The organism is Streptomyces sp. NRRL F-5126, assembly GCF_000721265.1.
In the GTDB taxonomy this organism is placed as follows: Bacteria; Actinomycetota; Actinomycetes; order Streptomycetales; family Streptomycetaceae; genus Streptomyces.
The window spans coordinates 114,910-227,860 of record NZ_JOFZ01000010.1; the positions used below are offsets into that span (position 1 = coordinate 114,910).

General features: G+C 73.2%; 102 protein-coding genes, 7 tRNA genes and 2 pseudogenes (2 of these 111 running past the window's edge). 46 read left to right on the plus strand and 65 right to left on the minus strand.

Translation table 11 applies throughout. The annotated features are described in order from the left end of the window. The 14 genes and pseudogenes from IH48_RS0121940 to pgsA form a co-directional block, all read right to left on the minus strand. A protein-coding gene (locus tag IH48_RS0121940) for an adenine phosphoribosyltransferase (protein WP_030907240.1) crosses the window boundary here: on the minus strand, positions 1-481 show its 5' portion. 65 nt of this gene lie to the left of the window's left edge; only the first 481 of its 546 coding nucleotides appear in the window; its start codon is at positions 479-481; its stop codon lies off the left edge, out of view. Then, positions 478-1,584, minus strand: coding sequence for a protein translocase subunit SecF (gene secF, locus IH48_RS0121945; protein ID WP_030907243.1), 1,107 nt, complete (start codon positions 1,582-1,584; stop codon positions 478-480). The genes IH48_RS0121940 and secF overlap by 4 nt, the downstream gene beginning before the upstream one ends. A gap of 1 nt (position 1,585) precedes the next feature. Then, positions 1,586-3,388: a protein translocase subunit SecD gene (gene secD / locus IH48_RS0121950; protein ID WP_030907245.1), complete on the minus strand. Its 1,803-nt coding sequence runs from the start codon at positions 3,386-3,388 to the stop codon at positions 1,586-1,588. 157 nt (positions 3,389-3,545) lie between these two features. Next, positions 3,546-4,124, minus strand: a complete 579-nt coding sequence (gene yajC / locus IH48_RS0121955) for a preprotein translocase subunit YajC (RefSeq protein WP_030907248.1) — start codon at positions 4,122-4,124, stop codon at positions 3,546-3,548. A 163-nt stretch (positions 4,125-4,287) separates the two neighbouring features. Continuing rightward, entirely contained in the window at positions 4,288-5,382 is a 1,095-nt protein-coding gene (gene ruvB / locus IH48_RS0121960; protein WP_030907251.1) for a Holliday junction branch migration DNA helicase RuvB, read from the minus strand. A gap of 74 nt (positions 5,383-5,456) precedes the next feature. Beyond that, complete coding sequence (gene ruvA / locus IH48_RS0121965; RefSeq protein ID WP_030907254.1) at positions 5,457-6,089, minus strand: Holliday junction branch migration protein RuvA; 633 nt, start codon at positions 6,087-6,089, stop codon at positions 5,457-5,459. After that, positions 6,086-6,682 (minus strand): crossover junction endodeoxyribonuclease RuvC, encoded by a 597-nt coding sequence (gene ruvC / locus IH48_RS0121970; protein ID WP_030907256.1) that lies wholly within the window; start codon positions 6,680-6,682, stop codon positions 6,086-6,088. Before ruvC ends, ruvA begins: the two co-directional genes overlap by 4 nt. A 138-nt stretch (positions 6,683-6,820) precedes the next feature. Next, positions 6,821-7,573 (minus strand): YebC/PmpR family DNA-binding transcriptional regulator, encoded by a 753-nt coding sequence (locus tag IH48_RS0121975; protein WP_030907259.1) that lies wholly within the window; start codon positions 7,571-7,573, stop codon positions 6,821-6,823. Between the two features lie 62 nt (positions 7,574-7,635). Next, entirely contained in the window at positions 7,636-8,232 is a 597-nt protein-coding gene (gene pdxT, locus IH48_RS0121980; RefSeq protein ID WP_030907263.1) for a pyridoxal 5'-phosphate synthase glutaminase subunit PdxT, read from the minus strand. Beyond that, positions 8,222-9,142, minus strand: coding sequence for a pyridoxal 5'-phosphate synthase lyase subunit PdxS (pdxS, locus tag IH48_RS0121985; RefSeq protein WP_030907266.1), 921 nt, complete (start codon positions 9,140-9,142; stop codon positions 8,222-8,224). The genes pdxT and pdxS overlap by 11 nt, the downstream gene beginning before the upstream one ends. A 529-nt stretch (positions 9,143-9,671) precedes the next feature. Then, a pseudogene (locus tag IH48_RS0121990) lies at positions 9,672-10,220 on the minus strand (hypothetical protein); the annotation flags it as partial. A 321-nt stretch (positions 10,221-10,541) separates the two neighbouring features. After that, positions 10,542-11,708, minus strand: a complete 1,167-nt coding sequence (locus IH48_RS0121995) for a glycosyltransferase family 4 protein (protein WP_030907271.1) — start codon at positions 11,706-11,708, stop codon at positions 10,542-10,544. Then, on the minus strand, positions 11,705-12,658 hold the full coding sequence (locus IH48_RS0122000) for a phosphatidylinositol mannoside acyltransferase (RefSeq protein ID WP_030907274.1): 954 nt from the start codon (positions 12,656-12,658) through the stop codon (positions 11,705-11,707). Before IH48_RS0122000 ends, IH48_RS0121995 begins: the two co-directional genes overlap by 4 nt. After that, positions 12,655-13,332, minus strand: coding sequence for a phosphatidylinositol phosphate synthase (gene pgsA / locus IH48_RS0122005; RefSeq protein WP_030907277.1), 678 nt, complete (start codon positions 13,330-13,332; stop codon positions 12,655-12,657). The genes IH48_RS0122000 and pgsA overlap by 4 nt, the downstream gene beginning before the upstream one ends. Positions 13,333-13,602: 270 nt before the next feature. Between pgsA and IH48_RS0122010 the strand changes: the two genes are divergently transcribed. Together IH48_RS0122010 and IH48_RS0122015 are read left to right on the plus strand one after the other, a co-directional pair. After that, a complete protein-coding gene (locus IH48_RS0122010; RefSeq protein WP_030907280.1) occupies positions 13,603-15,858 on the plus strand; it encodes an elongation factor G-like protein EF-G2 in 2,256 nt (751 codons plus the stop codon). A gap of 179 nt (positions 15,859-16,037) precedes the next feature. Beyond that, positions 16,038-17,663 (plus strand): hypothetical protein, encoded by a 1,626-nt coding sequence (locus IH48_RS0122015; RefSeq protein WP_051840400.1) that lies wholly within the window; start codon positions 16,038-16,040, stop codon positions 17,661-17,663. A gap of 22 nt (positions 17,664-17,685) precedes the next feature. On the opposite strand, the gene IH48_RS0122020 is transcribed toward IH48_RS0122015, so the two are convergent. Further along, the gene (locus tag IH48_RS0122020; RefSeq protein ID WP_030907286.1) at positions 17,686-18,249 is read right to left on the minus strand and encodes an HIT family protein; all 564 of its coding nucleotides are present in this window, start codon (positions 18,247-18,249) and stop codon (positions 17,686-17,688) included. Positions 18,250-18,315: 66 nt separating this feature from the next. Here IH48_RS0122020 and IH48_RS0122025 point away from each other — a divergent pair, with 66 nt between their 5' ends. After that, positions 18,316-19,041: a potassium channel family protein gene (locus IH48_RS0122025; protein ID WP_037842922.1), complete on the plus strand. Its 726-nt coding sequence runs from the start codon at positions 18,316-18,318 to the stop codon at positions 19,039-19,041. A gap of 57 nt (positions 19,042-19,098) precedes the next feature. Here the strand turns inward: IH48_RS0122025 and thrS are convergent, their stop codons facing one another. Next, complete coding sequence (gene thrS, locus IH48_RS0122030; protein ID WP_030907304.1) at positions 19,099-21,081, minus strand: threonine--tRNA ligase; 1,983 nt, start codon at positions 21,079-21,081, stop codon at positions 19,099-19,101. A 189-nt stretch (positions 21,082-21,270) separates the two neighbouring features. On the opposite strand from thrS, the gene IH48_RS0122035 reads away from it, so the two are divergent. Beyond that, on the plus strand, positions 21,271-22,011 hold the full coding sequence (locus tag IH48_RS0122035) for a hypothetical protein (RefSeq protein ID WP_030907307.1): 741 nt from the start codon (positions 21,271-21,273) through the stop codon (positions 22,009-22,011). 75 nt (positions 22,012-22,086) lie between these two features. Here IH48_RS0122035 and IH48_RS0122040 read toward each other — a convergent pair. From IH48_RS0122040 to IH48_RS0122050, 3 genes are all read right to left on the minus strand, one after another. After that, positions 22,087-22,158: transfer RNA gene (locus IH48_RS0122040), tRNA-Val, on the minus strand. A 121-nt stretch (positions 22,159-22,279) separates the two neighbouring features. Continuing rightward, positions 22,280-22,351, minus strand: a tRNA-Val gene (locus tag IH48_RS0122045). A 55-nt stretch (positions 22,352-22,406) separates the two neighbouring features. Continuing rightward, positions 22,407-22,799 carry a TIGR02611 family protein gene (locus IH48_RS0122050; protein WP_030907310.1) on the minus strand — a complete coding sequence of 131 codons (393 nt, stop codon included), beginning with the start codon at positions 22,797-22,799 and terminating at the stop codon, positions 22,407-22,409. 191 nt (positions 22,800-22,990) lie between these two features. Between IH48_RS0122050 and IH48_RS0122055 the strand changes: the two genes are divergently transcribed. Then, a complete protein-coding gene (locus IH48_RS0122055) occupies positions 22,991-23,404 on the plus strand; it encodes an SsgA family sporulation/cell division regulator (protein ID WP_003959770.1) in 414 nt (137 codons plus the stop codon). A 174-nt stretch (positions 23,405-23,578) separates the two neighbouring features. Next, positions 23,579-24,154 carry a CGNR zinc finger domain-containing protein gene (locus IH48_RS0122060; RefSeq protein ID WP_030907313.1) on the plus strand — a complete coding sequence of 192 codons (576 nt, stop codon included), beginning with the start codon at positions 23,579-23,581 and terminating at the stop codon, positions 24,152-24,154. Between the two features lie 8 nt (positions 24,155-24,162). Here the strand turns inward: IH48_RS0122060 and IH48_RS36650 are convergent, their stop codons facing one another. Together IH48_RS36650 and IH48_RS0122070 are read right to left on the minus strand one after the other, a co-directional pair. Beyond that, positions 24,163-24,333: a hypothetical protein gene (locus tag IH48_RS36650; protein ID WP_199809987.1), complete on the minus strand. Its 171-nt coding sequence runs from the start codon at positions 24,331-24,333 to the stop codon at positions 24,163-24,165. A 131-nt stretch (positions 24,334-24,464) separates the two neighbouring features. Then, complete coding sequence (locus IH48_RS0122070) at positions 24,465-24,923, minus strand: hypothetical protein (protein ID WP_030907317.1); 459 nt, start codon at positions 24,921-24,923, stop codon at positions 24,465-24,467. Positions 24,924-25,154: 231 nt separating this feature from the next. Between IH48_RS0122070 and IH48_RS0122075 the strand changes: the two genes are divergently transcribed. Next, on the plus strand, positions 25,155-25,661 hold the full coding sequence (locus tag IH48_RS0122075) for a DsbA family protein (protein ID WP_030907320.1): 507 nt from the start codon (positions 25,155-25,157) through the stop codon (positions 25,659-25,661). Between the two features lie 27 nt (positions 25,662-25,688). On the opposite strand, the gene IH48_RS0122080 is transcribed toward IH48_RS0122075, so the two are convergent. Next, positions 25,689-26,528 (minus strand): GNAT family N-acetyltransferase, encoded by an 840-nt coding sequence (locus tag IH48_RS0122080; RefSeq protein WP_030907323.1) that lies wholly within the window; start codon positions 26,526-26,528, stop codon positions 25,689-25,691. A gap of 46 nt (positions 26,529-26,574) precedes the next feature. Further along, positions 26,575-27,396, minus strand: coding sequence for an aminotransferase class IV (locus IH48_RS0122085; RefSeq protein ID WP_030907327.1), 822 nt, complete (start codon positions 27,394-27,396; stop codon positions 26,575-26,577). 415 nt (positions 27,397-27,811) lie between these two features. Between IH48_RS0122085 and IH48_RS0122090 the strand changes: the two genes are divergently transcribed. The 5 genes from IH48_RS0122090 (at position 27,812) to IH48_RS0122110 (ending at position 29,139) form a co-directional block, all read left to right on the plus strand. Continuing rightward, positions 27,812-27,884 (plus strand) — tRNA-Gly (locus IH48_RS0122090). Positions 27,885-27,923: 39 nt separating this feature from the next. Further along, positions 27,924-27,997 (plus strand) — tRNA-Cys (locus tag IH48_RS0122095). Position 27,998: 1 nt separating this feature from the next. After that, a tRNA-Val gene (locus IH48_RS0122100) sits at positions 27,999-28,070 on the plus strand. 159 nt (positions 28,071-28,229) lie between these two features. Continuing rightward, on the plus strand, positions 28,230-29,003 hold the full coding sequence (locus IH48_RS0122105) for a phytanoyl-CoA dioxygenase family protein (protein ID WP_051840349.1): 774 nt from the start codon (positions 28,230-28,232) through the stop codon (positions 29,001-29,003). A 64-nt stretch (positions 29,004-29,067) separates the two neighbouring features. Then, positions 29,068-29,139, plus strand: a tRNA-Val gene (locus IH48_RS0122110). A 74-nt stretch (positions 29,140-29,213) separates the two neighbouring features. On the opposite strand, the gene IH48_RS0122115 is transcribed toward IH48_RS0122110, so the two are convergent. The 3 genes from IH48_RS0122115 to IH48_RS0122125 all read right to left on the minus strand — a co-directional run bounded on the left by IH48_RS0122115 (position 29,214) and on the right by IH48_RS0122125 (position 31,334). Next, entirely contained in the window at positions 29,214-29,510 is a 297-nt protein-coding gene (locus tag IH48_RS0122115) for a zf-TFIIB domain-containing protein (protein WP_030907334.1), read from the minus strand. Positions 29,511-29,602: 92 nt separating this feature from the next. Beyond that, on the minus strand, positions 29,603-30,568 hold the full coding sequence (locus IH48_RS0122120; RefSeq protein ID WP_030907337.1) for a phosphotransferase: 966 nt from the start codon (positions 30,566-30,568) through the stop codon (positions 29,603-29,605). A 562-nt stretch (positions 30,569-31,130) separates the two neighbouring features. After that, complete coding sequence (locus tag IH48_RS0122125) at positions 31,131-31,334, minus strand: hypothetical protein (RefSeq protein ID WP_030907340.1); 204 nt, start codon at positions 31,332-31,334, stop codon at positions 31,131-31,133. 600 nt (positions 31,335-31,934) lie between these two features. Between IH48_RS0122125 and IH48_RS0122130 the strand changes: the two genes are divergently transcribed. After that, complete coding sequence (locus tag IH48_RS0122130) at positions 31,935-33,176, plus strand: serine/threonine-protein kinase (protein ID WP_030907343.1); 1,242 nt, start codon at positions 31,935-31,937, stop codon at positions 33,174-33,176. Positions 33,177-33,346: 170 nt separating this feature from the next. Beyond that, entirely contained in the window at positions 33,347-33,592 is a 246-nt protein-coding gene (locus IH48_RS0122135) for a WhiB family transcriptional regulator (RefSeq protein ID WP_030907346.1), read from the plus strand. Between the two features lie 12 nt (positions 33,593-33,604). Here the strand turns inward: IH48_RS0122135 and IH48_RS0122140 are convergent, their stop codons facing one another. Together IH48_RS0122140 and IH48_RS0122145 are read right to left on the minus strand one after the other, a co-directional pair. Continuing rightward, positions 33,605-34,246 carry a uracil-DNA glycosylase family protein gene (locus IH48_RS0122140; protein ID WP_051840351.1) on the minus strand — a complete coding sequence of 214 codons (642 nt, stop codon included), beginning with the start codon at positions 34,244-34,246 and terminating at the stop codon, positions 33,605-33,607. Beyond that, entirely contained in the window at positions 34,243-34,962 is a 720-nt protein-coding gene (locus IH48_RS0122145) for a FadR/GntR family transcriptional regulator (protein WP_030907352.1), read from the minus strand. Before IH48_RS0122145 ends, IH48_RS0122140 begins: the two co-directional genes overlap by 4 nt. Positions 34,963-35,235: 273 nt before the next feature. Between IH48_RS0122145 and IH48_RS0122150 the strand changes: the two genes are divergently transcribed. From IH48_RS0122150 to IH48_RS0122175, 6 genes are read left to right on the plus strand one after another with little or no spacing between them, the layout of a single operon-like run. Further along, positions 35,236-36,849: an ABC transporter substrate-binding protein gene (locus IH48_RS0122150; RefSeq protein ID WP_234434341.1), complete on the plus strand. Its 1,614-nt coding sequence runs from the start codon at positions 35,236-35,238 to the stop codon at positions 36,847-36,849. A 57-nt stretch (positions 36,850-36,906) separates the two neighbouring features. Further along, complete coding sequence (locus IH48_RS0122155; protein ID WP_078849938.1) at positions 36,907-37,866, plus strand: ABC transporter permease; 960 nt, start codon at positions 36,907-36,909, stop codon at positions 37,864-37,866. Beyond that, positions 37,866-39,884: a dipeptide/oligopeptide/nickel ABC transporter permease/ATP-binding protein gene (locus tag IH48_RS0122160; protein WP_030907360.1), complete on the plus strand. Its 2,019-nt coding sequence runs from the start codon at positions 37,866-37,868 to the stop codon at positions 39,882-39,884. Before IH48_RS0122155 ends, IH48_RS0122160 begins: the two co-directional genes overlap by 1 nt. Continuing rightward, positions 39,881-40,900 (plus strand): oligopeptide/dipeptide ABC transporter ATP-binding protein, encoded by a 1,020-nt coding sequence (locus IH48_RS0122165; RefSeq protein ID WP_030907362.1) that lies wholly within the window; start codon positions 39,881-39,883, stop codon positions 40,898-40,900. The genes IH48_RS0122160 and IH48_RS0122165 overlap by 4 nt, the downstream gene beginning before the upstream one ends. Positions 40,901-40,926: 26 nt before the next feature. Further along, positions 40,927-42,150 carry a sialidase family protein gene (locus IH48_RS0122170; RefSeq protein ID WP_051840353.1) on the plus strand — a complete coding sequence of 408 codons (1,224 nt, stop codon included), beginning with the start codon at positions 40,927-40,929 and terminating at the stop codon, positions 42,148-42,150. A 1-nt stretch (position 42,151) separates the two neighbouring features. Continuing rightward, positions 42,152-43,141 (plus strand): alpha/beta hydrolase, encoded by a 990-nt coding sequence (locus IH48_RS0122175; protein WP_051840354.1) that lies wholly within the window; start codon positions 42,152-42,154, stop codon positions 43,139-43,141. Between the two features lie 269 nt (positions 43,142-43,410). Here IH48_RS0122175 and IH48_RS0122180 read toward each other — a convergent pair whose 3' ends face one another. From IH48_RS0122180 to IH48_RS0122200, 5 genes are all read right to left on the minus strand, one after another. Further along, on the minus strand, positions 43,411-44,226 hold the full coding sequence (locus IH48_RS0122180) for a TrmH family RNA methyltransferase (protein ID WP_030907368.1): 816 nt from the start codon (positions 44,224-44,226) through the stop codon (positions 43,411-43,413). Between the two features lie 4 nt (positions 44,227-44,230). Continuing rightward, positions 44,231-45,553: a uroporphyrinogen-III C-methyltransferase gene (gene cobA / locus IH48_RS0122185; RefSeq protein WP_030907370.1), complete on the minus strand. Its 1,323-nt coding sequence runs from the start codon at positions 45,551-45,553 to the stop codon at positions 44,231-44,233. A 167-nt stretch (positions 45,554-45,720) separates the two neighbouring features. Continuing rightward, positions 45,721-49,080, minus strand: a complete 3,360-nt coding sequence (cobT, locus tag IH48_RS0122190) for a nicotinate-nucleotide--dimethylbenzimidazole phosphoribosyltransferase (protein ID WP_030907374.1) — start codon at positions 49,078-49,080, stop codon at positions 45,721-45,723. Positions 49,081-49,417: 337 nt separating this feature from the next. After that, complete coding sequence (gene cbiE / locus IH48_RS0122195; RefSeq protein ID WP_030907377.1) at positions 49,418-50,656, minus strand: precorrin-6y C5,15-methyltransferase (decarboxylating) subunit CbiE; 1,239 nt, start codon at positions 50,654-50,656, stop codon at positions 49,418-49,420. A 206-nt stretch (positions 50,657-50,862) separates the two neighbouring features. Beyond that, positions 50,863-51,504, minus strand: coding sequence for a GNAT family N-acetyltransferase (locus tag IH48_RS0122200; protein ID WP_078849961.1), 642 nt, complete (start codon positions 51,502-51,504; stop codon positions 50,863-50,865). A gap of 142 nt (positions 51,505-51,646) precedes the next feature. Between IH48_RS0122200 and IH48_RS0122205 the strand changes: the two genes are divergently transcribed. Beyond that, the gene (locus IH48_RS0122205; protein WP_030907383.1) at positions 51,647-52,006 is read left to right on the plus strand and encodes a hypothetical protein; all 360 of its coding nucleotides are present in this window, start codon (positions 51,647-51,649) and stop codon (positions 52,004-52,006) included. Between the two features lie 9 nt (positions 52,007-52,015). Further along, on the plus strand, positions 52,016-52,513 hold the full coding sequence (locus IH48_RS33550; protein WP_030907386.1) for a hypothetical protein: 498 nt from the start codon (positions 52,016-52,018) through the stop codon (positions 52,511-52,513). 100 nt (positions 52,514-52,613) lie between these two features. On the opposite strand, the gene IH48_RS0122215 is transcribed toward IH48_RS33550, so the two are convergent. Beyond that, entirely contained in the window at positions 52,614-53,117 is a 504-nt protein-coding gene (locus IH48_RS0122215; protein ID WP_030907389.1) for a GNAT family N-acetyltransferase, read from the minus strand. A 263-nt stretch (positions 53,118-53,380) separates the two neighbouring features. Here IH48_RS0122215 and IH48_RS0122220 point away from each other — a divergent pair, with 263 nt between their 5' ends. After that, the gene (locus IH48_RS0122220) at positions 53,381-54,079 is read left to right on the plus strand and encodes a lysophospholipid acyltransferase family protein (RefSeq protein WP_030907392.1); all 699 of its coding nucleotides are present in this window, start codon (positions 53,381-53,383) and stop codon (positions 54,077-54,079) included. Between the two features lie 746 nt (positions 54,080-54,825). Here the strand turns inward: IH48_RS0122220 and IH48_RS0122225 are convergent. Both IH48_RS0122225 and IH48_RS0122230 read right to left on the minus strand, forming a co-directional pair. Beyond that, positions 54,826-56,418: an MFS transporter gene (locus IH48_RS0122225; RefSeq protein ID WP_051840356.1), complete on the minus strand. Its 1,593-nt coding sequence runs from the start codon at positions 56,416-56,418 to the stop codon at positions 54,826-54,828. Continuing rightward, positions 56,415-56,960, minus strand: coding sequence for a TetR/AcrR family transcriptional regulator (locus IH48_RS0122230; protein WP_030907398.1), 546 nt, complete (start codon positions 56,958-56,960; stop codon positions 56,415-56,417). Before IH48_RS0122230 ends, IH48_RS0122225 begins: the two co-directional genes overlap by 4 nt. A gap of 172 nt (positions 56,961-57,132) precedes the next feature. Between IH48_RS0122230 and IH48_RS0122235 the strand changes: the two genes are divergently transcribed. Next, a complete protein-coding gene (locus IH48_RS0122235; RefSeq protein ID WP_030907401.1) occupies positions 57,133-59,355 on the plus strand; it encodes an NADP-dependent isocitrate dehydrogenase in 2,223 nt (740 codons plus the stop codon). Between the two features lie 123 nt (positions 59,356-59,478). On the opposite strand, the gene IH48_RS0122240 is transcribed toward IH48_RS0122235, so the two are convergent. From IH48_RS0122240 to IH48_RS0122255, 4 genes are all read right to left on the minus strand, one after another. Then, positions 59,479-59,551, minus strand: a tRNA-Trp gene (locus IH48_RS0122240). 113 nt (positions 59,552-59,664) lie between these two features. Next, complete coding sequence (gene argH, locus IH48_RS0122245) at positions 59,665-61,092, minus strand: argininosuccinate lyase (protein WP_030907404.1); 1,428 nt, start codon at positions 61,090-61,092, stop codon at positions 59,665-59,667. Positions 61,093-61,256: 164 nt separating this feature from the next. Next, on the minus strand, positions 61,257-62,453 hold the full coding sequence (locus IH48_RS0122250) for an argininosuccinate synthase (protein ID WP_030907406.1): 1,197 nt from the start codon (positions 62,451-62,453) through the stop codon (positions 61,257-61,259). 74 nt (positions 62,454-62,527) lie between these two features. Next, positions 62,528-63,802, minus strand: a complete 1,275-nt coding sequence (locus tag IH48_RS0122255) for an FAD-dependent monooxygenase (protein ID WP_234434342.1) — start codon at positions 63,800-63,802, stop codon at positions 62,528-62,530. Positions 63,803-63,875: 73 nt separating this feature from the next. Here IH48_RS0122255 and IH48_RS0122260 point away from each other — a divergent pair, with 73 nt between their 5' ends. Continuing rightward, positions 63,876-64,436 (plus strand): TetR/AcrR family transcriptional regulator C-terminal domain-containing protein, encoded by a 561-nt coding sequence (locus tag IH48_RS0122260; RefSeq protein WP_030907412.1) that lies wholly within the window; start codon positions 63,876-63,878, stop codon positions 64,434-64,436. Positions 64,437-64,439: 3 nt separating this feature from the next. On the opposite strand, the gene IH48_RS0122265 is transcribed toward IH48_RS0122260, so the two are convergent. Beyond that, a complete protein-coding gene (locus IH48_RS0122265; RefSeq protein ID WP_030907415.1) occupies positions 64,440-65,423 on the minus strand; it encodes an SDR family NAD(P)-dependent oxidoreductase in 984 nt (327 codons plus the stop codon). Positions 65,424-65,614: 191 nt separating this feature from the next. On the opposite strand from IH48_RS0122265, the gene IH48_RS0122270 reads away from it, so the two are divergent. From IH48_RS0122270 to IH48_RS37500, 7 genes and pseudogenes are all read left to right on the plus strand, one after another. Next, entirely contained in the window at positions 65,615-66,316 is a 702-nt protein-coding gene (locus IH48_RS0122270) for a L,D-transpeptidase family protein (RefSeq protein ID WP_030907417.1), read from the plus strand. Positions 66,317-66,372: 56 nt separating this feature from the next. Then, positions 66,373-67,101, plus strand: a complete 729-nt coding sequence (locus IH48_RS0122275; RefSeq protein WP_030907420.1) for a GntR family transcriptional regulator — start codon at positions 66,373-66,375, stop codon at positions 67,099-67,101. Positions 67,102-67,181: 80 nt separating this feature from the next. Next, the gene (locus tag IH48_RS0122280; RefSeq protein WP_420705531.1) at positions 67,182-68,108 is read left to right on the plus strand and encodes an ADP-ribosylglycohydrolase family protein; all 927 of its coding nucleotides are present in this window, start codon (positions 67,182-67,184) and stop codon (positions 68,106-68,108) included. A gap of 85 nt (positions 68,109-68,193) precedes the next feature. Beyond that, positions 68,194-69,711, plus strand: coding sequence for a purine-cytosine permease family protein (locus tag IH48_RS0122285; protein WP_051840359.1), 1,518 nt, complete (start codon positions 68,194-68,196; stop codon positions 69,709-69,711). Next, positions 69,708-70,676: a PfkB family carbohydrate kinase gene (locus IH48_RS0122290; protein WP_030907430.1), complete on the plus strand. Its 969-nt coding sequence runs from the start codon at positions 69,708-69,710 to the stop codon at positions 70,674-70,676. The genes IH48_RS0122285 and IH48_RS0122290 overlap by 4 nt, the downstream gene beginning before the upstream one ends. A 483-nt stretch (positions 70,677-71,159) precedes the next feature. After that, the gene (locus tag IH48_RS0122295; protein WP_158710335.1) at positions 71,160-73,301 is read left to right on the plus strand and encodes a WD40 repeat domain-containing serine/threonine protein kinase; all 2,142 of its coding nucleotides are present in this window, start codon (positions 71,160-71,162) and stop codon (positions 73,299-73,301) included. Positions 73,302-73,310: 9 nt separating this feature from the next. Then, positions 73,311-74,030: pseudogene (locus IH48_RS37500) on the plus strand (transposase); the annotation flags it as partial. Here IH48_RS37500 and IH48_RS0122300 read toward each other — a convergent pair. From IH48_RS0122300 to argC, 5 genes are all read right to left on the minus strand, one after another. Next, complete coding sequence (locus IH48_RS0122300) at positions 73,999-74,535, minus strand: arginine repressor (RefSeq protein WP_030907435.1); 537 nt, start codon at positions 74,533-74,535, stop codon at positions 73,999-74,001. The pseudogene IH48_RS37500 and the gene IH48_RS0122300 sit on opposite strands and share 32 nt — an antisense overlap. A 15-nt stretch (positions 74,536-74,550) precedes the next feature. Beyond that, on the minus strand, positions 74,551-75,708 hold the full coding sequence (locus tag IH48_RS0122305) for an acetylornithine transaminase (RefSeq protein ID WP_051840406.1): 1,158 nt from the start codon (positions 75,706-75,708) through the stop codon (positions 74,551-74,553). A gap of 89 nt (positions 75,709-75,797) precedes the next feature. Then, complete coding sequence (gene argB / locus IH48_RS0122310; protein WP_030907441.1) at positions 75,798-76,715, minus strand: acetylglutamate kinase; 918 nt, start codon at positions 76,713-76,715, stop codon at positions 75,798-75,800. Next, the gene (gene argJ, locus IH48_RS0122315; RefSeq protein ID WP_030907444.1) at positions 76,712-77,884 is read right to left on the minus strand and encodes a bifunctional glutamate N-acetyltransferase/amino-acid acetyltransferase ArgJ; all 1,173 of its coding nucleotides are present in this window, start codon (positions 77,882-77,884) and stop codon (positions 76,712-76,714) included. Before argJ ends, argB begins: the two co-directional genes overlap by 4 nt. Next, complete coding sequence (gene argC, locus IH48_RS0122320) at positions 77,881-78,909, minus strand: N-acetyl-gamma-glutamyl-phosphate reductase (protein WP_030907447.1); 1,029 nt, start codon at positions 78,907-78,909, stop codon at positions 77,881-77,883. Before argC ends, argJ begins: the two co-directional genes overlap by 4 nt. A 121-nt stretch (positions 78,910-79,030) precedes the next feature. Here argC and IH48_RS0122325 point away from each other — a divergent pair, with 121 nt between their 5' ends. From IH48_RS0122325 to IH48_RS0122345, 5 genes are all read left to right on the plus strand, one after another. Beyond that, positions 79,031-79,894: a helix-turn-helix domain-containing protein gene (locus tag IH48_RS0122325; protein WP_030907450.1), complete on the plus strand. Its 864-nt coding sequence runs from the start codon at positions 79,031-79,033 to the stop codon at positions 79,892-79,894. A gap of 127 nt (positions 79,895-80,021) precedes the next feature. Further along, complete coding sequence (locus tag IH48_RS0122330; protein ID WP_030907453.1) at positions 80,022-80,234, plus strand: hypothetical protein; 213 nt, start codon at positions 80,022-80,024, stop codon at positions 80,232-80,234. Positions 80,235-80,386: 152 nt separating this feature from the next. Further along, positions 80,387-81,163: an alpha/beta fold hydrolase gene (locus IH48_RS0122335; protein WP_030907455.1), complete on the plus strand. Its 777-nt coding sequence runs from the start codon at positions 80,387-80,389 to the stop codon at positions 81,161-81,163. A gap of 131 nt (positions 81,164-81,294) precedes the next feature. Continuing rightward, entirely contained in the window at positions 81,295-81,639 is a 345-nt protein-coding gene (locus tag IH48_RS0122340; RefSeq protein ID WP_030907458.1) for an ArsR/SmtB family transcription factor, read from the plus strand. A 137-nt stretch (positions 81,640-81,776) separates the two neighbouring features. Further along, positions 81,777-82,784, plus strand: coding sequence for a zinc-dependent alcohol dehydrogenase family protein (locus IH48_RS0122345; protein ID WP_030907460.1), 1,008 nt, complete (start codon positions 81,777-81,779; stop codon positions 82,782-82,784). Positions 82,785-82,906: 122 nt separating this feature from the next. Here IH48_RS0122345 and IH48_RS0122350 read toward each other — a convergent pair whose 3' ends face one another. Together IH48_RS0122350 and IH48_RS0122355 are read right to left on the minus strand one after the other, a co-directional pair. Next, positions 82,907-83,431, minus strand: coding sequence for a hypothetical protein (locus IH48_RS0122350; RefSeq protein ID WP_030907463.1), 525 nt, complete (start codon positions 83,429-83,431; stop codon positions 82,907-82,909). Between the two features lie 55 nt (positions 83,432-83,486). Then, the gene (locus IH48_RS0122355) at positions 83,487-84,011 is read right to left on the minus strand and encodes an ATP-binding protein (RefSeq protein ID WP_030907465.1); all 525 of its coding nucleotides are present in this window, start codon (positions 84,009-84,011) and stop codon (positions 83,487-83,489) included. A gap of 139 nt (positions 84,012-84,150) precedes the next feature. On the opposite strand from IH48_RS0122355, the gene IH48_RS0122360 reads away from it, so the two are divergent. Then, positions 84,151-85,164: a helix-turn-helix transcriptional regulator gene (locus tag IH48_RS0122360; RefSeq protein ID WP_030907468.1), complete on the plus strand. Its 1,014-nt coding sequence runs from the start codon at positions 84,151-84,153 to the stop codon at positions 85,162-85,164. Positions 85,165-85,758: 594 nt separating this feature from the next. Next, positions 85,759-87,591: a DNA helicase RecQ gene (recQ, locus tag IH48_RS0122365; protein WP_037843011.1), complete on the plus strand. Its 1,833-nt coding sequence runs from the start codon at positions 85,759-85,761 to the stop codon at positions 87,589-87,591. A 138-nt stretch (positions 87,592-87,729) separates the two neighbouring features. Here the strand turns inward: recQ and IH48_RS0122370 are convergent, their stop codons facing one another. Continuing rightward, positions 87,730-89,181: a PLP-dependent aminotransferase family protein gene (locus tag IH48_RS0122370; RefSeq protein WP_037842931.1), complete on the minus strand. Its 1,452-nt coding sequence runs from the start codon at positions 89,179-89,181 to the stop codon at positions 87,730-87,732. Between IH48_RS0122370 and IH48_RS0122375 the strand changes: the two genes are divergently transcribed. Both IH48_RS0122375 and IH48_RS0122380 read left to right on the plus strand, forming a co-directional pair. Continuing rightward, complete coding sequence (locus tag IH48_RS0122375) at positions 89,180-90,076, plus strand: DMT family transporter (RefSeq protein ID WP_051840361.1); 897 nt, start codon at positions 89,180-89,182, stop codon at positions 90,074-90,076. The two genes, IH48_RS0122370 and IH48_RS0122375, sit on opposite strands and share 2 nt — an antisense overlap. Before the next feature lie 183 nt (positions 90,077-90,259). After that, positions 90,260-91,120: a 3-hydroxybutyryl-CoA dehydrogenase gene (locus IH48_RS0122380; protein ID WP_030907476.1), complete on the plus strand. Its 861-nt coding sequence runs from the start codon at positions 90,260-90,262 to the stop codon at positions 91,118-91,120. A gap of 118 nt (positions 91,121-91,238) precedes the next feature. Here IH48_RS0122380 and IH48_RS0122385 read toward each other — a convergent pair whose 3' ends face one another. Together IH48_RS0122385 and IH48_RS0122390 are read right to left on the minus strand one after the other, a co-directional pair. Further along, positions 91,239-91,769 (minus strand): NUDIX hydrolase, encoded by a 531-nt coding sequence (locus IH48_RS0122385; RefSeq protein ID WP_078849943.1) that lies wholly within the window; start codon positions 91,767-91,769, stop codon positions 91,239-91,241. Positions 91,770-91,837: 68 nt separating this feature from the next. Then, entirely contained in the window at positions 91,838-92,416 is a 579-nt protein-coding gene (locus IH48_RS0122390; RefSeq protein WP_030907481.1) for a TetR/AcrR family transcriptional regulator, read from the minus strand. A 94-nt stretch (positions 92,417-92,510) separates the two neighbouring features. Between IH48_RS0122390 and IH48_RS0122395 the strand changes: the two genes are divergently transcribed. Next, positions 92,511-93,473, plus strand: a complete 963-nt coding sequence (locus tag IH48_RS0122395) for a zinc-binding dehydrogenase (RefSeq protein WP_030907484.1) — start codon at positions 92,511-92,513, stop codon at positions 93,471-93,473. Here the strand turns inward: IH48_RS0122395 and IH48_RS0122400 are convergent, their stop codons facing one another. The 8 genes from IH48_RS0122400 to infC all read right to left on the minus strand — a co-directional run bounded on the left by IH48_RS0122400 (position 93,474) and on the right by infC (position 102,658). Then, positions 93,474-94,814, minus strand: a complete 1,341-nt coding sequence (locus IH48_RS0122400) for a hypothetical protein (protein ID WP_030907486.1) — start codon at positions 94,812-94,814, stop codon at positions 93,474-93,476. Between the two features lie 347 nt (positions 94,815-95,161). Then, entirely contained in the window at positions 95,162-97,690 is a 2,529-nt protein-coding gene (gene pheT / locus IH48_RS0122410; RefSeq protein ID WP_030907489.1) for a phenylalanine--tRNA ligase subunit beta, read from the minus strand. Beyond that, a complete protein-coding gene (pheS, locus tag IH48_RS0122415; RefSeq protein ID WP_030907492.1) occupies positions 97,690-98,841 on the minus strand; it encodes a phenylalanine--tRNA ligase subunit alpha in 1,152 nt (383 codons plus the stop codon). The genes pheT and pheS overlap by 1 nt, the downstream gene beginning before the upstream one ends. A 137-nt stretch (positions 98,842-98,978) precedes the next feature. Beyond that, positions 98,979-100,088, minus strand: a complete 1,110-nt coding sequence (locus IH48_RS0122420; RefSeq protein ID WP_030907495.1) for a sensor histidine kinase — start codon at positions 100,086-100,088, stop codon at positions 98,979-98,981. Between the two features lie 91 nt (positions 100,089-100,179). Next, on the minus strand, positions 100,180-101,025 hold the full coding sequence (locus IH48_RS0122425) for a TrmH family RNA methyltransferase (protein ID WP_030907498.1): 846 nt from the start codon (positions 101,023-101,025) through the stop codon (positions 100,180-100,182). 136 nt (positions 101,026-101,161) lie between these two features. Beyond that, positions 101,162-101,548: a 50S ribosomal protein L20 gene (rplT, locus tag IH48_RS0122430; RefSeq protein ID WP_030907501.1), complete on the minus strand. Its 387-nt coding sequence runs from the start codon at positions 101,546-101,548 to the stop codon at positions 101,162-101,164. A 104-nt stretch (positions 101,549-101,652) separates the two neighbouring features. Continuing rightward, positions 101,653-101,847: a 50S ribosomal protein L35 gene (gene rpmI, locus IH48_RS0122435; protein WP_030907504.1), complete on the minus strand. Its 195-nt coding sequence runs from the start codon at positions 101,845-101,847 to the stop codon at positions 101,653-101,655. A gap of 130 nt (positions 101,848-101,977) precedes the next feature. Then, positions 101,978-102,658 (minus strand): translation initiation factor IF-3, encoded by a 681-nt coding sequence (gene infC, locus IH48_RS0122440; RefSeq protein WP_078849944.1) that lies wholly within the window; start codon positions 102,656-102,658, stop codon positions 101,978-101,980. Positions 102,659-102,973: 315 nt separating this feature from the next. Between infC and IH48_RS0122445 the strand changes: the two genes are divergently transcribed. Then, on the plus strand, positions 102,974-103,351 hold the full coding sequence (locus tag IH48_RS0122445) for a DUF1844 domain-containing protein (RefSeq protein ID WP_030907511.1): 378 nt from the start codon (positions 102,974-102,976) through the stop codon (positions 103,349-103,351). A gap of 65 nt (positions 103,352-103,416) precedes the next feature. On the opposite strand, the gene IH48_RS0122450 is transcribed toward IH48_RS0122445, so the two are convergent. The 3 genes from IH48_RS0122450 to IH48_RS0122460 form a co-directional block, all read right to left on the minus strand. Continuing rightward, entirely contained in the window at positions 103,417-104,145 is a 729-nt protein-coding gene (locus IH48_RS0122450; RefSeq protein WP_030907513.1) for an SseB family protein, read from the minus strand. A gap of 22 nt (positions 104,146-104,167) precedes the next feature. Next, on the minus strand, positions 104,168-105,373 hold the full coding sequence (mycP, locus tag IH48_RS0122455) for a type VII secretion-associated serine protease mycosin (protein ID WP_234434353.1): 1,206 nt from the start codon (positions 105,371-105,373) through the stop codon (positions 104,168-104,170). 98 nt (positions 105,374-105,471) lie between these two features. After that, on the minus strand, positions 105,472-106,302 hold the full coding sequence (locus tag IH48_RS0122460; protein ID WP_158710336.1) for a hypothetical protein: 831 nt from the start codon (positions 106,300-106,302) through the stop codon (positions 105,472-105,474). Positions 106,303-106,776: 474 nt separating this feature from the next. Here IH48_RS0122460 and IH48_RS0122470 point away from each other — a divergent pair, with 474 nt between their 5' ends. Continuing rightward, positions 106,777-107,991, plus strand: a complete 1,215-nt coding sequence (locus IH48_RS0122470) for an amino acid deaminase/aldolase (RefSeq protein WP_030907523.1) — start codon at positions 106,777-106,779, stop codon at positions 107,989-107,991. 100 nt (positions 107,992-108,091) lie between these two features. After that, positions 108,092-108,880 (plus strand): SAM-dependent methyltransferase, encoded by a 789-nt coding sequence (locus tag IH48_RS0122475; RefSeq protein WP_030907525.1) that lies wholly within the window; start codon positions 108,092-108,094, stop codon positions 108,878-108,880. Between the two features lie 18 nt (positions 108,881-108,898). Here IH48_RS0122475 and IH48_RS0122480 read toward each other — a convergent pair whose 3' ends face one another. The 3 genes from IH48_RS0122480 to IH48_RS0122490 are packed head-to-tail and all read right to left on the minus strand — an operon-like array spanning position 108,899 to position 112,501. Further along, entirely contained in the window at positions 108,899-109,699 is an 801-nt protein-coding gene (locus tag IH48_RS0122480; RefSeq protein ID WP_030907527.1) for a 3-oxoacyl-ACP reductase, read from the minus strand. A 4-nt stretch (positions 109,700-109,703) separates the two neighbouring features. Then, the gene (locus IH48_RS0122485; RefSeq protein ID WP_030907529.1) at positions 109,704-111,101 is read right to left on the minus strand and encodes an aldehyde dehydrogenase family protein; all 1,398 of its coding nucleotides are present in this window, start codon (positions 111,099-111,101) and stop codon (positions 109,704-109,706) included. A gap of 35 nt (positions 111,102-111,136) precedes the next feature. Beyond that, on the minus strand, positions 111,137-112,501 hold the full coding sequence (locus IH48_RS0122490; protein ID WP_030907531.1) for a glutamine synthetase family protein: 1,365 nt from the start codon (positions 112,499-112,501) through the stop codon (positions 111,137-111,139). Between the two features lie 90 nt (positions 112,502-112,591). On the opposite strand from IH48_RS0122490, the gene IH48_RS0122495 reads away from it, so the two are divergent. Continuing rightward, on the plus strand, positions 112,592-112,951 hold the start of the coding sequence (locus IH48_RS0122495) for a FadR/GntR family transcriptional regulator (protein WP_030907533.1). 381 nt of this gene lie beyond the right edge of the window; only the first 360 of its 741 coding nucleotides appear in the window; it begins with the start codon at positions 112,592-112,594; the stop codon falls past the right edge of the window.

Below are 112,951 nucleotides of genomic sequence, written 5' to 3' on the forward strand. Positions count from 1 at the left end.
CGAGGAAACCGAGCTCCATGAGCACGGACACCCCCGCGACCTCGGCCCCGGCCCGCCGGATCAGCTCGACGGCGGCCAGCGCCGTGCCGCCCGTGGCCAGCACGTCGTCGATGACGGCGACCCGGTCGCCCGCCGCCAGGTCCTCGGCGTGCACCTCGACCTCGGCAGTGCCGTACTCGAGCTGGTACGACTGGGACAGCGTCGCGCCCGGCAGCTTGCCCGCCTTGCGTACGGGGATGAAGCCGATGCCCGCGGTGATCGCGACGGGCGCGGCGAGGATGAAGCCGCGGGCCTCAAGGCCCACGATCTTCGTCGCGCCCATCCTGCGGCAGTCGTCGGCGAGTGCCGTCGTCAGGGCCCGGAACGCGCCGGGGTCGGCGAGCAGCGGAGTGATGTCCTTGAACATCACCCCGGGCTTCGGGTAGTCGGCGACGTCCCTGATGCGGCTGAGCAGCAGCTGCCTGGTCTCCTCCGGTGTCACCTGCGCCTCCCCGACGAGCGGCCGCCGCGCGGCCCCTTCCTCGGTCCCGCCACCGCGGGGGCCGCGGTGGAGCCGGCCCCGGCCGGTCCTCCGGAGCCGCCGGAGGCCCCGGGGCTGCCTTCATCGGCAGCGGCCTCGCCCTTGGCGCGCTTGGCGAGCACGCGCTTGCGCAGCGCCTTCATCTGCGGCTCGCGCTCCTTGAACTCGGCGACCAGCGGCGTCGCGATGAAGATCGACGAGTAGGCACCGGCGGCGAGGCCCACGAAGAGGGAGAGGGCGATGTCGTTCAGGTCGCCCGCGCCCAGGAAGCCGCCACCGATGAACAGCAGGCCGGCGACGGGCAGCAGCGCCACGGCGGTCGTGTTGATCGACCGGACCAGTGTGCTGTTGATCGAATTGTTGGCGACCTCGGAGTACGTGTTCCTGGTCTGCTTGGTGATGCCCTTCGACTGCTCCTTCAGGCTGTCGAAGACGACGACCGTGTCGTAGAGCGAGTAACCGAGGATCGTCAGCAGGCCGATGACCGTGCCGGGCGACACCTGGAAGCCCACCAGCGCGTACACGCCGACGGTGATGACGATGTCGTGCATCAGGGCGATGAAGGCGGCGAGCGCCATTCTCCACTCGAACGCGATCGCCAGATAGATCACGACGAGGATGAGGAAGACGATCAGGCCCGTCCACGCCTTGTTGGCGATCGTGGAACCCCAGCTCGGGCCGACCAGGTCGGCGGTGATCTGGTTCTGGTCGACCTTCAGGTCCTTGGCGAGTTCCGCCTTGATCGGGTCCGACTGCTTGGTGGTGATCTCGGCGATCTGGATGCGCAGGGTCCCGTTGCCGAGCTTCTGCACGATGGCCGTCTTGCCCGACGCGTTCTGCGCGTCGGTCACCGCGTCCTCCACCGACACGCTCGTCTTCGGGGTGGTGAAGACCGCGCCGCCCTTGAAGTCGATCGACTCGTTGATGCCGCGCACCGCGAGCCCGACGATGGCCGTGATCGCGATGAGCACCGAGATGCTGTACCAGATCTTGCGCTTGCCCACGAAGTCGTAGCCGACCTCGCCGCGGTAGAGACGAGCGGTGAAGGCACCGATCCGCGACATCTCATGCCTCCTTCGGGTGGTCGGACGACGTGGCGGACCCGCCGGTACGGCGGGAGCGGCGCAGGGGCGGCTTGGCCCCGAGCCGCTTCGGGTCGAGCCCCGACCACGGGTGGCCGTTGAGGAAGAACGGCCTGCGCGCGAGCAGCGTCATCACGGGCTTGGTGAACAGGAACACCACGACCACGTCGAGGATGGTGGTGAGGCCGAGCGTGAACGCGAAGCCCTGGACCTTGCCGACCGTGACGATGAAGAGCACGGCGGCGGCGAGGAAGGAGACGAAGTCGGACACGAGCACCGTGCGCCGGGCGCGCGGCCAGGCGCGCTCGACGGCGGGCCGCAGGCTGCGCCCCTCCCTGATCTCGTCCCTGATGCGTTCGAAGTAGACGATGAACGAGTCGGCTGTGATGCCGATGGCCACGATGGCGCCGCAGACGGCCGGCAGGTTCAGCGCGAAGCCGATGCCCGGGCCGAGGAGCGACATAATCGTGTACGTCAGGATCGCGGAGACCACGAGGCTGAGCACCGCGATCGCGGAGAGGCCGCGGTAGTAGGCGATCAGGTAGATCAGCACGAGCGCGAAGCCGACGGCGCCGGCGATCAGGCCCGCCTTGAGCTGCTCACTGCCGAGCGCGGCGGTGACGGTGGTGACCGTCTCCTCGTGGAAGGTCAGCGGGAGCGCGCCGTACGACAGGACGTTGGCGAGGTCCTTGGCCGACTGCTGGTTGAAGCTGCCGGAGATCTGGGCGCTGCCGCTCAGGGTCTGGCTCACCGAGGGCGCCGACTCGACGTTGCCGTCGAGGACGATGGCGAACTGGTTCATCGGCGACTGCTGCTTGGACAGCTGGCTGGTGATCTTCGAGAACTTCTTGCTGCCCGCGCCGGTGAAGTCGAGCGTGACGATCCACTGGGCGTTCTGCTGGTCGAAGACGCCCTGCGACTTCTTGACGTCGGTGCCTGCGAGCGCCGCCGGGCCGAGGACGTACTTCTCCCACTGCTTGTTCGAGTCCTGGCCGCAGGCCACGATCGGGTCCTTGGGGCCCGCGCCCGCGTTGGCCTTGCTGCGCTGCGCCTTGCTGGTGCAGTCGAGGGCCTGGAACTTCTTCTGCAGGGCGGCGGTGGACTGGCTCGCCGAGGCCGACGGGGACGGCGAGGTCTTGGCGCCGGAGCTGTCCGAGGGCTTGGGCGAGGGCGCCTTCTTCAGGGCGCTGGTGACCGCGCGGCCCTGAGTTGACGAGCTCGCGGTGGCCGAGGGCGATCCGGAGGACTTGCCGGTGGCCTTGGAGCCGCCCGAGTCCTTCGAGGAGGCGGTCGGCGAGCCGCTCGCCTTCGCGCCGGGCTTCCCGCTCGACGTGGCCTTCGGAGAGCCGCTGGAGGACGGCTGCGGCGTCGGTGCGCCCGCCGCGACGGTCTCCACCGGCCGGAAGTACAGCTGGGCCGTCTGGCCCACCTGCTGCCGCGCCTGGGCCTCGTTCGTGCCCTTCGGGATGTTGACGATGATGTTGTCTTTGCCCTGCGTCTGGACCTCGGCCTCGGACACGCCGAGACCGTTGACACGGCGGTTCATGATGTCGACCGCGGTGTTCATGTTGGTCTTGTTGATCGCGTTGGGCTTGCCCGGCGTGTTCTGCGCCTTCAGCGTGATCGTCGTTCCGCCCGCGAGGTCGATGCCGAGCCTCGGGTGCGTGTCTCCCGACCAGAACATGCCGCCCACCATCGCGGCCACGACGATCAGGAACAATGAAAGGGTGCGGCCCGGCCTGCCCGGCGACCCCGCAGACCTTCGACCCTTCTTGGGTGCTGCCACCTTCTCGATTCTCCCTGTCCAACCGCTTGGCGTCCGGTGGTGAGCGCCGGTGCCCTGAGCGGCCACGAAGTGTTGTGGGGTCGCTGCCCCGCCAATTTCGTTACAGTCCGCACACCGCCGGCGGCCGCCGTGCGGCGGCCCGCGGTCGCGTAGGTGACTACTTGGCGCCGGCCTCGCCGTCGCGCTTGCCGTCCGTTGCGGCCGCGTCCTTGGCAGCGGCGGCGTCCTTCGGCTTCTCGTCCTCGGCCGGCTCGGCGGCCTCGTCGCCCGCGCCCTTGCCGTCCGCGCCCTCCGCCTTCGCCGCGCCGGCCTCGGTGTCGCCCCCCGTGGACTTCGTCAGGTCGGCGCCGGGCTTCTTGCCCAGGTCGATACCGGAGGCGTCGCCCTCGGTCAGGGAGGAGGCGTCGTCCGGGACGATCGGGGCGTCGAGGCCCAGGTCGCCGGTGCTCGGCTCCTCGCCGTGGACGATCCGGTTGTACTCCTCGTCGTCGAGGACGGCGCCGATGGCGTTCTTCGCGTAGACGGCGTGCACGCCGGGAGCGACCTCGAGGAGGATCATCTCGTCGTGGACCTCCTTGACGGTCGCGAACATGCCGCCGATGGTGCGCACGCCGACACCGGCCTGCACCTCGTTGCGCATCGAGGCCGCGGCCGCCTGCTTCTTCTTGGCGGAGCGGGTCATCAGGAACATGGCCCCGATGAGCACGATGAAGGGGAGAAGGGTCAGGATACTCACGGGAGGGAACGTCCTTCGCACGACCGCTGTCGAAACGGCCTCGTATTCGGGGGTGGGCACGCCGCCCGGAAGGGTGGCATCGGCGGAGTCTAGGCGAGTCCGCATCGTTGGAACAACGCCCAGCATGGCACTCGGGTTCCATTCGAGGCGAGTGAGCGGGTCCTCAGGCCCCGAACAGGCCCTGTTGTCCGGTTGCTCCCGGCGCCTGACGCGGCGCGGCAAGACCCAGATGGGCCCATGCCGCCGGCGTCGCGACGCGGCCGCGCGGCGTGCGCGCGAGCAGGCCCTCCCGTACGAGGAAGGGCTCGGCGACCTCCTCGACCGTCTCCCGCTCCTCCCCCACCGCGACCGCCAGCGTGGACAGGCCCACGGGCCCGCCGCCGAACAGCTTGAGCAGGGCTCCCAGCACGGCGCGGTCCAGCCGGTCGAGCCCGCGCGCGTCCACCTCGTACACGCCGAGTGCCGCCTCGGAAACCGTTCGGGTGATCCGGCCGTCACCCTTGACCTGCGCGTAGTCGCGTACGCGGCGCAGCAGCCTGTTGGCGATGCGGGGCGTGCCGCGGGAGCGTCCCGCGATCTCCGCCGCGCCCGCCGTGTCGATCTCCACGTCGAGCAGTTGTGCGGAGCGGTGCAGGACGCGCTCCAGCTCGCCGCTCTCGTAGAACTCCATGTGGCCGGTGAAGCCGAAGCGGTCCCGCAGCGGCGGGGGCAGGAGGCCCGCCCTGGTCGTGGCGCCGACCAGCGTGAACGGCGGCAGTTCGAGCGGGATGGCCGTGGCGCCGGGGCCCTTGCCGACGATCACGTCGACGCGGAAGTCCTCCATCGCCATGTACAGCATCTCCTCGGCGGGCCGCGACATCCGGTGGATCTCGTCGAGGAAGAGCACCTCGCCCTCCTGGAGCGAGGAGAGGATCGCGGCCAGGTCGCCCGCGTGCTGGATCGCGGGGCCCGAGGTGATGCGGATCGGGGCGCCCATCTCGGCCGCGATGATCATGGCGAGGGTGGTCTTGCCGAGGCCGGGGGCGCCGGAGAGCAGCACGTGGTCGGAGGTGGCGCCGCGGGCGAGCGCGGCCTTGAGCACGAGGTCGAGCTGTTCGCGCACGCGCTCCTGGCCGACGAACTCGAACAGCGATTTGGGGCGCAGCGCCGCCTCGACGGCCTGGTCCTCCCCGTCTGCGGACGCGCCGACGAGCCGGTCGGCGGCGTCGGCCCCGCTGTCCGTGGCGCCCGTGTCGTCCGGGGGGACGTCCCAGTTCACTGCGTGCCTTTCGGTGGTACTCGGTGGTGCTCGGTGGGTGCACGGCCGGGCGCGCGCCCGGCCGCCGCGTGCGGTCAGCGCGTGCGGTTCAGGCTCTGCAGCGCGGCCCTCAGCAGCTGCGGCACCGGTGGCTGGGCGCCGTCCGCCAGCGCGGCCTCGGCCTGCGGGGCGACCTGCGCGACGGCTTCCTCCGCCTGGCCGCTCTGGTAGCCGAGCCCGATCAGGGCCGACATCAGCTGCTCGCTCCAGGGCGCGGGGCCGCTCGCGGTGGCGGGGCGCGCGGCCGTGCCGGTGCCCGTGCCCAGCGGGGCGCCGAGCCGGTCCTTCAGTTCGAGCAGCAGCTTCTGGGCGCCCTTCTTGCCGATGCCCGGCACGGCCGTCAGCGCCTTCTCGTCGCCCGTGGCGACGGCGGTGCGCAGCGCGTCGGGGCTGTGGACGGCGAGCATGGCCTGCGCGAGGCGTGGCCCGACCCCGCTGGCCGTCTGGAGCAGCTCGAAGACCTGCCGCTCGTCGTCGTCGGCGAAGCCGTACAGCGTGAGCGAGTCCTCCCGCACGACGAGGGACGTGGCGAGTGACGCCTCCTGGCCCATGCGCAGCCCCGCGAGGGTGGCCGGCGTGCACTGCACGGCCATGCCGACGCCGCCCACCTCGACGACCGCCGTCGTGGGGGCGAGCGCGGCGATCCGGCCTGTGACGAACGCGATCATGGGGTGACCTTCCGAACGGACGTGCCACCGCTCGTACGGCGCGGGGCGCGGGCGGCGCCGGGGGCGCCGGAGGTGCGGGCGGCGCGCGCGGCGGCCTGTGCCTGCTGGAGGCGGTCGGTGGCCGGGGCCCGCCAGATGTGGCAGATGGCGAGGGCCAGCGCGTCCGCCGCGTCGGCCGGCTTCGGCGGTGCCGCCAGCCGCAGCAGCCGGGTCACCATCGCGCCGACCTGCGCCTTGTCGGCGCGGCCGCTGCCGGTGACGGCGGCCTTGACCTCGCTCGGGGTGTGCAGGGCCACGGGAATGCCGCGGCGCGATGCGCACAGCACGGCCACGGCGCTCGCCTGCGCCGTGCCCATCACCGTGCGCACGTTGTGCTGGCTGAACACCCGCTCCACCGCGACCCGTTCGGGCTCGTACTCGTCGAGCCAGGCCTCGATGCCGCGCTCGACGGCGACCAGCCGCTGCCCGAGCTCGCCGTCGGCCGGCGTGCGGACCACGCCGACGCCGAGCATGGCCAGCGGACGGCCCGCGACCCCCTCGACGACGCCGACGCCGCACCTGGTCAGGCCGGGGTCGACGCCCAGAACACGCATCGCGGCACTCCCCCTTCGGTCAACTGTTCCAGCTGATCGGAACCTTAGTGCCCGGCACTGACAAAGCGGCGGACCGGCGGAGACACGCTCCGTCGGCCCGCCGGTTGACGTCGCTCGCGCACGGGCGCGATCACGCGATCACGCGTCGACCTTCTCCATGACCTCGTCGGACACGTCGAAGTTGGCGAAGACGTTCTGCACGTCGTCGCTGTCCTCCAGCGCGTCGATCAGCCGGAAGATCTTGCGCGCGCCCTCCTCGTCCAGCTCGACCTGCATGGTCGGGACGAAGTTGGCGTCCGCGGAGTCGTAGTCGATGCCGGCGTCCTGCAGCGCCGAGCGCACGCCGACCAGGTCGGTGGCCTCGCTCAGCACCTCGAAGGACTCGCCGAGGTCGTTGACCTCCTCGGCGCCCGCGTCGAGGACCGCGCCCAGCACGTCGTCCTCGCCCAACTCGCCCTTGGGGACGATCACCACGCCCTTGCGGTGGAACAGGTAGGACACCGAACCCGGGTCCGCCATCGAGCCGCCGTTGCGCGTCATGGCGACGCGCACGTCCGACGCCGCGCGGTTGCGGTTGTCGGTGAGGCACTCGATGAGCACGGCAACGCCGTTGGGGCCGTAGCCCTCGTACATGATCGTCTCGTAGTCGGCGCCGCCGGCCTCGAGTCCCGCGCCGCGCTTGACCGCGGAGTCGATGTTCTTGTTGGGCACCGACTGCTTCTTCGCCTTCTGCACGGCGTCGAAGAGGGTCGGGTTGCCCTCGATGTCGGCGCCACCGGTGCGCGCCGCCACCTCGATGTTCTTGATCAGCTTCGCGAAGAGCTTGCCGCGTTTGGCGTCGACCACGGCCTTCTTGTGCTTCGTCGTAGCCCATTTAGAGTGGCCGGACATCTGCCTGTCTCCTTCACGTAACCGATGCAGCTCTGTTCGGCAGTGATCCTACCGGGATCCGCTCACGCCGCGGATCGCACCATGTCGGCGAAGAGCCGGTGCATCCGGTGGTCGCCGGTCAGTTCGGGGTGGAAGGACGTGGCCAGGGCGTTGCCCTGCCGCACGGCGACGACGTGCCCCCCGTGCTCCGCGAGCACGCTCACCGCGGCCCCGACGGACTCGACCCAGGGCGCGCGGATGAAGACGCCCTCCACGGGCCCGCCGTCGACGCCCTCGACGTCGACGGCGGCCTCGAAGGACTCGTTCTGCCGCCCGAAGGCGTTGCGGCGCACGATCATGTCGATGCCGCCGACGGTCTCCTGGCCCGACCTCGGGTCGAGGATCTTCTCGGCGAGCAGGATCATGCCGGCGCACGTCCCGTACACGGGCATGCCCTCGCGGACCCGTGCGCGCAGCGGCTCCAGCAGCCCGAAGAGGGCCGCCAGCTTCGACATGGTGGTGGACTCGCCGCCGGGCACGACGAGGCCGTCGACGGCGGCCAGCTCCTCGGGGCGGCGCACCGGCGCGGCCTCGACGCCGGCCGCGGCGAGCACGGCGAGGTGCTCGCGCACGTCCCCCTGGAGCGCGAGCACACCGACCGAGGGGCTGCTACCAGCCACGGTTCTCGAACCGCTCGGCGTCGGGGGCCGCGTCGAGGTTGATGCCGACCATGGCCTCGCCGAGGTTGCGCGACGCGTCGGCGATGATCTTCGGGTCGTCGTAGAACGTGGTGGCCTTGACGATGGCGGCCGCGCGCTTGGCCGGGTCGCCGGACTTGAAGATGCCGGAGCCGACGAAGACGCCCTCGGCGCCGAGCTGGCGCATCAGCGCCGCGTCCGCGGGGGTGGCGACGCCGCCGGCGGAGAACAGCACCACGGGCAGCTTGCCGAGTTCGGCGACCTCGCGCACGATCTCGTAGGGGGCGCGCAGTTCCTTGGCGGCCGCGTACAGCTCGTTGCTGTCGGCACCCCGCAGGCGCGCGATCTCGGCCTTGATCTGGCGGAGGTGGCGCACGGCCTCCACGACGTTGCCGGTGCCGGCCTCGCCCTTGGAGCGGATCATGGCCGCGCCCTCGCCGATGCGGCGCAGGGCCTCGCCGAGGTTGGTGGCGCCGCAGACGAAGGGCGTCGTGAACGCCCACTTGTCGGAGTGGTTGGCCTCGTCGGCGGGGGTGAGCACCTCGGACTCGTCGATGTAGTCGACGCCGAGTGACTGCAGGACCTGCGCCTCGACGAAGTGGCCGATGCGGGACTTGGCCATGACGGGGATCGAGACCGCCTCGATGATGCCCTCGATCATGTCCGGGTCGGACATGCGGGCGACGCCGCCGTGCTTGCGGATGTCGGCGGGCACGCGCTCCAGGGCCATCACGGCCACGGCGCCCGCGTCCTCCGCGATCTTCGCCTGCTCGGGCGTGACGACGTCCATGATCACGCCGCCCTTGAGCTGCTCGGCCATGCCGCGCTTGACGCGGGCGGTACCGGTCTCGGGGTTCGTCGTCGAAGAAGCGGCCTGCGGAGCAGTGGACACGGGGGCCTCGCTGGTGTGTAAGGGGACCAAAACCTACGAGGTCGAGGAAACGCCGCGTGGCGGGCGGGCGGCAAGAGCCAATGGGTGGCCAGTGGACCCCTCGTGGTGCGATGTGCGCCACTCGCGCCCGCCGGCGCGGCAGGGTCCTGCCCGCCGCCGGGATGCCTCAGGCCGCGCGGCCGACGAGCGCGACCGGCGTGTGCGGCGCGGTCCGGCCGCCTCGCCGGCCAGGTGAGCGAGCCCCGGCGACAACCCGAGGCCGTGCGTCCGATCTTCGGCCGCAGAGCGACGAGAGGTTCCCGACCGGGCCGTGTGCTCCGTTGCCCGCGTCCGGCACAGGCGCACCCGGGTCGCGGCGGCCCGGTTCCGCCCCACCGGCCAGGTGAGCGAGCCTCGGCGCGGGGGCGCCCCGGCGACAACCCGAGGCCGCGCGTCCGGTCTTCGGCCGCAGAGCGACGAGAGATTCCCGACCGGGCCGGGTGCTCCGTTGCCCGCACACGGGAGAGATTCCCGACCGGGCCGGGTGCTCCGTTGCCCGCACACGGAGGGCCGCCGGGGGCTCGTCGTCCATCTCGAAGGCGAGGGGCCGCGGCGCGTGCCCCGCGAGCCGGAACCAGCGCACCTTGCGGTGCCTGCGCAGGGCCCGCGCCGCGCGCACCGCGTCGTTGTAGAACCTGCGGGCCATGGGCACGCGGCGTACGGCGGCGGCGAGTTCGTCCGCCGCCTCCTCGCCGCCCGGCGCCTCGCGCACGGCCTCGACCTGCGCGGGCTCCCCGAACACCGCGCGCAGCGCCTGGCTGAGCTCGCTCTCGGCCACCTCGCGCTGGTCCTTCTCGGACTGGCGGGCCGCGTGGGCGGCCTCGTACAGCACGATCGACGCGGCGGGATCGAGCACGCCGGACGTCGCGACCTCCTGCGCGACGGAGGCCCTGCGCAGCAGGGTCGCGTCGAGGGAGGCGCGGGTGGCGTCGATCCTGGCGTGCAGCCGGTCGAGCCGGCCGGCGGTCCAACTCAGGTACAGGCCGAAGGCGATGAGCACGACGACGGCGACGCCGATCCAGGCGAGGGTCACGATCACGCCAGCAGGCTACCGGCCGCGCCCCCGCCGCCCACCGGCCCGTCCGCGCCCGCAGAACGCGCGGCGGCCGGCAGCGGCCAGGCCCGTGGTGACCGCAGGAAGCTCGCCGAGCGGGGCGGGCTCCCAGCGCCCGAGCGCGATACCCGCGCAAGCGCCGAGCGCGTGCGCTCCGCGCCGGCGGGGCGCGTTGCACCGAAGGTGCCGCGACCCGCCAGACGCCCGTCCGCGGCCTGCCGGAAGCAATATGCACGGCCCGCGGCAGCCCGCCGGGCCGGTCAGGGCACGGCGCGCCGGGGCGGCGGCTGCCACCGCCGCGGGGCGCTACGCGCCGCGCCTCGTGCGGGGCGGGTGCGCCGCCGGTTCCGCGGCGACCTGCGCCGCGCCGTCCGCGACCGTCTCGTAGACCGCGAGGATGTCCGCGCCGACCGTCGACCAGTCGAAGCGCCGCACGTGCGCCGACGCGCGCTCCCGCAGCCGCGCCCGCCGCGGGGCGTCGGTCAGCAGCGCGAGCGCCGCGGCGGCCAGCGCGTCCGCGTCCTCGTTCGCGTACAGCATCCCCGCCTCGCCCTGGTCGAGCACCTGCGTGAACGCCTCCAGGTCGCTGGCCAGGACGGGCGCCCCCGCGGACATGGCCTCGACGAGGATGATCCCGAAGCTCTCGCCGCCCGTGTTGGGCGCCACGTACAGGTCGACGCTGCGCAGCAGCCGCGCCTTGTCCTCGTCGCTGACCATGCCGAGGAACTCCACCTGCGAGCGCATCGCGGGCGGCAGGGAGGCGACGGCCTCCTTCTCGTCGCCGCGCCCGGCGACGAGCAGCCGCGTCCCGGGCCGCTCGGCGAGGATCCTCGGCAGCGCCCGCATGAGGACGGGCAGGCCCTTCCTCGGTTCGTCGATGCGGCCGATGAACCCGATCGTGGATGCCTCGTCCGTGCCCTGCCAGTCCGGGTCGGGCTCGGCCTTGGCGAAGAAGTCGACGTCGACGCCGTTGGGGATGACCACCGCGTCGCCGCCCAGGTGTTCCACGAGGGTCCTGCGGGCGTACTCGCTCACCGCGATCCGCGCGCTGATCTTCTCCAGCGCCGCCTGGAGGATCGCGTAGGCCGCGATCATCGCGCGCGAGCGCGGGTTGGACGTGTGGAACGTCGCCACGATGGGGCCCTGCGCCGCCCAGCAGGTGAGCAGCCCGAGCGAGGGTGACGACGGCTCGTGGATGTGGACGACGTCGAAGCCGCCGTCGTGCAGCCAGCGCCGCACGCGTGCCGCCGAGATGAACCCGAAGTTCAGCCGCGCCACCGAACCGTTGTACGGCACGGGCACGGCGCGCCCCGCCGAGACGACGTACGGGGGCAGCGGGGTGTCGTCGTCCGCGGGCGCGAGGACGGACACCTCGTGTCCGAGGGCGATCAGGTGCTCGGAGAGGTCCCTGATGTGGAACTGCACGCCGCCCGGCACGTCCCAGGAGTACGGGCAGACGATGCCGATCCTCATTCCGCGGGTCCCGATGCCACAGGACCCGCGTCCGCGCCGGGCGCGGCGACGCGCCCCGGGTCCAGGTCCGCGAGCCACAACCGCTGCAGCATGTGCCAGTCCTCCGGGTGTTCGGCGATCCCGCCGGCGAAGGCATCGGCCAGCGCCTGTGTCATGACAGACGTCTTCTCCTCGCGCGTGCCTGACTCGGGCGCCTCGATGGGCGCGTGCACACGCCCGCGCATGACGGGCGAGTCGTCGTACCAGAGCGTCACGGGCAGCAGGGCCGCGCCGGTGTGCTGGGCGAGCAGTGCGGGGCCCGCGGGCATCGTGGCCCGCTCGCCGAAGAAGTCGACGCCGACCCCCGACGACGACAGGTCGCGGTCGGCGACCAGGCAGACCATGCCGCCGCCGCGCAGCCGCCTGGCGAGCGTGCCGAACGCGGCGCCGCCCGCGTGCGGCAGCACCTCCATGCCGAGGCTCTCCCGGTACGCGACGAACCTGTCGTACAGCGTCTCGGGCTTCAGGCGTTCGGCGACGGTGGTGAAGTTGCGCCCGAGCGCCTGCGCGACCCACGCGCCCGCGAGGTCCCAGTTGGCCAGGTGCGGCAGCGCCATGATCACCCCGCGGTCGGCGGCGAACGCCTCGTCGAGGTGGCGCAGGCCGTCCGGCGTGAAGCCGTCCACCACGCGCTCCTTCGACCACGTGGGCAGCCTGAACGACTCCATCCAGTACCTGAGGTAGGAGCGCATCCCGGCCCTGGACAGCTCGGCGAGCCGCTCGGGTCCTGCGTCGGGCACCACGCGCGCCAGGTTGGCCTCCAGGCGCAGCACGCCCTTGCCGCGCCGCTTCCACGCGATGTCGGCGATGTTCCTGCCGAGGGCCTTGGCGACCGGTTCCGGCAGTTTCTTGACCGTGGACCAGCCGAGCCCGTACAGGGCGTCGGTGGCCCGGTCAGCCGCGCCGCTCACGAGGCGGCCCCCGGGGCGCCGGCCTCGGCCTCGGCGCGCGCCGCGTCCGCCTCGGCCGACTCGCGCCGCACGGTGATCATGCGCTGCCACAGCGTCACCAGGGAGCCGGCGGCGACGATCCACAGGGCGATCGGCAGCAGGATCTGGATGGCCGGCACGCCGAAGGTGCGGTGGAAGCCCGCGAGGCCGCCGAGCACGAGCGTGATCACCAGGCGCTCGGCGCGCTCCACCAGGCCGTTGACGGCGACGGGCAGGCCGATCGACTCACCGCGGGCCTTCGTGTAGGACACGACCTGGCCGCTCGCCAGGCAGAAGATGGCGACGGCGCACATCATGTCGTTGTTGCCGGTGCCCGCGTACCAGAGCGCGAACCCGCCGAAGATCGCGCCGTCGGCGACCCGGTCGAGCGTCGAGTCGAGGAAGGCGCCCCACCTGCTGGAGACGCCCGCCTGCCGCGCCATGTTGCCGTCGACGAGGTCGGAGAAGACGAAGACGGTGATGCAGATCGTGCCCCAGAAGAACTCGCCCCGCGGATAGAAGACCAGCGCCCCCGCCACCACCCCGGCGGTGCCGATGAGGGTGACCGTGTCCGGGCTCACCCCCCGGCGGAGCAGGAGCGCGGCGAACGGTGTGAGGACACGCGTGAAGAACGCACGCGCGTACTTGTTCAGCATGGCTTTCCCGAGGTTCGTGGCGCCTGGCGGCCCCGTTGGCCGTCGGCTGGCCCATCGTAGCCAGGACGGCCGGCCGGCACGTCCCGGTCCCCGGGCGGGCCCCGGGTGCGCCCTGGGCGCGCCCCCGGCGCCGACGTATGGACGTGACCTGGCACGGGTGCGACCCTCGAAGGGCACCGTGGGCACCGCCGGAGCTGCCCGTGCGGCTCCCCCTTGTCCGCGCCCTTCACATCTCCTCACCGCGCGCTCACATCCGGGAGGCAGGACACCATGGGCGACAAGGCGAACACACACATCGGAGCCGCCGGAGGGGCGGCTGCGGCCGGCCGGCCCGCCGCCGTGCGGAACGTGGTCCTGGTCGGCCACAGCGGATCGGGCAAGACGACGCTTGTCGAGGCGCTGGCGCAGACCGCGGGGGCGCTGATGCGGCCCGGCAGGGTCGAGGACGGCGGGACGGTCTCCGACTACGACGAGATCGAGCACCGCCAGCACCGCTCCGTACAGCTCTCGCTGGTTCCCGTCGAATGGGGCGGCTACAAGATCAATTTCCTGGACACTCCGGGATACGCCGACTTCGTCGGTGAGCTGAGGGCCGGTCTGCGTGCGGCGGACGCGGCCCTCTTCGTCGTCTCGGCGGCGCAGGAGGCCGAGGCCGTGGCGAGCACGACGCGCGCCGTCTGGGACGAGTGCGCCGCGGTCGGCATGCCGCGCGCCATCGTCGTCACGCACCTGGACACCGCGCGCACGGACTACGGCACGATGACGGAAGTGTGCGGGCGCCTGTTCGGCGGCGAGGACCCGGACGCCGTGGTCCCGCTCTACCTGCCGGTGCTCGGCCCCGAGGGCCCGGACGGGCACGCGCACGCCACCGGCCTGACCGGTCTGCTGTCGCGGCGGGTCTTCGACTACGCGTCGGGAGAGCGCACCGCGGCGCCGCCCGCTGAGGACGAGCTCCCGGCCGTGGAGGAGGCGCGCAACCGCCTCATCGAGGGGATCATCGCCGAGAGCGAGGACGAGACCCTGATGGACCGCTACCTCGCGGGCGAGGAGATCGACGTCGCCACCCTCACCTCCGACCTGGAGAAGGCCGTGGCACGCGGTGTCTTCCACCCGGTCCTGGCGGCCGCACCGGCCGCGGAGGGCGGCTCCCAGGGCCTCGGCACGGTGGAACTGCTCGAACTGGTCACCGGCGGCTTCCCCTCCCCGCTGGAACGCCCGTCGCCCGAGATCAGCGGGACCGTCGGCAGGACGGACGGCAGCACGCGCGACAGCGCGCGCGAGGGCGTCGGCTGCGACCCGGACGGTCCGCTCGTCGCGGAGGTCGTGAAGACGGCGTCCGACCCCTACGTCGGCCGCATCTCGCTCGTACGGGTCTTCTCGGGGACGCTGCGGCCCGACGACACCGTGCGCGTGTGCGGCGGCCCCCACCGGAGCGACGGGCACGATCCCGGCGCCCGGGCGGGCGGCGAGCCGCACGAGGCGGACGAGCGCGTCGGCTCGTTGTCGTCGCCGTTCGGCAAGCAGCAGCGGGTGCTGTCGGAGTGCCGGGCCGGCGATCTCGCGTGCGTCGCGAAACTGGCGCACGCCGAGACGGGCGACACCCTGTGCGCCCCGGAGAGGCCGCTGCTCGTGGAGCCGTGGCCGATGCCCGAGCCGCTGCTGCCGCTGGCCGTCGAGGCGCACGGCAAGGCCGACGAGGACAAGCTCTCGCAAGGGCTCGCCAGGCTGGTCGCGGAGGACCCCACCATGCGCCTCGAACACAACCAGGACACCCACCAGCTGGTGCTGTGGTGCCTGGGCGAGGCGCACCTGGACGTCGCGCTCGACCGGCTGCGCACCCGTTACGGCGTCCAGGTCGACGCCGTGGCGCACCGGGTGCCGCTGCGCGAGACGTTCGGGGCGGGCGCGACGGGGCGCGGCAGGCACGTCAAGCAGTCCGGCGGGCACGGCCAGTTCGCGGTCTGCGAGATCGAGGTCGAGCCGCTGCCGGCGGGCTCGGGGATCGAGTTCGTCGACAAGGTGGTGGGCGGTGCGGTGCCGCGCCAGTTCATCCCGTCCGTCGAGAAGGGCGTACGGGCGCAGGCCGCGCGCGGGGTGGCGAGCGGGCACCCGCTGGTCGACGTGCGGGTCACCCTGTACGACGGCAAGGCGCACTCCGTGGACTCCTCGGACGCCGCCTTCCAGACGGCCGGCGCGCTCGCGCTGCGCGAGGCGGCGGGCGCCGCGCCCATCCGGTTGCTCGAACCGGTCGCGGAGGTCGGCGTGCTGGTGCCCGACGCGTACGTGGGCCCCGTGATGAGCGACCTCTCGGGGCGGCGTGGGCGCGTCGTCGGCACGGAGCCGGCGGGAGCGGGGCGGACGCTGGTGCGTGCGGAGGTGCCCGAGTTGGAGATCGGCCGGTACGCCGTCGACCTCAGGTCGCTCTCGCACGGCGCGGGCCGCTTCAGCCGCACCTATCTGCGCCACGAGGCCATGCCGTCGGGCGTGGCCGAAAAGCTGCGTGAACGGTCCCTGATCGAGGCGTAGTCGGCATATGACTGCCGCGGGCGGGGCACCCCGGTTACGCTGGGGTGCCTTTGCCCAGTTCAGCATGTGTGGGTTCGTCGCCGGCGGGGAAGAGGCGGCACAGCGGTACCTCGGGCGACGCGTGGGGGTCACAGGTGAGCGACGGGTTCGACTTCAGCCCGGGGGCGCAGGTGCCCCTGATGGGCGCGGCGGGGCAGACCGCCGCCACCCAGGCGCTGGCCTCGGCCGCGTACCGCGACAGCGATCTCACGGAGATCCTCAAGGCGGACAACGAGTGGCACAAGTCCACCATCAAGGGCGGTTCGCGCGCGAAGGGCGGCAGGCGCAACATCTTCACGCCGAACCTCGGTGAGGCGTTCGCGCGTGCCGTGCAGACCCGCACGCTCGGCGCGGGCCGCGCCGCGCTGATCCAGTCGTTCGGCATCGAGCCGCAGACCGTCGTGGAGCACTGCCTGGCGGCCAACCGCATCAGGAAGGAGCGCGACCAGAAGCTCACCGTCGTCACCCTGGTGTTCGGCGTGCTGTTCCTGCCGGGGCTGCTCGTGTGGCTCGGCGTCTTCGCGCTGCGCCGCGGGCTGTCCTCGGGCGCCCGCAGGAGCGCGGGCGCCATCGGGACGCTGCTCTTGATCGCGGTCGGCGTGCTCGGGGTGATCTGCCTGCTGTTCCTGCCGTTCAACGGGGTGCTCGGCTGGTACATACGCGGTGTCATCGTGATGCCCGTCATCGGCTGGTACGTGGCCAAGCGCGTGTCCGAGGCCACCGCGCAGGACCTGCGGGGGCGGTGGGGGGCGCTGCTGGCGGGCGGCGGCATCGGCGCCAAGGTGCCCGACGCGGTGCCCGGCCACCCCGGTGAGTCGGCGCGCGAGGAGCTGCGCCAGGGCCTGCAGAAGCTCACGGCCGAGCAGCGCTCCAACGTGGTCTTCTACGCGGGCCCCAAGGGCATACTCGGCATGGGCACCCGGTGGGGCGGCTGGCAGCTGGCGGAGCAGCTCGACCCGGCCGAACCGGGCAAGGAGATCCACGGGTTCCGCAGCTGGGACGTGGTCAAGGCCATCCACGACCAGCTCAAGCTGCTGGAGCGCGGCCCCCTCAACACGGGCGGCTTCCCGGCGCCTTCGGTCAACCACTGGATCGTCTCGCCGGTGGGCGAGGGAGCGGGCGAGGTCAAACGTCCTGAGGGCCAGGACATCGAGGCGTTCCAGGTCAAGCCGCACGAGATACAGCGCATCTGCAACCACCAGCAGTTCGGCAGCGGCGACCGCCACTACCTCGGCGTGCAGTTCACGCTCTGGGACGGGCAGCTGGTGATCACCATGCTGATCAGCGTCACGGTGCTGCACGAGACGCTGCGCATCGAGGTCACCGGGTACGCGCTCGGCCCCGTGCACCCCCTGTTCACCACGAAGCCCGCGGCGAACACCGTCACCACGCCGAAAACGGTCAAGTTCTGGGAGACCAGCACCCGCACGCTGCCGCTGGTCGGCAATGACGAGATCGTGCGGCTCGCGGTGCGCGCCCCGCTGCTGTGGTACCCGCCGGTCCTCGACCACCTCGGGGGCAAGCTCGTCCTGCCCGAGCCGTTCGGCCTGCGGCACGCGTGGGCCGAACAGCCGTGGCTGCACCGCTTCATGGCGGACGACGCGCTGCGCACGGCCACGCCCGTGCTGCGCGTCGCGCACAACGCGGCGCTGCGCGTCCTGGAGGAGCACGGCGTCGACGTCAGCTCGTTCGGCAGCCGGGCCGGCTTCCTCAGCGGGCAGGTGCAGGACCCGACGCCGTCGAAGGCGGACACGTACAACGCGTGAGCCCGCTGCGGCGGGCGTACGGTCAGGGCCTGGCGGGCCAGGCCGCCGCGAGCATGGCGCGGGTGTCCCCGAGCAGTTGGGGCAGCACCTTGGTGTGGCCGACGACCGGCATGAAGTTGGTGTCGCCGCCCCAGCGGGGCACCACGTGCTGGTGCAGGTGAGCCGCGATGCCGGCCCCCGCGACCGCGCCCTGGTTCATGCCGATGTTGAAGCCGTGCGCCCCTGACGCCCTGCGCAGCGCCGCCATGGCGTGCTTGGTGAACGCGGCGAGCTCCGCCGTCTCGGCCTCGTCCAGTTCGGTGTAGTCCGCGACGTGCCTGAACGGCACGACCATCAGGTGACCGCCGTTGTACGGGTACAGGTTCAGCACCGCGTACACGCGCTCACCGCGCGCGATGACCAGGCCGTCCTCGTCCGACTTGGACGGGATCGAGCAGAAGGGGCAGCCGTCCTCCGCACCTGATCCGCTGGGCTTGTTCTCACCCTGGATGTAGGCCATGCGGTGAGGCGTCCACAGGCGCTGGAACGCGTCCGGGCTGCCCACTCCGATCTGCTGCTCCGGCTCAGTCGTCATGCTGTGCAGCATAAGACGTCACACCCGCGTGGCGTGTCGCCGGTGTCCGCCCCCGGCGGCCGCCTGGATGCTGGTCCGATGCACGACGAACCGGCATCCGGGCGGCTGGCGCGCTGGGAGCGGCGCACGGAGCTGCCGCTGCTCGCGGTCTCTCTCGTCTACCTCGCCGGGTACGCAGTGCGCGTGCTCGCCTGGGCGGCGCCCGAGGCCTGGCGCGACGCGGCGCTCGCGGTGGTGGCGGCCGCGTGGGCGGTGTTCGGCGCCGACTACGCGGTACGGATCGCGCTGAGCGGCGAGCGGTGGCGCTTCGTCCGCACGCACTGGCTGGACTCGCTCGTCCTGCTGCTGCCGCTGCTGCGGCCGCTGCGCCTGGTGAAGCTCCACTCGGCGGTCCGCAGGCACCGCGGGGGCGGGGGCGGGGGCGGGCTCTCGCTGTACGCGCGGGTGATGACGTACGCGGGGCTTGCCGCCGTGCTGCTGACGTTCACCGCGGCGCTCACCGTGTACCACCAGGAGCGCCTGGCGCCCGGCGCGACGATCCGGACCTTCGGGGACTCGGTGTGGTGGGCGGTCTCGGCGATCACGACCGTCGGGTACGGGGACGTGACGCCGGTGACACCGCTGGGGCGGACGGTGGCGGTGGGTCTGATGGTGTGCGGTGTGGCGCTGCTCGGCGCGGTGACGGGCTCGTTCTCGTCCTGGCTGATCGAGGTGTTCCGGCGCGAGGGCCGCGACGCGCCGGGCACGGACACGCCACCCGGGCCGCCGCCGGACGCGCGGCGGCCCCCGGAGGCAGGTGCCTGACCTACGGCACGTGCCTGACGAGGGCCGCCGCGTGGCGTGTGTGCGCCAGTGCGTGCGTCAGATCTGGACGCGGTCCGCGACCACCCGCTCGATCTTGTCGAGCGCCTCGCCGCGCGGGATGCCGTTCTCCTGCGAGCCGTCGCGGTAGCGGAAGGAGACGGTGCCCGCGTGCATGTCGTCGTCACCGACGATGACCATGAACGGGACCTTGGCCCTCTGCTGGTTGCGGATCTTCTTCTGCATGCGGTCGGAGGACGAGTCCACCTCGACGCGCAGCCCGCGCCCGCGCGCCTCCCTGGCGAACTCCTCCAGGTAGGGCACGTGCGTGTCGCCGACGGGGATGCCCACGGCCTGCACCGGCGCGAGCCAGGCGGGGAAGGCGCCCGCGTAGTGCTCGAGCAGCACCGCGAAGAACCGCTCGATCGACCCGAACAGCGCACGGTGGATCATGACGGGCTGCTGCTTGGTCCCGTCGGCCGCGGTGTACTCGAGGCCGAACCTGGCCGGCTGCTGGAAGTCGACCTGGATCGTGGACATCTGCCACGACCTGCCGATGGCGTCCTTCGCCTGGACGGAGATCTTCGGCCCGTAGAAGGCGGCGCCGCCCGGGTCGGGCACCAGCGGCAGGCCCTGCTTGTCGGCGGCCTGCTGGAGCGCCGCGGTGGCCTCGGTCCACTCCTCGTCCGTGCCCAGGAACTTGTCCGACTCGGGGTCGCGGGTCGACAACTCCAGCTCGAACTCGGTGAGGCCGTAGTCGCGCAGCAGGCCGAGGACGAAGGTGAGCAGCGAGTCCAGCTCGTCCGCCATCTGCTCCTTGGTGCAGTAGATGTGCGAGTCGTCCTGGGTGAAGCCGCGTGAGCGGGTGAGGCCGTGCACGACGCCGGACTTCTCGTAGCGGTAGACCGTGCCGAACTCGAACAGCCGCAGCGGCAGTTCGCGGTACGAGCGGCCTCGCGACTTGAAGATCAGGTTGTGCATGGGGCAGTTCATCGCCTTGAGGCGGTAGTTCTGCCCGTCGAACTCGATGGGCGGGAACATGCCCTCGTCGTAGTGCGGCAGGTGCCCCGAGGTCTCGAACAGCCGCTCGTGGGAGATGTGCGGGGTGTTGACGAACTCGTACCCCTCCACCTCGTGCCGCGCCCGGGAGTACTGCTCCATCTCCTTGCGGATCACGCCGCCACGCGGGTGGAACACGGCGAGGCCCGAACCCAGCTCGTCGGGGAAGGAGAACAGGTCGAGCTCGCTGCCGAGCCTGCGGTGGTCGCGGCGCTCGGCCTCTGCCAGGAACTCCAGGTGCGCCTTCAGCTCGTCCTTCGAGGGCCACGCGGTGCCGTAGATGCGCTGGAGCTGCGGGTTCTTCTCGCTGCCCCGCCAGTACGCGGCGGCCGAGCGCATCAGCTTGAAGGCCGGGACCGCGCGCGTGGTGGGCAGGTGCGGGCCGCGGCACAGGTCCTTCCAGCACAGCTCGCCGGTCTTCGCGTCGAGGTTGTCGTAGATCGTCAGCTCGCCGGCGCCGACCTCGGCACCCGCGCCCTCGGCCGCGTCGGCGGCCTTGCCCTTGAGGCCGATCAGCTCGATCTTGTACGGCTCGTCCGCGAGCTCGGCGCGCGCGTCCTCGTCCGTGGTGACGCGGCGGGAGAAGCGCTGGCCCCGCTTCTGGATCTCCTGCATCCGCTTCTCGACGGCCTTGAGGTCCTCGGGCGTGAAGGGGCGCTCGACGTCGAAGTCGTAGTAGAAGCCGTCCTTGATGGGCGGCCCGATGCCGAGCTTGGCGTCGGGGAAGATGTCCTGCACGGCCTGGGCCATGATGTGGGCCGTCGAGTGGCGCAGGATGTTCAGGCCGTCGGGCGACGAGATCTCCACGGGCTCGACGCTGTCGCCCTCGGCGACCTCGTACGCGAGGTCCTTGAGCTGCCCGTCCACGCGGGCCGCCACGACGGTGCGCTCGCCGGTGAAGAGGTCGGCGGCCGTAGTGCCCGTCGTCACCACGCGCTCTTCCCGCTCGGAATCGCGTTGGATGATCACACGGACGTCTGACACCGGTCTCTCCCTACACCGCACGGGCTGCCGCAGCGGTCGCTGCGCCCGTGAATCGTACCGAGCCCCGCCTGCGGTTCGCGAAACGATATGGCGACCGTAAAGACCGCGTACCGCACGCCCTGTCCGGGTAACAACCGGTCCGTGCTGCGGTCCGCAGCCATCTGACATGCGCGCGCGAGGAGTTCGTGGATGACGTTGTGGTACGAGGGGCCGCTGGCCGCGTTCGGGGCCGCGACCACGGGGAGGGACGCCGAGGGCGACAGGATCGTCTCCGCGGCGGTGGTGACGCAGGAGGCGCCCGGCACGCAGCCGCGTGTCACGCGATGGCTGGTGGACCCGGGCGTCCCGGTGCCGGCGCGGTCCTGTCCGAGCGAGGACTTCCTGCACCGCAACGGCCGGTGGCCCGCACCCGTGGTGGAGGAGATAGCGAGGGCGCTCGCCCGCGCGTGCGGGCTCGGTGTCCCGCTGGTGGTGCCGCACGCCTCGTACGGCCTTGCCGTGCTCGACCGCGAACTGCTGCGCCACCGGGCCTCCCGGCTCGCGCGCTACGTGGAGCCCGCGCGGCTGTGCGTACTCGATCCGTGCGTGCTGGACGGGCACTTGGCCCGGCACCCGGCCAGGCGACGGCCAGGCCGCCACGATGCCCGCCGCGGGGTGGCGGAGCTGTGCGAGCGGTACGGCGTGGGTTACGCGGACGCGGACGAGCCCGCGCTGCGCGCGGTGGCCGCGCTTGAGGTCACACGGGCGCTGGGGCGGCGCTTCGCGACCCGGCTCGGCCGGCTGACCGCCGCCGAGCTGCACCGGTTGCAGGGCGCCTGGCACGCGGCGCAGGTCAGGCGGCCGTTCGGGCGCCGGGCGCCAGGGCGCGCCCGCGCGGGCGCCGCCGCCGGCTGGCCGCTGCCGCCCGACCGTCCGGCGACGGTCGTGTGACGTCGCGCCGGGACGCTTCACGCGGCCCCGGACGCACGGAGGGCCGGCCCTCGTGGAGGACCGGCCCTCTGCCGGTGGGCGATACTGGGTTCGAACCAGTGACCTCTTCGGTGTGAACGAAGCGCTCTCCCACTGAGCTAATCGCCCGGCAACGCGTCGAACCATACAGGGCCCCGCCGGATTCCAACAAACCGCGCCCTGGGGGCTCGCGGGGTGCCGCGCGCATGACGAAGCCCCCGGGACGACCTCCCGGGGGCTCGCGCGGACGTGGGCGATACTGGGTTCGAACCAGTGACCTCTTCGGTGTGAACGAAGCGCTCTCCCACTGAGCTAATCGCCCGTGCGCAGAGCACACGTTACCCCATGTCAGGAGCGCCCCCGCACGGGTTTCACCGTCACCGGCCGATCTTCCACGGCATGACGAAGCCGAAGTTCCACACGTACAAGGCGATCAGCCCCGCGACCACCACGGCGCCCGCGGCGGTGACGGCGATGTTCCTGCGCCTGACCCGCGGGTCCATGGCCTTCCGCGCACCCTCCGTGACCTTGCGCTTCGTCCAGCGCAGCACCCGCTGGGCCCAGACGAACTCGGTGCCCCACACCGCCATGCCGCCGAAGATGACCAGCCACCCGGGGCCCGGCAGGGGCAGCAGGACGATCCCGCCCGCGACGACGGCGAGGCCGACCACGAAGACGCCCACCCGCCACGCCGTGTGCAGGGGCCGGGACGCCTTGACGAAGCCGGGTGCGCGGGAGCCGAGCCCCGCGTCGTCACTCTCCGCGTTCATGCGGGTAAACGTACCGGACCGGCCGCCATTCACCGGTTTGGCCGAATGGGGCGAATCACAACACCGCTGTACGAGTGGCCCCAAGTGCCACAAAAAGGTCAGAGGGGTTTACAACGGCACCGTAGGTGGCATGTCGATTTCGCCGACGTGCGAATCCCCGAGCGCACACTGAGCGAAAGGCCCTGGCGCTTATGAACACCACGGTCAGCTGCGAGCTGCACTTGCGCCTCGTTGTGTCGAGCGAGTCCTCTCTGCCTGTACCGGCGGGCCTGCGGTACGACACGGCCGATCCCTACGCCGTACACGCCACCTTCCACACCGGAGCCGAGGAGACGGTCGAGTGGGTCTTCGCCCGAGACCTCCTCGCCGAGGGGCTGCACAGGCCCACCGGCACCGGCGACGTCCGTGTCTGGCCGTCCCGCAGCCACGGTCAGGGCGTCGTCTGCATCGCTCTGAGCTCCCCGGAGGGCGAAGCCCTGCTCGAAGCGCCGGCGCGGGCGCTCGAGTCCTTCCTGAAGCGCACGGATGCCGCGGTGCCGCCCGGCACCGAGCACCGCCACTTCGACCTCGATACGGAGCTCTCACACATCCTGGCCGAGAGCTGAGCCAGGAGCGAGCTGCCCGGTGCCGTCCGACTCGGGGAGACGGCACCGCGCGGGCAGGCATGAGCCGGTCGGGCGCCGCCGCCGCGGAACACACCGCGGCCGCGGCGCCGCCGCGTTCCTCGGCGTGATGTGCGCGGCCGCGGCGCACACGGGGAGGAGCACTAGAGTCGGATGGTGCAGATCCCCCATGACACCCGGATCGCCCTGGACACGGTGGTCGACCTGGTGAACACCGCCCCTGACGGCGGTCCCGGCAGCGCGCCGGCGGACGGACTGGACGACGTAGACGCCCTGTACGCCTTCGCGCGGCTCCACCGCGTCAGCGGCGTCGGGAGCCTCGACGCCCGCGACCTCAGCGCCGTGCAGGCGGTGCGCGACCGCTTCGCCGAGGTCTTCGCGGCGCCCGACGCCGCATCGGCGGCCGCGCTGATCAACCGGCTGGTGGCGGAGGCGGGCACGACACCGCGCCTCACCGACCACGACGGCTATGACTGGCACGTGCACTACTTCGCGCCCGGCGCGTCGGTGGCCGACCACCTCACCGCGGACTGCGGCATGGCACTCGCCTTCATCGTCGTCGCAGGCGAGCACGAGCGCCTGCGCCGCTGCGAGGCGCCGGACTGCGCACGCGCCTTCGTCGACCTGTCCCGCAACCGCTCGCGCCGCTACTGCGACGGCCGCACGTGCGGTAACAGGCTGCATGTCGCCGCCTACCGTGCGCGCCGCAAGGAATCCGGCAGCCGGGCCTGACCCCACGGCTACAGGACTAACAGGTCGTGGAGCGCCGCCGCGAGCAAGAGCGAGCCGATCACCGCCAGGAAGATCATCAGCGGCGGCTGGGACAGGGCGAAGAGGCAGCCGCGCTGCTCTTCGGAGGGAACGTACTGTTCCGGCGGTGCGGGGGACTGGTCCCCGGAGGTATCGAGCATCTCGGACAGATGATGACGCAGCCCGGCGGATGCTCATGACCAAGAACGCCCTCAGGACCAGGAGTTCACCTGAAATCGTCGGTGACCGTCCAGTATGTGAACAGCCTTGACCGCCGCGCGACTCCTCCGGCTCAGATGCCGTGCTTCTTGAGGATCGCCTCGATGTCGCTGAAGTCCTCCGGTTTCCCCGCGTCCTTCGGCTGGGCCGCCGCCCTGGCCTGCGCCGCGGGCCTGCCGCCGCCCGCGCCGAGCGAGGGCGCCGACGCGCCGGGGGCGACCGCTTCACGCCCGGCCGCCGCCTTCGCGGCCTCCCTGCGCTCCTTGCGCGACATGCCGGAGCGCCGGTCCACCGCCCTGCTGACGAGGAAGAGCAGCGCCGCGATAGCGAGCACCCCGAACCCGGCCCAGGCCGTCGGGCTGAACGCCGTGTGAGCGACCCACTTCACCACGCCGGTCATCGCCAGCCCGATGGGCACGAGCGAGTATGCGGCGATCTTGGTGGCGGTCAGGAACCGCTTGCGGTACGCCGTGACCGCGGCGATACCCAGCCCCGCGGCGGACACCGCGGCGCAGATGGTCTCGGCAATCATCCGGTCCTCCTGGCGGTGAGCCGCCGTCGTCCTGTCGTACGTCCTGCTGTCGTACGTCGTGTCGCGTTCGAACCTGTGTCTCCCTCTCCATCCTGCACCCGGCACACGGCCATCGGCCACGTTCCCGGCGGACCTCAGGGAGAAGTCCGGGGCGCGGTCCTCCCCAGGTGCCGTTCGATCACCGGCAGGCGCCGTACGAGCACGGGCCGCGGTCCTGCGAGACTGGCCCCCATGAACGACTCCCCGCCCGCCGCCGTCGTCCTCGACGTGTGGTGCGAGCTCCAGTGCCCCGACTGCTTCAGCGCCCTCACCGACCTGGACCTGCTGCGCGAGAGGTACGGGGACCGCCTCGACGTGCGGCTGCGCCACTTCCCGCTCGACAAGCACCGCCACGCGTTCGCCGCGGCGCAGGCGGCGGAGGAGGCGGCCGCGCAGGGCAGGGGCTGGGCGTACGCGGCCGCCGTACTGGCGCGCACCGGCGAACTCGGCGAGCGGGGCGAGGAGCTCCTCGTGGAGGCGGCGGCCGGCCTCGGCCTCGACGCGGAGGAGATCGACACGGCGCTGGTGGACGGCCGGCACATCCTGGCCGTGGACGCCGACCACGCCGAGGGCAGGGCCATCGGCGTCACGGGCACGCCCACGTACGGGATCGGCGGCCGGCTGCTGGACGCGTCCAGCAGCCAGGCCGGGGTGCGCGAGCGCATCGAGGAGATCGCCGACGGGCTGCTCGCCGGCTGACGCGGACCGCCACCGCCTGGACGGCTCTCAGAGCAGGGGCTTCCCGTAGTGGCGGAGGGTGACCTCGTAGCCGAGGGATTCGTAGAGCCGCACCGCCACGGCGTTGTCGCTGAAGACGTGCAGGCCGAGGCCGGTCGCGTCCCAGTCGAGCGAGACCCGCTCGGCGAGCAGCATCAGGGCGCGCCCGTACCCGCGTCCGCGGCTGTCCTCGTCGACCCGCACCTCGTAGACGTACGCGCCGGGTCGCCCGGGCTCGATCTCCTGCCGCGCGACCCAGACCCTGCCCACCGCCTCGCCGCCGGCGAGCAGGACGCGGAAGGCGACGCCCGGGGTGGCGAGCCCGTCGGGCAGGTTCTGCCTGAGGCTCGACTCGGCCTTGGCGCGCGCCTGCTCGGGGGGCACGCCGCGGCGCACCCAGTTGCGCACGAAGTCGGCGCTCGACGCGGCCGACCAGCTCGCGAACTCGTCCTCGGTCATGGCGCGTTCGCCGATCCCGTCGGGCAGCACAGGGGCGGGTGCCGGCAGGCTCTTGACCATGGTGCGGCTGCGCTCCGCGTAGCCGAGGGCGCCCAGCATGCGCTGCGCCGCGGGGCGGCCGGCGGGCACGGAGGCGAGCACCTGGCGGCAGCCCCAGCCGCGCAGCACCTCCTCGGCGGCGAGCGCGGCCACAGTGCCGCGCCCCCTGCCCCTGTCGGGCTCGTCGATGCGCAGCGCCAGCACGACGCCGGCCGTGGGCCCGAAGGCGGGGTCGGTGCCGAGCTCCGCCGCGCCTACGGGACGCCCGTTCACGCACACCTGGTACGCGCGGTTCCTGACGCCGTCGGGCGTCTCGTCGAGCGGCCCGGTCGGCCGCAGGGTCGTGGTCATCAACGGATCTTCTACCCACAAGCGCCCGGCGCGTGATCCCGGGTGCTCACGGGTCGATGTCGTCCGCCGCACGCTCCTGGAACATCCGCAGCGCCTTGGCCGTGACCGGCCCCGGGGCGCTGGTGAGGTCGCGGTCGTCCACCCGGTGCACGGCCTGCACGTCGCGCAGGCTCGACGTCAGGAAGACCTCGTCCGCCGTCCGCAGCACCTCCATCGGCAGGTCCGTCTCGCGGGCGCCCGTCCACTCGACGGTGAGGGCCCTGGTGATGCCGGCCAGGCAGCCCGACGCGAGCGGCGGGGTGTGGAGTTCGCCGTCGACCACGACGAAGACGTTGGTCCCCGTGCCCTCGCACAGCCGTCCCGCCGTGTTCGCGAACAGCGCCTCCGACGCGTCCTGCTCGTGCGCCTTGGCCAGGGCCACGACGTTCTCGCCGTACGAGGTGGTCTTGAGGCCGGACAGCGCGCCGCGTTCGTTGCGCACCCACGGGACGGTGATCACCGCCGCGCTCTCGGCCGGCCGCTGCGCCTCGCCCAGCGCGACGACCAGCGTGGCCGATTCGTCGCCGCGGTCGGAGCCGAGCGGCGAGAGACCGCCCGTGAAGGTGATGCGGAGCCTGCCGAGCTCCATCGGATTGGCATCGAGGACGGCGTCGCACGCGGCGCGCACCTCGTCGAGGTCGGGCTCGGGAAGGCCCAGGCCGCGTGCGGAGCGCGCGAGCCGGTCGAGGTGCCGGGTCAGTGCGAACGCGCGCCCGGACACCGCCTTGGCGGTCTCGAACACGCCGTCGCCCACGGTGAGCCCGTGGTCGAAGACCGACACCTGCGCCTCGCCGGCGGGGCGCAGAGCGCCGTTCACCCAGATCTGCATCTAACCGATCCTCCCTGTCGCCGCGTACCCACTCGACGCTATCGCGAGCGGCCCCGCGGCCTTCAATTCCGTACCGGGCCCGGCGGGAAGGCGGCGTCCGGCGGCCCCGTCCAGCGACGACGTCCAGGCGGTGGGTTCGGGCCCGAGCCGACCGGCCGGTCCCGGCGCGGTGGTGGCGTCGGCGGCGGCCGCCCAGAGGCCGGCGGAATCCAGGGCCCCGGGGTCGTGGGGCCGCACGCCGGGGAGTCCACGGCAGGCCGGGCGGGAGTCCTGCGTCGCGGCGGTCCCGCCCCTCCCCCGTGACGTGCGCAGCGTCCCGCCTCAGCACGCTGCGTAAACGCGTTTTTGTGCTGGCCCACGGATCCGCTAGAGTTCACTTCGTCGCCCGGCACGCAAAACGGACCGGAAACGACAGGCGGACGTGGCTCAGTTGGTAGAGCATCACCTTGCCAAGGTGAGGGTCGCGAGTTCGAATCTCGTCGTCCGCTCGATGTGGGGGTCGTCCTGCTCGACCTCCGCGCACTCCGGGTGGAGTGGCCGAGAGGCGAGGCAACGGCCTGCAAAGCCGTCTACACGGGTTCAAATCCCGTCTCCACCTCCAAGGACGATTAGCTCAGCGGGAGAGCGCTTCCCTGACACGGAAGAGGTCACTGGTTCAATCCCAGTATCGTCCACGCGGATCAGAGGCTGTCTCCCGGACGGGAGACAGCCTCTGGCGTCTGCAGGGCCCGCGGCCGTACCGGCTTCTCCTGATCGGGCGGCCGTCGGGCGCCCCGCGGCGCGATCCGATAATCATTGGCGGCGGTCGGGCCCGTGTTCCTACTGTTGGCCGTGTGCTGAGTGACGAGCAGGTCGACGAGTTCGCGGAGCGGGGCTTCATCCTCGTTCCGCAGGTGGTCCGGGGAGACGTGCTGGCCGAGGCGGCCGGACGGATCGATGAGGTCGTCGCCGCCGACCCGCCCGGCGCGGACAAGCGCGGCAACCACTTCTACTTCCTCCCGACCAAGGACGAGCCGGCGCTGCGAGCTCCCCTGACCCGTACCCCCGCGTTCGGCCTCGCCGAGCAACTGGCCGGGACGGGGACGCTCAAGTACCCCTGGCAGGCGCAGATCGCGCTGAACATCCCGCCGTTCCCCCACCGGCCCGGCATCCCGCACATCGACGCCGCGAGCCCTGAGCCGACCGACGAGCCGATCAGCGGCACGTTCACCCTCCTGGCCGGAATCCTCATGACCGACCAGCTCTCGGAGAACTCCGGCAACCTCTGGGTCTGGCCCGGCACCCACCTGACCCACGCCGCCTACTTCCGCGACCACGGTCCGCACCTCCATTGCGCCTATCCGCCCATCGACCTGCCCGAGCCCGAGCAGATCAAGGGACGGGCCGGGGACCTGCTGCTGGCGCACTACCTGCTCGGCCACAACATCGGCGGCAACTACGAGTCGGAGCGGACGCGCCGGGCGCTCTACTTCCGGATCAGCGCCCGGGACCACGACTCCCACCGCGCCATGTTCCTCCAGGACCCCTGGCTCGACTACGCGCCGCTCAGACACGCGTCCGCTCCATCCCCGACCGAGGGGAGCCCGGCTGCGGACGGCCACGGGTGATCATGGATTTGCTGTGAGGCCCCCGGACGTGTCAATATCTCCTCACCAGCCCGGACGGGCGGACGCGCGATTAGCTCAGCGGGAGAGCGCTTCCCTGACACGGAAGAGGTCACTGGTTCAATCCCAGTATCGCGCACAGCAAGAAGCCCCGGCGGATTCGTCCGCCGGGGCTTCTTCGTTGCTCCGGGCCGGCCCGCCCGGAGCAGCGGATCAGGTCGAGAAGAGCATGTGCGCGAAGCTCTTGTGGTGGTGGCCGTGGCCGCCGTAGTGGCCGCCCCCGTAGTGGCCTCCGCCGCCGTACGGGGCGCCCCAGGCGGGGCCGGGGGCCGGCGGGTAGGGGGCCGCCGGCGGAGGCGGGGCCGGCTGGGACCACTGCGACTCGATGCGCGTCAGGCTCTCCAGCTCACCGAAGTCGAGGAAGATCCCCCGGCAGCCGCTGCACTGCTCGATCTGGACGCCGTTGCGGTTGTATGTATGCATCTCCGCATGGCACTTGGGGCACTTCATCCGGTCTCAGCTCCTCGACGTGTGGACGGTCGCTCCACCCTACGACGACGCGGCGGCTGCCCCTACGGTTGCCCTGACCTGTGCCCGGGAGGTCAGCCGGCGGCGAGTGCCGCGATCCGGGTGCAGGCCTGGATCATCAACTCCTCGGCCTCGTCGGCCTCCCTGCCCTCCTCGGCGGTCTTCGCGACGGCGAGTGCGGCGGTCTGGACGGTGAGGGCGCGCGCGGGTACGTCGAGGCGGTCCCAGGGGTCCCCGTCCGCGGGCACGGCGGGGCCGCCCGCGGCCCGGTACGCGCCGAGGAACCGCGCCCAGACCTCCGGCGGCAGCAGACCCGCCGCGAACCACGCGGCCGGGCGTGCGAGGTCCCACGCGGGGTCGCCGGTACCGAGGTCGTCGATGTCGATGAGGAGCCAGCCCGACCCGCCGGGCCCGCGCACGAGTTGGCCGAGGTGGAGGTCGCCGTGGCACAGGGCGTCGTGGGGGCCGGGCGCGGCCGCCGCGGCGAGCGGCAGCGCACGGAGGGCCTGCTCGACGGCGGTGGCCGCCGCACGTGCGGCGGGTGCGGGCGCGGCGTGGGCCGCGGCCCGCATCCGCTCGACGGCGAGGGCGACCTTGACCGGGGCGCGCATGCGCGGCAGCGCGCCGGGCTCGCCGCCGCGATCGTCGGCGAGGTCGCCCGCCGGCACGGAGTGCAGCCGGGCGAGCAGGTCCGCCACGTGCTCCCAGGGCGCGGCGCCGGGGTCGTGCGGGTCGACGGGCGCGCCGTAGGGCCATGCGGTCACGAGGCGGCCGTGCACGTCTCCCGCGCTGGGCAGCAAGGGCGGGAGGAGGATCCCCGCGAGTAGTGGGTGCGCGGCGAGCGCGAGCCTGGCACGGTGCGCCGCGGGATCGGTGCCGTCGGCGTGCGCCTTCGCCACGGCGGCGCCGTGGCGCACGACGGCGGCGTCGGGGCGGTCGGCAAGGACGCTCTCCACACCGCAGGCACGGCAGGCGCCGGTGCTGTGGGCTGCGGCGCGTGCCAGCCGCGTGAGCGCGGGCACGAGGGCGTCTGCGGTCATCAAATCCTCCCGGCCGGATGCTACGCGGCCCGCGGGTCGGCCCTCGGCCGGCGGGCGCGGCGTCCTCCCGACGTGTCGCCGCGCGCCGGCGGCGGGGCCCGGCGCGCGGGCGCGTGCGGCAGGGCCGCCGGGCCGTACGGCGGTCCCGCGTTCGGCGTAGGCGCCGACACGCGCCCCGTCCGCCGACCGTGCCCGCACAGTCGGCGCGTGCCCTGGCCGCTCGGGCCGGCTCGGTGGCCGTGGCCACCGGAGCCCGGGCCGGGGCAGAGGGAGCCGCGCGCCGTCGCCGGGGACGGAGACCGCCGCGTGCCGCGCGACGGGGTGTTGGGGCACGGCGCGGTGCCCGGCACGGGGACGATGGCCACCTGTGGGGACACGAGCGCGCCGCACGGAGGCGCCGCAGAGGCGTGGGGCGCCGCCCCGCCGCGGGTCCTGGCAACGCGACGGCCGGTCAGCTCCCCAGCTGACCGGCCGCTCGCTGCCGTCCGCCGCACCCCCGTCCCCACGGGGCTGTTGGCCGGATGTCCCCGGCCCGGACCGCTCTCCCGGGCCCGAGGCGCTGTCAGCGCCCCAGCATCACGCCCACGGACGACGCCTGTTCGACCACTGCGCTCCAGCCTCCGAAGAAGACGACGAGCAGGGCCGCGAGGGGAAGGACCATGGCCACCGCCACCAGCGGGTGGCGCGTGCCGGAGGGGCGCACGCCGAGCGCCGCGAACGCCTTGCGCTGCGCCCGGAACGTGCTGCGTACCGCGGTGTCCGCCATGGGTCCTCTCCCGTCGTGTCCAGCAGCGGCGGGTGTCTGACCTCGGGGGACGAGTGCTGCACCCGCCGCTTGACCTCAAGCCTAGGGAGGCGGACGCATCCGGTCGTCATGCCCGCGTACGGCTTGCGTGGCCACCCAGGGGATGACCCGCCGCGCGGGGCCGTACTCCCCTGGGTGGAGTACGGCCCCGGTGAGGACTCGGGGTCCGCGCCGCTCCCGCGCATCACCTGCCCGACCTGGTGCCGGCCGTGCGCGTCGGGCGGCAGATGCGCGTGACTTCGCTCACCTCGGCCGCCCCTGGGCGTACCGCGCTGCCGGCCCCCCGGCACGGGGCTCGCCGCCGCGCGTGTGCTGTCACGGACCCGCCCGCCACCGATGCGTTCCGGCCCGCCGCCATGAAGCAGTTCCGCCGGTGTGCAGGCATGTTGGGATCATGGGTGACCGAAGGGGCGGGGGCCGGGGCGGCGCTGACCGCTTCTCAAGCCTCCCACGCCGCACTGACAATCGATCCGGGCGTCCAGGCGCGGCCTGTGCGCGCGCCGGGGCGCGAATACGTAAGCTGTGCGACGTCAGACGGTCGACCGGGCAGCGGGGATGGACATGGCGATGATGCGGCTCCGGCGCGAGGACCCGCGAGCCGTCGGCTCCTTCCGGCTGCACCGCAGGCTCGGCGCGGGCGGGATGGGCGTCGTCTACCTGGGGTCCGACCGGCGCGGCCAGCGGGTCGCGCTGAAGGTCATCAGACCCGACCTGGCGGAGGACCAGGAGTTCAGGTCGCGTTTCGCGCGCGAGGTGTCGGCGGCCCGGCGCATCCGCGGCGGATGCACCGCCCGGCTCGTGGCGGCGGACCTGGAAGCGGAGCGGCCGTGGTTCGCCACGCAGTACGTGCCGGGGCCCTCGCTGCACGACAAGGTCGCCGAGGAGGGCCCCCTGCCGGCCTCCGACGTCGCGGCCGTGGGCGCCGCCCTGTCGGAGGGGCTGGTCGCCGTGCACGAGGCGGGCGTCGTCCACCGCGACCTGAAGCCGTCGAACATCCTGCTGTCGCCCAAGGGGCCACGCATCATCGACTTCGGCATCGCCTGGGCGACGGGCGCGAGCACACTGACGCACGTCGGCACGGCCGTGGGCTCGCCGGGGTTCCTCGCGCCCGAGCAGGTGCGCGGCGCCGCCGTGACGCCCGCGACGGACGTGTTCTCGCTCGGCGCGACGCTTGCCTACGCGGCCACTGCCGACTCGCCCTTCGGGCACGGGAGTTCGGAGGTCATGCTCTACCGGGTGGTGCACGAGCAGCCGCAGTTGCGCGGCGTACCCGACACGCTGGCGCCGCTGCTGCGCGCGTGCCTTGCGAAGGACCCGGGCGACCGGCCGAGCACGCTCCAACTGTCCATGCGGCTCAAGGAGATCGCCACGCGTGAGGCGCAGGGGCTGACGGAGGCGCGGCCCCCCGCGCAGCGCGAACGCGCACCGCAGGACGTGCCGACGGGGCGGATGCCGGAGCGCGGCCGGACGGCGGACCGCGCCACCGAGTTGTACGCCGACCGTCCCGTGAAGCGTGCCGCCGCCCCCGCGTCCGAGCGGAACGGCCGGGTCGAACACCCGCCGCAGCAGCGTGCGACGGGCGGCGGGCGCACCGCGCAGAAGCGCCCGGCGCCCGCGCCCGCTCCCCGCACCGGCGGCTCACGGCCGCGGCCGTCGCGCGGCGGCAGCCGGCCGAACACCCGCGGCGGTACGCCTGCGGGCCGCAGGCCCGCCAACCCGCGGCTGCTGCGCCAGCGGCTGATCGTCTTCGTGATCGTGACCCTGCTGGTCGCGCTCGGCATCTGGCTCGCGCAGCAGTTCTGACTCTCCGCCAGGACGCCGGGACGCCGGGACGCCTTGGCGTCCGCCCGGGCGAGATCGCGTGTTTCAGGCGCGGCCATGCGGGCAACCCGGAGTCGCACGGCGAGCGACGACGACCGCCGTGCGCACATCTTTCCGTGCGCCCGTACACCGACCGGCCCCGGAGATCGATCATGGACTGGCGCGAACAGGCCGCCTGCCGGCACGTCGAAGCGGACACCTTCTTCCCGCTCACCGGGAAGGGTCCGGACTCCCGTCAGATCGCCCGGGCGAAGGCGGTGTGCGCCACGTGCCCCGTCACGCTCCGCTGTGCGGCGTGGGCCCTCGACACGGCCCAGCCGTACGGGGTGTGGGGCGGGATGGACGAGGAGGAGCGTCGGCGCCTGCTCCGCGAGCGGCACCGCGCGTCCCGCCGCTGACGGGGAGGCTGCTCACAGGGCCACAGGCCCACGGACACCGTCGGCGCGGCCCCCGCTTCGACCCGCGCCCAAGGCCTCCCCCGCGACCTTGAGGTCCGCGACCAGGCCCTCGTACGCCTGCTCGCGGTTGTCGGCACGCAGCACGGCCGACGGGTGCAGGGTGGCCACCACGGTGGCATCCGTCCCTTCGGGCGCGGTGAGTGGCACACCGCGGTGGTGGCTGACGCGGAAGTCGTGGCCGAGGAGCGACTTCGCCGCCGTGGCGCCGAGGGCGACGACCAGCTCCGGCGCGACGATGCGCAGCTCCGCCCCGAGCCACGGCCGGCACGCCGTCATCTCCCGCGGGCTCGGCGGCTTGTGGATGCGCCGCTTGCCGGGTGCTGCCTGCTCGAACTCGAAGTGCTCGACGGCGTTGGTGACGTAGGTGTTCTCCATCTCGCCCTCCGTGTCCTCGCGGTCCCCGGGCTCCTCGCCCACCAGCATCAGGCGGGCCGACGCCTTCCCGGCACCGAACACCGTCTGCGTCGCATGCTCGTGGAGCGCGCACCCCCTGCACTCCGCGGCGGCCCTGCGGTGTGCGGGGGTGCCACCGCGCCGGGGCAGGAAGGCACGCGCGTCGTGCGGCTCGGCACGCGAAACCGCGTGCCGGATCAGTCCGGCAGCCCCGTCAGCCTGCCGCGGATCCCGTCGAAGTGGACGGTCATGGCGCGGACCGCGGCCGCGGCGTCCCCCGCCCGTACCGCCTCGTAGATGACGCGGTGCCGCTCGGCGACGCTGCCGGCCGGGTCGCCGACCGGGCCGAGCTCCCGCTGAAGCTCGTGGTGGACGTCCCAGAACGCACCGAGCAACTGGCTGACCAGCGGGTTGTGCAGCGGTTCGTACAGCACCTCGTGGAAGAGGCGGTCGACCTCGGGCGACACCTCGCCGTCCGCCGCCTCCGCCTCCATCCGTGCCATGACGTCGCCGAGCCGCGCCAGATCGGATTCTGAGGCCGCCCGCAGCACCTGCTCCACCAGGCCGCGTTCGAGCACCTCCCGGATCTGGACCAGGTGGGCGAGGTCGCCAGGCCGCTGCCCGAGCGACATCCGGCCGTGGAAGGTCAGCTCGTCGACGAGGGCACCGAGCGAGCGGTGGCCGACGTACGTGCCGAACCCGTGCCGGATCTCGACGATGCCCACCGCCTGCAGCGCCTTGAGCGCCTCGCGCAGCGAGTTGCGGCTGACGTCGAGCTCCTCCATCAGGTCGACCTCGGTGGGCATCGGATCGCCGGCCGCGAGTCCCCGTTCGAGGATCAGCGCCTTGACGCGCTGCTGCACCTCGCTGGTGCGGCTGGTACGGACGCCGGGCGTCCGGCGCGTGCTGCGGGTCATCGCCTCATCCACTCCCCCGTCAGGCCGCGTTCCCGCGGCTCGCCAACGTATCGACGCACTGTACGAGTCGAGGTCGCCCCCACGAGCACCCGGCGGCCCGGCGCGGCCGGTCAGCGGCCGGTCAGCGGCCGGTCAGCGGCGATTTTCGACGGATGTCTTGACGGTGACATCCGGTCAACATACATTCCCACGCTAACAGGACATGGGACGTAGGACGTCCCTCCATGAGCCTGTCATCACATGCCCACCCCGCGCCCTTCGAGGAGCTCCACGGTGACCGACGACCTGCCGATGCCCGCCCGGCCCAGCCGCCGCGCCTTCCTGCGGCACACCGGCGTGCTCGGCGCCGCCACGGCCATCACCGCGTCCCTCGCGGCCTGCGGCGGCCCGCCGTCGACCGACCGGGTCGCAGGCAAGGGCGGGGCCGGCAGGAACACCATCGAGGCGACCCTCGCCTTCACGCTCTCCGGCGGCTTCGACCCGATGAACGCGTCGAGCGCGGTGGCCACCGCCGTCAACCAGCACGTCTTCGAGGCGCTCATCGACCTCGATCCGATCACCCGCGAGCCGTACCTGGCGCTGGCCGCGAAGCAGCCCGAGGTGAGTGCGGACGGCCTGACGTGGACGGTGCCGCTGCGCGCGGGCGCCAGGTTCTCCGACGGCACCACGGTCACCGCCCAGGACGTCGCGTGGTCGTTCAACCGCGCCGCCGATCCCGCCAACCAGTCCCTGATGGCGGAGTTCATCCCGTTCCTCGACAGGGCCGGCGCGAGGGACTCCTCGACCGTGGAGTTCAGGCTCAGGACGCCCTTCAGCCTGTTCCCGCAGCGCATCGCCGTCATCAAGATCGTCCCCAAGGCGCGTACGACCGGCGCGGCGGCGGCCAAGGCCTTCGACACCGCGCCGATCGGGTCAGGTCCTTTCACGGTGCGCAGCGCCAACTCGACGTCCGGCGTCGTGATGGGCGTCAACCCGCACTACGACGGGCCGCGCCCCGCCCGCGTGGAAAGGATCAGCCTGTACACCACGCCGGACAACACCGCGCGCGTCAGCGACCTGCGCGGAGGCCAGTCCGAGGCCACCGAGGCGGTGCCGTACCTGGACGTGCGCAGCGTCGCCGACGGCCACAGGATCGACTCCAAGCAGGCGTTCAACCACCTGTTCCTGATGTTCAACTGCGCGGCCGCCCCGTTCAGCGACAAGCGGGTGCGCCAGGCGCTCTTCCACGCCATCGACACCGAACGCGTCATCAGGACCGCGCTCGAGGGCTACGGCACACCCGCCACCAGCTACCTGGACGAGGCCAACCCGGCGCACCGGCGCGCGGCCACGGTCTACGACTACGACCCGGGCAGGGCCGAACGCCTGCTCGCCGCCGCGGGCGCGTCCCGGCTCTCGTTCGAACTGGTCACCACCGACACCGGGTTCGTCAAGGACAGCGCCCCGCTGATCATCGACTCGTGGAAGAAGGTCGGTGTCCACGCCACGCTGAACACCAACCCGTCGTCCGCCGTCTACGACCGGCTCGTCCCCGGCAAGGACTTCCGGGTGCTGGCCGCCTCGGGCGACCCGTCCGTCTTCGGCCCCGACGTCGACCTGCTGCTGCGGTGGTTCTACTACGGGGAGACCTGGCCCGTGCAGCGCGCCCGGTGGACCGACCCGGCGGCCGAGCGCTGCGCCGCACTGATCGACAGCGCCGCCAAGGCCAAGGGCGGGGCCCAGCAGCGGCTGTGGCAGCAGGCCCTGGACCTGATCGCCGACGAGGCCCCGCTCTATCCCGTGTTCCACACCAGGACCGTCACCGGTTCCGACCCGAACAAGCTCACCGGTTTCCGGGGCGCTGCCACGACCGGCCTGTACTTCCTGGGTGTCTCCCGCAAGGCCTGACCCGACCGGCAGCGTGCCGACGTGCCGACCCGCCCGACGACGTAAGGAAACCACCACGTGCGCACCGTAGCGAGCATGATGCTGCGCCGCCTGCTGACCATGATCCCGCTGATGTTGGCGATCATCCTGTTCATCTTCCTGGTCATGGCGCTCTCGCCCAACAACGCCGCCCTGTCCGTGCTGGGCAATCAGGCGACGCACGCCCAGATCGCGGCGTTCGACCACGCGCACGGCCTCGACCGGCCGCTGCTGGTGCGCTACGTCGTCTACCTCGGGGCCCTGCTGCACGGGGACATGGGCGCCACGTTCTCGCTTGACCAGCCCATCGCCGGCATCATCGGCCAGGCGCTGCCGGTGACGATCCAGCTGACGGCGCTCGGCGTCGCGGGCGCGGTGGTGCTCGCGCTCGTGCTCGGCATCGTCGGGGCCCTGTACCGCGACCGCTGGCCCGACCAGCTGACGAGGGTGATCTCCGTCGCCGGCATCGCCGTTCCCTCGTTCTGGCTGGCGATCCTGATGATCCAGAACTTCTCCGCGATCGGCGGCGGCCCGTTCCCCAGCGGTCACTACGTCAACCCGGACGACTCGCTGTCCGACTGGCTGCGGCACATGGTGATGCCCGCGATCGCGCTCGCCGTGCCGGTGGGGTGCGCCCTGGCCCGAGTGGTGCGTACGTCGATGGTCGAGGAACTCGACCGCGACTACGTGCGCACGGCGATCGGCGCCGGCCTGCCGCCGCTCGTCGTCATCGGCCGCAACGTACTGCGCAACGCCCTGATCACCCCGCTGACGGTGCTCGGCCTGCAGATCGGCTACCTCATCGGCGGCGCCGTCATCATCGAGGCGATCTTCACCCTGCCGGGCATGGGCACGCAGATCATGAGCGCCGTGCAGCAGAACGACGTGGGTCTGGCCAGGGGGCTCGTCATCACGATCGCCGTCGGGTTCGCCGTGGTGAACCTCGTCGTCGACGTCCTCTACCTGATCGTCAACCCCCGCCTGCGAGGAGCGCGCTGATGTCCGCTGCTGAACCCTCCCGTACGCGCGCCGCGCGCCGGCTGCCCGGTGTGGCGGGCGGCATCCGGCGGCTGCCGCCCGCCGCGAAGATCGGCCTCGCCTGGGTCGCCGTCATCGTGCTTGCCGGCGTCCTCGCCCCGCTGCTGACGCCGCACGACCCGGCCGGCCTGGCGCAGGCACCGACCTCGACGGGCCCGGACGGCGACTTCTGGTTCGGGGTGGACCGGCTGGGCCGCGACGTCTTCTCCCGGCTGGTCGCGGGCACCCGCAGGTCCCTGATCGTCGGCTTCGGCTCCACCGCGCTGGCACTCGCCGCCGGGACGGTGCTCGGCGGGCTCGCGGCCACCAGCCGCAAGGCCGTCGACGAGGTCGTGATGCGGGTGCTCGACGTCGTCATGGCGTTCCCGACGATCGTGCTGGCCGCGATCGTGGTCATCGCGTTCGGCAAGACGAACCTGCTGGTCCTTGTGGCGGCCATCGCCTTCGTCTTCACGCCGCAGATCGCCAGGCTGGTGCGGGCGAGCGTGGCGGAGCAGTTCCGCGAGGACTACGTCGCCGCGGAGCGCGTCATCGGCGCCCGCACCCCGTACATCCTCCTGCGGCACGTGGCACGCAATGCGGCGGCACCGGTCCTGGTCTTCGCCACGGTGATGGTCGCCAACGCCGTCGTGTTCGAGGCGTCGCTGTCGTTCATCGGCGCGGGGCTGCAGCCGGAGTCCGCCACGTCGTCCTGGGGCAACGTCATCGCCTACGGGCAGCAGTTGCTGGCCGCCGGCGGCTGGTGGGCGACGCTCTTCCCCGGCCTCGTGATCCTGTGCACGGCGCTCGCGCTGAACGTGCTCTCGGAGGGCATATCGGACGTGTGGGCGGCGCCCGCGGCCCGGCGTGCCGCCGCCCCCGGCGCGAGTGGGAGCGCGAGCACCGGCGAGCAGGAGGCCGAAGAGCCGCGCACCGGGCGAGTCACCGAACTGCCGGGCCTCGCCGGGGCCGCGGCCCGTATCGCCGCCCGGGCGAGGCGGGTCTCGGCGGCCGAACCCGTGCTGTCGGTGGAGGGGCTCCGGCTGAGCTTTCCCGGCAGGCACCGGGGCGTGGACATCGTGGACGGCGTCTCGTTCGCGGTGCGCCCCGGTGAAGTGCTCGGCCTGGTCGGCGAGTCGGGGTGCGGCAAGTCGCTGACCGCGCTGACGCTCATGGGCCTGCAGCCGGCCGGCGCGCGCACCGGCGGACGCGTCCTGTTCGAGGGCAAGGACCTGCTGACGCTCCAGCCGCGCGAACGCCGCGCACTGAACGGCACGGGGATCGCGATGATCTACCAGGACGCCCTGTCGGCACTGAACCCGGCCATGACCGTGCGCGCACAGCTGCGGCAACTGCTGCGCCGCGGCGGCACCAGGACCGCGGACGAGCTGATGGAGCTCGTCGGCCTCGACCCGCGGCGCACCCTGTCGTCGTACCCGCACGAGCTGTCCGGCGGCCAGCGGCAGCGCGTCGTCATCGCCATGGCGCTCTCTCGCGACCCTCGGCTGATCATCGCCGACGAGCCGACCACGGCGCTGGACGTCACCGTGCAGGCGCAGGTCGTGCAACTGCTCCAGCGGCTGCGGGAGGAGCTCGGGTTCGCGCTTGTCCTGGTCTCGCACGACCTGGCCCTTGTCACCGACGCGTGCGACCGGATCGCCGTGATGTACGGCGGCCGGATCGTCGAATCGGGTGCCGTGGCGGACCTGCTCGGCGCGCCCGCCCACCACTACGCGCGGGGGCTGCTGGGCTCCGTGCTGTCGCTGGAGTCCGGTGCCGAGCGGCTCACCCAGATCCACGGCGTCGTGCCCTCACCGGCCGACTTCCCCGCCGGCTGCCGCTTCGCCGACCGCTGCCCGATGGCCGGCGAGGAGTGCGCGACCGTCCCCGCCCTGACCTCCGCTCCCGCTCCCGCCGACGCCGACGCCGACAGCCGCCATCTGGTGGCGTGCCACCGTCCGGCGCGGCACGACTTCGACAGGAAGCCGGTGGCCTCGTGACCGACCTCATCGAGCTGACGGACGTGTCCGTCACCCACCGCACACACGGCGGCGGCCTCTTCGGCAGGGAGCGCGTCCACGCGCTCACCGGCGTCGGCCTCACGGTGGCGGCGGGCGAGACGGTGGGCGTGGTCGGCGAGTCCGGCTGCGGCAAGTCGACGCTCGCCCGCGTGCTGGTGGGGCTGCAGCGGCCCACGTCGGGCACGGCCCGCTTCCGCGGCGAGGACGTCTGGGGGATGACGGGCGCTCACCGGCGCGCCTCCGTCGGGCGCGGCATCGGGATGGTCTTCCAGGACCCGTCGACCTCGCTGAACCGGCGGCTGACCGTCCGCCGGATCCTGCGGGACCCGCTGGACGTGCACCGCCGGCACTCCCCCGCCGACCGCGCGGCCCGGGTGTCCGAACTCGCCGACCTCGTCGGGCTGCCGCCCTCCGCGCTCGACGTGCTGCCGGGGCAGCTGTCCGGCGGGCAGCGGCAGCGCGTCGCGATCGCCAGGGCGCTGGCACTCGAACCCGCCCTGCTGGTCGCCGACGAGCCGACGTCGGCGCTCGACGTGTCGGTGCGCGCGCAGATCCTCAACCTGCTGCTCGACCTGAAGGACCGCCTGGGCCTCGCGATGGTGTTCGTCTCGCACGACATCCAGACCGTGCGCCGGGTCTCCGACCGGGTGGTGACGATGTACCTGGGCCGCGTCGTGGAGCAGACGCCCGCCGGGTCGCTGCCGGACGGCTCGCGGCACCCCTACACCCGCGCGCTGTTCTCCGCGACGCCGAGCCTGCTCGACCCGGTCGAGCCCATCGTGCTCACCGGGCCCGTCCCCTCGGCTGTGCACCCGCCGAGCGGCTGCCCGTTCCGCACCCGCTGCTGGCGCGCCACGGACGCATGCGCGCGGGCCATGCCCGGCGTGCGCACCGAACCGGGCGCGGCCGGGCACGAGTACCGCTGCCTGCACCCCGTGCTCGGCGCGGCCGACCTCGCCGCCGGGTCGCCGGCGACCCCACGGGAAACCCCGTGATCACCGCCCCTGACGAAGGAGAAGTGTTGAACACCAGCAACCGCGTCCGCAGCCGGGTCCCCGCACGCAAGCGCCGCCGCGCCGCGCTCGCCGGGGCTCTCACCACCACGGCGCTCGTCTCCGGCCTGCTGCTCGCCGCGCCGGGCTCCGCCGCCGCCCACGAGACGCACCGCACCGCCCCGTCGGGCGTCACCGAGACGGACATCGCGGCGAGCACGTCGTCGACGTACTACCGCATCCCCGACATCACCGTGTCCACCAAGGGCACCGTGCTGCTCGCCTACGACCGGCGCAACGGCTCGTCCGCCGACCTGCCGGGCGACATCGACACCATGCTCGTGCGCAGCACGGACAACGGGCGTACGTGGAGCAAGCCGGCGGCCGTCGTCGACTACCCGGGACCGCAGGGCTGCGGCGATTCCAGCATGATCGTCGACCGCGACACCGGCCGGATCTTCCTGTTCTGCACCTACAGCGCGGGCAAGGTCGGCTTCCCCACCTCGCAGCCGGGCACCGACGACACCACCGACCCGAACACGCTGCACGTCCAGGTGCGCCACAGCGACGACGACGGGCGCACCTGGAGCGGCCCCACGGACCTCAACCCTCAGGTCAAGGACGTCTCGTGGCGCGGCTACTTCGCGTCTTCCGGCCATGGCATCCAGACCAGCGGCGGCCGGCTGATCCAGCCGCTCGCGGTCGCCGACAGCGCGGGAACGCACCACTTCGCCGACATCCACAGCGACGACCACGGTGCCACCTGGCACGCCGGCGCCCTGAGTTCGGCGGACAACGACGAGAGCAAGGCGGTCGAGCTGTCCGACGGCACCATCGTGCAGAACGTGCGCCCGGTCAGGGCCGGTCACCGGCTCATCGCCACGTCACACGACGGCGGGCAGACCTTCTCCGCGTCCGTCGCCGACCCCGAACTGCCGGACCCGAGCGTCAACGGCGACGAGATCAGGGTGAACGCGGCAAGCCACGGCCCGCACCGTGACTGGCTGCTGTTCGCGAACGCCGCCGACCAGTCCGCACGCCAGAACATGACCATCCGGCTGAGCTGCGACAACGGCAAGACGTGGCCGGTGCGCAAGCTGCTGCACGCGGGCCCTTCGGGGTACGCGGCGATGGCGATGCTGCCCGACGGGCGCGTCGGCGTCTTCTACGAGGGCGGCGCCTCCTCGTACACCGAGAAGATGGTCTTCGCGACGCTGTCACCCGGTGACCTCGGCGCGAGCTGCGGGCGCTGACGTGGAGCCTGCCTTCGATGCCCGCGTCGCCGCCTGGCTCGCACAGCGGGCACTCGACCCCACGGAGTCGGCACCCGGCGTGGCGGGCGCGCGCCTGCACGCTCGGGCCGTGGGCGAGAAGTCCCGTGCCCTGCTGGCTGATCCGTCCCCGGCCGCGTCGGAGACGGACGCGACCGTGCCGCCGGGGACACGGGGGACGCCCGGGACGCCCGTCCGCGTCTTGCGGCCGCACGGTGACAGGCCGCGCCCGACCGTGGTGTTCTGCCACGGCGGCGGCTGGCTCGGCGGGGACCTGGACACGCACCTGCAGCACGCCAGGCGGCTGTGTGCGGGGCTTGGTGCGGTGGTCGTCTCCGTCGGCTACCGGCTGGCCCCCGAGCACCCGTACCCGGCCGCGTTCGACGACTGCCTCTCCGTCACCCGGCGGGTGGCGGCGGACATCGGGGAGTACGGCGGCGACCCCGCGCGGCTCGTGGTCGCCGGTGACAGCGCCGGCGGACAGCTCGCCGCCTCCGTCGCCATCGCCTGCCGCGACCTGGGCGTGGCACTCGCCGGACAGCTGCTCATCGTGCCCGCGACGGACCTGGCGGGCGGCTACGCGTCGGACACCGTCAACGCCCGCTACCCGTCCCGGGCGCGGTGCGGCGAGGGCTACGGCCTGACGACGGAGGCCATGGCGTGGTTCGCGGACGTCTACGGCGCGGGCGAGGCGGCCGGTGACTGGCGGGTCTCACCGCTGCGCGCGGGCGACCTGCGCGGGGTCGCGCCCGCCGTCGTCCACACCGCCGGGTACGACCCGCTGCGTGACGAGGGCGCCGCGTACGCCGGGGCGCTGCGGGACGCCGGGGTCGCGGTCGCGCACCGCGACTGGCCGACCCTCAACCACGGCTACTTCTCGCTCGGCGGCGTCAGCGCCACCGCGGAACGCGCGGCCGCCCAGGCCGTGGCGGACATGCGCCGGCTGGTGTTCCCCGGCGCCAAAGGAGCGTGACGTCCATGGCCGATCCACCCGGGCACCGCACGAGCCAACCCCGGCCTCCGGCCGGGAGCCGCCGGGCGCTGCTCACCGGCCTGGGCACCCCGGCCGCACGGCGCGGCGGCGCTGCCGGTGCTCGGTCCCGATCAGGACTGGGCCACCGTGCTCGCCAGGACGCCACAGGTGCAGCTCGCGCCGGGCATCTCCCCCGCCTCGCCGGGAACGTCACCGAGCTGATGCCCTGGCCAAGCGAGCCCGCCGGCTGACGCGCGGGGGCGCAGGCGTCAGGCGCCCGGCCGGGTGGCGTAGAAGGCGACGGCCGAGGCAGCGGCCACGTTCAGCGAGTCGACGCCGGCGTCCATCGGGATGCGCACGTGCTCGTCGGCGGCGCGCAGCGCGCCCGCCGACAGCCCGTCGCCCTCGGTGCCGAGCATCAGGGCCAGTCTGGGGTGGCGGCGGGCGGCGAGCTCGTCGAGGGTGACCGAGTCCCCGGTCAGGCAGAGGGCGGCGAGCGTGAACCCGTGCTCGCGCAGCAGTCCGGCGTCCCGTGGCCAGGACTCCAGCCTGCTGTACGGGACGGAGAGCACGGCGCCCATGGACACCTTCACGGCACGCCGGTAGAGCGGGTCGGCGCAGCGCGGTGTGAGCAGCACGGCGTCCACGCCAAGAGCCGCCGCGTTGCGGAAGGCGGCGCCCAGGTTGGCGTGGTCGACCGTGTCCTCGAAGACCGCGACACGGCGTCTGCCGGCGCCGGCGAGGAGTTCGGCGGGCGGCGGCAGCGGCTTCCTCGCCATGGACGCGAGGGCGCCACGGTGCACGTGGTAGCCGGTGACGCGCTCGGCGAGCGCCGGTTCGACCACGTAGACCGGCGCGGTGGCCGCGTCGATCACGTCCCGCATGGTGGAGAGCCATTTCGCCGAAAGCAGCATGGACCGCATCGCGTAACCCGCCGCGACGGACCGGCGGATGACCTTCTCGCCCTCCGCGATGAACAGGCCCTCCGCGGGCTCACGCCGGCGCCGCAGCTGCACGTCGGTGAGGTCCGTGTAGTCGTGCAGGCGCGGGTCGGCCGGGTCGTCGAGGACGATCGGTTCCGCCACCGGCTCAGCCCTTCCCGACCGCGACGACGTCACCGATGACGATCACGGCGGGCGGCCGCACGGCCTCGGCCCTGGCGGTCGCGCCCACGGTGGCGAGGGTGGCGTCCACTCGGCGCTGCGCGGCGGTCGTACCCTCCTGGACGAGCGCGACGGGCGTGGCCGGGTCCTTGCCGTGCCCGATGAGCGCGGCGGCGATCGCGCCGATCTTGTCGACGCCCATGAGGACGACGAGGGTGCCGGTGAGCCGGGCGAGCGCCGCCCAGTCCACCAGCGAGCGCGCGTCGCCCGGCGCGACGTGGCCGCTGACGACGGTGAACTCGTGTGCCACGCCCCGGTGGGTGACGGGGATTCCGGCGGCGCCCGGCACGCTGATGGTGCTGGAGATGCCGGGGACGACGGTGCAGGGGATGCCGGCCTCGGCGAGCGCCTGCGCCTCCTCCATGCCCCGGCCGAAGACGAAGGGGTCGCCGCCCTTGAGGCGCACGACGGCCTTCCCCGCCCTGGCGTGCTCGACGAGCGCGGCGTTGATGGCGTCCTGCGCCATGGCGCGGCCGTAGGGGATCTTCGCCGCGTCGATGACCTCGACGTGCGGGGGGAGTTCGTCGAGCAGGTCGCGCGGTCCGAGGCGGTCGGCGATGACGACGTCGGCCGCGGCGAGCAGGCGGCGGCCGCGGACGGTGATGAGGTCGGGGTCGCCCGGCCCGCCGCCGACGAGCGCGACGGGCACGGGCCCGGTGGGCGCGGCGCCGTCGTCGGTGGCCTGCTCGCGGGCGGCGCCGATGGTTCCGTCGCGCAGGCCTTCGAGCACCGCGTCCCTGATGGCGGCGGAGCGGCGCGGATCGCGGTGGCGTGCGTCGCGTCCCGCGAGGACGGCGACGGTGACGCCTTCGTCGCGGCCCGTGGCCGGGGTCCACGCGGTGGCGGCCTCGGCGTCGTCGCTGCGTACGCACCACGTGCGGCCGCGCTCGGCCTCGGCCGAGGCGGCCGCGTTGGCGGCGGCGTCGCCGGTGGCGACGAGGGCGTACCAGGCGTCCGCGAGGTCGCCCTCCGCGTAGCGGCGGCGCTCCCAGCGCAGTTCGCCGGCCGTGGCCATGGCCTCGACCGAGGGCGTCGCGGACGGCGAGACCAGCACGATGTCCGCACCCGCGGCGATCAGCGCGGGCAGACGGCGCTGGGCGACCTGGCCGCCGCCGATGACGACGACCCGGCGCCCGGCCAGGCGGAGCCCGACGGGATAGGCGGGGTGGCCGGCGTCGTGCGGCCCCTCATGTGCCCGGGCGGGGCCGGGTGAGGGGTGTCGCGGTGCGTCGTCGTGGGGCTCGGCCATGCGTACGGCTCCTCGGGCGGGTTCGTCTGATGGCCGCTGCACCGGTGGAGCGGCTGGTGGGGCGCGGTGCGTGGTGGTGGTGGGACCACTTTACGGGGCGGCGCGCGGGAACCGGCGGGCCCCGCACGCCACTCGGCGCGGGACCCGTCGGAGGTGGGTGGCGGTCGCTACTTCTCCGTCACTCCGGCCGAGTCGAACGTCGCCACCTCGTGCATCGCACGCGCCGCGCTCTGGACGAGCGGGAGCGCGAGCAGCGCGCCCGTGCCCTCGCCCAGGCGCAGGTCGAGGTCGACCAGGGGGCGCAGGCCCAGCTTGTTCAGGGCCGCCATGTGGCCGGGTTCCGCGCTGCGGTGACCCGCGATGCAGGCCGCCAGGGCCTCGGGGGCGATCGCGCGGGCCACCAGGGCCGCCGCGCCCGCGCTGACACCGTCCAGGATCACCGGCGTACGCATCGACGCGCCGCCCAGCAGGAAGCCCACGAGCGCGGCGTGCTCAAGGCCGCCGACGGCCGCGAGCACGCCGATCGGGTCGGCCGGGTCGGGGCGGTGCAGTTCGAGCGCGCGCCGCACGACGTCGACCTTGCGCGCGTGCGTCTCGTCGTTGATGCCGGTGCCGCGCCCCGTGACCTCGGCAGGGTCCATGCCGGTGAAGACCGAGATCAGCGCCGCGGACACGGTGGTGTTCGCGATCCCCATCTCGCCGGTGAGCAGCGCCTTGTTGCCCGCCGTCACCAGATCGCGTGCCGTCTCGATGCCGACCTCGATGGCCGCGACGGCCTCCTCTCGGGTCATCGCCGGGCCCGTGGCCAGGTCGGCGGTGCCCGCCCTGACCTTCCGCGGCAGCAGACCCGACGTGGCCGGCAGGTCCGTCGCCACACCGACGTCCACGATGCACACCTCGGCGCCCACCTGCGTGGCGAACGCGTTGCACACCGCGCCGCCGCCGAGGAAGTTGGCCACCATCTGCGCCGTGACCTCCTGCGGCCACGGCGTCACGCCCTGGGCGTGCACGCCGTGGTCGCCCGCGAAGATCGCGACGGCCGCGGGCTCGGGGATCGGCGGCGGGCTCTTCCGCGACAATCCGCTGAGCTGTGCGGAGATGATCTCCAGCACGCCAAGTGCCCCTGACGGCTTGGTCATGCGCTTCTGGCGCTCCCACGCCTCGCCGAGCGCCTTCGCGTCCAGCGGCCTGATCGCCGCGACGGTCTCCTCCAGCAGGTCGTGCGGCTCAGCGCCCGGCAGCACGCGCCTGCCGTACGTCTCCTCGTGGACGACCCAGGCGAGCGGGCGCCGCTTCGACCAGCCGGCCTGCATCAGCTCGGGGTCCTCGGGGAACGCGTCGACGTACCCGACGCACAGGTACGCCACGACCTCCAGATGGTCGGGCAGGCCGAGCGCGCGCACCATCTCGCGCTCGTCGAAGAAGCTGACCCAGCCGACGCCGAGGCCCTCGGCGCGCGCCGCGAGCCACAGGTTCTCCACGGCGAGGGCCGACGAGTAGGGCGCCATCTGCGGCTGCGTGTGCCGCCCCAGGGTGTGCCGGCCGCCGCGCGTCGGGTCCGCGGTGACGACGATGTTGACCGGGGTGTCGAGGATCGCCTCGATCTTCAGTTCCTTGAACTGCTTGGCCCGCCCCTTCGGCAGCGACTTCGCGTACGCGTCGCGCTGGCGCTGGGCCAGTTCGTGCATCGCGCGGCGGGTCTCCTCGGAGCGGATGACCACGAAGTCCCACGGCTGCGAGTGGCCCACACTCGGCGCGGTGTGCGCGGCCTCGAGCACCCGCAGCAGCACGTCGTGCGGGACGGGGTCGGAGCGGAAGCCGTTGCGGATGTCGCGGCGTTCGCGCATCACGCGCAGGACCGTGTCGCGTTCGGCCTCGTCGTAGCCGGACGGCGCGGGGGTGGCGGCGGCAGGCGCCGGCACGGCCGGCGTCTCGCTCGCCGCGGGCGCCTCACCGGGCACCGGCGCTGGCGCTGTCCCGGGAGCGGGCGGGGCTGCCGGTGCCTCTTCCGGCCCGGTCCCGGGGCCGGGCTCCGCGGTCGGGACGGCGCTCGCCGTCCCGACCTGCTCCTGCACGCGTGACGCGTCTCCCGGCGCAGGGGACGGCTGGTCCGCGTGCGCGGCCGGGGCCCCGGCGGGGGTCTGCGCCGCAGGGGCAGCGGCGGCGGGCGCCGTCTCCTGCGCGTCGGCCTCGGGCTGCTGCTCCGGGGCGGGCTCCGGGGCGGGCTCCGGCACGGCGGGGTCCTGCACCGGGACAACCCCTGCCTCGGGGCTCCGCGCCGCCTCGGGTGCCTGCGCCGTCTCGCGTGCCTGCGCGTCAGGTGCCTGCGCCTCGGGGGCGGCCTGTGGCTCGGCGCTCGGCGCCGCATCGGGTGCCTGCACGCCGGGTTCTCCCACCGGTGGCTCCGCCGCCTCCGGCGCCACCGCGGCTTCTGCGGGCGGCTCGGCGACGGGGGCGTCCTGGAGGACGGGCGCCTGGGGGCCCGGGGCCGCTGCCTGGGCGGGCACGGTCCGTGCGGGTTCTGCGGCCTGCGGGATGGTGTGCTCCTCCTGCTGCTGCTCCTGCGCGGTCGCCCCCGCCTCGGGGGCTTCAACAGCGTCCTCGGGGGCGGGGGCAGCCTCCGGCTGCTGCTCGGGCGCCTGCTCGGCGCCCGCCTGCTGGGCCGGCGGGGCCTCTTCGAGGGATTCGAGGGCCACGTCGAGGTACTCGGGCCCGGTCGTGGGCGGCCCGGGCGTCTGCGTCCGCACGGGGTAGGCGGGCGCGGTACGCGCGGCTGGGCCCCGGTCGGCGAGTGACCGTACGACGCCGCTCGTCGGGTCGGAGACCGGCGGTCCGAAGTGCAGGGGCCTGCGCGAGGGGGCCTGGGCCCGCTCGGGCGCGGGGCCGCCGATGGACCCGTCAGGGGGTGTCGCGGGGGACGGCACGTACCCGGGGCCCGCGTCGTCCGGCGACGGCTCCTGGGGCGACGCGTCCTGCGCCACCTGCTCCTGGGGGGCGACGCGCTGGAACTCGGGCGCCTGGCCGGGCGCCTGAGCGTGGCTGAAACCCCGGCCGTCCGAACTGTAGGTCTGCTGCTGCGGCTGCGCCGTCCCCGGCTCCTCGTACGGCACCGCGTGTGCGGGGACTTGCTGGTGGGGCGCGTACTGATCCCCCGGCGCCTGCTGCGCCTCGCCACCCGGCGCCGGCTCCGTGACCGGCGCCGGCTGCTCTATCGACGGCACGGGATCCGGGTGCGGGTACGCCTGCTGCGGGACGTCCGCCGCGGCCGGTGCGGGCGCCACGGGCTGCTGCGCGTAGCCGTCGTGTGCCAAGGGCACGGCGCCGGGCTGCACGTCCTGCGGCGGCACCGGCTGCGGATCGCTCCACGCGCCCTGCGCGCTCGGCATGAGCAGGAGGTCGTCGTCCTCCGCGTGCGCCTCGGACGGGCCCAGGTAGGCGTACTCGCCGACGGCCGGGACTCCCGGCTGCCCCGCCATGCCTGCGTCCTCCGGCCGTCCCTCGCCCGGGACCCCGCCGGTGTCAGTCATGCGTACCCCTCGCCCATCGGTTCTGCTCCTTCAGCAAGCCCTTCGCCGGAGTCGTGCAGAGCCGTGGCCCCGGCCGCTCGTCCATAACAACGAGCGGGGGCGCCGCGCGGCACGAAGGACCGCGGCCCCGGCGTGTCCCCGGACGCTGCCGCCGGCCGTGTGGCGCCTTCGCCGACGGCCGGCCGCGGACCGCGCGCCGTTGCGCGTTCCCCCGGTTTGCGCGTACCGCAGGGGGATCCAAAAGGGTTCCCTTGTCCGGATATTGAACGCCGAAACGGCGGGCTGCCGGCTGCGGTGCAACGGTCGGCCAGCCTACCCCGCGCGCCACCGGACGGGGTCAGGGGGCGCTGTCGGGGCGCTGCCCTGCCACCAGGAAGACGACCGCGCGCTCGCGCTCCGACCAGTCGCCCGTGTCGAGGCCGACGGACTGCAGGAGCGCGCACTCGACGGTGTAGCCGCCCTCGTCGAGGGCGGCGGAGACGGCCTCCGCCTCGTCGCGGGTGGCGGCGTGCGTGACGATCCGCTCCGGCCTGCGGTCGGCGCAGGCGGTGACGACGTCGAGTCCCCCGCCGCCGATCCGTACGACGTCGGGCTCCGGCAGGCGTTCGAGTACGTGGGGCGCGCGCCCCTGGACGACCTGGAGTTGCACCCCGGCGCGCCGGGCGGCCGCCGCGGTGGACGCGCACGCGCCCTCCTCCTCGTCGACGGCGATGACGGCTGCCCCGAACCGCGCGGCCTCCGCCGCGACGGCGCCGCTGCCCGATCCGATGTCCCAGACCAGGTCGCCCGTCCGCGCGCCGATGCGGGCGAGCTGGGCCGCGCGCAGCCAGGTCGACTCGCCCTCGTCCAGGGTGACGCCGTACTCCTCGGTGGGCAGCGCCCAGCCGCGTGCCGCGGACCGCCGCGCCGGGTCGGCGCCGAGCAGCCAGCCGGCGGCGGCGGGTATCGGCGCCCCCTGGGCGCCGCGCGTGCCCGTGCCGCCGATGACGATGACGACGTTCGGGTCGCGCCACACGTGGTCGGAGACCTTGTCGGAGGTGAGGACGGTGACCTGTTCGCGCTCGGTGCCGAGTTCCTCACAGATGACGAACGTGCGGTGGACGCCTTCGAGCAGCAGCGCGAGTTCGGCGGGACCCGCGCCGGGCGAGGTGAGGACGGCGACCTTGGTGTGGGCACGGCAGACGTTGACGGCGCGCCGCAGCGTGCGCCGCTGGGCCACGACGACCTGGGCGTCGTCCCAGGGCATCCCGGCGCGCGCGAAGGCGGCCGCCACGGCGGACACCGCGGGCACGACCTCCACTTCGAGGCCGTGCTCGGGGGCGCGCAGCGTGCGGACGACGCCGAAGAAGCCGGGGTCGCCGTCGGCGAGCACCACGGCGCTGCCCCGGTGGCCGGCGATGCGCCTGGCCGCGAGGTCGATGCTGCCGAGCCTGATGTGCTCGGCGTCGTCGGGCACTTCGGGAAGTGCCAGGTGGTGGGCGGCTCCGGCCACCAGGGTGGCGGCGAGGAGGGCGGATCGGGCCGCAGGGGTGAGGGGTGAGCCGTCCCAGCCGATCACCGTCACGCGGTCGGCCATCGTCGTATGTCTCCCGGAGGTGTCGCGGGCGGAGTGTCGTTGGCGAAGTGCAGCGGATGCGTCGCGGCGGGGCGGGGCGCACGGCACGGTGAGAGTACCGGTACCGCCGGAGCCGCGGCAGACCGGCGGGGTGCGTCGGGGCCGCGGGTTCCGCGTGGACGCGGCGGCTGCCCGGGGCCGGGCGCGGCGCCCGTGTGCGGTCCCTGTCAGCGCCAGTCGGCGTAGCCGCTCGCGTAGCCGCCCGCGTCGGCGAGTTGGTCGCCGACGCCTTCGAGGTCCTCGGGCAGCAGGCTCCACACGATCAGGTCGGTCCTGATGTCGGTCCAGCCGCCGTCCTCGGTCTGCGTGCGCGCTATCCAGGCGTTGCGCAGGACGCCCTCGCTGATGCAGCCGATCTTCTGCGCGACCTGCTGTGCCGCGGTGTTGTCCGCGGCCGTGCGCAGTTCGAGGCGCTCGAACTTCCGGTCGCGGAAGAGCCACTGGGCGAGCGCGAGCATCGACTCCGTGGCGTACCCCTCGCCGCGCGCCCAGGGCGCGGTCACGTACTCGGCGTGTGCCGCGAGGATGTGCCAGTCCGTGTCGTGCAGCCGTACGGTGCCGACGAGGCGCTGCGTCAGGAACTCGGTGACGGCGAAGACGATGCCGCGGCCCTCCCTGCGTTCGGCGGGCGCGGTCCTGCCGACCCACTTCGCGGCGTCGGAGGAGGAGAAGGGGTGCGGGGCGGCGGTCCAGGCGGTGACCATCTCGTCGTTCATCATCTCGGTGCAGGCCGGGACGTCGGCCGACTCGAACGGGCGCAGCACCAGCCGCTCCGTGCTGATGGAAACGTCCGGAAAGGTGGTAGTCATCCGCAGCTCCATGCCTGGGTCCGTCCAGCAGTGCGTCCAGTCCGCCGTAAAGGCAAAGCATGCAGCATCCGGCGGGCCTCGCGCATAGGGGGTGGCCGGGGCCGGGCGCGGGCGGGGGCCGGGGCCGTAATACTCTCGGTGAATGCTTGTCGCCCTGACGATCGCGGTTACAGCGGCCGCGCTCGCCCTCGCCGCCTGGTGCGGTTACGCCGCGTACCGGGATCAGCCGACCAAGGACTGGCATTTCATCGGCATGGCCGTGGTGTCGGTGCTCGCGGTGGTGCAGCTGGTGGCGGGGATCGTGCTGGTCGCGGGCGGGCAGGAGCCGCACGACGGTTCGGTGATCTTCTTCGCGTACCTGGTGGGTGCGGTCCTCTCGGTGCCGATCGCCGGGTTCATGTCGCTGACGGAGCGCACCAGGTGGGGCTCCGTGGTCGTCGCGGCGGGCGGGGTCGTCCTCGCCGTGCTCGAAGTGCGGCTGCACGCGATCTGGGGCGGGTGACGGACGGCGATGGAAGAGGACGGAACGGACGTGACGGCGCAGACGACGGGCCAGGGCGGGAAGACGGCCCGGCAGACGGAAGCCGACGGCGGGCCTGTCAAGAGGGCCAGGCTGGTCTCGGGGCCAGGCCTGGTGCTCGTGTGGCTGTACGGCGTGATGACGGTGGGCGCGGCGTCGCGCTCGGTGTACCAGATCGCGTCGGACTTCGGCCGGGCGCCGCTCGCCTACTCGCTGTCGGCGGTCGCGGCCGTGGTCTACGTGTTCATCACGTACACGCTGGTGCGCGGCGGGGAGACGGCGCGGAAGATCGCACTGGTGTGCTGCGCGCTCGAACTCGTCGGCGTACTGACAGTCGGCACGTGGACGCTCGTGGACCCGTCCGCGTTCCCCGACGCGACGGTGTGGTCGGACTACGGGATGGGCTACATCTTCATCCCTGTCGCCCTGCCGGTGACGGGCATGCTGTGGCTGCGCAGGCCCCGCACGGCGGCGGCCGCCGCCGCCTGACCCGGCCGGCCCGGCCGCCTGCGGTCGTGCCCCGCGCGCGTGACCGGCGTTACCGCCAATCGCCCCTGACGCCCGCGGGCGGAACGCCAGGGGCACCTCTTCAGGCGCTCGCCACGTACGTACCGGACGCGGCGGGCTTCTCCATCGTGACGAGTTCGAGCCGCGTGCCCTCGGCGCTGGTGGCGACGGGCGCGTAGCCGCGGCTGCGGTAGAGGCGCAGGTTGGAGTCGCTGCGTCCGCCCGTGAACAGCTGGAACCTGCGGGCCGCCGGGTCCTGGGCGAAGTGTGTCTCGATCGCGTCGAGGAGCCTGCCGCCGAGCCCGTGGCGCCGCATCCTGGGATGGACCATGAGCTTGCCGATCCTGGCGGTGCCCGACTCGTCGATCCTGCCGCGCACCGAGGCGATGACCTCGTCGCCGAGGCGCGCGACCAGGCAGTGGCCGCCGGCGAGGTCGGCCCTGAGGTCGTCGAGGGACTGCGTGAGTGGCTCGATGGTGTAGTCGCCGTAGAGCTCGGCCTCGCTCTGATAGCACAGGTACTGGAGTTTCAGGATGTTCTCCGCGTCCTGCGCACCTGCCGCTGAGATGGTCACGCTCATGCCCATGTGTGCATGCCTCCCGCTCACTTGGTTACGCCGATTGTCTACCGCTCCTTTCCCACTTGTTCAGGAGCCGCAACCTCCGCGGTGCGTGGATTCTGTGCGGGCATTCGACGCATTCGGGGCCTACCGCACCCAAACGCCCGTGTGACATATCCGACGCGCCCGCCGCCGCGGGCGTGGTCGCGGCCTCGCGCAGCCCTCCCGGGGTGCGTTCGGGCACGCGGCGCGAGTAATGTCCTCACCTGCACCGACCTCGCCACTCATCCATGCCGGCCGACGACACGGAGGATCCGTTGTCCCGTTTCGCGTTCCTCAAGGCAACGATCGGATCACTCGTGCGGCTTGCGTTCCGTACGACGGTGGAGGGCGCGGAGCACATCCCCGGCACCGGTCCCGTGATCCTCGCGGGCAACCATCTGACGTTCATCGACTCGATGATCCTTCCGCTCGTCTGCGACCGGCAGGTGTTCTTCATCGGCAAGGACGAGTACGTGACGGGTCGCGGCATCAAGGGTCGCGCGATGGCGTGGTTCTTCACCGGTGTCGGAATGATCCCCGTGGACCGGGACGGCGGGCGCGGCGGGGTGGCCGCACTGATGACGGGGCGGCGGGTCCTGGAGGAGGGCAAGATCTTCGGGATCTACCCCGAGGGCACCCGCTCCCCCGACGGACGGCTGTACCGCGGGCGTACGGGCATCGCGCGGCTGACGCTGATGACGGGCGCGCCGGTGGTGCCGTTCGCGATGATCGGCACGGACAAGCTCCAGCCGAGCGGGCGTGGGCTGCCGCGGGCGGGCAAGGTCACGGTGCGGTTCGGCCCGGCGATGGAGTTCTCCCGCTACGACGGGATGGAGCGCGACCGCTACGTGCTGCGTGCGGTGACGGACTCCGTGATGGCGGAGGTCATGCGGCTCGGCGGCCAGGAGTATGTCGACATGTACGCCACCAAGGCGAAGGCGGCCTGACGGCCGGTCGCGCCCGCCCTCAGGCCGTCGCGACCCCTTTCGCGTTGCCGCCCCGGCAGCGGCCGGTTCCGCGCGCCGACGGACCCGGCACCCGGCCATCCCGGCGCTGCTCCCGTGGCGCTCGCCGCAGCGGGCTGCTCCTCATACGGGCTCACGCCGTGCCGGGTGTCATGGCCTGCGCCTGCGGAAGGCCTCCCCTCCCGCTGGTGAGCCCGGCATGCCCGGCGAAGCCGAGTCGCGCGCCCGTGGCCCGCTCGGCAGCGGCCGGTTCCGCGCGCCGACGTGCCCGGCGGCCGACCGACCGACCCGCCGATGCCCCCGTCGCGCCCGCGCGCCGTGCCTGCGGCCGACCGCTCCTCGTCGAGTTCCGGCCTGGCGCCCGGCCACCCGCGAAGCCCCGGCCACCCGCGAAGCCCACCGACCGCCCCGGCGACGCCCCCGTCGCGCCCGCGCGCCGTGCCTGCGGCCGACCGCTCCTCGTCGAGTTCCGGCCTGGCGCCCGGCCGCCCGCGAAGGCCCCCGCCCCTGCGGAAGGCCGCCTCTCCCGCTCCGGCGCCGCGGCCCGCGCGGCAGCGACCGGTCCCCGCACCGGTGGCCCCAGCGAGCGGCAGACCGACCCGCCGACGCCCCCGTCGCGCCCTGGCCCGTCCCGGCGAGGGACCGCGGCCCCACGCCGTGCCCCGCATTCCTGCGGCGGGCCGCAGGCCGGAGCCGGGGTACGGCGGGTGCGCTCGCGGACGGGCGCCTCAGTCGTGGGGCATGGCGGCGGCGTGTGCCGCGCCCTCGCGGGCGCGGTCCTCGCCGTCCGGGGGCGCGTCCCCGAGACGCTGGCCCCGCAGCAGCACCCATGCGGCGCCGGCCGTCGCCAGCAGGATCAGCGCGCCCGCGCCCGACGCCGCGCGCAGACCGTCGACGAACGAGCTCTGCGCCGCGGTGAGCAGCGCCGCTCCCCCGTGGCCCAGGCCCGCCGCCGCCTCGACCGCGCCGCCCAGGGAATCGTGTGCGGCAGCCGACGCACCGGCCGGGGTGCCCGGCGGGGACGCGAAGCCGCGGTACACGCCGGTGACGATCGTGCCGAGCAGCGCGATGCCGAGCGCCGTGCCCAGCTCGTAGGCCGTCTCGGAGACGGCCGACGCCGCGCCCGCCTCCTCCTTCGGGACGCTGCCGAGGATCACGTCGGCGGTGACGGTGAAGCTGAAGCCGGCGCCCACGCCGACCACCAGCAGCACCGCGCCAAGCGCCGGGTACGGCGTGTGCACGCTGAAGAGGGTGACCGCCGCGAGCGCGAGCCCGACGGCGGCGAGCCCGCCCGAGACGATCGCCCGCACCGAGAAGCGCCGCGCCGCGCGCCCCGCCATCAGGCCCGTCACGACGGAGCCGACCGCCGCCGGGATCTCGGCCAGTCCGGCCTGCAGCGGATCGCGCCCCTGGACCAGCTGCAGGAACTGCGACAGGAAGAAGATGAGTCCCGACAGTCCGAGGATGGTCAGCAGGTCGGCAAGGACAGCGCCGCGGAAGCCGCGGTGGTGGAACAGGCGCATGTCGAGCAGCGGCTCGGGCAGCGTGAGCTGGCGCCGTACGAACCAGACGAGTGCGGCAAGACCCGCGGCCGCCGAGGCCGCGACGTCTGCCCGCACGCCGTGCGCGGCCGCCTCCTTGACCGCGTAGACGACGCCGATGACGCCGGCGAGCGAGAGCAGCACACTCGGCAGGTCCCACGGACCTGGCCTGGGGTTTTTCGACTCGGGCAGGAGTTTGACGCCGACCGCCACGAGCACCGCCATCACTGGCAGGTTGATCAGGAAGACGGAGCCCCACCAGAAGTGCTCCAGCAGGAAGCCGCCGACGACGGGGCCGACGGCAGCGCCGGCGGAGGCCGTCGCGCCCCAGACGCCGACGGCGAGGCTGCGTTCCTTCGGGTCGTGGAAGATGTTGCGGATCAGCGCGAGCGTCGCGGGCATCAGGGTCGCGCCCGCGACGCCGAGCAGGGCGCGAGCGGCGATCATCATCGCGGGGCTCGTCGCGTACGCGTTGAGCACGGAGATCCCGCCGAACGCGATCGAACCGGTCAGCAGCAGCTTCTTCCTGCCGATGCGGTCGCCGAGGCTGCCCATGGAGACGAGGAGCCCGGCGATGACGAACGAGTAGACGTCGCCGATCCACAGCAACTGGGTGCTCGACGGGCGCAGGTCCTCGCTGAGGTAGGGCGTGGCGAGGCCGAGGACGGTCGCGTCGACCGCCACGAGCAGCACCGCGAGCACCAGCACGGCGAGCGCGAGCCAGCGGCCCAGGCCGCCGCGGAGGGGCGCCGTCGCCGGCGTACCGGGTACGGCGGTCACTGCGCGCTCCGCCGCACCCCGCCGAGCAGCAGTTCGACGGTCATACGGGTGAAGTCACGCGCAGCGACCCTGCCGTCCTGGATGGACCAGGCGCAGGCGCTGATCAGCCCGGAAAGGGCCTCGGCGAGCCATGCTGCCGGCAGGTCGATGCGGAACTCGCCGCTCTCCTGCCCCCGCCGGAACAGCGCGCAGATCCTGGCGTCCGTGCGGTTCCAGCCCTCGTGCACGTCGCCTTCGAAGAGCTGGTTCTCGGTGACGAGGAAGGCGAGCAGGCCCGCGGCGGGCTCGACCGCGGCGACGAACCTGCGCAGCGCGTCCTCCGCCGGTCCCGCGTCGATGTCCGCCGCGTCGAGCGCCGCCTCGATCTCCTGGATGCCGAGCGATTCAAGCGCCCGTACCAGAGCGTCACGGCCGGCGAAGTGCCGGTGGAGGGTGGCGCGGCCGATCCCCGCGGCCCTGGCCACCTCGTCCATGGTGGCCGCCGGCCTGCGGGCGAGCAGGGCGGCGGCGCTGCGCAGCAGGTGTTCACGGTCAACGGCCATGAGACGAACATACCTCGAATGAGACATTCATGTCTCATCGAGTGAGGGACGTCACCATGGCCCCCGGCCGTGTCAGGTCGGGCACGCCCACGGGATATCTTGATGTCGAGCAATATGCGGAAGACCTTGCAGAAGACCTTGCTGACGTGAGCAGACGTGGAGCGGAGCACCGGTGACTGACTCGACCATCATCTATACGCACACCGACGAGGCCCCGGCCCTGGCGACGTACTCGTTCCTGCCGGTGATCGAGGCGTACGCCTCCACCGCCGGTGTCGCCGTGGAGAGCCGGGACATCTCCCTGGCCGGGCGGATCATCGCCCACTTCCCCGAGCGTCTCAAGGAGGACCAGCGCATCGGCGACGCCCTCGCCGAGCTTGGCGAGCTCGCCAAGACGCCGAGCGCGAACATCATCAAGCTGCCGAACATCTCGGCCTCGATCCCCCAGCTCAAGGCCGCGATCGCCGAGCTCAAGGGCCAGGGCTACGCGCTGCCCGACTACCCGGACGACCCGAAGACCGACGAGGAGCGCGACGTACGCGCCCGCTACGACAAGGTCAAGGGCAGCGCCGTCAACCCGGTGCTGCGCGAGGGCAACTCGGACCGCAGGGCCCCCGCGTCCGTCAAGAACTACGCGAAGGCCCACCCGCACCGCATGGGTGCCTGGTCGGCCGACTCGAAGACGAACGTCGCGACGATGGGCGCCGACGACTTCCGCTCCACCGAGAAGTCCGCGGTGATCGCCGAGGACGGCGCGCTGCGCATCGAGTTGGTGGGCGACGACGGCACGACGACGGTCCTGCGCGAGTCCGTGCCGGTCCTGGCGGGCGAGGTCGTGGACGCGTCCGTCCTGCGCGTGGCCGCCCTGCGCGAGTTCCTGACCGCGCGGATCGCCGAGGCGAAGGCCGCGGGCGTGCTGTTCTCCGTGCACCTGAAGGCGACGATGATGAAGGTCTCCGACCCGATCATCTTCGGCCACGTCGTGCGCGCGTTCTTCCCGAAGACCTTCGCCCAGTACGGCGACGTGCTCGCCAAGGCGGGGCTCACGCCCAACGACGGCCTCGGCGGCATCCTCAAGGGCGTCGAGTCGCTGCCCGAGGGCGCCGCGATCAAGGCGTCGTTCGACGCGGAGCTCGCCGAGGGCCCCGAGCTCGCCATGGTCGACTCCGACCGCGGCATCACCAACCTGCACGTGCCGAGCGACGTCATCGTGGACGCGTCCATGCCCGCGATGATCCGCACGTCCGGCCACATGTGGGGCAAGGACGGCGGCGAGCACGACACCCTCGCCGTCATCCCCGACAGCAGCTACGCGGGCATCTACCAGGCCACCATCGAGGACTGCCGCGCGCACGGCGCCTTCGACCCGGCCACCATGGGCTCGGTGCCCAACGTCGGCCTGATGGCCCAGGCGGCCGAGGAGTACGGCAGCCACGACAAGACGTTCGAGATCCCCACCACGGGGACGGTCCGCGCGGTCGACGCGTCGGGCGAGGCGGTGCTCGAGCAGGTCGTCAGCGCCGGCGACATCTTCCGCATGTGCCAGACGAAGGACGTGCCCGTCCGTGACTGGGTCAAGCTCGCCGTCACGCGCGCCCGCGCCACCGGCGACCCCGCCGTGTTCTGGCTCGACGAGTCCCGTGCCCACGACCGCAACCTGATCGCGAAGGTCGAGGCGTACCTGCCGGAGCACGACACCGAGGGCCTGACCATCGAGGTCATGTCGCCGGTCGACGCCACCAGGTTCTCGCTGGAGCGCATCCGGCGCGGCGAGAACACCATCTCGGTCACCGGCAACGTGCTGCGCGACTACCTGACCGACCTCTTCCCGATCCTGGAGCTCGGCACGAGCGCCAAGATGCTGTCGGTGGTGCCGCTGATCAGCGGCGGCGGCCTGTTCGAGACGGGCGCGGGCGGCTCCGCGCCCAAGCACGTGCAGCAACTCGTCAAGGAGGACTACCTCCGCTGGGACAGCCTCGGCGAGTTCCTGGCCCTCGCCGTCAGCTTCGAGCAGCTGGCGAACTCCACGGGCAACGCACGCGCCAAGGTGCTCGCGGAGACCCTGGACCGCGCCACCGGCACGTTCCTGAACGAGGACAAGTCGCCGAGCCGCCGCATCGGCGGCATCGACAACCGCGGCAGCCACTTCTACCTGGCCATGTACTGGGCACAGGAGCTGGCGAAGCAGACGGCGGACGCGCGTCTCGCCGAGGCGTTCGCGGGCCTCGCCAAGACGCTGACGGAGCAGGAGCAGACGATCGTCGGCGAACTGGCCGCGGTGCAGGGCTCTCCGGTCGAGCTGGGCGGCTACTACCAGCCCGACCCGGCGAAGGCCGCCGCCGTGATGCGTCCGTCGAAGACGTTCAACCAGGCGATCGACGCGCTGAAGGGCTGAACGGACGGGGCTGGGGGCGGCTCGGCCGCCCCCAGCCCAGGGCCGTGCCGGGCTGCCGCCGGCGCGCGGGACACCGGCCAGAGCGTTTCCAGAGTGCTGCGCGCGGCGGCTCGACGACGAAGGCAGGGGCGGCAGGAGTCGAACCTGCGGCGTCCGCTTTTGGAGAGCGGTGCTCTGGCCTCTGAGCTACACCCCTTCGTCCTCGTCACTCCGACTCTGGCAGGGATGCCTCAGACGTGTCATGTGATGATCCGTGTGTCGGACGGTCCTCCCACGTATGGCCGCGCCCGGCCCGCGCCTGACGGGGCCTCACCTTTTCACGGCGGCCCAAGCGTGCTGGATGACCAGGTCGGCCTTCAGCTCGGACAGCTGCACGGCGACCGCGGAGGGCGCGGTGCCACCGCGTCCGCTGCGCGAGGCGAGCGCGCCCTGCACGTTGAGCACCGAGCGCACGTCAGGCGTCAGATGCGGGGAGATCTTCGCGAACTGCTCGTCCGTCAGCTCGTCCAGGTCGATGCCGAGCGCCTCGCACTCCTTGACGCACTCCCCCGCGACCTCGTGGGCCACCCGGAACGGCACCCCCTGCTTGACCAGCCACTCGGCGATGTCCGTCGCGAGCGAGAATCCGGCAGGCGCGAGCTCCTCCATGCGCGTCCTGTTGATCTTCAGGGTGGCCATCATGCCGGTGAAGGCGGGCAGCAGCACCTCAAGCTGGTCGCAGGAGTCGAAGACGGGCTCCTTGTCCTCCTGGAGGTCGCGGTTGTACGCGAGCGGCAGCGCCTTGAGCGTCGCCATCAGGCCCGTCAGGTTGCCGACCAGGCGGCCCGACTTGCCGCGCGCGAGCTCCGCGATGTCCGGGTTCTTCTTCTGCGGCATGATCGACGAGCCGGTCGAGTAGGCGTCGTCCAGCGTCACGAAGGAGAACTCCTTCGTGTTCCAGATGATGACCTCCTCCGCGATGCGCGAGAGGTTGACGCCGATCATCGCGGTGATGAACGCGAACTCGGCGACGAAGTCGCGCGAGGCGGTGCCGTCGATGGAGTTGCCCGACGACCCGCGCTCGAAGCCGAGGTCCACCGCGACGGCCTCCGGGTCGAGGCCGAGGGAAGAACCGGCGAGCGCGCCCGAGCCGTACGGGGAGACCGCCGTGCGCTTGTCCCACTGGCGCAGCCGCTCCGCGTCCCTGGACAGCGCCTGCACGTGCGCGAGCACGTGGTGCGCGAACAGCACGGGCTGGGCGTGCTGGAGGTGGGTGCGGCCCGGCATCGCGACGGTGGGGTGGGCCTCGGCGAGGCCCACGAGGGCGTCCTGGAGGCCGGCGATCAGGCCGCCGACGATGCGGGCGTGGTCGCGCAGGTACATCCGGAAGAGCGTGGCGACCTGGTCGTTGCGCGACCGGCCGGCGCGCAGCTTGCCGCCGAGGTCGGGGCCGAGCCGCTCCAGCAGGCCGCGTTCGAGCGCGGTGTGCACGTCCTCGTCGGCGACGGTACCGGTGAACGTGCCGTCCGCGACGTCGTCCTCCAGCTGGGCGAGGCCCGCGAGCATCTCCGTCAGCTCGTCAGCGGTGAGCAGGCCCGCCTTGTGCAGCACGCGGGCGTGGGCGCGGGATCCGGCGATGTCGTACGGGGCGAGGCGCCAGTCGAAGTGCACGGACGCGGAGAGCTTCGCCAGGGCGTCGGCCGGTCCGTCGGCGAACCGGCCGCCCCAGAGCCTGACGTCACCGTTGTTGCTGCTCACTGCTGCTCCTGAGGGAGAGGAAGGCGGTCATGGTGGTCGTGGTGCCGCGCACGCGGCGGCGCGCGGGCGGCCGGAACCGGCACCGCCTCCCCGCCCACGAGGGAACGGGGAGGCGGTGGGATGCCGGTACGGCCGCGCCTTGGGCAGTGGTGCCCTGGGGCAGGTTAGCCCTGGAGGTCGCGCTTGGCGGCGATCTTCGAGGAGAGGCCGAAGATCTCGATGAAACCCTGCGCCTTCGACTGGTCGAACGTGTCGCCGGTGTCGTACGTGGCGAGGTTGAAGTCGTACAGCGACGAGTCGGAGCGGCGGCCCGTGACCACGGCGCGGCCGGCGTGCAGCGTCATCCGGATGTCGCCGGTGACGTGCTCGTTCGCCTCGTTGATGAAGCCGTCGAGCGCGCGCTTGAGCGGGGAGAACCACTGGCCGTCGTAGACGAGCTCGCCCCAGCGCTGCTCGACCTGCCGCTTGTAGCGGGCCAGTTCGCGCTCGACGGTCACGCTCTCCAGCTCCTGGTGCGCGGTGATCAGCGCGATCGCGCCGGGTGCCTCGTAGACCTCGCGCGACTTGATGCCCACGAGCCGGTCCTCGACCATGTCGATGCGGCCGATGCCCTGGGCCCCGGCGCGCTCGTTGAGCTGCTGGATGGCCTGGAGGACGGTGACGGGCCTGCCGTCGATGGCGACGGGGACGCCCGCCTTGAAGGAGATGACGACCTCGTCGGCCTCGCGCTGTGTGGCCGGGTTCTGCGTGTAGTCGTAGATGTCCTCGATGGGCGCGTTCCAGATGTCCTCGAGGAAGCCCGTCTCGACGGCGCGCCCGAAGACGTTCTGGTCGATGGAGTACGGGGACTTCTTGGTGGTCGCGATCGGCAGGTTCTTCTGCTCGCAGAACGCGATCGCCTTGTCACGGGTCATCGCGTAGTCGCGCACGGGGGCGATGCACTTGAGGCCGGGCGCGAGGGCGACGATGCCGGCCTCGAAGCGGACCTGGTCGTTGCCCTTGCCGGTGCAGCCGTGGGCGACGGTGCCTGCGCCGTGCTTCTCGGCCGCGGCGACGAGGTGCTTGACGATCGCCGGCCTGGACAGGGCGGACACCAGCGGGTAGCGGTCCATGTAGAGGGCGTTGGCCTTGATGGCCGGCAGGCAGTACCCGTCGGCGAACTCGTCCTTCGCGTCGGCGACCTCGGCCTCGACGGCCCCGCAGGCGAGGGCACGCTTGCGGATGACATCCATGTCCTCGCCGCCCTGGCCGACGTCGACGGCGACGGCGATCACCTCGGCGCCCGTCTCCTCGGCGATCCAACCGATGGCGACGGACGTGTCCAGGCCGCCCGAGTAGGCGAGTACGACGCGCTCGGTCACGACTCTCTCCTTAGGATGCATTCGCTGATGGGTATAACTATGCAAGCCTCCGCATGGTTTGTCAAAACTGGTGGTCACGGGCGCGGCCGCGCGGGGACGGCGCCGAGCGGCGCTGGGTCCTCGGGGAGCCGCCAGGCGCCCCCGCGGTCCTCCTTCGACCATCGCGCGACGAGGTCGGGGACGCGCAGGAACGAGGCCAGCGCCGAGGCGGCGAGGACGGTGCCGATCGCGGCCCGGGTCTCGGGCAGCATCAGGCGCAGGAGGCGCGGATCGACCTGGCCCTGGATCTCGTCGGCGAAGGGGCGCAGCGCCGTGTCGTAGCCGGCCAGCGCCGCCGGCAGGTCGTCCGGGTGCCGGTTGATCTCGCCGGCCAGGACGTGGGCCCCGACCAGGCCGCCCGAGATGCCCATACCGCTGTAGGGGGAGGCGCAGTGCGCGGCGTCGCCGGCCAGCACCACACGCCCCCTGGACCAGGTATCGGTGCGCACCTGGACCACTTCCTGCGAGTAGAAGAAGGGGCTCTCCCCCATGGACTCGATGAAGCGCCCCGCCTGCCACCCGGCGTCACGGAACCTGGCGGCCCAGAACTCCTGCTGGCGCTCCACGGGGGCGCGATGGACGGCCGAGGCCTCCCGTGACTCCTCGCGCAGTACGAAGTACGCCTGGGTTTCGGACGGGCTGTGGCTGCGGCGCATGATCTGGCGGCCGCCCGGGGCCATGTACGTGTCCCGGATGTTGCTGTCGGAGGCGATGCGCGGGACGAACCAGTAGGCCATGTGGATGCCCGTCCGCCAGTACGGGTCGGCCCCCTCGGGGAGTATCGCCCGCCGGATGCGCGATCCTTGCCCGTCGGCGCCGACCAGGAGGTCGAACGCGCCAAAGGACCCGTCCGAGAAATGCGCGACGACCTCGCGCTCGTCCTGCTCGAAGCCGTCCACGCTCTTGCCGAAGACGTACTCGGCGTCGTCCTTCGTCGCGTCGTGCAGGATCCGTACCAGGTCGCCGCGCATGATCTCGTACTCCGACGTGAGCGTCTGCCGGCCGCGCCCCGAGGTGTTGGCCATGATCGTCGCCCTGGCCCTGCCGCGGGCGTCCACGAAGGCGACACCCGCCTCGTCCACGAGCTTCCCGCGCACGGCGCCGAGCAGTCCCATCCGTTCGACGGCCTCGATGCCCTGTCCGCGCAGGTCGACCTGCGCCCCGGTGGCCCGCAGCGCCGGGTGGCGCTCGACGACGGTCACGTGGTGGCCGCCCCGCGCGAGCCAGAAGGCCAGGGCCTGCCCCGCGATCCCGCCGCCTGCGACGAGGACCCGCAGCCGACGCGGCTCCGACTTCCCTGTCATGCTCATCACCCCAAAATCTATCGGTGAAAGATTCCTTTTCAGAGTCATCTATCGGCGATAGATTGTCAACGTGACGAAGATGAATCGCGAGACCGTGATCGCCCAGGCGCTCGACCTGCTCGACGAGGTCGGCCTGGACGCCGTCAGCACGCGGCGGCTGGCGAAGCGGCTCGGCGTCGAGCAGCCGTCGCTCTACTGGTACTTCCGCACCAAGAAGGACCTGCTCGCCGCGATGGCGGCGGCGGCGATGGCGCCTCACGCGACCGCCCCGCTGCCGGCGGCGGGCGACGACTGGCGCGGGTGGTTCCTGGAGAACACGCGCAGTTTCAGGCGCACCCTGCTGATGCGCCGCGACGGCGCGCGCCTCCACGCGGGCACGACCCCCGCGGGCGACCTCGACCGGATCCGCCACAAGATGGACTTCCTGGTCGCCGCCGGCGTACCCGAGCGCGACGCGCAGATGGCGATGCTCGCCGCCGGCCGCTTCACGGTCGGCAGCGTCCTTGAGGAGCAGGCGGACGCCGCGTCGGGCGGCGGCACGGAGCCGCCGCCCGACCTGCCGGCGATCGACCACGAATCGGCGTTCGAGGCGGGCCTCGCCCTCATCCTGGGCGGCCTGAGCGGTCCGAGCGCCGCCTAGGGGTCAGGCGGCGAGCAGCCGCTCGCTCAGCTCCCACAGCCGCAGGGAGTTGCCCGGGTCGAGCGACTGCGAGGTGGCGTCCGAGGGGATGCTGTCCGCCGTCAGCGGCCGCGGCTCGTCGTCCAGCGGCGCCACGTCGCTGTCCTTGAGGTAGACGCCGCCGATGTCCGCGAGCAGCGGGCTGGCGGCGCCGAACACGATGGTCGCCGCGCCCTGCCGCACGGTCTTCTTCCCGACGGCCGGGTCGATGACCGGCCTGCCGTCCTCGTCGATGAGCCCGGCGGCGCGCAGCCCCTCGGTACCGGCCGCCGCGTTGAGCGCGGTGCCCACGACGACGCCCGGGTGGGCCGCGTAGCCGCGGATACCGTCCACGGCCCAGCGGCGGTCGAGTTCTGCCGCGAACAGGACGTTGGCGGCCTTCGACTGGGCGTACGCCAGATGCGGCTCGTAGTCGCCGTTGGCGAAGTGCGGGTCGTCCCAGCGGATGGTGGAGAAGCGGTGGGCGCCTGATGTCACGTTGACCACGCGGGCGCCGTGCGCCGCCCGGAGAGCGGGCAACAGGGCGAGGGTGAGCTGGAAGTGGCCGAGGTGGTTGACCGCGAACTGCATCTCGTAGCCGCGCGCGTCCACCTCGCGGTGTTCCGGTGCCGCGACACCGGCGCAGTTGATCAGGGCGTGCAGGGGACGCCCCGATCCGTTCCACCGCTCGGCGAAGGCGTCGACCGACACGGGGTCGGCGAGGTCGAGCCGGCTGATCCCGACACCTTCGATCCCGGCCACGGCCTCGCGGGCGCGCTCCGGGTCGCGTGAACCGGCGGTCACCCTGGCGCCGCGTGCGGTCAGTGCGCGGGCGACTTCGCGGCCGATGCCCGCGTGCCCGCCGGTGACGATGACGTTCCGGCCGGTCAGGTCCGTGCCGGCGAGCACCTCGTCGGCCGTCGAGGCCGGCGTGAATCCGGATCCTATGGGCTTCTGCTGGTGAGTCATGGGAGTTGTCCCCTTGGGGAAAGGAAGCGGAACCTTGCTCCATTTACTTTACGGAGCAGCGTTCCGATTCCGCAAGTGGAGCAGCGCTCCGGCATGCGGCACGGGCGCACGGGACCCCGCCGAGTGGACGGCTTCGGCCGTACGGCCCCGACGGCGAGCCGCGGGGCGTACGGCGTTCCTACGCTCCGGCCATGCAGACAGCTCTCGTCACGGCATCCGCCCTCGCCGCGCTGCTGACCGGCACAGCGGCCGCCCCGTCCGGCGGCGAGCCGCTGCCGGGCACGCTGGCGGACACCGGCGGCGGCAGCCAGCTGATCACCGTCGAGGCCGCCGGCACCGCCGCCACGACGGCCCGGCTGACATGGTGGGACGAGCGCGGCGGCCAGTGGGTGAAGGCCGGCTCCGCGCCCGCGCGGTTCGGCTCGCACGGCCTGACGGAAGGCACGACGCGCAAGCAGGGGACGTACACGACCCCGACCGGCCTCTACGACCTGCCGTACGCCTTCGGCAACGCGGCGCCACCCGCGGGCACGCGGTACCCGTACCGGCGGGCCACCGCGCGGTCCTGGTGGTGCGAGGACAACGCCTCGCACGCGTACAACCGGTGGACGGAGGGGCTGCCGGCGGACTGCGCGGCGAGCGAGTCGGAGCACCTGGCCGATTACCCCGGCCAGTACGCGCGCGCCATGGTGGTCGGCTTCAACTACGACCACCCGGTGCACGGCAGGGGGGCCGGGATCTTCCTGCACGTCAACGGCAAGGGCTCGACGGCGGGGTGCGTGTCGGTGCCGGCGGCGTCCATGGCGTCGATCCTGACCTGGGCGGATCCGCAACGGCGCCCGCACATCGCGATCGGCACGAGCGGGGGCGCGACCGCGATCACGAAGTACTGACATGCGGAACCCGGCACCTATAGACCTGTCCAGGCATGTCCAGTACTGTTTCAGACATGCCTGGACAGGTTCACAAGCATCATCGCATCGCCCGCGTGCTCGCCGACGAGATCCGCGCCGGCGTGCACAGCACCGGCGAACGGCTGCCCGGGGAGCACGCGCTCACCGAGCGGTTCGGCGTCAGCCGCACCACCCTGCGGCAGGCGCTCCAGGTCCTCGGCGACCAGGGGCTCATCGCCACGCACCCGGGCATCGGCTCCTTCGTCACCTTCGACGGCACGCCGCTGGACAACCGGCTCGGCTGGACGCGCTCCCTCGCGGGCGGCGCGGCGGGCGCGGCGGGTCTTGTCACCGAGGTACTGCGATTCGAGACGGTCGGCGACCCGGCGCTCGCGGCGGAGCTCGGCACGCAGTCGGACGCGTTCGTCGCGCTGGACCGCGTGCGGCGCCTCGCCGACGGCTCCGGCGTCTCGCTCGAACACAGCCGCGTGCCCGCGGTGGGCGCGCTGGCCGACCTGCCGTCGACCGGGCTCACCGAGGGGTCGCTGAACAAGACCCTGCTCGCCGCGGGCCGGATCACCGAGTCGGGCGACGGCCAGGTGTCCGTGCGCGGCCTCGACGACGCCGAGGCCGGCACGCTGCGCCGCTCCCCCGGCGAGCCCTTCCTGCACCTGGCCCAGGTGTACCGGGCCGCGGACGGGTCCGTCGTCGAGCAGGTGACGAGCCTTCTCGACCCGGCCAGATTCCAGCTGCACGTCCACTCGGGACGAGGAGACAACCGGTGACCAACGCCACCACCGACGCCACCACGCTCGACCGCGCCCTGGGCGCCTTCTACGGCCTCGCCATGGGCGACGCACTCGGCATGCCCACGCAGATCATGTCGCGCCGCGACGTCGTACGCGCCTACGGCACGCTCACCGGCTTCGCGCCTGCCGGCCCCGGCAACCCGGTGAGCGCCGGGATGCCCGCGGGCTCGGTCACCGACGACACCGACCAGGCCGTGATCGTCGCTCGGCTCCTCGCGGAGGGCGCCGGGCACATCGACCCGCTGCGCCTCGCGCACGAGCTGCTCGACTGGGAGAAGGAGATGAAGGCGAAGGGCTCCTTCGACCTGCTCGGCCCCTCCACCAAGGCAGCGCTCGACGCGGTGGCGCGCGGCGTACCCGTGGAGGAGGCCGGACGGTACGGCACGACCAACGGGGCGGCCATGCGGGTCACGCCGGTCGGCATCGCCTTCGCGGCCGAGCCGCCCGGCGCGTTCCTCGACCGGGTCGCGGAGTCCTGCCAGGTGACGCACGACACCACGATCGGCATCGCGGGAGCGGCCGCGGTCGCGGCGGCCGTCAGCACGGGCGTCGGCGGTGGCACCCTGGAGGACGCCGTGACCGCCGCGGTCGGGGCGGCCAGGGCGGGCGCGGAGCGCGGCCACTGGATCGCCGGCGCGGACATCGCGTCGCGCATCGAGTGGGCGTCCGGGCTTGTCGACGGCGTGCCCGAGGAGCAGGCGCTCGACCTGGTGTGCTCGCTCGTCGGTACGAGCGTGGCAAGCCAGGAGTCGGTGCCGGCCGCGTTCGCGGTCCTCGCGATCGCGGACGGCGACCCGTGGCGCAGCTGCCTGCTCGCGGCGAACCTCGGCGGCGACAGCGACACGATCGGCGCGATCGCCGGCGCGGTGGCCGGGTCGGTGGCCGGGCTGCGCGCGCTGCCCGGCGAGGCCGTGGACACCCTGCGGACCGTCAACGAACTCGAGCTCGAGCCCCTCGTGGAGCGCCTGCTCGCGCTGCGCTGAACCGCGCACCCACCCACACCGCCCGGGCGCGCCCACGCTCCCGGCGCGGCACCCGTCCCTCCGTAAGAGGCAAGGAGGTTCCGCCATGACCGCTTCGACGACGAACGATCAGGTCGGTACCGGCACGGCAGAAGAGATCGCGGGCGACCGGGTCGGCGCCATCGAGACGCGCGGCATCGAACCCGTGCCCGACGAGGAGCGGCACGGCCACGCGAGCCAGATGTTCTGGACGTGGTTCGCGGCCAACATCTCGATCCTCGGGCTGCCGCTCGGCGCGACGCTCGTCGCATTCCGCGGACTGAACATCTGGCAGGCGATACTCGTCGCCGTGATCGGCTCGGTCGGGTCGTTCGCGCTGGTGGGCGTCCTCAGCCTGGCGGGCAAGAAGGGCGGCGCGCCCGCGCTGACCCTCTCGCGCGCGGTGTTCGGCCAGCGGGGCAATGCGGGGCCGACGCTGATCAGCTGGCTGAGCCGGGTGGGCTGGGAGACGATCTCGACCACGACCGCGGCGTACGCGCTGCTCGCGCTCTTCCAGTGGATCTTCGGCTGGCATCAGAACACCGTGCTGACGGTCATCAGCCTGCTGGTCTTCATCGGCTGCACGCTGCTGATCAGCGGCCTCGGCCACGCGACGATCATGTGGATCAACAAATGGGCCACGGTCGTCTTCGGCGTGCTGAACCTGATCGTGATGGGCTTCCTCGTCGCGACCGTCGACTGGGACAAGGTGCTCGGCGTGCACGCGGGCCCCGTCAGCAGCGTCGTCGCCGGCGTCGGCTTCATCGCGGCCGGCACCGGCATCGGCTGGGCGAACGCGGGCGCGGACTACGCCCGCTACCTGCCGCGCTCCATTCCGGGCGGCAGGCTGGTGACGGCGTCCGCGTTCGGCGCCGGCATCCCGCTCGTCCTGCTGATCTCGCTGGGTTCGCTGCTGTCCGCGGGCGACTCCACGCTGGCGAGCGCGTCCGACCCGGTGGCCGCGATCAACGGCATGCTGCCGTCGTGGATGGCCGTGCCGTACCTGATCGCCGCGTTCGGCGGGCTGCTGATGTCGAACCACCTCTCGACGTACTCGGCCGGGCTGACGATGCTCACGCTGGGGCTGCGGGTGCGCAGGCACTGGGCGGTGACCGTGGACGTGGTGCTGATGTTCCTCGGCGGCATCTACTTCATGCTGATCGCCAAGGACTTCTACGGCCCGTTCTCGACGTTCCTCACGCTGCTCGCCGTGCCGATCTCGGCGTGGGTCGGCGTGATCCTCGTCGACTCGGCGCGCGGCCGCGGCTACGACTCGAAGGCGCTGATGGACACGTCCCGCACGAGCCGGTACTGGTACCACGGCGGCTTCCACCTGCCCGCGGTGGCCGCCTGGGCGGCCGCCATCGTGATGGGGCTGCTGTTCACCGAGGCGTCGACGAGCGCGGACGACGTGTGGTTCGCGGGCCCCTGGGCGCACACGTGGCTCGGTGACAACGGGCTCGGCTGGGCGATCTCCATGGCCGTGGGCGCGCTGGTGTACGCCGTGTTCGGCCGGCGTCCCTCACTCGCGCCGCCGGACGCGCCGGACGCGTCCGCTCGCGAGGCCGCCGGGTCCGGGCGGTGAGCGGGCGGCTGTTCCTCGCGGGGAACGTCATCGCGGACCTGGTGATCGAGGTGCCCGCGCTGCCCGAGCGCGGCGGCGACGTCATCGGCACGCGTACGGAGGTGACGGCGGGCGGCGGCTTCAACACGCTCGTCGCGGCGGGGCGGCTCGGCGCGCCCACAGTGTTTGCCGGGCTGCACGGCACGGGTCCCCACGGCGACCTGGTGCGTGCGGCGCTCGCCTCGGAGGGCGTGCGGGTGCTGCTGCCGCCCCGCACGGACGGCGACACCGGCTTCACGGTGGCGCTGGTGGACGCGGGCGGCGAGCGGACGTTCGTCACGAGCTTCGGCGTCGACGCCGAGATGACCGCGGCCGACATGGCGGCCGTCTCGGCGCAGGTGGAGGCCGGGGACCTGGTGCAGGTGTCCGGGTACGGCCTCGTGATGCCGGTGAACGGACCGCTGCTCTCGTCGTTCGCGGCGGGCCTGCCCGCGGACGTCACGGTGTGCCTGGATCCGGCGCCGCTGGTCGCCGACATCCCGGCCGAAGTCCTCGGTCCTGTGCTCGCGCGCACGGACTGGCTGAGCGCGAACGGGCGCGAGGCGCGGCTGATGTCGGGCCTCGACGCCCCGGGGGCGGCGGCAGCCGCCCTGCGCGAGCGGCTGGCGCCGGGCGCCGGGGTCCTCGTACGCGCGGACAAGGACGGCTGCTGGCTGGCCCCGCCGGACGGCTCGTCCCCCGTGCATGTGCCGGGGTTCCCCGTTCAGGCCGTGGACAGCAACGGCGCGGGCGACGCCCATGTGGGGGCGTTCCTCGCGCTGCTCGGCGAGGGCGCGGCCCCGGCGGACGCGGCGCGCGCGGCCAACGCGGCGGCGGCGTACGCGGTCGCCCGCCGCGGCCCGGCGACGGCCCCGACGCGCACGGAACTGACCGCGTTCGCACGGTCGGCGGGCGCGGACGACGTGGCGGCGCTCCTGGGCGGGTAACGCCCGCCCGTCCGCCTCCGCGCGGCCGGCGAAGTTCCCCGCCACCCGGCGGCGCGGCGTACCCGACACCCGCGCCCCGGCGGCTGCACGGCCCGGTTGGCGCGGGGCGCCGATGGCCGGGTCGCCCAACCTGGCAGGTCCCGCCCCCTCGCGGCCCCGGGCCACTCGGCCTGGCACACCCTGTCGCCTGACGCCTGCCCCGGAACGGATACGGGAGCGGCGCGCGGAAGGCGCCCGCCGGATCCGTCCGCCGGTCGGGCCCCGGCCGAGCGCCGCAGCGCCCCGCCGCCTGACGGACACTGTCGCGTCGGGGCGAGACGTCACTCCGGCGCGCCGGGGTCTGAACCCCGCAGTAGCAGGTCAAGGGCTGTCGGTCCGGAATGGGAGCTTTGCGCAAGCGTTCGAGGAACGGTCACCGCAGCCGTTCTCCGAACGACTCCCATTCGCGCGCCAGGCCCCGCACGGATGGGTAGGGTTCCGGGTGTGACCGTGGCAGGCGGGGAACGGGTGGGCGGACGCTACCGCCTGGTCGAGGTGATCGGCCAGGGCGGTATGGGCCGGGTCTGGCGGGCCGAGGACGAGGTGCTGGGCCGCCGGGTCGCCGTCAAGCAAGTCCTGCTGGCCCCGGACCTGCCGGCCGAGGACCGAGCCCGCCTCATCCGCCGCAACCGGACCGAGGCAGAGGCCGCAGCCCGGCTGCACCACCCCGGCATCGTCACCGTCCACGACGTCATCGACCACGCCGGCACCCCGTGGATCGTCATGGAACACCTCTCCGGGCCGTCCCTGGCCACCCTCATCGCCCGACGGGGCCGACTGCAGTGGCCACGGGCCGCCGCCCTGGGGGCGCAGGTCGCCGAAGCACTCGCGCACGCGCACGCCCGCGGCGTCGTGCACCGCGACCTCAAACCGGACAACATCCTGATGGAAGGCGACCGCGCGGTCCTCACCGACTTCGGCATCGCCCGAATCCTGGACTCGGACTCCACCCTGACCTCTCCGGGCACCGTGCTCGGCACCCCGCAGTACATGCCGCCCGAGCAGCTCAACGGCCAAAAGGTCGCAGCCTCCGGGGACCTGTGGGCGCTGGGTGCCACTCTGTATGCCGCCGTGGAGGGCCGGCCCCCCTACACCGGGGACGGCCTGAGGGCCCTGATCACCGCCATCCTCACCCGCCCCCTGCCGGCGCCCGCCCACGCCGGTCCCCTGGCCGGCCTCCTCGCCGAACTGTTGACCCGCGACGCCGGCCAGCGCCCCACGGCCGAGACCACCGCCCGGCGCCTGCACGCACTCGGCCCCGCCCCCCAGCCAGTACCCGCCCCGCACACGCCCACCGTCCCAGACCGACCCGGTACCCCTGCCCCGCCCGAGGGCGAACCCACCCGGACAGCCGGCGACCGCATGACGATCGCGAAGCCACCGCCAACGCAATCCAGGACAGGCACGCCGTCCTCAGGCCGCCGCCAAGACTCGCGCCACCCCACCCCGGGACCGGGAGGGTCGGCTCAACAGCCGCCAGGGCGAAGGCTGGTGACGCGCCGTACCGTCCTCCGTCGCGTATTCATCACTGCGGCCGCGCTGGCCGGCGGACTGGCGGCGCTGATGGCGCACCCCGGCTCTCCACCAAGTCCCGGCCCTCCATCAAGCTCCGGCTCTCCGGCAAGCCCCGGCTCTCCATCAAGCCCCGTAGTCCTTACCGCTCCCCTCACCGGACCCGGCGCCGGCTCAGTCGGCTCAGTGGCCTTCAGCCCCAACGGCAACACCCTGGCCGCCAGCCACGGGCTTGGCGGCGTGCAGCTGTGGAACGTGGCCACCGGAAAGACCACCCACACCCTCACCGCCCCCGACGACTTCATAGTCAAGTCGGTGGCTTTCAGCCCCGACGGCAGGACACTGGCCGCAGGCACCCAGTCCTTCGCCGCGCAGCTGTGGAACCTGGCCACCGGAAGGAGCACCCACACCCTCACCGCTCCCGACAGCACCGTCACGGTCGGTTCGGTGGCCTTCAGCCCCAACGGCAAGACCCTGGCCACAGGCAACGTCGGCACCGTGCAGCTGTGGAACCTGGCCACCGGAAAGACCACCCACACCCTCACCGGACCCGGCCCCGACAACTGTGGCGTCGTCGGTTCAGTGGCCTTCAGCCCCAACGGCAAGACCCTGGCCGCCGACGACGGCGACGGCACCGTGAAGCTGTGGAACCTGACCACCAGCAAGACCCACACCTTCATCGGCCCCGGCCCCGACCGTTGCGGTGTGTCCGGTTCGGTGGCCTTCAGCCCCGACGGCAAGACACTGGCCGCCACCAACTACAACGGCACCGTGAAACTGTGGAACCTTTCCACCGGAAAGACCACCCACACCCTCACCGCCCACCCCGTCGACACCGTCAACCCCTTCACGGTCCTCTCGGTGGCTTTCAGCGCCGACGGCAAGACCCTGGCCGCCGGCTACGACGACGGCACCGTGAAACTGTGGAACCTGACCACCGGCAAGACCACCGCCACCCTCACCGCCCCCGACGACTTCATAGTCAAGTCGGTGGCTGTCAGCCCCGACGGCAAGACACTGGCCGCCGGCTACGACGACGGCACCGTGAAGCTGTGGAACCTGCACGCACACTGACCTCGAGGATGGTGCCGGCCGGGCGCGCCGTGTTCGGCGGAGTGGCTGTTCTGCCCATGGCCGGGCGAAGACGGCCTCGCCGTTCATCCCGGGCCGGCCCTACTCCTTCGTGGCCATGCTGGAGCCGGGCGCCACGTCATGGACTGCGATCCTGGACGCGGTCCGGCTCGGCCCGACGGACGACGCGACCGCGGTCACCGCCGGCCAGTGGCAGGCCGGGGACCCGGGCATCGTGACCGTCAGCGATGCCGGCTACGACGTCACCCGCCTGGCCTGGGTCCTGCGCGGTCGGCCGCCGAAGCACGGTCCGGAATTCCGCTTCACCAAGCCGGAGACCTGGCCCGAGGCCGCAACCCGGGCATGGGACGGGACCGAGTCCCCCCGGCTCGACCACGACGATGGACTTCCCCTGGTCGAAGGCACGTTGACGCGCCTGAAGGTCGAACACCAGTCGAAGGAACGAGATGCTCCGCCACCGTGGTTACGGTCCTCCAAGACCGGCGTCGCTCCGGACGACGTGGCCCGCTTCCGGCAGGCACTCGGCTCCGGCTCGCCCGGCTCCTCGGCCCGGCCCGTGTGCCCAAACCCACAGGCACCGGGCCCGGACAGCCACCCGGCGGCAGGAACGAACACCCGGCACACCGCTACGACGTCGGCAAGACCGTCAAACGCCCCAAGACCCTCAAGAAGAACAAGATCAGCGTTCGCGGCCCGTCTGGGCCAGTTTGAGCAGGTGGTCGGCGAGGGCCTGGCCGCCGGTCGGGTCGCGGCTGATCAGCATCAGCGTGTCGTCGCCCGCGATGGTCCCCAGCACGTCGCCGAGCTCCGCCTGGTCGATGGCCGAGGCGAGGAACTGCGCGGCGCCAGGGGGCGTGCGCAGCACCACGAGGTTCGCGGACGCCTCCGCCGAGATGAGCAGTTCGCCGGCCAGGCGGCGCATCCGCTCCTCCTTCACCGACTCCCCCAGCGGCGCGTGCGGCGTGCGGAAGCCGCCCTCGCTGGGCACCGCGTAGATGAGCTCGCCGCCGGCGTTGCGGATCTTCACCGCGCCCAGCTCGTCCAGGTCGCGGGAGAGCGTCGCCTGGGTGACCGTCAGGCCGTCCTCGGCGAGCAGCCGCGCCAGCTGGCTCTGCGAGCGCACCGGCTGCCTGCCCAGGATGTCCACGATCCGGCGGTGCCGGGCCATTCTCGTCTGGGGCAGGGAGGGACCGGCCTGCTGCTGCGGCTCGCTCATCGTCGTCGTCTCATCTCAGTTCGTCGGCTCCTGCTGCTCCGTCGCCGCGTCGAGCACGCCGGGCAGCGCCCGCACGAAACCGTCGATCTCGGCGTCGCCCACGACGAGTGGCGGCATCAGCCGCACGACGTCGGGCGCGGGCACGTTCACGAGGAACCCGGCGTCCTGAGCGGCCCGCTGCACCCGTGGTGCGAGAGGCTCGGTGAGCACGATACCGAGCAACAGGCCGGCGCCGCGGACATGGGAGACCAGCGGGTGGCCGAGCCCCTCGACGCCGCCCCGCAGCCGCTCTCCGAGGCGGCCGACCCGCTCCAGCGCCCCACCGCCGGCGAGCGTGTCGAGGACGGCGAGCCCGGCGGCGCACGCGACGGGGTTGCCGCCGAACGTCGTGCCGTGCTGCCCCGGCTTCAGCAGATCGGCCGCCGGGCCGAACGCGACGGCCGCGCCGATCGGCAGCCCGCCGCCGAGGCCCTTGGCGAGGGTGACAACGTCGGGGTCCACGCCCTCGTGCGCCTGGTACGCGAACCAGTGGCCCGTGCGCCCGACCCCGGTCTGCACCTCGTCGAGCACCAGCAGCGTGCCCGTGGCGCGGGTGATCTCGCGGGCCGCGCGCAGGTAGCCCTCCGGCGGGACGACGACGCCCAGTTCGCCCTGGATGGGTTCGATGATCACGAGCGCGGTGTCCTCGGTGACGGCGGCGCGCAGCGCGTCCGCGTCGCCGAACGGCACGTGCGTGACGTCGCCGGGCAGCGGCGCGAACGGCGCGCGCTTGCCCTCCTGGCCGGTCAGCGCTAGCGCGCCCATGGTGCGGCCGTGGAAGCCGCCGGTGGTGGCCACCATGTGCGTGCGGCCAGTGAGGCGGCCGATCTTGAACGCGGCCTCGTTCGCCTCGGCGCCCGAATTGCAGAAGTAGACGCGGCCCGGCCGGCCGAAGAGCTCGACGAGGCGTTCCGCGAGCGCGACCGGAGGCTCGGCGATGAACAGGTTGGACACGTGCCCGAGGGAGCCGATCTGCCGGGTCACGGCCTCGACGACGGCGGGGTGCGCGTGGCCGAGCGCGTTGACGGCGATGCCGCCGACGAAGTCCGTGTACGCGGTGCCGTCCGCGTCCCAGACGGTGGCGCCCTCGCCGCGCACGAGCGAGAGCGCGGGGGTGCCGTAGTTGTCCGCCATGACGCCGCGCCAGCGCTCGGCGAGGCGGGCGCCGCCGTTGGCCGCCTCGCCGAGCGTGGCGGTTGTGCGGTCGGCGGTGGTGTCGGCGCTCACTGCGCGTCCCTTCCTGTCGCTGCGGGCATGTCGTCCGGCACGACCATCGTGCCGATGCCCTCGTCGGTGAAGATCTCCAGCAGGATCGAGTGCGGCACGCGGCCGTCGATCACGCGGGCCGTCGAGACGCCGCCGCGCACGGCGTCGAGGCAGCCCCGCATCTTCGGGACCATGCCGCTGGACAGCTCGGGCAGGAGCTTGTCCAGCTCGGTCGCCGTGAGGCGGCTGATGACGTCGTCGCTGTTCGGCCAGTCCTCGTAGAGGCCCTCGACGTCCGTGAGCACGACCAGCATCTCGGCGCCGAGGGCGACGGCGAGCGCGGCGGCCGCGGTGTCCGCGTTGACGTTGTAGACGTGGTGGTCGTCGGCGCTGCGCGCGATGGACGAGACGACGGGGATGCGCTCGTCGTCCAGCAGGGTCGTGATCAGGCCGGTGTCGATGCCGCTGATCTCGCCCACCCGCCCGATGTCGACCCGCTCGCCCTCGATGCGGGGCCGGTGCTTGGTCGCCGTCATGGTGTGGCCGTCCTCGCCGGTGAGGCCGACGGCGTGCGGGCCGTGCGCGTTGAGCAGACCGACCAGTTCGCGCTGGACCTGGCCGGCGAGCACCATGCGCACGACGTCCATGGCCTCGGGCGTGGTGACGCGCAGGCCGGCCCTGAACTCGCTGACGAGGCCGTGCCGGTCGAGCGCGGCGCTGATCTGGGGGCCGCCGCCGTGCACGACGACCGGCTTGAGGCCGGACTGCCTGAGGAAGACGACGTCCTGCGCGAAGGCCGCCTTCAGGTCGTCGTCGACCATGGCGTTGCCGCCGAATTTGACGACGACGACCTTGTTGTTGTGCCGGACGAGCCAGGGCAGCGCCTCGACCAGGGTCTGCGCCTTCGGCAGCGCGGTGTGCCTGCGCGCGTTCATGAGCTGTACGCGCTGTTCTCGTGGACGTAGTCGGCCGTCAGGTCGTTGGCCCAGATGACGGCGGACGCGTCGCCCGCGGCGAGGTCGGCGGTGACGCGCACCTCGCGGAAGCGCATGTCGACCTGGTCGCGGTCCTCACCGATCGAGCCGTATCTGCAGACCCAGACGCCGTTGATGGCGACGCCGAGGCGGTCGGGTTCGAACACCGCGCCGGTCGTGCCGATCGCGGACAGCACGCGGCCCCAGTTGGGGTCCTCGCCGTGGATCGCGCACTTGAGCAGGTTGTTGCGTGCGATGGAGCGGCCCACCTCGACGGCGTCGTCCTCGTCCGCCGCGCCGACGACCTCGATGCGGATGTCCTTGGACGCGCCCTCCGCGTCCCCGATGAGCTGGCGTGCGAGGTCGGCGCAGACCTCGCGCACGGACTCGGCGAACGGCTCGTACTCGGGTGTCGTGCCACTGGCGCCGGAGGCCAGCAGCAGGACGGTGTCGTTGGTGGACATGCATCCGTCGGAGTCGACACGGTCGAACGTGGTGCGGGTGGCGGCGCGCAGCGCGGTGTCCAGCACGTCGGCGGGGACGTCGGCGTCGGTGGTGAGCACGACGAGCATGGTGGCGAGGCCCGGCGCGAGCATGCCCGCGCCCTTGGCCATGCCGCCGACCGTCCAGGCACCGCCGGGCCCGGTGGCGACGGCCGTCTTGTGCACGGTGTCGGTGGTCTTGATCGCGATCGCGGCCTTCTCGCCGCCGTGCTCGGACAGGGCGGCCGCGGCGGTCGCGATGCCGGGGAGCAGCTTGTCCATGGGCAGGAACTCGCCGATGAGGCCTGTGGAGGCGACGGCGATCTGGCCGGCGCCGACGTCGTCGCCGCGCGCGGAGAGGATCTCGGCGGCCCTTTCGGCCGTGGCGTGGGTGTCCTGGAAGCCGCGGGGGCCCGTGCAGGCGTTGGCGCCGCCTGAGTTGAGGACGACGGCCGCGATCTCGCCGCCGCGCACGGCCTGTTCGGACCAGAGCACGGGCGCGGCCTTGACGCGGTTGGAGGTGAAGACCCCGGCCGCGGCGCGGCGCGGCCCCTGGTTGTGGACGAGTGCCAGATCGGGAGCGCTGCTCTGCTTGATCCCCGCGGCGATGCCCGCAGCGGCGAATCCCTTCGGTGCGGTGACGCTCAAGGCGCGACTCCGATCGTGGTCAGTCCGGTGTCCTCGGGGAGTCCGAGGGCGATGTTCATGCTCTGCACGGCGCCGCCCGCGGTGCCCTTGGCGAGGTTGTCGATGGCGCTGGTGGCGATGACGCGGTCCGCGTGGGGGTCGTGGGCGACCTGGACCTGTACGGCGTTGGAGCCGTACACGGACGCGGTGGCGGGCCACTGGCCCTCGGGCAGCAGGTGCACGAACGGCTCGTCCGCGTACGCCTTCTCGTACGCCTGGCGGACGGTCTCGGCGGTCGTGCCTGGACGCGCCTTCGCCGAGCAGGTGGCGAGGATGCCGCGCGGCATGGGGGCGAGGGTCGGGGTGAAGGAGACGGTGACGTGCTCGCCCGCGACGCCGCTGAGGTTCTGCGTGATCTCCGGCGTGTGCCGGTGGCCGCCGCCGACGCCGTAGGGGGACATCGACCCCATGACCTCGCTGCCGAGCAGGTGCGGCTTGGCGGACTTGCCCGCGCCCGACGTGCCGGACGCGGCGGTGATCACGGCCTCGGGCTCGGCGAGTCCGGCCGCGTACGCCGGGAACAGCGCGAGCGTGACGGCCGTGGGGTAGCAGCCGGGCACAGCGACGCGCTTGGACCCCTCCAGCGCGGCGCGGGCACCCGGCAGTTCCGGCAGCCCGTAGGGCCAGGTCCCGGCGTGCGGGGAACCGTAGAAGCGCTCCCAGTCGGCGGCGTCGCGCAGCCGGAAGTCGGCGCCCATGTCGACGACGAGCGTGGCGGCGCCGAGCTGCTCGGCGACGGCGGCCGACTGCCCGTGCGGCAGCGCGAGGAAGACGACGTCGTGCCCGGCGAGCATCTCGGCGGTCGTCCCGCCGAGTACGCGGTCGGCGAGGGGCAGCAGGTGCGGCTGCAGCGCACCGAGCCGCTGCCCGGCGTTGCTGTTGCCGGTGACGGCCCCGATCTCCACCTCCGGATGCCCGAGCAGGACGCGCAGGACCTCACCCCCGGCGTACCCGCTCGCGCCGGCCACTGCCACACGTACAGACATCGGACATCCCTTCCCTCAAGGGCATGACTATACGTATCCATGCAGTTTTATGCAACGAGTCGCGGCGGGTGGGTGCAGCGCACCCACGCCCCGGCGACCGTCCGCGAATAGCGTGGTCGGCATGGAAAGTGAGAACGAACTCGGTGACTACCTGCGCGCCCGTCGTGCGGCGGTGGCACCGGCGGACGTCGGCCTGCCCGACGACGGGCCCCGGCGGGTGCCGGGGCTGCGGCGTGATGAGGTGGCGCTGCTGGCCGGGATGAGCACCGACTACTACATCCGGCTGGAGCAGGGCCGCGAGCGGCACCCCTCCGAGCAGGTGCTGCGGGCGATCGCCGGGGCACTGCGGCTGGACGACGCGGCGAGCGCCCACCTCTTCCGGTTGGGCCTGTCCGTCGTCGGGACGCCGGCTGCCCCGGCGACCGTCGCCCCCGAGTTGCTGCGGCTGATGGACGGCATGCGTGATGCGCCTGCCTTCGTGGTCGGCGCGGCGCAGGACGTGCTGGCCGCCAACGCGATGGCGCGCGAGCTGTACCGCGGTTTCGCCCGGTATGACAACCTGCTGCGGATGATCTTCCTCGATCCCTTCGCGCGTGAGTTCTACGCCGACTGGGACCACGCGGCGAGGACCGCGGTGGGCAACCTGCGGGCGTCCTCCTCGCAGTTCCCGCAGGACGGGCGCATCGAGCGGATCGTCGGCGAACTGAGCGTGCGCAGCCCCGCCTTCACGGGCCTGTGGGCACGCTACGAGGTGCGTCCCCGTACGCACGAGGACAAGCACTTCCGGCACCCGCGGGTGGGGGAGATACGCCTGCACTTCGAGGCGCTCGCCGTCACCAGCGCCCCCGGACAGCACCTGTCCGTTTACAGCGCGGAACCCGGCAGTGCCGGCGCCGACGCACTGATCCTGCTCGGTCGGCTGTCCGAGCGGGAAGCGACCCTGGCGGACCAGGCCGATCCCGCGGCAGAAGAACTCCGATCATGACCGCGCCACTGGCCGAGGCCGTCGGCGCCTCCGGGACAGCCGGCGGGAAAGCCGCCCGTCCCGGTTTTGGCGCCATGCGCCCGACCCGTGGGCGCCGGGTCGGGCGCCCCGAGTACCTGGGGTCCCGTTGGAGGACCAGGTCTGCGAGCCGAAAAGACTCCAGGACGAGCGCAAGATCATCATGATCGGACCGTCCCGGGCCACCGTCGGCCGGATCGAGCGGATCCGCGCAATCGTGGAGATCGCCACCGGCCGGGCGCCCGGCCGTGCCGACATCCTGGAGCACTACACCCGCCACGGCATCGGCTTCAGGCCGCTGAGCACCGGTCGCCGCCGGTGAGCCGGTCGGCCGGATCGCGACCACCCGGCACGCCGGCCCGTCGCAGGTGGCGCGCCTGGCTGGGCGGCCCGCTCCCTTTCCGTCTCCCGCCCCCTGTTCCCGCTCCTGCTCCCGCTCCTCACGACTGCTCCCACCGAAGAAAGAAGCTTGCCATGCTGCTGCCCTCCGACGAGATGGGCCGGGGCCGCCCCGTGGTCCTGTTGCACGCGCGTCCCACCGACCGCACCATGTGGGGCGCCCACCTTCCGCTGCTCGCCGATGCGGGCGTGCGGGCCATCGCGCTGGACCTGCCCGGCCACGGCGACGCGGGCCTGCCCGAAGACCGTGAAGTGGCCCCCTGGACCGATGTACTCGACACGCTCGCCCACCTCGGGGCAGACCGCTTCGTCCTGGCCGGGAACTCCCTTGGCGCCCTGGTGGCGCTCCAGGCCGCCGTCACGGCGCCCGAGCGGGTCGAGGGCCTGTTGCTCGTCGGGTACCGGCCCCACGACCAGCCGGCCTCCCCTCGTCTGGAAGCCGCCTGGGACGCAGAAAGGACGGCTCTCGCCGCCGGAGACCTGGACGCGGCGGTGACAGCCGGCGTCGGGGCGTGGACCTCGGCCGGCGCGACCGACGAAGTACGCGCTCACACGGCCCGTATGCTCCGCGGCCAACTCACCCGGCAGTTGGCCCACGGCGAGCCGCCGCTGGCGGCGGACCCGCTCGGCGAGGGAGCGGCGGCGCTGCGCACACTGACCGCTCCCGCCCTGGTCGGCGTCGGCGAACACGACATGCCCGACTTCTTCGAGGGTGGCGAGGGACTGGCCCGCGACCTCGACGCGGGCGAGCCCGTGGTCATCCCCGCCGCAGGGCACCTCGCGCCGTTGGAACAGCCCGCCGCGTTCTGCACCCTGCTCCTGGAGCTCATCCGCCGCCTCCCGGCGCGGTAACGCTGCGCGTTGCACCCGGCCGCCGGCTCAAGCGCTCCGTCACAGCGGAGGTGCACGGGAGCGACGGGCGCCCGCTTTGACGGCTGTCGTAGCGTTGAGCGAGTCCGTTGCAGCGCTTCCAAGGAGTCACCGTGGCCCGCCCCCGCACCGCCCCACGAACGGTGGACCATCCCGACCTGGCGGACGTTTCCCTGCAGCAGATCCTGGAGGCGCTGGTGGAGCCCGTACGCCGCACGCTGGTGGCGCAGCTGGCCGGCGCCGACGAGGACATGAGTTGCGGGACGTTCGAGACGCCGGTGTCGCCGTCGACGCTGACGCACCACTTCAACGTGTTGCGCGAGGCCGGCGTGATCCGCCAGTACTACGTGGGGACGACGAAGTTGAACGCACTGCGCGCCGCGGACATGGAGGAGCGCTTCCCCGGCCTCTTGCGGGCCGTCATGACGGCTTCCGCCGCGGAGGCGACTCGAACCTGACGCGGCCGAGCGGCCACCAAGGTACACACTTCGACGGATGTCAAAATTTGACGACCATCGAACTTTGGGGCAGGCTGCACGACGAGACCGGCCAACGCCGGTTGATTCCGTATCAGCCCTCCGTCAAGGAGTTGCGTATGAATCGCGCCGTCCGTTTCCATCAGACCGGTGGACCCGAAGTCCTGCGTCTGGAAGAGGTCCCCGTTCCCGAGCCGGGCGCTGGTGAGGTGCTGATCCGCACCCGGGCGCTCGGTCTCAATCGGGCGGAATCGATGTTCCGTCTGGGTCAGTACGGCATCGACCCTGTCTTCCCCTCCGGGATCGGCTACGAGGCCGCCGGAGTGGTCGAGGCCCTCGGAGAGGGCGTGCACGGGCTGAGCGTGGGTGACGCGGTCAGCGTGGTGCCCTCCTTCTCCATGACCGACTACCCGGTGCACGGTGAGGCGGTCCTCGTCCCCGCCCGCGCGGTCGTCGCCCACCCCGAGCGGCTCTCCTTCGAGGAGGCGGCCTCGGTGTGGATGCAGTTCGTCACCGCCTACGGCGGCCTGGTGGGTGTCGCCGGCGTCCGACCCGGCGACACCGTCCTGATCTCCGCCGCCTCCAGCAGCGTCGGCCTCGCGGCCATCCAGATCGCGCACAGGACCGGCGCCCGCGCCGTCGCCCTGACCCGCACCAGCGCCAAGCGCCGGCAGCTCCTGGACGCCGGTGCCGACGCGGTCATCGCCACAGCGGAGGAGGACGTCCCGGCCCGCGTGCGGGAGCTGACCGGCGGCGAGGGCGCCCGTGTCGTCTTCGACCCCGTCGGCGGAACGGCCCTCGCCGACCTGGTCTCCGCCGCCGCGCAGGGCGCCGTCATCGTTGTCTACGGTGTCCTGGACCGCACGCCCACACCGCTGAACGTCGGTGAGCTCCTCTTCAAGCACCTCACCATCCGCGGACTCCGGCTCTTCGAGATCACCGCCGACGACCAGCGCCGCGCAGAAGCGGTTGCCTTCGTCGCGGACGGCCTCGCCAAGGGCGAGCTGACCCCCACGGTCGACAAGACCTTCCCGCTGGAGGACATCGCCGAGGCCCACCGCTACCTGGAGGCCGGCGGCCAGGTCGGCAAAATCGTCGTCACCGTCGGCCACAACGCCGGGTCCTGAGCAGGCACCCGGCGCCCCGCGCCTCCACCGGAAAGTCCGGCGCAGCACTCCTCACCGGATGAGCGGACTTCGAGGCTCAGCCCCCCAACGGGTCACGCCGCGGCCTGAGTTCGTGGCACGCATCAGGGTGCGAAGAGCGGCTCGTAGGGGGTGCCGTCCGGCGTGGAGACCAGAACGAAGTCTTCTCCCGACCGGGAAGCCACCTCTCGCAAGCGGGCCAGGACCTCTTCCCGGCCCGGAAGGCTGAGGCCAAGGGCTACGGCGGCGCGCTCTCTCCGGGCCACCAGATCCGGCATGTCCTCCAGATACTCGGCCTCGAGCTCGCGACTCTCCTCGTCCCTGAATGCCTGGCAGTCGCGCCACCACGGAACGACCAGCAGCAGCCGCACCAACTCGGACAGGCCGATGGCGACCAGAGCCGCACCTCCTTCGGAGTCGGCGTAGAGGATGGGACGTTCCTCGCCGCCTTCACCGCAGAAGAAGTACGTGCCGCCTGCACCGTCACCGGCGAGCCCTTCGAGTGGGGCGCCCGAGGCGAGGTGCACCTCTTCAACGTGGTCGCCTCGGTCCAGGTCGAAGTCGCCCGGCCAAGCAAGAAATCGGGCAGCGTCTTCCTGCTGACGGACGGCAGCGATCAACGATTCCATGAGCCGCAGCCTATGGCGCGCTGCTTGGCCACCGTCGGTGGGAGTCAGTCGTGCCTCATGTTCTGAGGGCTTCCGCGATCCGCTCGGCGGCCTCGGCGGGTGTGAGGTGCGTGGTGTCGACGACCTCGGCCTCGCGGTGCAGCCAGGTGCGGGCCGCCTCGGCGTAGGGCTCGAGGTACTGGAGGCGGAACGGTGAGTCCGGGCCGAGGACCGTGTCGCCCGCGATGCGTGCGCGGAGGGTCTCCTGGTCGGCGTGGAGGACGAAGTGCCTGACCGGGATGGCATGCCGGGCAAGGCCGGCGCTGATCTCGCGCCAGTACTGCTCGACCAGGACGGTCATGGGCATGACCAGGGTGCCGCCCGTGTAGCCGAGTACGTGGCGTGCGGTCTCGACGACGAGCGGCCGCCACGGCGGCCAGTGCTGGAAGTTGTCCGTCTCGGGCAGCCCCGGCGTGATGTCCATGAGTGTCTCGCCGACCTTCTCGGCGTCGAACACCCGCGAGTGGGGGATCAGCCGCTGCACGAGCGCGCCGGTCGTCGTCTTGCCCGCGCCGTGTGTGCCGTTGAGCCATACGATCATGGGGCCCGACGCTAGCGGTGCGCCTACCGCGGGACCGGGCGCCACCGGAAGCCGTTACGGTTTCGGGCCACACAAGCCCGGCGGACGGCTGGGGTCATACCGGTCGGGGTCCGGCCGGTATCCGCGCGATACTCGTGCCATGGCCCGACCGACCGCCCGCGTGCTCGCCCTGCTGGAGATCCTCCAGGCCGGCGGCGTCCGCACCGTCTCCGACCTGGCCGGCCGGCTCGGCGTGGACGAGCGGACCGTGCGGCGGTACGTGGACCACCTGATCGACCTGGACATCCCGGTCAGGTCCGTGCGCGGCCGCTACGGCGGCTACCGCCTCGCCCCCGGCTACCGGATGCCCCCGCTGATGCTCACGGACGAGGAGGCACTTGCCGTGCTGCTCGGCCTGGTCGCCGGGCGGCGGGCAGGTCTCGTCAGCACGTCCGCCGTGGCGGCCGAGAGCGCGGCGGCCAAGGTCCGCCGGGTGCTGCCCGAGGCTCTGGGGCGCAGGCTCGACGCGCTGCTCGCCACCGCCGACTTCACCGCGCCGCCCCGCCCCGCTGCCGCCGGGGCCGTCCCGGAGACAGGCGTGCTGCTGACGCTTGCCGAGTCGGCGTGGCACCGCAGCCCGGTGGAGATCGCCTACACCGACGGCAAGGGGCGGCGCAGCGAGCGCACCGTGCATCCGTACGGGGTCGTCGCGCACTCGGGGCGCTGGTACGTGGCGGGCGCGGATTCCGCCAGCGGCGAGGTGCGTACGTTCCGGCTCGACCGGATCGAGACGGCCCGGGTGGCGCCGGGCTCGTTCGAGGTGCCACCCGGGTTCGACCCGGCCGGCCGGGTGCTGTCCGGGCTCGCCGAGGCGCCGTACCGGCACGAGGTGTCGGTACGGGTGCGCGGCGCGGCCGAGCAGGTCCGCTCGCGGGTGCCCGCGGGGATCGCCACCGTGCGGGAGATCCCGGCCGGCACGGAGGATGAGAGCCCGGGTGGATGGGTGCGGGTACGGCTGCGGGCCGAGCGGCTCGAATGGGTGCCGTCCCTGCTCGCCCGGCTCGACCTGCCCTTCGTGATCGAGCGGCCGGATGAGCTGCGCGAGGAGGTGCGGGCCCTGGCCGTCCGCCTCACTGCCTGCGCGGACGCCGAGGTGCCTCCGGCGGGGCCGTGAGCACGCGCTCCGGGCCCGTGGCCGCGGGCCCGTGGCCGCGTTCCCGGGCGACGCGGGCCTGAGGTCCCGACCTCGCCCCGTCCACCGGGAGCCCGGCGTGCACCCCACCGCCGGCGTCCACGCGCGCCTCGTCAGCCCGCCGCCGGGAGAGAGCCCGTGATGCGGTCATCCCGCGGAGGGCGCGGGCACCCGCCGCAGGGGGCGGCACGCGCCGTCGACGCGTGCCTCTCGGTCCCGGTCCGCGTCCACGCGGGCCCTCGGCCGCGCGCCCGGCAACGCGCTGCCGCGGCAACCCCGTGCCAGGAGGCCGGGCGCTGCCACCAGGCAGACCGTCCCGCAACGTCCCGTGAGGGCTGAGGTGGGCCGGACCATTCCGCGGCCCGGTGGGCGCTGCGCCAGGCAGGGCAGCGGCCCCCGCTGTCCTACCCCGCCCCTAGACTCGGCCGGGTGAGCGTTCCTGACTTCGACATCCCTATCGATCCGGACGAGACCGGCGAGCCCGTCGACGCACCGGCCGACGTACCGGCCGACGCCGACGTACCGGCCGACGCCGTCGCGCCGGCCGCCGACGCGGCCCGTGGCGGCGCGCTCGAAGTGCTCCACCGGGTCTTCGGCTACGACGCGTTCCGCGGCGGCCAGCAGGAGATCATCGACCATGTGGTCGGCGGCGGCGACGCGTTGGTGCTGATGCCGACCGGCGGCGGGAAGTCGCTGTGCTACCAGATCCCGGCGCTGGTGCGCGACGGCGTCGGCGTCGTGGTCTCGCCGCTCATCGCGCTCATGCAGGACCAGGTGGACGCGCTGCGCGCGCTCGGCGTTCGGGCCGGGTTCCTCAACTCCACCCAGGACCTGGACGAACGCCGGCTGGTGGAGGCCGAGTTCCTCGCCGGCGAGCTCGATCTGCTGTACCTGGCGCCCGAGCGGCTGCGGGTGGAGTCCACGGTCAGGCTGCTGGAGCGGGGCACGATCTCGCTGTTCGCCATCGACGAGGCGCACTGCGTCGCCCAGTGGGGCCACGACTTCCGCCCCGACTACCTGGCCCTGTCCGCGCTGCACGAGCGGTGGCCCGATGTGCCGCGCATCGCGCTGACCGCGACGGCCACAGAGGCGACGCACGGGGAGATCGCGTCCCGGCTGAAGCTCCAGGACGCGCGGCACTTCGTGGCGAGCTTCGACCGGCCGAACATCCAGTACCGGATCGCCCCGAAGAACGAGCCGCGGCGCCAGCTCCTCCAACTGCTGCGCGCCGAGCACCCGGGCGACGCGGGCATCGTCTACTGCCTCTCGCGCGCCTCCGTGGAGAAGACGGCGGAGTTCCTCGTGAAGAACGGCGTCGACGCGCTGCCGTACCACGCGGGCCTCGACGCGCGGGTCCGCCAGGAGCACCAGGCGCGGTTCCTGCGCGAGGACGGCCTGGTGATGGTCGCGACGATCGCGTTCGGCATGGGCATCGACAAGCCGGACGTCCGGTTCGTCGCCCATCTCGACCTGCCGAAGTCGGTGGAGGGCTACTACCAGGAGACGGGCCGTGCCGGGCGGGACGGCCTGCCGTCGACGGCGTGGCTCGCCTACGGCTACCAGGACGTGGTCCAGCAGCGGAAGATGATCGACACGTCGGAGGGCGACGGGGCGCACAGGCGCCGGCTGTCCGAGCACGTCGACGCGATGCTGGCGCTGTGCGAGACGGTGGAGTGCCGCCGGGTGCGGCTGCTCGACTACTTCGGGCAGAAGAGCGAGCCCTGCGGCAACTGCGACACGTGCCTGTCCCCGCCCTCGTCGTGGGACGGCACGGTACCGGCGCAGAAGCTGCTGTCGACGGTCGTGCGCCTGAAGCGTGAGCGCAACCAGAAGTTCGGCGTCGGGCAGGCCGTCGACATCCTGCTGGGCAAGAAGACTGCCAAGGTCATCCAGTTCGACCACGACGGGCTGAGCGTCTTCGGCATCGGGGCCGACCTGAGCGAGGCGCGTTGGCGGTCCGTCGCGCGCCAGTTGCTGTCGCAGGGGCTGCTCGCCGTGGAGGGCGAGTACAGCACGCTGGTGCTGACCGACGCCAGCGGCGAGGTGCTCGGCGGGCAGCGGAAGGTGACGCTGCGCGAGGAGCCGGAGAAGGCCGCGAAGGCCGCCAGGTCCGGCGGCGGCGCGGCCGGGGGCGGCCGGGCGCGCTCCGCGCCGGTGGACCTGCCGCAGGAGGCGCTGCCCGTGTTCGAGGCGCTGCGCGCGTGGCGCGGCGCGACGGCGAAGGAGCAGGGCGTCCCCGCGTACGTGATCTTCCACGACGCGACGCTGCGCGAGATCGTGCTGGCGGCGCCCTCGACGCTGGGCGAGCTGAGCGGCATCAGCGGGGTCGGCGAGAACAAGCTCGCCAAGTACGGGCAGGGCGTGCTCGACGCGCTCGGCGCGGCGACCGGGCAGGCCGAGCCCGCCTGACGGGCCGAGCCCGCCTGGCAGGGCGCGGCCCGGCCTCGGTATCCGCCGCCACAGCCTGGGCCGCCCGCCACCGTCGGGGCCGGACGCGTCGCGTCACCACTGCCGGCGCGCACCCCCGGGGCGAGCGGGGGCATCCCGCTAGCCCCTGCCGCGCTGCCCGCGTGTCTCCTCGTACGCCGCGCGCAGCCGGTGCACGCCCTCGGCGATCTCGGCGGACCCCGTCACGCCCGCGAAGCTCAGCCGCATGTACGGCGCGGGCGGTTCCGTGCCGAAGTAGGGGCGGCCCGGAGCGATGGCGACCCCCGCCCGCAGGGCGGCGGTGTTCAGGGCCTGCTCGCCCGTGCCGTCCGGCAGGCGCAGCCACAGGTGGTAGCCGCCGGCGGGCACGTGCGGCAGGGCGGGCTCGGGCAGTTCGGCGCGCAGCGCACCGGTCATGGCGTCCCTGCGGGCTTTGAGCTCGGCGGCGACCGTGCGCAGGTGGCGGTGGTAGCCCGCGGAGCCGACGAGTTCGAGCGCGGCCTCCTGGAGCGGGCGCGGCACGAAGAACGTGTCGACGACGTGGATCGCGCGCAGCCGCTCCCTGGCGGGGCCGCGCGCGGCGAGCACGCCCACGCGCATGCTCGGCGACGTGGCCTTCGTCAGGGAGCAGACGTGCACGACGACGCCGTCCTGGTCGTCCGCGGCCAGCGGGCGAGGCAGCGGGCCCGCGTCCTGGTGGGCGAGGCGGCGCACGAAGTCGTCCTCCACGACGAACGCGCCGTGCTCGCGGGCCAGGCGCAGCACCTCGGGGCGGCGCGCCGCGGACAGGACCGCTCCGGTGGGGTTCTGGAACAGCGGCTGGCACACGAGGACCCGCGCGCCGCTGGCGCGGAAGGCGTCGGCCAGCAGGTCCGTGCGCAGGCCTTCCGCGTCGACGGGTACAGGTACGGGCCGCAGCCCGGCCGCCCTGGCGACGGCCAGCAGCCCCGGGTAGGTCGGCGATTCGACGAGCACGGGCGCGCCGGGCGCGGCCAGCGCCCGCAGCGCGGTGGTCAGCGCCGCCTGGCCGCCCGCCGTGACGATCAGGTCGGCCGCCGTCCAGGTGCCGCCGATGGAGCGGGCGAACCATTCGCGCAGTTCCGGCAGCCCGTCGACCGGTGGCCTGCCCCAGGCGCCGGGACGGCGTCCGGCCCTGGCCAGCGCCTCGGCCATGGCACGCTCGGGTTGCAGCGACGGGTGCAGGTAGCCGCTGTTGAACTCGATGACTCCGGGCGGCGGTGCGGCGAGCGTGGCGAGCACGCCCGAGGCGTCGGCGGAGCGCGGCACGCCGTCCGCGCCCGCGTCCGCGCTGAGCGTGACCTCCTGCCAGGAGGTGTCCACGGGCGGTGCCGAGGCGGGCCTGGACGCCGCGCGGTAGGCGCCCGCGCCGGGACGGGTGGTCACCAGGCCCTCTGAGACGAGCCGCGCCAGCGCGCGTGACACGGTCACCGGCGAGACGCGGTAGCGCTCGACCAGCTCCCGGCTCGACGGCAGCTTCCCACCGGGAGAGTAGCGGTGCAGCTCACTCCGCAAGGATGTCGCCAGTTCATCCACACTGCTACGCTCATACATGACGACACAGGATAGCGCTACTACGACCCGCCCGATAGCGGTCTCCACCGGAACGCTGCTGGCCGGTGCCGGCGTGGCCGCCTTCTCGCTGACTTTTCCCGCCACGGTCTGGGGCCTGGAGGGCTTCGGCCCGTGGACGTTCGTCGGGACGCGCACCGTGCTCGCCGCGCTGATCGCCCTCGGTTTCCTGCTGGCCCGGCGCGTGCCGCCGCCCGCCCGCCGCTACTGGGGCCCGCTCGCGGCGGTGGCCTGCGGCACGGTGATCGGCTTCCCGCTGCTGACGACGCTCGCGCTCGGCACGTCGAGCACCTCGCACGCCGCCGTCGTGGTGGGTCTGCTGCCGCTGACGACGGCCGTGTACGCGGCGGTGCGCAGCGGCCGCTACCCGTCGAAGGTGTTCTGGTGCGCGGCGCTCGGCGGCGCCGCCGTGGTGATCGCGTTCGCCGTGCAGCAGAGCGGCGGCGCCCTCTCGACGGCCGACCTGTACCTGTTCGGGGCGCTCCTGGTGTGCGCGGCCGGGTACGCGGAGGGCGGCCGCCTCGCGCGCGAGATGCCGGGTTGGCAGGTGATCGGGTGGGCGCTCGTCGCCACCCTGCCGCTCGCGGTGGCGGGGGGAGCGCTCGCGCTGGCGTACGAGCCGGTGCACCTGACGGCGCACGGCGTGGCCGGCCTGGTGTGGGTGGCGGCGGGCTCGACGTTCTGCGGCCTGTACGTCTGGTACCGGGGCATGGCGGCGATCGGGGTGGCAAGGGCCAGCCAACTGCAGCTGGCGCAGCCGCTGCTGACCCTCGTCTGGTCGGTGCTGCTGCTCGGCGAGCGGTTGAGCGCGGTGGCGGTGGGGGCCGCGGCGGCGGTGCTGGTGTGCATCGCGGTCACCCAGCGTGCCCGGGGCTGACGCACCGCAGCGACCGGTCACGCGGGCGTGCACGCGGGCGGCCGCGCCCCTCCCTGAGCTCCCGCACGCCGGGGGCGCGGAGTAACGTCTCGGAGGGGGGAGGCGCCCCCGCGCCGCCGGGAGGCCCGGGTGGGACGTCCGCGGAAGACACCGATCAACGAGGGGCTCGACGTGACCGACAGCATGACCGACATCACCCGTGTGGGAGTGGTGGGCTGCGGCCAGATGGGAGCGGGCATCGCCGAGGTGGCCGCGCGCAGCGGCCTTGAGGTGATGGTCGCCGAGACCACGGGCGAGGCCCTGGAGATCGGCAGGACCCGGATCGTCTCGTCCCTCACGAAGGCGGCCCTGCGCGGCAAGATCACGCAGGAGCAGCGGGACGCGGCGTTCGACCGGCTCACGTACACGACAGACCTCGGCGAGTTCGCGGACCGCGACCTCGTGGTCGAGGCGGTCGTGGAGAACGAGCAGGTCAAGACGGAGATCTTCCGGGTGCTCGACCAGGTGGTGACGCGCCAGGACGCGATCCTCGCGTCGAACACGTCGTCGATCCCGCTGGTACGGCTCGCCGTCGCGACCTCGCGCCCCGACCAGGTGATCGGCATCCACTTCTTCAACCCGGCGCCGGTGCAGAAGCTGGTCGAGCTGATCCCCGCGCTGACGACGTCGGAGGAGACGCTCAAGCGCGCCGAGGCCATGGTCGGCGGCATCTTCGGCAAGCACGCGATCCGGGCCCAGGACCGCTCGGGGTTCGTGGTCAACGCGCTGCTGATCCCCTACCTCCTGTCGGCGATCCGGATGTTCGAGTCCGGCATCGCGAGTCGCGAGGACATCGACAACGGCATGGAGATGGGCTGCGCCCATCCGATGGGCCCGCTGAAACTCTCCGACCTCATCGGCCTCGACACCGTCGCGTCGGTGGCGGATTCGATGTACGCGGAGTTCAAGGAGCCCCTGTACGCCGCTCCCCCGCTGCTCCAGCGCATGGTCGACGCGGGCCGCCTGGGGCGCAAGACGAACGTCGGGTTCTACACGTACTCCTGACCGGGCAATACCCGGCATCTCCGGCTCCGCCCCGAGGACTTGGAAGACGGCCGTCGTCCGTGGCACGGACGACGGCCGTCGATGAGGCCGGCATCGCCGACACGGCGGTCGGCGCCGCTCACCTGCACCGTAAGTGGTGCAGCATCAGCAGCCCCGCCGCCATGTTCGCCGCCGGAACGCGGCCCTCCGCGATCAGTGCGGGCACGCGCGCCAGCGGCACCCACGCGCGGCGGGACGACTCGAAGGCGTCCTGGGGGTCGCCGACATGGATCGCGCGGTCCGAGAAGAACAGGTGGTGGCGGGCGTCGGAAAGTCCGTTGGAGGGTTCGACGGTCAGCAGGTGGCGCAGCGCGCCCGGCCGCCAGCCGGTCTCCTCCTCCATCTCCCGTGCGGCGGCCGCCTCGGGGGTCTCACCGTCCTCGACGACGCCCGCGGCCAGCTCCCAGCCCCAGCTGCCGGTGATGAAGCGGTGGCGCCAGATCATCAGCACCTCGTCGTCCTCATTGACGGCGGTCGCCACCGACACCGGGCGCTGCCGGATCAGGAAGTGGTCGAGGTGGCGTCCGTCCGGGAGGCGGACGTCCGCCAGATTGACCTGAAACCAGCGGTTTCCATACACATTTCTTTCGCTCAGTTTCGTCCACTGCACGTTTCTGCCATCTTTCCTGAGGGCCGGTGACACTGTCCCGCGACTTGGTGCCGCGTGACAGGCGCAGGTCAGGTCGCGAACGCGCGGATCACGAAGCCGGCGAAGCGCCGGGAGGCCGCCACCCGGGTGGTCGTCGACGTCGCACGTAGCCCCTTGTTGGCCATGAGTACGAGGATCAGGTCGTCCAGCACGAAGTCGGGCCGCAGATGACCCGCGTCCTTGGCCCGCTGAGCCAGCCCCGCGACCGCGTTCAGCGTGTACGCGCGGCCCGCGGCGATGTCCTGCACACCGGGGAAGGACGACAGGAATGCTTCGGTGAAGCCGCGGTCGCGTGCGTGCAGTTCGCAGATCTTCTCGATCACGAGGCACAGGCCGCGCCACGGGTCGGGGTCGGCGCATCCCTCGTCGACGATGGCGCGGCATGCGCTCAGCTTGTCCGCGAAGGCCTCGGCGACCAGCGTCTGCTTGTCCGGGAAGTGACGGTACACGGTGGCGGGCCCCACCCCGGCGTGGCGGGCGATCTCCCGCATCGGCACGTCGAGGCCCTCGGTCGAGAACAGCGCCCGGGCCGCTTCGAGGATGTGTGCGCGGTTGTTCACCGCGTCGGAACGCTCGGGACGCGGGGCGTGAGGCAAACGCTCGCTCATGCTCTCACTTTAGCCAAACGGACGGGGGCGTCCGTTACGGTCGCGAGAACAGGGCCCCATCGCGGACGGCCTGTTCAAGAACGTGGAGACGGCATTGAAAGCGATCACGATCCGGACGTACGGAGCCCCCGAGGGGCTCGCTGTCGTCGACCTGCCGGCGCCCGCCCCTGCTGCCGGGCAGGTGCTGATCGCCACCGAGGCGATCGGCGTCGGCGGCGTCGACACGGTGATCCGCAGTGGGGCTCTGGCCTCCTACGGCTTCAAGCCGGGCTTCATTCCCGGCAGCGAGGTCGCGGGGACCGTGACGGCTGTCGGCGACGGCGTCGACGCGTCGTGGATCGGCCGGCGTGTGTGGGGGTTCACCGGCACCGGTGGCGGCTATGTGGAGCAGGCTGTCGTACCGGTGGAGGAGGTCGTGCTCCTGCCACCACGCCTGCCCTCCGTCGACGCCGTGACTCTCGGCAGCGCAGGCGTGGTGGCCCACTTCGGGCTGCGCCACGCCCACTTCGCGCCCGGCGAGACGGTCCTGGTGCGTGGCGCGGCCGGCAGCATCGGCATCATGGCGGTGCAGCTCGCCGCCCGCGGCGGCGCCGCCGCTGTCGCGGTCACGACCTCCTCGGCCGGGCGCGGCGCACGTTTGCGCCGCCTCGGTGCCACGCACGTGCTTGATCGCGCCGGGGGCGGAGGCGAGGAGGCCCCCGCCGGCTTTGACGTCATCGTCGACGTGGTGGCCGGCGACGACATGCCGTCCTTCTTCGACCGGCTCAACCCGAACGGCCGCATCGTGGCCGTGGGTGCTGTCGCGGGCCGGCCGCCCGCCGACTTCGGCACGAGGATGATGGCGGCGTTCCAGAAGTCGATGTCCTTCGCGACCTTCAGCGCGGCCACCGTGGCGCCGTCCGACCGGCGGGCCGTTCGGGGCGAGCAGTTCGCGGCAGCCGCCGCCGGGGAGATCGAAACGGTGGTGCACGATGTGCTGCCCCTGGAGGAAGCCGGTCGGGCACATCGGAGAATGGACGCGGGCGAGGTCTTCGGCAGGATCGTGCTGACACCCTGATCAAAGGGGCACCCGGAGCGCGGTGTCGATGAGGCCCGCCGCCGCGCGCGCGTCGGTGGAGCCGCTTGCCGTGAGCTCGTCGCGTACGCCGCGGAGCCGGTCACGCAGCCGCTGCGACTCCATTCCCCGGGCCCGCTCGGCCATTTCGGCGGCCGTCCTGGCCGCCCTGTCGGGCTCGCCCTGGCAGAGTTCGACCGTGCTGAGGATCGCCAGCCGGTGCACCTTGCCCCGGTCGTGCGCCGGGGAGCGCACGGCCAGCGCCGCGTGCGCCCGCGCGGCCGGCAGGTCGCCGAGGCCCAGCAGCGCCTCCGCCACCTGGACGTTGAGCAGGCCGGGCTGCACGTAGCCGGTCTCGTCGGGTTCCTGCCCTGGTCTGATGCGCTCGGCCTCCCGCTCGGCGCACCGGATGCGCTCGCGCGCGGAGGCGCTGTCGCCGAGTTGCGCGTACGCCTTGGCCTGCATCGCGTACAGGTCCGTGGCGAGCGCGGGGCTGATGCCGCCGCCCGCCGTGCGCAGCGCCGCCTCGGCGAAGGAGACCGCCTGCCTGGACTCGCGCAGGAACAGCGACTGGTTGACGAGCAGGGCGATGACGTACGCGCCCAGCGCGCGGTCCCCGCTTGCCTTGGCGAGGCGCAGGGCCTGGTGGAAGTAGCGCTGCGCGAGGCCCTGCGCGTCGGAGTCGTACGCGCAGATGCCCGCGACGGCGACGAGCGCGCCCGTGGCCCGGTGCAGCTGCCTGCCGAGCCCGTCGCCGTAGCTGCCGCGCAGCAGCGGGGCCGTCTGCACGCCGAGGAAGCGCACGACGCGCGCCCGCGTGGCCACTCCCCCGGCCCGCCGGTACATGTGCTCGTAGTGCGCACGCGCGGAGCGCAGCGTCTCGATGTCGGAAGGACGCACCCTGGCCACGCCGTCGCGCGACACGTCCGCGTCGTCCGGCGGGTTCTCCCACTCCCATACGGGCATCACCGCCGGTGTCCCCCGCATCGCGGGCACCTCGACGGCCCGCGCCCCGTGCTGCTCGTCGCCGCGCCACAGCGCGGTGGCGCGCTCGACGAACCCGGCGAGCGGTGTCGCGCCGGGGGCGGCGTGGCCGCCCGGGACGCCGAATCCCGCCTCGTCGAGCGTCACAGGACGGCCGAGCCGGTCGCCGAGGATCTCGCAGATCAGGTCGGGCACCCGGCCGCGCGGCCGCTGGCCGCGCAGCCAGCGCGAGACGGCCGTGTGGTCGTAGCGAAGGCCGGCTCCCGCGGCCTGGCCCGCCTGGTTGACCCGGAGGGCCAGGCCCGCGTGGGAGACGCCCGCCTCCGCGAGCAGGGCGTCAAGCAGGGTGTTCGGCTGCATGTCCCCTCCGGTGGCTCGGCCGGTTCAGCGTAGTGAACACGCGCGCGCACGGGGTGTGAACGCCGAGTCCGTAACCGAAAGGTGCGCGCCCTGCCCCGGCGCGCGAGCCCGCGGTTGACTGAACGTCCTCGCAAGAGGCGGCCGGGCCGCCGGCTCCCCCTCGTACAGTGGGCGGCCCGTACCCCGCGTCGTCCGCCCTGCCGGCCTGCCCGACGCTCCGCGGCAGGGCGGGCGGCGCCGGCCGCGAGGGGTTACGGCCGCACCGGAACAACGCGCGAGGGGCGCCTGACGGAACCGGTCCGTCGGGCGCCCCTCGCGCGTTCAGGCGTACCGGAGTACGCGTGCCCTCATGCCCCGCGCAGCACCGCGCCCGCGCGGTCGGCGGCGAGCGCCACCGCCGCGTCGCGCGCCGCCGTGGCCTCCTCGACCGTCAGCGTGCGGTCGGGCGCGCGGAAGCGCAGCGCGTACGCGAGCGACTTGTGGCCCGTGCCGATCTGCTCGCCCTCGAACACGTCGAACAGCCGGATGGACTCGAGCAGCGGGCCCGCGCCCTCGCGCAGCGCGCGCTCCACGTCCGCCGCCGGTACGTCGCGCTCGACGATCAGCGCGACGTCCTGCGTGGCGACCGGGAAGGTCGAGATGCGCGGTGCCCGCGCGACGCCGTCGCCGGCCCGCTCGACGAGGTCGAGGTCCACCTCGGCCGCGCAGGTGCGCTCCGGCAGCCCGAGCGCCTGCACGGCGCGCGGGTGCAGCTCGCCCGCGTGGCCGACGAGGGTCTCCCGGCCGCCGACGGCCGCGTACAGGGCCGCGCACCGGCCCGGGTGCCACGGCTCGTACTGCTCGGCCCGCACGGTGAGTTCGACACCGGCTTCCCTGGCCACTGTCCGCGCGGCCTCGACGGCGTCGGCCCACTGGGCTGCGCGGCCGCCGCCCCACCAGCCGGCCTGCTCGCGGCCGCCCGCGAGCACGACGGCCACGTGGCGCGGCTGGTGCGGCAACGCGTCGTCCAGCGTGGCGAGTTGCTCGTCCGTCGGCCGGTGGTCGACGGGCAGCCGTTCGGGCACGCTCTCCGTGCCTGTGGGCTGGAAGACGAGCCCCGTCTCGAACAGCGCCAGGTCGTGCGAGCCGCGGCCGTGGTTGCGGCGCAGCGCGCCGAGCAGACCGGGCAGCAGCGTGGTGCGCAGCTCGGGCTCCTCGTCGGAGAGCGGGTTGACGAGCGTCACCGTGCGGCGGCGCGCGTCGCCCGCCGCCACGCCGAGCCGGTCGAGCACGGCCTGGCCCATGAACGGGTTGTCGAGCGCCTCGACGTAGCCGGCGCCGGCGAGCGCGCGCCCGACCCTGCGGTGCAGCCGCTGCCGCTCGGTCAGGCCGCGGCCCGAGGGGGGCGTGGGCAGCGTGGAGGGCAGGTTCTCGTAGCCCTCCAGCCTGATGACCTCCTCCGCGAGGTCGTTGGGCTCGCACAGGTCCGACCGCCAGGACGGCACGGTGACGATCAGCTCGTCCTGCCCGTAGACGTCGCAGCCGATCTGCTGGAGGCGGCGCACGACCGTCTCCCTGCCGTACCTGACGCCCGCGACGCGGTCGCAGTGGTCGGCCGGCATGGCGATGGTGTGCGGCGCGGACGGCGCGATGATCTCGGTGACGCCTGCCTCGGCGGACGCGCCCGCGAGCAGCACCAGCAGGTCGACGGTGCGCTGCGCCGCCGCCGGGCCCGCGAGCGGGTCGACCGCGCGCTCGAAGCGCCGGGACGCCTCGGAGGCCAGCTTGTGGCGGCGCGCCGTGCGGGCGATGGACAGCGGGTCGAAGTGCGCGGCCTCGATGACGACCTCGGTGGTGCCGGTGACCTCGCCGGTCTCCGCGTCGGTCACCGTGTCGGCGATCTCGGTGTGCGCGCCGCCCATCACGCCGGCGAGGCCGATGGGGCCGCGCTCGTCGGTGATGACCAGGTCCTGCGCGTCGAGGACCCGCTGGACGTCGTCGAGGGTGGTGAGCTTCTCGCCCATCTCGGCGCGGCGCACGCCGACGGGGCCGCTGAGGCGGGTCCTGTCGTACGCGTGCAGCGGCTGCCCGAGTTCGAGCATCACGTAGTTGGTGATGTCGACGGCAAGGGAGACCGGCCGCATGCCGGCCTTCTGCAGGCGGCGGGTGAGCCAGAGCGGGGAGCGCGCCTCAGGCTGCACGCCGGTGACCGTGCGCAGGGTGATCCGGTCGCAGCCGATCGGGTCGGAGACCTGCGCCGGGTACCCGTGCGAGTTGGGCGCGGGGACGTCGAGCAGCGCGGGGTCGCGCAGCGGCAGCCCGTAGGCGATGGCCGTCTCGCGGGCGATGCCGCGCATCGACAGGCAGTAGCCGCGGTCCGGCGTGACGGCGATGTCCAGGACCTCGTCGACGAGTTCGAGCAGCTCGATGGCGTCGGTGCCGACCTCGTGCTCGGGCGGCAGGACGATGATGCCCTTCGTACCGTCATCGCCCATGCCCAGCTCGTCGCTTGAGCAGATCATGCCGTGCGAGACCCTGCCGTAGGTCTTGCGCGCGGAGATCGCGAAGCCGCCGGGCAGCTCGGCGCCCGGCAGGACCACGACGACCTTGTCGCCGACGGCGAAGTTGCGGGCGCCGCAGACGATCTCCTGCGGCTCCCCCGTCTTATTGGCCATGCCCACGTCGACGGTGCAGAAGCGGATGGGCTTCTTGAAGCCCTCCAGCTCCTCGATGGTGCGCACCTGACCGACGACGAGGGGGCCCTTGAGCCCGGCGCCGAGCTGTTCGACGGTCTCGACCTCGAGGCCCGCGGACACAAGTCTGGCCTGCACGTCGCGGCCGGTCTGCGTCGCCGGCAGCTCGACGTACTCCCGCAGCCAGGAAAGCGGGACCCGCATCAGATCTCCATCCCGAAGGGCCGGGTGAACCGGACGTCACCCTCGACCATGTCTCGCATGTCTTCGATGTTGTGGCGGAACATGAGCATCCGCTCGATGCCGAAGCCGAAGGCGAACCCGCTGTACTTCTGCGGGTCGACGCCGCACGCGGTCAGCACGTGGGGGTGGACCATGCCGCAGCCGCCCAGCTCGATCCAGCCCTCGCTGCCGCAGGTGCGGCACGGGCGGTCCGGGTTGCCGACGGACGCGCCGCGGCACACGTAGCAGACCATGTCCATCTCGGCCGACGGCTCGGTGAACGGGAAGTAGTGCGGCCGCAGCCTGGTCCTCAGGTCGGCTCCGAACAGCGCCTGGACCATGTGGTCGAGGGTGCCCTTGAGGTCCGCCATGGTGAGGCCCTCGTCCACGGCGAGCAGCTCGATCTGGTGGAAGACCGGCGTGTGCGTGGCGTCGAGCTCGTCGGTGCGGTAGACCCGGCCAGGGCACACGATGTACACGGGGGGTTCGCGTTCGAGCAGCGTGCGGGCCTGCACCGGGGAGGTGTGGGTGCGCAGTACGACGCCGGACTCGGCGCCGTCCGTGGCGCCGGGACCGGTCCCCTCGGCGCCCTCCGGGGCCTGGACGAAGAAGGTGTCCTGCATCTGGCGCGCGGGGTGGTCGGGCAGGAAGTTCAGCGCGTCGAAGTTGAACCACTCGGCCTCGACCTCGGGGCCCTCCGCGACCTCGTAGCCCATCGCCACGAACACGTCGGCGACCCGCTCCATGAACGTGGTCAGCGGGTGGCGTGCGCCGGCGGGCGTGCGGTCGTAGGGCAGCGTGACGTCGACGGCCTCCTCGACGAGGACGCGCGCGTCGCGCTCGGCCTCCAGCTCGGCCTGGCGGGCGGCGAGCGCCTTGTTCACGGCGCCGCGCGCCTGGCCGACGCGCTTGCCCGCGTCGGCCTTGGCCTGCGGCGGCAGGGCGCCGATCTCCCGGTTGGCGAGGGCGAGCGGCGAGGTGCCCGAGGTGTGGGCCGTCTTCGCGTGGGCGAGCGCTTCGAGGTCGCCCGCGGCGGCGAAGGCGGCGATCGCCTCGTCCCGCATCCGCTCGACGACTTCCGGTTTCAGTGCCTCGACCTCGACTGGGTCGTACGACTTGTTGGGTGCCGACATCTCTTCCCGTGCTTCCGATTGGCTGGCGAAACGACCATGCCCGACCGCTCGATCGCTCCCGATCGCAATGAGGGCGCGCACGCGCGCCAGGGGTCGAGTCTAAAGGTCCGGTGAAGGTGGCAGAGCCCGCGGTCCGCTCAGGCCATGAAGGCCGGCGCGCCCACGGGCAACGTAAATCGGAACTCGGCGCCGCCGCTCGGCCCCCTGCCGACCGTGATCGTCCCACCGTGGGCCTCGACGATGCCCTTGACGATGTAGAGGCCGAGCCCCGTGCCGCCGCGCTTGCTGCCGCGCCAGAAGCGGGTGAAGACGCGGCCCATCGACTCCTCGGGGATGCCGGGGCCTTCGTCGCGCACGGTGACCGCCGTTCCCTTCTCCGTGTTCCTGCCTTCGCTGGGCTCGGCGCCGTCGCCCGCGGCCGTGGCCGTGGCCTCGGCGGGCGCCACCTCGATCGTGACAGTTCCCTCACCGTGGCGCACCGCGTTTTCCAGCAGGTTGCCGAGCACCTGGTCGACCTTGTCGGGGTCGGCCCACAGGTCGGGCAGCGGCTGCTGGACGCGCACGAGGAACCGGTCGGGCGGCTGCCCGGCCGCCGTGTGCGCCTGGACGTGGCGCCACACGGCCGCCGCCACGTCGACCGGCTGGCGGCGCACCTCGAGGCGGCCCGAGTCGATACGCGAGATGTCGAGCAGCTCGGCGATCAGCCGCGTGACGCGGTCGGCGTCCGCGTCGACGGTCTCCAGCATCAGCCGTTTCTGGTCGTCGGTGAACCGCTCCCACTTGGCGAGCAGCGTCGCCGTGAACCCTTTGACGGAGGTGAGCGGGGAGCGCAGTTCGTGCGCGACGGTCGCGATCAGCTCGGCGTGGCTCAGCTCGGTGCGCCGCCGCGCCTCGGTGCCGCGTACGCAGACGACGACCCTGCTGACGGGTCCGGTGGGCCGGGTGCGCACGTAGCGCGCGGAGACCAGCACCTCGTGGCCCGACGGCAGCAGCAGGTTGCGCTCCGGCTGTCCCGCACGGATCGCGAGCCCGCCGTACGGGTCGGTCAGCGCCCACCAGCGGCGCCCCTTGAGGTCTTCGAGCGGCAGCGCCGTCTCGAGCGGCCTGCCGAGCGCGGTGGACGCGCGCACGCCGGTGATGCGGGCGGCCGCCGTGTTGAAGGCGACGACCCGGCCGCCCTCGTCGGCGACGACCAGTCCGTCGGGCAGGTCGTCGGGATCCACCCCGCTGCGCGTGCCGGCCGTCATCCCCGTGTGCCCCTTCTCCCAGCGCGGTGGGCGCCGAGGGCGCAAGACTACTAGCCGCGGGGTTCCGGTCGGAGGGGTTCCGGCGGTGTGCTCAGGAGCGGTTACGGCGAGCGCCCCGGCGCTGGGCGCGGGACGACGCGTAGAGGCAGACCGCCGCCGCGGTGGCGAGGTTGAGGCTCTCCGCCTTGCCGTGGATGGGGACGCGCACGACCGCGTCGGCGAGGGCGCGCGTCTCCTCGGGCAGCCCCCACGCCTCGTTGCCGAAGACCCAGGCCGTGGGGGCGCTCATGGTGCCCGCGTCCAGTTCGTCGTCCAGGTCGGCGCTGCCCGCGCCGTCGGCGGCCAGGACGCGTACGCCCGCTGCCGCGAGGCCCGCAACCGCGTGTTCGACGGGGACGCCGACGGCGACCGGCAGGTGGAAGAGGGAGCCCGCGGAGGCGCGTACGGCCTTCGGGTTGTAGGCGTCGACGGACGCGTCGGTCAGCACGACGGCGTCGGCGCCCGCCGCGTCCGCGCAGCGCAGCACCGTGCCCGCGTTGCCGGGGTCGCGTACGTGCGCGAGCACGGCCACCAGGCGCGGCCGGGCCGCGACGATGTCCTCGAACCGTGTGTCGAGGAAGCGGCACACGCCGAGCAGCCCCTGCGGGGTGACGGTGTCCGCGAGGTCGGCGACGACGGCGTCCGGCGCATGGTGGATCAGCGTGCCGCCGGCGCGGGCCGCGGCCACCAGGTCCGCGTGCCGCTCGGCCGCCTCCGCGGTGGCGAACAGTTCGAGCAGCGTCGGCGTGGATCCGGGCGCGTGGGCGATCGCCTCGCGCACGGCCTGCGGCCCCTCGGCGAGGAACCTGCGCTCCTTGGCGCGGAAGGACCGCTTGGCGAGCCGCCGCGCGGCCGTGACGCGCGTGGAGCGCGGGGAGATCAGCTCGGGGGCGGCCATGGGCTGCGGGTCCCTCTCTTCGTCGCCGTCCGCACGGGCCTTCACCGTCCGCACGGGCGAAACCGCTGGTGAACGCACAGAACCCGCAGGCGGCACGCCTGCGGGTCCCGTACGGTGAGCCTGTGCTCCGGCCGGATCAGGCCGCGGCCTTCGGCGCGTTCACGTCGCTCGGCAGCGCCTTCTGCGCGACCTCGACGAGCGCGGCGAAGGCACCGGCGTCGTTGACCGCGAGCTCGGCGAGGATCTTGCGGTCCACCTCGACGTTGGCGGCCTTCAGGCCCTGGATGAAGCGGTTGTACGTCATGCCGTTGGCGCGTGCCGCGGCGTTGATGCGCTGGATCCAGAGCTGGCGGAAGTCGCCCTTGCGCTTCTTGCGGTCGTTGTAGTTGTAGACGAGGGAGTGGGTGACCTGCTCCTTCGCCTTGCGGTACAGGCGCGACCGCTGGCCGCGGTAGCCGCTGGCCTGCTCGAGGATCGCCCGGCGCTTCTTGTGCGCGTTGATTGCCCGCTTGACGCGTGCCACGTGTCAACTCCTTGTAGCGGGGCCGTGGTCGGTGCACACGACCCGGAAGTGGTGGGTCCCGGTGGGTCGAGGTCGCGGTCCCCGTGATGCGGGGACCCGGGACCTCACAGCCCGAGAAGCTTCTTGATCTTCTTGGTGTCCGCCGGGGCCATCTCGGCGTTGCCGCTGAGACGACGCGTCACCCGCGAGGACTTGTGCTCCATCAGGTGGCGCTTGCCGGCGCGCTCGCGGAGCACCTTGCCTGAGCCGGTGACCTTGAAGCGCTTGCTGGCACCCTTGTGCGTCTTGTTCTTCGGCATGCGCCGTTGTCTCCTCGTCAGTGGCGCTTCCCGGCCGGCGGGCTCGCCGGCGCGCGGAAGCGTCAGTTCTTTCGATGGGGGTCCCGGGGCGGGCCCGGAACCGGAGGCGTTCTGGTGGAGCGCCCTCGGCTCAGGCCTCGGCCGGTCCTTCGGCCGCCTGGGCCGCGGACTCGCCGGTGTCCGCCTGGGCACCCTGGCGTACGGCCTTGCGGGCGGCCTGGGCCTCCCGCGCCTCGGCCATGGCCTCGGTCTTCTTCTTGTGCGGCCCGAGCACCATGATCATGTTGCGGCCGTCCTGCTTCGGGTTGGACTCGATGAAGCCGAGGTCCTCGACGTCCGATGCGAGGCGCTGCAGCAGCCGGAAGCCCAGCTCGGGCCTGGACTGCTCGCGACCGCGGAACATGATGGTGATCTTGACCTTGTCGCCCTGCTTGAGGAACCGGACGACGTGACCCTTTTTCGTGTCGTAGTCGTGCGGGTCGATCTTCGGCCGGAGCTTCATCTCCTTGATGACCGTGTGCGCCTGGTTCTTGCGCGCCTCACGGGCCTTCATGGCCGACTCGTACTTGAACTTCCCGTAGTCCATGAGCTTGCACACGGGCGGACGGGCGTTCGCCGCGACCTCGACCAGGTCGAGGTCGTACTCCTGGGCGAGCTCCAGGGCCTTGGCAAGCGGCACGATGCCGACCTGCTCGCCGCTGGGACCGACGAGTCGCACTTCGGGAACGCGAATCCGGTCGTTGATGCGGGGCTCGGCGCTGATGGATCCTCCTCGGTTGGGACTGACCGGCTGTCTGGCAGACAGCCGCATCGATTTCTCTTCCTGACCAACCGTGGCGGAACATGGAAAATGCCCCGGGACGGACACAGGCAGGAGCTCCAAGGGATACCGGAGCACCGCCGTGATCCACACGGGGCGCGTCGGGCGGCTCCATCATCCGTACGGAACGATGGGCGCCACCTGACCGGTGACCCGCCACCCGTGAGGGCGGCCAGGTGGGAGATCGGAGCCTCCACTTGTGGGCCGGAGGCGTACGCATCCGGCCGGTCGTCACACAAGGTTAGCACCCGTCGGCCCGCCGGGCGAACCGGCGGCGCCGGGGCCTGGGCCCATTAGGGTGAGGGCATGAGTGACGCGACGCCCGCAGCCGGTCAGGCTGCCGCACAGCAGCCCGACTACGACGCCCTGACCCGCGACATCGCGGAGGTGCCGGCCGTCGAGGTGATCGTCACCGTCGCGGTCAATCTGATGAGCGCCGCGGCCGTGAAGCTCGGCCTCACCGAGGAGGGCGACGCGCACAAGGACCTCGACGAGGCGCGCAAGCTGATCCACGCGCTGGGCGGGCTGCTGGACGCGAGCGCGACCGAGATCAGCTCGTTCCACGCGTCGCCGCTGCGTGACGGCCTGAAGTCGCTGCAGCTGGCGTTCCGTGAGGCGTCCGTGGTCAAGGACCAGCCGGGGCAGGGCCCGGGCGAGAAGTACACGGGCCCGGTCTACGGCTGAGGGCGCGTGGCCGGGTTCGGCCGAGCGCGCCCGGCCGAACCCGAGTACGGGGCAGGCGCGGCGCGTCAGCCGCGCGCGTACAGCGGTTCGCCCGCGGGCGCGGCCCCCTCGGGCAGCAGCGCGAGGTCGAGGCCGTGCACCAGGCGTGCCCTCAGCGTCTCGTGGGCCGCGAGCGCCTCGGCGACCCTGCGGGCCGCGGGGCCTCTCTCCCCGTCGAGCACCAGCGCCAGCAGGCCGTCGGCGCTGCCGGGGCCCAGGTACGCGCGGACGACGGCGGGCTCTGCGGCGACGACGTCCCGCACGGCGCCGGTGACGGCCGGGTCGGCCAGCGGGTCGGTGTCGCCGCGTCCTTCGGCGAGCGCACGCAGCGCGCCGCCCGTGACCTGGTAGGCCACGGGGCCGGCCAGGTCGAGCACCAGCGTGTCGGCACCCTCGTGGGCCGCGGCCTGCAGCGCCTGGTGCAGCGGCACGGCGACGGGCCGCGCCGACGGGTCCCAGGCGGCGAGCGCGGCGGTGGACGTGAAGGCGGGCAGCGCGCGCCGGCCGCCCGCGGTGAGCGTGGGCACGGCCATGTCGCTGGTCTTCTCCCTGCGCAGCCCGCTGCCGTCGTCCTCCTCGGCCTCGCCGAGCACCGCGACGACCGGGACGAGGAGCCGCGCCTCGCGGAGCGCGGCGAGCACGCGCGGCTCGGCCGACCGGTCGCGTGCCCAGGCGGCGAGCGCCGCGGCGAGTTCGGGGGCGGCCGTGCCGTCGTCGTCCGCGAAGCCGGAGTCCGGGATGTTCTTGAGAGCCACGCGAGGAGCCTACGTTCCCGCCCTACGCCCCGGACCGGCCGCCCCACGGCCCGCCCCAGCGGCGCCGGCGGCCCCAGCGGCCCCAACGGGCCACAGAACCTGCGCCGCCCGGTTCCGGCCGCCCGCCGGTGATCCACAGTGCCCCGGCGGCGGCGAGCAGCAGCGCGCCCGCGCCGCCCGCGAGCGCGGCCGGCCACACGGCGGGAGCCGCGGGCTCCTTCGGCGGGGTCGGGCCGGGGCCGAAGTACCGCCCGGTGTACCCGGCGGCCTTGCCCGTGGTGGCGGCGCGGGAGAGCCGGGCGGCGTCGGCGAGGGCGGCCGCCGGGTCGACGAGGCCGTAGCCGGTGGCGTCGTCCCGCCCGCCGGCGGGCGCGTCCCGCGCGGTGTCCTCCAGGAGCTTCTTGATCTGTGCGGGGGTGAGGTGCGGGTAGGCGGACCGTACGAGCGCGACGGTGCCCGAGGTGAACGCGGCGGCGGCGCTGGTGCCCCACCCCTCGTAGTAGTGGCGGTCGGGGTCCGCTATCACGACGTCCACACCGGGCGCGCTGACGTCCGCGTACCAGCGGCTGGTGGAGAACGAGGCGCGCGTGCCGTACCGGTCGACGGCGGCGACGGCGATGACGCCCGGATACGCCGCCGGGTAGGAGATGCGGTCGCCCTTCTCGCCGCTGTTGCCCGCTGAGGCGACGACGGGCACGCCCTTGGCGAGCGCGTACTGCACGGCCTCGTCCTCCTGCCGCTCGGGGTGCGCCGAGGCGCTGTCGTCGCCGAGGGAGAGGTTGATGACGTCCGCACCGTGGTCGACGGCCCAGCGGATGCCGAGGGCGAGCGCGTCGCCGCGCGTGGTGCGTGCCTTGTCGCGGGCCGGGTCGGTCCCTTCGAGGATGCCCCGCACGGGCAGGATCTTGGCCTGCGGCGCGAGGCCGAGCACGCCGTCGCGGTCGCCCGGCCCGTGGCCGTGGCCCGCGATGATGCCGGCCATGGCGGTGCCGTGCCTGGCCCAGGCACGGTCGCCGCGGTGCGCGCCGAAGCCGATGAAGTCCTTGCCCCCGAGCACCTGGCCGGTGAGGTCGGGGTGGGTGGCGTCCACGCCCGTGTCGAGGACGGCGACGGTCACGCCCCGGCCCTTGCTGCTGTGCCAGGCCTGCTTGGCGTGGAGGACGCCCAGGGCCCATTCCTGGTCGCGTATGGCGTCGGCGCTCGCCGGGGACGCGGGAACGAGCAGCAGGAGTGACGCGGCGGCGAGGGCGGCGCAGGCCCGCGTGAGCCCGGCGCGTGCGCGGCGGGCGCGCGTGCGGCCGGTGCGGGCGCGTGCGCGGCGCGGCCTCACCGGGCCTCCGCCCCCGCGGCCGCGGTGCGGGCGTGCACGGCCCGTTCGACGCGGTCCGCGATGCCCGCCGCCTCGAACCCGAGACCGGCCTGCGCGGCGGCGCTGGTGCCGTGCGGGCGCATGGCGTGCTCGGCGGGCTCGGGCGCGGCGACCGTGCGGCCGTCGGCGAAGCCGGTCACGGAGAACACGACGACGGGCGCCTCGGTGAGGACGTCGATGGACCAGGTCGCACGCTGCCGAGCCCCGAACGAGGCGGCGGCCGTGCCGGGCACCGGGTAGGCGGCCGGCAGCAGTGCCGTGTTCTCGGCGACGTGCCGGGCCCCGAACGTGGTGCGCAGGGCCGACATGGCGGCGGGGCCCGCCTCGGTGAAGACGAGGCCGACCGTGGTCACGTCGCTCGACGTGGCGTCCCGGTAGGTGGCGCGTACGACGCGCAGGCACCCGGCTGTGCGCACGGCGGCGGCCAGGGCCGGGTCGAGGGCGCCCGCGCAGTCGCTCGCGGGGGCGACGCCGAGCCGGGTCCAGGTGCGGTCGGCGCCGTCGGGGCCTGCCCCGGCGCCGTCGAGCACGGGCGGGAAAAGTGCGTCGACGGGTGTGCTGTGCCAGAGCGCGCGGGCGGCGTCGAAGCGGCTGACGGCCGAGGGGCGGGCGTTGTCGTCGGCGAGGAGCCGGTTGCCGGCGATCGCGCCGCCGATCAGGCCGAGGCCGAGGACGAGCAGGGCGATGGCGGCCGCGGTACGGCGCGGGGAGCGTCCGTGCTCCGCGTGCGCCTCGTCGGTGGTGGCCGGCCGCGGCAGGGGCTGCCCGGCCGATCGCTGGCGCGGCACGGGCGGCGGGGTGGCGGCGCAGGGCCATGCGGCGGCCGGCGGGGGCGCGGCGGGTGGCGGCGCCGCGGGTGCGGGCGGCGCGGTCGGCCGAGGGGGCACGCCGGGTCTTGGCGGCGCCGCGGGGATCGGCGGCGCGGGCGGCTGAGGCGGCGCGGGGTGGTGAGGCGGCACAGGCGGCTGAGGCGGTACGGCGCCCTGCGGGCCCGCGGGCGGCGGGACTGAGGTGCCCTGCGCCTCGATGCTCATCCGCCCCCTCCGGGTGGTGTGTCGATGTCCGCCGGCGGCGCGGCGTCCGGCCGGCCGCGTCCGCCCGGAGTCCGGGCGTCACTCTACGGGTTCGCGCCCGTGCGCAGGGACCACGCGGGCACGAACGCGCCCGCGGACGCGCGCGATCGGGACACGCGCGCGTCCACCGTCCGTCCGGCACCCGCGCGCGTCTACCGTCCGGTAGTCCGGTCTGGCAAGCTCGGCCGCATGACTCCCCTCGCCACCCCTCTCGCCTCGGACAGGGCTCGGTACGACCGTGCCACCGCGCATCTCGACGCGCCGCTCGCCGTCGTCGACCTGGAGGCGTTCGACGCCAACGCCGCCGGCCTGGTGCGAAGGGCCGGCGGCAAGCCCATCAGGGTGGCCAGCAAGTCGGTGCGCTGCCGTGCCCTGCTGGAGCGTGCCCTCGCGCGCGACGGCTTTAGCGGCCTGATGGCGTTCACGCTCCAGGAGTCGCTGTGGCTCGCGCGCGCGGGGTTCGACGACGTGCTGCTCGCGTACCCGTCGGTGGACCGCGCGGCGTACGCGGAACTCGTCGCGGACCCGAAGCTCGCCGCGGCGATCACGGTGATGGTGGACGACCCCGAGCAGCTCTCCCTGATCGACGCGGCGCGCGGCGGCGGCCGCGAGGAGGTACGCGTCTGCCTCGAATTGGACACGTCGCTGCGGCTGCTGGGCGGCCGTGTGCGGATCGGCGCGCTGCGCTCGCCGCTGCGCGACCCGGCGCAACTGGCCGAGATGGCCCGGTCCGTGGCGCGCAGGCCGGGCTTCCGGCTGGTGGGCCTGATGGCGTACGAGGGCCATGTGGCGGGCGTGGGCGACGCGGTGGCCGGCCGTCCGCTGCGCTCGCGCGCGATCCGGCTGATGCAGGCGGCGGCGCGCAGGGAGCTGGCGCAGCGGCGCGCGGCGGTGGTGCGTGCGGTGCGTGCGGTGGCGCCGGACCTGGAGTTCGTCAACGGCGGCGGCACGGGCAGCGTGCAGCACACGGCGGCGGAGGACGCGGTGACGGAGATCGCCGCCGGTAGCGGTCTCTACCAGCCGCGGCTGTTCGACAACTACACCTCGTTCTCGGGCCGTCCGGCCGCGCTGTTCGCGCAGCCGGTGGTGCGCAGGCCGGGTGTCGGGGTCGTGACCGTGCTGGGCGGCGGCTACCCGGCCTCCGGCGCGGCGGGCCGCGACCGGCTGCCGGTGCCGTACCTGCCGGAGGGGCTGCGCTACGACGGGCAGGAGGGTCCTGGCGAGGTGCAGACGCCGCTGCTGGGTTCGGCGGCCGACGACCTGCTGATCGGCGACAAGGTGTGGTTCCGGCACGCGAAGGCCGGGGAGATGTGCGAGCGGTTCGACGCGCTGCACCTGGTGGAGGGCGACCGGGTGGGCGCGCGGGTGCCCACGTACCGGGGCGAGGGCCACACGTTCCTGTAGGGGGGCCGGGTTGCCGTCCGCAGCCGGTTCCCGTGTGGCAACGTCCGTGCGTATCACGGCTGTTCGGCACGAGGACGGCCAGACCCGAGGAGGCACTCCGATGACGCCTGGCACGCACGCTCCGCGCATCGACACCAGCAGGCCGCACCCCGCGCGGATCTACGACTACCTGCTCGGGGGCAAGGACAACTATCCGGTGGATCGGGCGGTCGCCGAGCGGCTGCCCGTCGAGGCGCGCAACGGGGCCGCCGCCAACCGCGCGTTCATGCGCCGGGCGGTCGAGTGGACGGTCCGCGCGGGCATCGACCAGTTCCTCGACGTGGGCACGGGCATCCCGACCGAGCCGAATCTCCACCAGATCGTCCAGGGCGTGGACCCCGCCTGCCGGATCGTCTACGTCGACAACGACCCGATCGTGCTGCGGCATGCGGAGGCGCTGCTCGCCGGCAGGCCCGAGGGGCGCACGGCCTATGTGCAGTCGGACGTACTCGACCCAGGGGTCGTCGTCGAACAGGCCCGCGGGACACTGGACTTCGAGCGGCCCGTCGCGCTGTCGCTGATCGCGCTGCTGCACTTCGTGCCCGACGACCGCGATCCCTACGGCATCGTCAGGACGCTGCTCGAACCACTCGCGCCGGGCAGCTGCCTGATCCTCTCCCACCTGAGCATGGACCGGCTCACCCCGGAGCAGGACCGCACGCAGGAGTACCGGAACGCGGGAATCGACCTGCGGCCACGTACGCACGCGGAGGTGTTGCGGTTCTTCGACGGGCTCGACCTGGTCGAACCCGGCCTCGTGCCCTGCTGGCACAAGGACTCCCCGCGTCCCGAGGACGCCGGCCTGCCGGGTGCCGACTCCGGCTACGCCGGGGTGGGCTTCGTACGGTGACCCGCGTCGGCCCCGTCCCTAGAGCGGTGTGACGTACGCGCCGGCGATGCCGCCGTCGACGAGGAAGTCGCAGGCGTTGACGAACGAGGCGTCGTCGCTGGCGAGGAACGCGACCGCCGCGGCGATCTCGGCGGCCTCCGCGAACCGGCCGAGGGGGACGTGCACGAGGCGGCGCGCGGCGCGCTCCGGGTCCTTCGCGAACAGCTCGCGCAGCAGCGGGGTGTTGACGGGGCCCGGGCACAGGGCGTTGACGCGGATGCCCTCACGGGCGAACTGCACGCCGAGTTCGCGGGACATGGCGAGCACGCCGCCCTTGGACGCCGTGTAGGAGATCTGCGAGGTGGCCGCGCCCATCCGGGCCACGAAGGACGCCGTGTTGATGATGGAGCCGCGCCCCTGGCGGCGCATGTACGGGATGGCGGCCTTGCAGCAGAGGTAGACGGAGGTGAGGTTGACCTCCTGGACGCGCTGCCAGGCCTCGATGCCCGTGTCCAGGATGGAGTCGTCGTCGGGCGGCGAGATGCCGGCGTTGTTGAAGGCGATGTCGACGCTGCCGTACGTGTCGTGCGCGGCGGCGAACACCGCCTCGACCTGGGCCGGGTCGGTGACATCGGTGCGCACGAAGAGGCCGTCGGACTCCCGGGCGGCCGCACCGCCCGCGGCCTCGTCGATGTCGGCGCACACCACGCGCGCGCCCTCGGAGGCGAGCCTGCGCACGGTGGCGAGGCCGATGCCGCTGCCCCCGCCGGTGACGACGGCGGTGCGTCCGACGAGCCGGCGGCAGACGGGCGCGGCGGGCTCGGGGGGCGAAGACGTCATGGCGTCACTCCTCGCTGGAGATGAAGACGTTCTTGGTCTCGCTGAAGGCGGCGAGCGCGCCGGGCCCGAGCTCGCGGCCGAGCCCGGACTGCTTGTAGCCGCCGAACGGTGTTGAATACCGCACACTGGCATGCGAGTTGACGGAGAGGTTGCCTGCTGCGACGGCGCGCGAGACACGCAGCGCGCGCCCGGTGTCCCGGGTCCACAGGGAGCCGGACAGTCCGTACGGCGTGGCGTTGGCGAGGCGTACCGCGTCCTGCTCGTCCTCGAACGGGATGACGACGGCGACGGGCCCGAAGACCTCTTCCACGGCGGCGGGCGCGTCGGGCCCCAGGCCGGTGAGCACCGTCGGCGGGTACCAGAACCCCGGTCCTTCGGGTGCGCTGCCGAGGATGGCGTCCGCGCCGGAGGGCACATAGGACCGTACGCGTTCGAGGTGGGCGGCGGAGATCAGCGGGCCCATGTCGGTGCCCTCGTCGGCGGGGTCGCCGACGGTGACGGCGGCGACGGCGGGCGCGAGCAGGTCGAGGAAGCGGTCGTGCACGTCGCGCTGGACGAGGATGCGGGTGCGGGCGCAGCAGTCCTGGCCCGCGTTGTCCAGGAACGACATCGGGGCGGTGGCGGCGGCCCGTTCGATGTCGGCGTCGGCGAAGACGATGTTGGGGCTCTTGCCGCCGAGTTCGAGGGTCACGCGCTTGACGGTGGCGGCGCACTTCGCCATGACGCTCTTCCCGACGGCGGCCGAACCGGTGAAGACGATCTTGGCGACTCCGGGGTGGGTCACCAGGGCGTCCCCGGTGACCGGGCCCGCGCCCGGCAGCACCTGGAAGAGATGTTCGGGCAGCCCCGCCTCCAGGGCGAGTTCGGCCAGGCGCAGCGCCGTGAGCGGGGTGGCCTCGGCCGGTTTGAGCAGCACGGCGTTGCCCGCGGCCAGTGCGGGCGCCACGGCCCAGGACGCGATCGGCATGGGGAAGTTCCAGGGGGCGATGACCCCGACGACGCCGAGCGGTTCGAGGAAGGTGATGTCGACGCCGCCCGCCACGGGGATCTGCGCGCCGGCCAGCCGCTCCACTCCCCCGGCGGCGTAGTCGAGCAGGTCGCGCGCGTTGGACGCCTCCCAGCGTGCGTTGCCGATGGTGTGGCCGGCCTCGCGGACCTCGAGCCGGGCGAGTTCTTCGATGTGCTCGTCGACGAGGCACGCGTACCGGCGCAGCAGCCGCGCGCGGTCGGCGGGAGCGGCGTCCACCCAGCCGCGCTGCGCGCCGGCGGCGCACCGTACGGCCTCGCCGACCTGGCCGGGGGTGGTGGCGGGGACGGTGGCGACACTCTCGCCGGTGGCCGGGTCGAGGACGCGGTGCTCGCCGGGGGCGTCGGCGCCGGTGGTGTGGTGGTGCCGTGGCATGGGCGTTGACCTCACATGGCGAGTGGCTTCGGGTGCTACAGCCGTTCGAAGGAGCGGCGCAGTTCCCAGTCGGTGACGGCGGCGTCGAAGGCCGCGAGCTCCACGCGCGCCATGTTGGCGTAGTGGTCGACGACGTCGTCGCCGAACGCGGCGCGCGCGATGGCGCTGCCGCTCCACAGCGCGGCGGCCTCGCGCAGGGTGGCGGGCACGCGCGCGTGGCCGCCCTCGTAGGCGTTGCCCGTGCAGGCGTCGGGCAGTTCGAGCTCGTGCTCGACGCCGTGCAGGCCGGCGGCGACGAGGGCGGCCACGGCGAGATACGGGTTGACGTCCCCGCCCGGCACCCGGTTCTCGAACCGCAGCGACGTGCCGTGGCCGACGACCCGCAGCGCGCAGGTGCGGTTGTCGTGGCCCCAGGCGACGGCGGTGGGCGCGAACGAGCCCGGCTGGTAGCGCTTGTACGAGTTGATGTTGGGCGCGTACAGGAGGGTGAGGTCACGCAGCGCGGCCAGCTGGCCCGCGAGGAAGTGGCGCATGAGCGGTGACATGCTGTCAGGGCCGTCGCCCGCCATCGCGGGGCGCCCTTCGGCGTCCCTGAGGGAGAGGTGGATGTGGCAGGAGTTGCCCTCCCGCTCGTCGTACTTGGCCATGAAGGTGAGCGAGACGCCCTCCTGCGCGGCGATCTCCTTGGCGCCCGTCTTGTACACGGCGTGCTGGTCGCAGGTGGTCAGCGCCTCGTCGTACTTGAAGGCGATCTCGTGCTGCCCCGGGTTGCACTCGCCCTTGGCCGACTCGACGGTGAGCCCGGCTCCCGCCATCTCGCGCCGGATGCGGCGCAGCAGCGGCTCGACGCGGCCGGTGCCGAGTACGGAGTAGTCGATGTTGTACCGGTTGGCGGGTGTGAGGCCGCGGTAACCGGCGTCCCAGGCCTGCTCGTAGGTGTCGTTGAAGACGATGAACTCCAGCTCGGTGCCGACGTGCGCGGTCAGGCCGTGGCCGGCGAGCCGGTCGAGCTGGCGGCGCAGGATCTGGCGCGGCGCGGCGGTGACGGGCGAGCCGTCCGCCCAGGCGAGGTCGGCCATGAGCAGCGCGGTGCCCGGGTGCCAGGGGATGCGGCGCAGGCTCGCGGTGTCGGGGCGCAGGGCGAAGTCGCCGTAGCCGCGGTCCCAGGAGGCCATGGCATAGCCGTCGACGGTGTTCATGTCGGTGTCGACGGCGAGCAGGTAGTTGCAGCCCTCGGCGCCGTGGTCGAGGACGTCGGAGAGGAAGAACGGCGCGGCGAAGCGCTTGCCCTGGAGCCTGCCCTGCATGTCGGGGAAGGCGAGGACGACGGTGTCCACCTCGTCCGCGCCCACGAGCGAGGCGAGCTCGCCGGTCGCGAGCGGGGGTGTGCGGTCTGCCACGGGGTGCGTCCTCCTTCGGTCGGCCGGAAGCCTTAAGGTATAGGTGAGGACCTTTGAAGGGAAGGGCGGCTCGGCGAGGAGGGCGGGGCGATGGCGGAGGACGGGGGCACCGCCGACGCACTGGCCCCGGTGCTGCGGCCTGTGCACGCGGGCAACGGCTTCGAGGAGGCGCTCGAACAGATCCTCCAGGTGCTCAGGCTGGGCCTCGTCGGTCCCGGCGAGCGGCTGCCGGCCGAGCGGATGCTGGCCGAGCGGCTGCGGATCAGCCGGGTCGTCCTGCGCGAGGTGCTGAAGGTGCTCGCCGACCAGGGCCTCGTCACCAGCAGGCGCGGCCGGTACGGCGGCACGTTCGTGCTGCCGCGACCTGCCGCAGGAGCGCCGGGCTCGGGCCGGGCCGAGCTGCGGCGGCGGATGGCGGACACCGACCTCGACGACGTGCTGCGCTTCCGC

Coding starts and splice junctions, on each gene's coding strand:
- secF (WP_030907243.1), bottom strand. CDS start 1,584: ATGTCGCGGATCGGTGCCTTCACCGCTCGTCTCTACCGCGGCGAGGTC.
- ruvA (WP_030907254.1), bottom strand. CDS start 6,089: ATGATCGCGTTCGTCACAGGCCGGATCGCCGCGCTCGCCCCCACGACG.
- ruvC (WP_030907256.1), bottom strand. CDS start 6,682: ATGCGTGTTCTGGGCGTCGACCCCGGCCTGACCAGGTGCGGCGTCGGC.
- IH48_RS0121975 (WP_030907259.1), bottom strand. CDS start 7,573: ATGTCCGGCCACTCTAAATGGGCTACGACGAAGCACAAGAAGGCCGTG.
- IH48_RS0121995 (WP_030907271.1), bottom strand. CDS start 11,708: ATGAGGATCGGCATCGTCTGCCCGTACTCCTGGGACGTGCCGGGCGGC.
- pgsA (WP_030907277.1), bottom strand. CDS start 13,332: ATGCTGAACAAGTACGCGCGTGCGTTCTTCACGCGTGTCCTCACACCG.
- IH48_RS0122010 (WP_030907280.1), top strand. CDS start 13,603: ATGGGCGACAAGGCGAACACACACATCGGAGCCGCCGGAGGGGCGGCT.
- IH48_RS0122015 (WP_051840400.1), top strand. CDS start 16,038: ATGGGCGCGGCGGGGCAGACCGCCGCCACCCAGGCGCTGGCCTCGGCC.
- IH48_RS0122020 (WP_030907286.1), bottom strand. CDS start 18,249: ATGCTGCACAGCATGACGACTGAGCCGGAGCAGCAGATCGGAGTGGGC.
- IH48_RS0122025 (WP_037842922.1), top strand. CDS start 18,316: ATGCACGACGAACCGGCATCCGGGCGGCTGGCGCGCTGGGAGCGGCGC.
- IH48_RS0122035 (WP_030907307.1), top strand. CDS start 21,271: ATGACGTTGTGGTACGAGGGGCCGCTGGCCGCGTTCGGGGCCGCGACC.
- IH48_RS0122050 (WP_030907310.1), bottom strand. CDS start 22,799: ATGAACGCGGAGAGTGACGACGCGGGGCTCGGCTCCCGCGCACCCGGC.
- IH48_RS0122055 (WP_003959770.1), top strand. CDS start 22,991: ATGAACACCACGGTCAGCTGCGAGCTGCACTTGCGCCTCGTTGTGTCG.
- IH48_RS36650 (WP_199809987.1), bottom strand. CDS start 24,333: ATGCTCGATACCTCCGGGGACCAGTCCCCCGCACCGCCGGAACAGTAC.
- IH48_RS0122070 (WP_030907317.1), bottom strand. CDS start 24,923: ATGATTGCCGAGACCATCTGCGCCGCGGTGTCCGCCGCGGGGCTGGGT.
- IH48_RS0122075 (WP_030907320.1), top strand. CDS start 25,155: ATGAACGACTCCCCGCCCGCCGCCGTCGTCCTCGACGTGTGGTGCGAG.
- IH48_RS0122080 (WP_030907323.1), bottom strand. CDS start 26,528: ATGACCACGACCCTGCGGCCGACCGGGCCGCTCGACGAGACGCCCGAC.
- IH48_RS0122085 (WP_030907327.1), bottom strand. CDS start 27,396: ATGCAGATCTGGGTGAACGGCGCTCTGCGCCCCGCCGGCGAGGCGCAG.
- IH48_RS0122115 (WP_030907334.1), bottom strand. CDS start 29,510: ATGAAGTGCCCCAAGTGCCATGCGGAGATGCATACATACAACCGCAAC.
- IH48_RS0122120 (WP_030907337.1), bottom strand. CDS start 30,568: ATGACCGCAGACGCCCTCGTGCCCGCGCTCACGCGGCTGGCACGCGCC.
- IH48_RS0122125 (WP_030907340.1), bottom strand. CDS start 31,334: ATGGCGGACACCGCGGTACGCAGCACGTTCCGGGCGCAGCGCAAGGCG.
- IH48_RS0122130 (WP_030907343.1), top strand. CDS start 31,935: ATGGCGATGATGCGGCTCCGGCGCGAGGACCCGCGAGCCGTCGGCTCC.
- IH48_RS0122135 (WP_030907346.1), top strand. CDS start 33,347: ATGGACTGGCGCGAACAGGCCGCCTGCCGGCACGTCGAAGCGGACACC.
- IH48_RS0122145 (WP_030907352.1), bottom strand. CDS start 34,962: ATGACCCGCAGCACGCGCCGGACGCCCGGCGTCCGTACCAGCCGCACC.
- IH48_RS0122160 (WP_030907360.1), top strand. CDS start 37,866: ATGTCCGCTGCTGAACCCTCCCGTACGCGCGCCGCGCGCCGGCTGCCC.
- cobA (WP_030907370.1), bottom strand. CDS start 45,553: ATGGCCGAGCCCCACGACGACGCACCGCGACACCCCTCACCCGGCCCC.
- cobT (WP_030907374.1), bottom strand. CDS start 49,080: ATGACTGACACCGGCGGGGTCCCGGGCGAGGGACGGCCGGAGGACGCA.
- cbiE (WP_030907377.1), bottom strand. CDS start 50,656: ATGGCCGACCGCGTGACGGTGATCGGCTGGGACGGCTCACCCCTCACC.
- IH48_RS0122200 (WP_078849961.1), bottom strand. CDS start 51,504: ATGACTACCACCTTTCCGGACGTTTCCATCAGCACGGAGCGGCTGGTG.
- IH48_RS0122205 (WP_030907383.1), top strand. CDS start 51,647: ATGCTTGTCGCCCTGACGATCGCGGTTACAGCGGCCGCGCTCGCCCTC.
- IH48_RS33550 (WP_030907386.1), top strand. CDS start 52,016: ATGGAAGAGGACGGAACGGACGTGACGGCGCAGACGACGGGCCAGGGC.
- IH48_RS0122215 (WP_030907389.1), bottom strand. CDS start 53,117: ATGGGCATGAGCGTGACCATCTCAGCGGCAGGTGCGCAGGACGCGGAG.
- IH48_RS0122220 (WP_030907392.1), top strand. CDS start 53,381: ATGCCGGCCGACGACACGGAGGATCCGTTGTCCCGTTTCGCGTTCCTC.
- IH48_RS0122230 (WP_030907398.1), bottom strand. CDS start 56,960: ATGGCCGTTGACCGTGAACACCTGCTGCGCAGCGCCGCCGCCCTGCTC.
- IH48_RS0122255 (WP_234434342.1), bottom strand. CDS start 63,802: ATGAGCATGACAGGGAAGTCGGAGCCGCGTCGGCTGCGGGTCCTCGTC.
- IH48_RS0122260 (WP_030907412.1), top strand. CDS start 63,876: ATGAATCGCGAGACCGTGATCGCCCAGGCGCTCGACCTGCTCGACGAG.
- IH48_RS0122265 (WP_030907415.1), bottom strand. CDS start 65,423: ATGACTCACCAGCAGAAGCCCATAGGATCCGGATTCACGCCGGCCTCG.
- IH48_RS0122270 (WP_030907417.1), top strand. CDS start 65,615: ATGCAGACAGCTCTCGTCACGGCATCCGCCCTCGCCGCGCTGCTGACC.
- IH48_RS0122275 (WP_030907420.1), top strand. CDS start 66,373: ATGCCTGGACAGGTTCACAAGCATCATCGCATCGCCCGCGTGCTCGCC.
- IH48_RS0122280 (WP_420705531.1), top strand. CDS start 67,182: ATGCCCACGCAGATCATGTCGCGCCGCGACGTCGTACGCGCCTACGGC.
- IH48_RS0122285 (WP_051840359.1), top strand. CDS start 68,194: ATGACCGCTTCGACGACGAACGATCAGGTCGGTACCGGCACGGCAGAA.
- IH48_RS0122300 (WP_030907435.1), bottom strand. CDS start 74,535: ATGAGCGAGCCGCAGCAGCAGGCCGGTCCCTCCCTGCCCCAGACGAGA.
- IH48_RS0122305 (WP_051840406.1), bottom strand. CDS start 75,708: ATGGCGGACAACTACGGCACCCCCGCGCTCTCGCTCGTGCGCGGCGAG.
- argB (WP_030907441.1), bottom strand. CDS start 76,715: ATGAACGCGCGCAGGCACACCGCGCTGCCGAAGGCGCAGACCCTGGTC.
- argC (WP_030907447.1), bottom strand. CDS start 78,909: ATGTCTGTACGTGTGGCAGTGGCCGGCGCGAGCGGGTACGCCGGGGGT.
- IH48_RS0122325 (WP_030907450.1), top strand. CDS start 79,031: ATGGAAAGTGAGAACGAACTCGGTGACTACCTGCGCGCCCGTCGTGCG.
- IH48_RS0122335 (WP_030907455.1), top strand. CDS start 80,387: ATGCTGCTGCCCTCCGACGAGATGGGCCGGGGCCGCCCCGTGGTCCTG.
- IH48_RS0122345 (WP_030907460.1), top strand. CDS start 81,777: ATGAATCGCGCCGTCCGTTTCCATCAGACCGGTGGACCCGAAGTCCTG.
- IH48_RS0122350 (WP_030907463.1), bottom strand. CDS start 83,431: ATGGAATCGTTGATCGCTGCCGTCCGTCAGCAGGAAGACGCTGCCCGA.
- IH48_RS0122355 (WP_030907465.1), bottom strand. CDS start 84,011: ATGATCGTATGGCTCAACGGCACACACGGCGCGGGCAAGACGACGACC.
- IH48_RS0122360 (WP_030907468.1), top strand. CDS start 84,151: ATGGCCCGACCGACCGCCCGCGTGCTCGCCCTGCTGGAGATCCTCCAG.
- IH48_RS0122375 (WP_051840361.1), top strand. CDS start 89,180: ATGACGACACAGGATAGCGCTACTACGACCCGCCCGATAGCGGTCTCC.
- IH48_RS0122370 (WP_037842931.1), bottom strand. CDS start 89,181: ATGTATGAGCGTAGCAGTGTGGATGAACTGGCGACATCCTTGCGGAGT.
- IH48_RS0122380 (WP_030907476.1), top strand. CDS start 90,260: ATGACCGACATCACCCGTGTGGGAGTGGTGGGCTGCGGCCAGATGGGA.
- IH48_RS0122390 (WP_030907481.1), bottom strand. CDS start 92,416: ATGAGCGAGCGTTTGCCTCACGCCCCGCGTCCCGAGCGTTCCGACGCG.
- IH48_RS0122400 (WP_030907486.1), bottom strand. CDS start 94,814: ATGCAGCCGAACACCCTGCTTGACGCCCTGCTCGCGGAGGCGGGCGTC.
- pheT (WP_030907489.1), bottom strand. CDS start 97,690: ATGCGGGTCCCGCTTTCCTGGCTGCGGGAGTACGTCGAGCTGCCGGCG.
- pheS (WP_030907492.1), bottom strand. CDS start 98,841: ATGTCGGCACCCAACAAGTCGTACGACCCAGTCGAGGTCGAGGCACTG.
- IH48_RS0122420 (WP_030907495.1), bottom strand. CDS start 100,088: ATGACGGCCGGCACGCGCAGCGGGGTGGATCCCGACGACCTGCCCGAC.
- IH48_RS0122425 (WP_030907498.1), bottom strand. CDS start 101,025: ATGGCCGCCCCCGAGCTGATCTCCCCGCGCTCCACGCGCGTCACGGCC.
- rpmI (WP_030907504.1), bottom strand. CDS start 101,847: ATGCCGAAGAACAAGACGCACAAGGGTGCCAGCAAGCGCTTCAAGGTC.
- infC (WP_078849944.1), bottom strand. CDS start 102,658: ATGCGGCTGTCTGCCAGACAGCCGGTCAGTCCCAACCGAGGAGGATCC.
- IH48_RS0122445 (WP_030907511.1), top strand. CDS start 102,974: ATGAGTGACGCGACGCCCGCAGCCGGTCAGGCTGCCGCACAGCAGCCC.
- IH48_RS0122470 (WP_030907523.1), top strand. CDS start 106,777: ATGACTCCCCTCGCCACCCCTCTCGCCTCGGACAGGGCTCGGTACGAC.
- IH48_RS0122475 (WP_030907525.1), top strand. CDS start 108,092: ATGACGCCTGGCACGCACGCTCCGCGCATCGACACCAGCAGGCCGCAC.
- IH48_RS0122480 (WP_030907527.1), bottom strand. CDS start 109,699: ATGACGTCTTCGCCCCCCGAGCCCGCCGCGCCCGTCTGCCGCCGGCTC.
- IH48_RS0122485 (WP_030907529.1), bottom strand. CDS start 111,101: ATGCCACGGCACCACCACACCACCGGCGCCGACGCCCCCGGCGAGCAC.